Origin of the sequence: Natrinema zhouii, from assembly GCF_013456555.2 — an archaeon.
Lineage (GTDB): Archaea > Halobacteriota > Halobacteria > Halobacteriales > Natrialbaceae > Natrinema > Natrinema zhouii.
The window spans coordinates 3,594,753-3,705,630 of the sequence record NZ_CP059154.1; the positions used below are offsets into that span (position 1 = coordinate 3,594,753).

Consider the following 110,878-nt stretch of genomic DNA (forward strand, 5'->3'; position numbering starts at 1 on the left):
ATCGCCAGCCTTCGATACGACAAACGGCTTCCCACCTGTGAGGTCGAACCCAGTGCCCACACCCTCGATCACGTCACCGTCGACGACGCGCTCGTCGCGACCGAGCGACTCCGGACCGTCGACGGCGTCGACGCCGACCGAATCGTCGCGGTCGGGCACGGTCTCGGCGGGACGGCGACACCGCGGATCGCCGCTCGAGACGGGAATCTCGCCGGCGTCGGCGGACTGGCCGCGCCGGCGCGTCCGTACCACGAGCTGACGCTCGAGCAACTCGAGTACAAGGTATCGGTGGGCGACCACGAGTGGGGCGGACTGGAGCGCATCTACGAGCGGTGGAGCGACGAGATCGATCAGGTTCGAGCGGGGGAGTACGAGTCGGGAGACGAACTGCTCGGGAAACCCGGAGCCTTCTGGAACAGTCTCGCGGCGTACGATCACCTGGGGACCGCGGCGGACGTCGACGTTCCGCTATACCTGTTGCAGGGCGAGCGCGACTTCCAGGTCACCGCGGCCGACGACCTCGAGCGGTGGCGGTCCGAACTCGACGGGGAATCGACTGTGGCGTTCGAGACCTACGACGACCTCGATCACCTGTTCATGCCGGGTGACGGCCCGTCGGTGGAGTTCGCGTACGCCGTTCGGAACAACGTCGCCGAGGGAGTCGTCACCGATCTCGCGGACTGGATCGCCGACCTGTAATCGGTGCGTCGACGCGCGCTTCGGCCAACCCGACGACCGAGGATTCATACGCCAGTCGAACCACGCACGTCGTATGGAGACGATTCGGGTCCTGCAAGTCGACGCTTTCACCGACGAACCGCTCACCGGGAACCCGGCGGGTGTCGTTCCGAACGCGGACGACCTCTCGGACGACCAGATGCGAGCGATCGCCGCCGAAATGGCCGTCAGCGAGACGGCGTTCCTCCGCTCGAGCGAGGACGCCGACCGTCGCGTTCGGTACTTTACGCCCACACAGGAGGTCGACCTCTGCGGGCACGCGACGATCGGCAGCTTCGCCCACCTTCACGACGAGGGTCTCGAGCCCGGAACGACGACGCTCGAGACGAACGTCGGCGTCCTCGAGATCGAGGTCGCGGACGACGGCACGGTCTGGATGACGCAGGACGAGCCGACGATCCGCGAAGTCGACGTCGGCTACGACCGCGTCGCCGACGCGCTCGGCGTCGATGCGGCCGCGCTCGAGGGCGCGAGCGCCGACATCCCGCTCGCGGTGTCCTCGACCGGCCTCCCGTTCCTGATCGCCCCGATCACGTACCTCTCGGACGTCGGGAACGCCGAGCCCGATATGGCCGCGATCGAGGCCCTCTCCGACGCGGTCGACGCCGCGGGTATCTATCTCTTTACTTTCGACGCGCTCGAGCCCGGATCGACGCTCCACGGTCGCATGTTCGCGCCGGGGGCCGGCGTCCCGGAGGACCCCGTCACCGGCACCGCGAGCGGGGCCGTCTGTGCGTACCTCGATCACTTCGGCGCGTTCGACGACGACCTGCCCGAGGAGCTCCGCCTCGAGCAGGGCCACTACGTCGACCGCCCGGGCCTGGTCCGCGTTCGACTCGACGACGCGGTCCGCGTCGGCGGGCGGGGCGTGACCGCCCTCGACGGCTCGATCGTCGTCCCGGCGGACGACGAGGACGAGATCCTCGAGGCCTGAGGCCGATCCTGACAGGCGAGCGGATCGACGTCATGCCATTCCCGATGTCGTCTTTCGCTGGAACCTGATAGTCTGGGTCGAAAACAGACCACACAATCGAACTCAGTTATAGAATTTCGTTCTGCGGATCACAGCCCCGTTCCCCGTCGTACACCCCCAGCTCACGGCTGAGAAGCGTCGATTGCATCTGAGCGCGTTCTGCTACTACTAGGAACGTTCATTCGGTCGCGAGTTGGGATTAAGAGCGACCGTTCGCAACCTTCTTTATTCGGTCCAGTGACCACCTCACTAGAGATGGCTGTACTCTGGCTGGACGAGATCAGTGCCGGCGACCTCGAGACGGTCGGCGGTAAAGGTGCTTCCCTCGGAGAGCTTACGGGCGCGGGGCTACCCGTCCCACCGGGGTTCGTCGTAACCGCCGGGACCTATCGATCGTTTATCGAAGAGGCCGAAATCGACGAGGAACTGTTCGCGGCCGTCGACATCGACGTCGACGACTCGGCCGCGCTGGCCGACGCCGCGGATCACGCGCAGGAACTCATTCTCGAGACGCCGTTCCCCGACGAACTGCGCGCGGAGATCCTCGAGAGCTATAGCGAGGTCGGCAACGGCGAGGCGTTCGTCGCCGTTCGATCCTCCGCGACGGCCGAGGACCTGCCCGACGCCTCCTTCGCGGGACAACAGGAAACGTTCCTCAACGTCACCGAGGACGACCTGCTGGACCGCGTCCGGGAGTGTTGGGCCTCGCTGTTCACCCAGCGAGCGATTTACTACCGTCAGGAGCAAGGGTTCGATCACTCCGCGGTGAACATCGCGGTCGTCGTCCAGCAGATGGTCGACGCCGAGAAATCGGGCGTGATGTTCACGAGCCACCCCTCGACGGGCGACGCGACGATGATCATCGAGGCCGCGTGGGGGCTGGGCGAGGCCGTCGTCTCCGGTGCCGTTTCGCCGGACAACTACGTCATCGATCGCGAGGACCGGTCGATGGACGTCACCATCGCCGAGAAAAAGGTGATGCACGAGAAAGACGAGGCGACCGGCAAGACCGTCGAGCGCGAGGTACCTGAAGACAAGCGAAATGCGCGCGTGGTCTCCGACGACGAGATCGACGCGCTCATGGACCTCGGCGAGCGCGTCGAAGACCACTACGGCGAGCCCCAGGACGTCGAGTGGGCCATCGTCGATGGCGATGTCTACATGCTCCAGTCGCGCCCGATCACGACGATCGACGAGAGCGAGAGCGACGCCGCGGATCCGACCGGGAGCGTCGACGCCGCGAAGGGACTGACTGACGGCAGCGGTAGCGTCCAGGCCGCAGACGCCGGCAACGCCGACACGGTCGACTCGAGCGGTACCGGCGACGTGCTCGTCGACGGGCTCGGCTCGAGCCCGGGAACGGTCAGCGGCCCCGCGCGGATCGTCATCAAGCTCGACGACCTCGACAAGGTCAGCGAGGGCGACATCATCGTCACCGAGATGACGATGCCCGACATGGTGCCCGCGATGAAGCGAGCCTCGGGCATCATCACCGACGAGGGCGGCATGACCAGCCACGCCGCCATCGTCTCCCGCGAGCTCGGCGTTCCCGCCATCGTCGGGACGACCAACGCGACGACCGTCCTCGAGGACGGGCAGGTCGTCACGCTCGACGGCGACAAGGGCTCCGTCCTCGAGGGATCGGCAGTCGAACCCGACGAGGAGACCGAACCCGTCGAGGAGGTCCGCCCGCAGTCGCCGGTCAAACCGATGACTGCGACGGAGGTGAAGGTCAACGTCTCCATTCCGGAGGCCGCGGAACGCGCGGCCGCGACGGGTGCCGACGGCGTCGGCCTGCTCCGCATGGAGCACATGATCCTCTCGCTGAATCAGACGCCCGCGAAGTTCATCGACGAAAACGGCGAGGACGCCTACATCACGGAGATCGTCGAAGGAATTCGCGGTGTGGCAGACGAGTTCTATCCGCGTCCCGTCCGCGTTCGCACGCTCGACGCCCCGACAGACGAGTTCAGCCAGCTCGAGGGCGGCGAAGACGAGCCCGACGAGCACAATCCGATGCTCGGCTACCGGGGCATCCGGCGCTCGCTCGATCGGCCGGACGTCTTCGCCCACGAACTCGAGGCGTTCCGCCGGCTCTACGAGCTGGGCTACGACAACGTCGAGATCATGTTCCCGCTGGTCAACGACGCCGAGGACATCTATCAGGCCAAGGAGCTGATGAAGAAGGCGGGAATCGATCCCGAAAAGCGCCGCTGGGGTGCGATGATCGAGACGCCTGCCTCCGCGCTCTCCGTCGAGGGGATGGCTGAAGCGGGCATCGATTTCGCCTCCTTCGGGACCAACGATCTGACTCAGTACACGCTCGCGGTCGACCGTAACAACGGGCACGTCGCCGACCGCTTCGACGAGCTCCACCCCGCGATCTTGCGGCTCATCGGCGACGTCATCGAGACGTGTCGCGAACACGATGTCGACACGAGTATCTGCGGCCAGGCCGGCTCCAAACCCGAGATGGCGCGGTTCCTCGTTAACGAAGGAATTAGTTCGATCTCGGCGAACATCGACGCCGTCCGCGACGTCCAACACGAGGTCAAGCGGGTCGAACAGAAGCTCCTGCTCGACTCCGTTCGCTAACGGTCGCGTTCACTGATTTTTCGGACGAACAGCGTCCGACACTGTCGCCACGTGTACGCATGCTGCCGTCACATGTGCACATACTGTCACCACGTATACGCATAGCCAGCGGCGACGAGAAAGACCAGCCCGATCCCGAGTGCCGCAACCGCGATTGCGATCCCGAAGAACCGGAGCAGGTCCGTCATCAGCTCCGGATACTCCGGCTGAGGCTCGAGATTCGCCACGAGCACGTAAATGAACGCGCCGGTCCCGACGGAGAGCAGTCCGAACGCGGCCGTCGCGGCCCAGGTCATAGGGTCGGTGGGATGGCCGCCACCGTATAGCCTGCGGCCAGACGGGGAAAGGTCCATGATGCAGGCCGACCTCAGTTTGAGCATGAGCGACCGTTCGGACGAGGTGACCGAGAGTCGGGAGTCGGACGCCCCCGCGACCGACAACCTCCTCGAGGAGACGGATCGACTGCTCTCGGAGTCGGGCGTCGACATCGACGACGGGTCGCCCGAGACCGGCGGTACCTCGCCGAGCGCAGCGGGCGGCGACACAGGCCCGGATTCACTCACCGGGTTCGATTACATGCAGGACGCCGAGCCCGAATCCGACGAGCAATCCGGTGTCGAGTCCGACACCGGCACGTCGCGCTCGTGGCTCTCACCGGTCACGTCACGGCTCTCGCTCGGGCGGTACTTCTCGCCGAAGGCATACGTCGCGCTCGTCGGCGTGCTCAGTGCCGGCGTCCTGGCCGGGACGACCGTACTGCCGTTCGCCGGCCGCATGATCGGCATGTTCACCGTCGCCTTCACCGTTGGGCTCCTCGCGTCGAAGCGGCGCTATCTCGAGATGAGTGCCGCCGGCGTCTCGGTCGGCGCGGTCGCGGCGGTCCTCGGCAACATCGTCCTCACCGCCGTCGGCTCCGGGCAATCGCTCATCGCCGTCGGCGCGACCGTCGGGCTCCTCGCGTCCGTCGTGGGCTACTACTTCGGCCGCGACCTCCGCGACGGACTCTCGCAGGATATCGACTGAGACGGATCGCTGTAACGGTTCCCGGCGCAACTGCGACCGTCCTGTGATTGGACCATCCTGCGGTTTCGCCGAAAACGACTTCCAGTAGTCCGTTCGAACTAGCCGTTCGTCGTTAACTCCCAGCCGCGCTCGGTCCGGCGAACGACCCCGTTGTCGGCCATCACCTCGAGTAACTCGGTGACGACTTCGCGGGGCGCATCGATCTCTTCACTGATCTCACCAACTGATTTCGGCTCCGAACGGACGCAAGCGAGCAGGTCGGCGTAAATCCGACTCTCCGGGCCAGCGCCGATGGTCTCGGAGATGTTATCGAACACGTCGTTGAGCCGGCCCTGCACCCATCGCTGGGCCAGCGACAGCTCGTTTTCGAGCCGTTCCAGATCCTCCAACACGGCGAGCAGTTCGTCGAGATCGCCGGTTTCGTCCCACGAAATATCGAGGGAGAGATGCCGGCAGGTAGTGATATCGAAGCTACTGTTGGCCGGATAGGCGCTCTTGCTCGCGAACCCGTACGGCGAAACGGTCACCTCGAGTCGGACGTTGCGGGCGATGTGGAAGTACTTCCGCCGCTGGTCGTCGACCCGGCTCTCGATCAGGCCCGCTTCCTCGAGTTTTCGCAGGTGTTCGATGACCGCCTTGGGACTCACGCCGAGATATTCCGAGATTTCGGTGACATAACACGGCTTGCGGGCGAGCAACCGAAGGATCCGTCTTCGGTTCTCGTTCCCCAGTAAATCCAACAACGCGGCGGAGTCCATCGAGGGAAGGTTAGTGATCGGCGCTGAAAAGCGTGTCTGCTCGCAATACGCTCGGGATCGGCGACGGTTCGAGATGGAGTTCCGGCGGCTCAGTCGTCAGCGTTGGCCTCATCTGGCGTCCCGAATCCGGTACCAGACCCACCGTTTGGGTGGTCGCCCGGCGAGCCAGAATCGGCCGGCGTTGCGTCCGTCGGCTGTTTATTGGGTCCGTTTCCAGTATCCGGTCCGTTCGCCGACTGCTCATCGGGCCCGTTAGCCGCCTCAGAACCGTTTCCCTTATCCGGTCCGTTTCCCGTCGATTTCTCACCGGGGCTTGCTCCCGGTGATCCGGTATCGGACCCGCTTTTCGCCGACTGATCGTTGCCGGGACCGGCGCGATCGTCAGGCGGGCCTGCGCCATTTCCGGGGTGCCCGTCACCGGCCATTCCTCGGGCGACCGCTGCGACCCCCGGACCGGCCTGCGCCGATGCGCTCTCTCGGATCGCAGTGGCGTTCCCTCGAAGCGCCGCGAGGCGATCCGAATCAACGCGCTGTTCGGTTCGCTCGATCGAGCGCTCGAGGCTGGCGATCTGGACCGTCAGTCTGGCCATTTGCGATCGGTAGGCTCCCGTGGAGAGATCCCCGCGTTGGGATTCGAGGGCAACACGCTCGGCCTCAAGGGACGCTAATTTCGCCTCGAGCGCGTCGGATCGCTCGCTGGCGATCGCCGCCCGGCTCTCGTTGTCGGCGCGGTCGTAGGCCGCTTCGAACATCCCCGACTCAACCCCGTTTTCCGTCTCGGCTGCGCTCGCCTGCATGACCGTCCCGACGGACGCATTCGTCGAGACCGACTGAGAGCCGTCGGCATCGGCGGCAGTGAACGTGCTCGCGGCGACACCGCTCGCGATCGCCAGTCCGACGATAGTGAGGGCCACCAGGAGGGCAACCGACCGCGTGCGTTTCATCGTCTGTGTCGACTCCGTGACTATACTAAAAGGAGAACCTTCGTTCGAACCGTTTAATCGGACTGATGAACCGCTGAGATCCGTGCTGAGCGTTCACGGCGGGTGGAGTGGTCGTGATAATTCTGCTCGGCAGACGATTTCGCGACCCCGATTCAGCAGTGTTTAGCGGATGGTTCAAACCGTTTTATTTGGAGAGTGAAGCGTGAATTGGTTGTTGCGATGAATGAGGAGACGTCACGATCACCCATAACGGGCGGAGGGACGTCATAATCACCCGCTACAATCGGTGAGGATGCGTTACGAGTTCCTGTGACGGCGGTCGAAACTCGAGCAACGGGATTCCTCCTCTCGTCCTCACCGAAACGATTCACACACTGACCGCACCGTCTGCGGTCCTCATTCACGGTGCTCGCTCACGGCTCGCTTCGCTCACCGTTCGCGTCCCCGCGGTTCTCGCTCACTGTGTTCGCTCCGAACCGCGCCGCTCCGAACCGCGCTCTCGTCGTGCAACTGAGTGTGCATGGACGGTCAGTGAGTACTGTAACTACCGTCTGACAGCCGACAGTACGTGTTTGCTACCGAGAACGAAACCTTACTCAGCAATCGCGGGCGGAGAACGCATTGATAGCGCGTCTGTTTAAACCTACCTGCCAACAGTTATATCACGCCGTCCCTTGGTATCAAATACCATGTTCGAGGTGTTTTCGCGAAGCTATTATCTCGGACGTCTCTACGTGACTCCGACCGACGGGGATCACGCACTCATGCACAGCGAGCAACACGAACGCATCAACGAGGAAGTGTACGCCACCGGTGACGGCCTCGAGCGCCTCGACACACCGCTGGTGATGAAACTCGAGACCAGCCACTTCCCGGTTCACGGTGCGGACGCCGTCCCGACGAACACGCTCGCGATACCGGAATCGATGCTCGAGGGGACCGACGTCCGGAACCCGCCCTCGCTCCGGGAGGTGTTTCTGGCCCGGCGCGAGTGCGCCCGCCAGCTGCTCTCGTTCGCCGGCGGCTTCCGAACCGGCGATACCGGGCCGACCGATGATGAGTCGCCCAACGCCGGAACCTAGAAGTAGCCTCGCTTCCCGATTTCGGCCGGATGCTCGACAGGTTGCTCGGCCGCGCGTCGCTCAGGGAACGCATCGACGAACTCGAGGCGGAAAACGAGCGGTTGCAAAATCGCTACGAGGCCGAATCCGAGCGTCGAGCCGACGCCGCTACCGCACGACAGGACGCCGAAGAGCGCGTCAACCGGCTCGAGGATCGGATCGCCCAGCTCGAGGGCGAACTCGAGCGAGTGGACACGGACGAGAGCGGGCTGACAGTCCGACGCCGCGATCAGCTTCGCGGTCCCCGTCTCGAGGGGGTTCTGGATCGGCTGACGTCGATCCGAACGGGTCCTGAAGGCGCGCTCACCGCCGGCGTGGACGACGCGGTTCCCGAATCCGTCCGCGCCGATCTCGAGGACGTACTCGGCGATCGGGTCGCGCTCGCCGAGGAAGCCGCACCGTGTCTGTGTTGCGTCGACGACGCCGGATTGCTCGCGGTGACGCTCGAGCCGCCGATCACCCCCGATATCGGCGCGACCTGGCGCGACCGGTTCGCCCTCGAGCGCGAGTGGTTCCTACCGACCGGCCGACACGCCGTCGCGCTGGTCCGGACCGATCTGTTCGCCCTCGGCGTCTACGAGGACGACGAGCGCGTCGACTATCGCGGCTTCGAGAGCGACGTCAAGGGCAGCCACTCGAAGGGCGGGTTCTCGCAGGCCCGGTTCGAGCGGATCCGCGACGGACAGATCGACGAGCACCTCGAGCGCTGTCGTGACGCGCTGGCCGCGTACGAATCCGGGGGCGAGCGGGCCGACACGCCGCTCTTCCTCGTCGGCCAGCGTGGCACCGTCGACGCGCTCGTCGACGAATCGGGACTCGAGCCGACCGCGACGGCCGCCGTCGACGCGACCGGCGATCCGAAGCCGGCGCTCGCGGACGCCGTCCACTCCTTCTGGACGACAGAGCTACGGGTGCTGTGAGCGCGTAATTCGGACGATGTCTGACCGTCAGTAGCCGCCGCCGTCGTCGAAACAGCGACCGCATCTGTTCGCGTCCACGTCACTGACCGCCTGCTCGACGGGGACCAGTCGGAGGTGGTCGTGAGCGACGTGGGAGGTCGCCCCGCAGGTCGTCTGGAAGTCAGAACGGCCGGATTCGTGTTGATGGATCTTGTTCGTCGTCTCGTTCAGGACACCATTCATGTTACCATTGGCCATGGGAGAGCCACATAAGCGCACCGACCGTTGATTCCGCGATATCGAGTCGATTGGCTCCCGGCAGCCGTTGCAGGCAGCGAAACAGTACTGTCAACGAATGACGTGAGCGAAACAGTCGATCGAGAGCGGTCCGACGAATCGCGGCAGTGACGTGTTAGCGAGTGTATCGGTCAAATATGTTTTCCGCTCCGAGAACGAATACTCGAACCGAGTATGTCCGACTTCGAAACCGTCACGTGCGAACAGTGTGGCGACGCATTCACGGCATACCCCGATGCCAACGCGGCCCAGCGCGGTTTCTGTAGTCCCTCCTGTGCCCTCGAGGCGAACTGACGACGACGAACGTGCTACCCTTTCCGTAAGCCGTGGCGTGAACGAGCCGTATCACCGGCAGCGCAGCCGATATCGGCCTGTTATTCGTCGTGATTTGCCGTCGCTGCGAGCCCCTCATCGACAGTCTCAGCACCGGGCTTAGGTTCCGACGGCGCTGTCACGGCGCGATCACCGTCCGAAAGCGCCTCGAGCGAGACGACTAACGCCGCACCGAGGAGGACGAGTCCGCCGGCGACGCCGAACGCGACGGTGTAGCCGATGGTGGCGACCCACCCGCCGAGAACGCCGCCGAGTGCGCCGCCGATCGCTCCCAGCGCGACGTAGGCTCCGAGTGCCTCTCCGCGGAGCCCCGGCGGCGCCGAAGGCGACGGTCGCAGCCAGCCCCGCCACGGCGACGGTCACCGGGAACAGCACCCCCCTCGCGGCGAGGACGCCGGTCTGCAGGAGCCGAACGTCGTACCGCCCCGAGAGCTGGCCTGCGACCTCGTAACAGACCGCCGAGCCGAGGCTCGAGGCCAGATAGAGCGCGAACACCTGTCCCGAATCGAAGCCGGCGTCGGTCAGAAACAGCGGGAGCGGTGCCCAGAAGGCGGCCGAGCCGGTGAAGAAGAACGCTCCGGCGACGAAGTACGTGGTCATCGCCGGCTCGAGTCGGGTCGCGAGCCGGCCGAACGCGATCGCCCCGGGTGCGGCGACGCCGGCGGCCGTCGCGGCCAGCACACCCAGCTGGACCGGCGTTGCGCCGAGTTCGACGATGTAGAGCGGGACCAGCAGGGACGCCCCGCCGAATGCGATCGAATCGAGTCCCCACGCGTCGAGCCAGCGATCCGTCATCGTCCGTCCCTGGAACGCGAACAGGTAAGTAGTAGCGATCGTCGACTCATCGGTTCGACTCACCGCTACCGGTGGCGTCAACCGGGAGTTCAAGTACACCCTCGTCCATTTCCGGGTATGCGCATCGCAATCCTCGCTCACGAGAAGTTTCCCGATCGGGCCAAGACCGCCCTCGGCGTCCTCCGATACGCCGACCACGACATCGTCGCCGTCCTCGACCGAGACCGTGCCGGTCACCGGGTCGGCGATTTCGTCCCCGACGTCCAGGACGCGCCGATCGTCGCCGAGATGGCTTCCCTCGAGCCCGACGCCGTCGACGCCCTGCTGATCGGTATCGCCCCGATCGGCGGCGGCTTCGACGAGAGCTGGCGCGAAGACGTCCGAACGGCCCTCGAGAACGGCTGTGACGTGATATCGGGGCTTCACTCCTTCCTCGCCAATGACGAGGAGTTCGCCCGGTTGGCGGCCGAAAACGACTGCGAGATCCGAGACGTTCGGAAGCCGCCGGCGGATCTCACGGTCAGCCAGGGCGTCGCGAGCGAGGTCGACGCCGAGGTGATCCTCACCGTCGGCACCGACTGCTCGGTCGGCAAGATGACGACGACGATGGAGCTCGCTCGAGACGCCCGCGCGGCCGGCCACGACGCAGCCGTGATCCCGACCGGCCAGACCGGGATCATGATCGAGGGCTGGGGCAATCCGATCGACCGCGTCGTCAGCGACTTCACCGCGGGCGCGGTCGAGGAGATGATCCTCGAGAAAGGAAACGAGCACGACTACCTCTTCGTCGAGGGCCAAGGCAGCATCGTCCACCCGGCGTACTCACCGGTCACGCTGGGAATCCTCCACGGCTCGATGGCTGATACGCTCGTGCTCTGTCACGAGGCCGGCCGGGAGGCGATCCACGGCTACGAGTCGTTCTCGCTGCCGTCGGTCCCCACCTACGTCGATCTCTACGAGAGCGTCGCCGAACCGGTCGCGGAGAGTCGGGTCGTCGCCGGTGCGATAAACACCGCCGGTCTCGAGGACGACGAGGACGCCCGCGAGGCGGTCGCGGCGTACGCCGACGCGCTCGGCGCACCCGCGACCGACGTGATCCGCTTCGGGACCGACGAACTGCTCGAGGCGGTACTCTGAGATGACCCTCGAGACGGCTTTCGAACGGCGCTCGCTGCCCCTCGAGTACCCCTTCGGGATCGCCCGCGGGACGACGACCGAGACCGACGTCGTCTTCGTTCGGATCGGAGACGCGGCCGACGACGGCCTAACTGGTATCGGCGCTGCCGCGCCGTCCGCTCACTACGGCGAGACCGCCGCGACGGTCGAAGCCGTCCTGCCCGACCTGCTGGCGGTCGTCGAGGACGTCGGCGATCCTCACCAACTCGAGCGGATCGAACGGGAGCTGCGCGAGACCGTTCGACGGAATCCGTCGGCCCGCACCGCGGTGAGCATCGCGCTTCACGATCTCGTCGCGAAACGGCTCGAGGAGCCGCTGTATCGCTACTGGGGACTCGATCCGGCGGAGACGCTCGAGACGTCCTACACCATCGGACTCGACGACCTCGAGACGATGCGCGAGAAGACCGAGACGGCGCTCGAGCGCGGGTACGGCACGCTGAAGGTCAAGCTCGGCACCGACCGCGATCTCGAGATCGTCCGGACGATCCGGTCAGTCGCGCCGGACGTCCGGCTGTTCGTCGACGCGAACGAGGCCTGGACGCCCCGCGAGGCGGTCTCGAAGATCGAGCGGCTCGCCAGGTTCGATCTCGCGTTTGTCGAACAGCCGGTCCCCGCGGAAGACCCCGAGGGGCTCCGGTTCGTCTACGAGCATTCGGCGCTGCCGATCGCCGCCGACGAGTCCTGCGTGACGCTCGCGGATATTCCACGGATCGCCGACCGCTGTGACATCGCGAACCTGAAACTAATGAAGTGCGGCGGGCTGCTGGAAGCCAAGCGGATGATCCACGCGGCCCGCGCTCACGGCCTCGAGGTCATGTACGGCTGTATGACCGAATCCGACGCCTCGATCGCGGCGGCCTGTCACCTCGCCCCGCTGCTGGACTACGCCGACCTCGACGGCTCGCTGTTGCTGGCCGACGACCCCGCCGACGGCGTCCCGATGCCCGACGGTCGGATCGATCTCGCCGGCCTCGAGCGGCCGGGGACGGGCGCCGTCCTCGAGTCCGAATTCGACTGAGTGCGGGAGTTCGAGCGTCGGCCTCCGAGACCGGTCGAGTGGTCACCGGCGACGACTGTCAGCGCGACCACCAACGGGGTTTCATATCGGTCGTCGGTGTGGGACGTGTGGTATGCACGACAGTGACGGCGATCTTCCCGTGTCCCGTCGGGCGCTATTGCGGGCGTCGGCCGGGACGGTCGCGCTCTCGGCGGTCGGCAGCGCGCGAGCCGATGAGGACGGCGGCGAGCCAGCGGTCGCACCGCGGTTCGATCAGGGATGCCCGGACGCGACCCTCGAGCCCGGAATGGCACACTGCGAGGGGACGAGTATGGAAGGGTGTGCGGACGACCATCCGGCGACGACCGAACTCCGGTCGGGGGTCGCCGAGAGTCTCGAGAGCCGGTTTCCCGACGCGAACGCGCTGATCGACGCGGGGTTCAAGCCGTATTTCGATACGCTCGAGACGGGGGACGACAGCTGGTCGCACTGGCTCAGTCCGGATTTCATCGGTGACGACGACGTTCTGAACCCGGAGCGGCCGGAATCGGTCCTCGTCGACAACGAATCGTGGCGGTCGATGGGCGTCATGTTCATCGCGACGCGCGGTGGGGAACCGACCGAGCCGCCGGCGGTCTACGGCGCGAGCGAGTCCACGGACCGGTGTTCGCCGTGGCACGCTCACACCGGCCTCCCGGGGCGATTCGGCTGGTGGTACTACCAGCAGGCCTACGAACGCGAGTTCGAGGGCGGCGACCTCGAGTTCCCCTGTCGAACCCCCTGTATGCTCCACGTCTGGGCCGTCGATCACCCCGAGAGCGTCTATACGCACGACGCGCCCCCGCAGGAGGATCGCGAGCTGTCGCCCGCCGACGATCCCGAATTCGATACCGACGCCGTCCCCGGGGAGGACGAACTCGGCTGGGACGTGCTTCCGAACAGCCTCGTCCCCGAGCGAACCCCCGACGAGTTCTCCCTGCCCGGTCCCTTCGGCATCGACCTCGGACTGTGACCTCCGTCCGACGGACCGCAACGAGCCGGCGAACTCACTCGCGCAGGTGGTGGCGCGCTCGACCGCGATGAGCCGTCACTCGAGCCAGGCCTCGAGTGCAGCCACGACCCGTCCGGTCGCCTCGTCGGGTCCGCACCGATCGGTATCGATCTCGAGGTCGGCGTCCGGCGCTTCGAACTCCCTGTAGACGACGTGAACGCCCTGCTCCGCGATCGGCTCCGCTCGCTCTCGATTGCGCTCGAGACAGGTCTCGAGACTCGCGGTCACGAGGACGAACCGAACGTCGCCGAGCGTCCGAAACCCCGTCTGCCACTCCCGACGGTAGAACGTGCCGTCGACGATCGTGATCCCGTCCGCGGGAGCCGCCGCGACCTGCTCGGCCAGTTGCTCGTAGGTGCGACTCGAGAAGTCGTCGGAGTGGAACAGCCGGACCGGGCGGTCCCGCTCCTCGAGTCGGCGGCGAACGCGGGTCGCGATGGTGGTCTTTCCGGCACCCGGCGGCCCGCAGATGACGACGATCACGCACGCCGGTAACAGCCGGGGCTATATCCGTCGTGGGATTCGCGACGAGAGGTCGCGAAGAGCCCCTTCAGACGATCGACGAACCCGTCGTCTCGGACTCGAGGGCCGCGAGACACTGCCGGCAGTAGGTGTAGAAGGGGTCGTTTTCGGTCCCGCAGACCGAACACCGCTGCCGATCCGTTGTCTCGGACGCGGTCGACATACCGATCGATTCGGACTCGAAACGAATACCGACTGGGCCACCGTCTGCAAGTGCCGTCGAGCGCAGGCCGTCACCCTCAGCCGAGATCCTCGTCGCGCGCGGACTCCCGGAGGATGAACGGCCCCATCGCCAGCGTCCGCTTGGCGACGGTCGCGATCCGGAGGATGTAGACGATGAAGATGACGAAGGGCGCGATGCCGACGACGAAGCCCGCGCTGGTCAGCCAGACGAGGTTGTCGACCCCCAGCGTCGTCCCCGGGAGCGCGTTGGCGTCGACGTACATCAGCATGAGCCCCATCACCGTCAGCGCCGGCACCGCCACGTACAGCAGCGCCCGCGAGAGGTTGATCAGCTCCCACTGGAAGTACAGCGTCTTGAAGTGCTCGCGCGCCGGGCCGAAGAGCTTGAGAACGGTGATCATCTCGTCGATTTCCTCGTCGGCTTCGTCCGAGAGTTCCTCGCCATGATCGGCACGGATCTGGCGAGCGTCGTAGATCTTCCGCGAGTAGTTGAATGCGAGCGCGTTCCAGATCACTTCGAAGGTGCCGAACTGCGCGTCCTCGAGGTTCTCCTTGACCGTCCGGGCATTGCCGGTCACGTCGTCGGCGTAGTCGCGTATCCGTTCCTGGAGTTCGTCGCTGAGGTCGGTATCGTCCGCCACCGCCGACTCGAAGTCGGTCGCTTCGTCCTCGATTCCATCGACGAGTTCGTAGAGGAACCCCGCGGGCTCCGGCGGAGTCACGTCTTCCTCGAGCTCGTCCTCGGTGTCCTGGCGGAAGTTCATTGCCTCCTGCATTCGCTCGCGCTGGTCGCCAACCGCGCCGAGCTCCTGGGAGAGCACCAGCTGATTGATCGTAACGACGATGGATGTGCCGGTGATGATCGCGCCGATGAACGCGGAGAAGATCCAGAAGGTACCGTTGCTGGACGCGACGATCACGCGCAGCGGCGTGAGACCGATCTGGCTGAGTCCGACGAGGACGCCGTAGACGATCGCGAGCACGATCCCCGTGAACAGCCAGCGGTTCAGACGCAACAGGAGATAGAGGCGCGGACCGTTCAGCTGGTCGTGTTCGGCCGATCCGCCGCTCTCGTCGGTGTTCGAATCCGAAGTATCCATTCGGCGACCTGAACCGACCACGAGTGTGGGCAAAAGCGTGTCGACCGGCAGACGACGAGCCGACGGCGCGTTCCCGACGCTGACCGCACTATCGCGTGACGCTACCCGCACCGCAACATCGTGTGACGCCCGATCGCACTTCCGCACAGTATGCCTCAAGGTCATGTGCGGCTGTACGACCGCCGTTCACTGGTTCGGTTTCGACAAACTGTAGCTACTCGGCGTCACCGTAGCTCACGTCGAACGGCCCCTCCTCGGGACCCTTCTGGGGGACCATCGGACCGACCGACGCGGTTCGGCGCGTGATGGTCGCGGTCCGGAGGATATAGGAGACGAGCAACGCGAGCGGCGAGAGCACGATGAGAATCAGCACGCTCACGACGTAGGGGAGCACGGCGGCGCTGACGCTCGGTCCGGTCACGTCGGCGTAGAGGAGGCCGACGAGGATCGCCGACAGGATCGACGGCACGCCACAGTACACCGTGAGCTGCGAGAATCGGGTGAGCTCCTGTTGCAGGTAGGTTGTCTTGAACTGCTCTCGAGCCACGTGGAACAGCTCCAGGGACTCGGTCAGGTCGTCGAGTCGATCCATCGCGGCCGGCGACAGTGAGTCCGCGTACTCGCCGCGCAGGTGGGTTCCGACGTACAGATGCCAGGACTCGTCGTACGTGATCGCCGCCGAAACGGCCGAGAACGTGTCGAACTCGGATCGCTCCATTCGGTCTTCGATCTGATCCGTCCGTTTCTGAACGCTATTCGTGTACCGAATGACCGTTTCGCGCAGCTCGTCGTCGTCGTGAGTCGCGACGGCGTCGGCGAGCCCGGCAGCGTCGTGATGGATCGCTTCGACGATCAACTCGAGCACCCGCGTGGGCGACGCCGGGCTCGCGGGAACGGCCGCGTCGTCCGCGACGGCCTGCCGAAACTCCATGACCCCGTCGAGTCGCTCGCGGGCCTTGCCCGCTGCACTGAACTCTTGAGAGAGGATGAGCTGGTTGACCGAGACGACCAGCGTCACGAGCGAGAACGTGCCCGCGATCATCCCGCTGGCGACGCGCGTCACGGAGTTCGGGTTGACGAAGGTGATAACACCGAGTTCGTACAGCCCGACGAGGAGAACGAAGATAGCGAGCGAAACCGCCGCTGCGACAGTCAATCGGTTACCTTTGACCAGGAACCACTCGCGGAACCGCGTCAACAACCCCGCTTGCGCCCCGATATCGGCACCGTAGGATTCGAGCGTCTCGTCGGTCTCGGAAGACCCCATAGCGACACGTTCAACCGACCCGACAATAAGAGCCGTCGTTGCAGACACCGCCAGCGTACGGTCTTTGTCGGCTCGACACAGTGAAGCGCGGTGACCGCGAACGGCCGGCCCGTTATCGACAGATGGTGATGCGAGGACCCGCCCTTCAAGGGCTACACTGAAATGCGTCCGCAGTGTCGATCCGATACATGCACGGTGACGGAACGAACTCGCAGACGAACGCTCGACGGCGATGACCGGGTCGGATCCAACGAGCCGACGGCGAGTACTCACGACACTGGGTACGGGAATCGCGGCCGCAGCCGCGGGTTGTCTCGGCAGTCAGGACGGTCTCGGCGGCCAGCCGACCTACGAGGACGGTACCGTTAGCGGGATCAACGAGAGCAACGCCTCGAATCGGTCGGCGAGCGAGATGACCACGGCGTCGTCGCTCGCTCAACAGGAACCGAGCAGTTCAGTGACGCCGCTCGATCCGATCTCGCTGCGCAGCCACGAGTTCGTCGTCGAGAGCGGCTATCTCGGCTCGACGATTCAGGGAACCGTCGAAAACACGGGCAGCGACCGGATCCAGACCGTCGAAGTACGGACGCGCGTCTACGACGACGCCGGGAACATGCTCGGCCGATATCTGGCCAGCACCGGCGACCTCAACGGCGGCTCGACCTGGGAGTTCCAGGTGATCGTCCTCGAGGCACCGTCGGACGTCGCTAGCTACGATATCACCGTTCTGGGAACGCCCTCCTGACGGTCCCGAGTCGGGCCGTTTCGGGCCGTCACACGTAGTATGGCTCCGGATCACCTCATACCAACACGAGCGAGACGCCCCGAGTCGCCGACAGGAGAAGACGTCGCTGAACGAGCCCGAACGAGACGGCGCCGAACCGCGATCAGTCGGGTGACCCGTTCAGTAGTTCGTCGGCTACCTGTTCGTAGACCCTCTCGACGCTGACGGCGAGCGTATACGCCGGCCGTCCCTTCCCGGTCGGCGACGTTTCCGTCGGATTGACTTCGTCGACGAGATTCTCGTCCTCGAGTCTGTACAGCGACCGGATGACGTCGGCCTCGGTGATCGTGCCGACGACCTCCGTGTCGACCTCCGGGAGGTGGCGCTGGCAGTGTCGGCGAAGCTCGTGCGTCTGGACCGGCGTCTCGTCCTCGCTGGCGAGTTTGGCGACCCCGAGCAGAACCACCTGATTGGTCAGCGAGATGGACTCGAACGGCGACTCGTTGCTCATAGTGAACGCTTGCTCACGAACGATGGTAACCGTTTCTCTCCATTCCAAAAAAACAGAATCGGTACGCTCTCGGGAAACTATGATGGACGCAGGTTGCCGGCGGACTGACGTGGTGCTTCACCCTAACCCGCTGGCGTCAGCGGATGGCGCTTACGAGTTCTCTTCGTCCTGTAACTCTGCGAGTTCGGCCTCGACGTCTTCCTGATCCTCGCCCTCGAGCTCCATGAGTTCCTCCTCGTCGACCTCGCTTTCGGCATCGGAGTCGGCCGTCGTCTCGGACTCGGTCTCGGATTCGACCGCCGTCTCCGACTCGTCCGCCCCGACCTCGGATTTGAGCGTCTCGAGTTCGGCCTCGACGCCGCTGTCGGTCGAGAGCTGCTCGAGTTCGCGGTCGATGGTGTCCTTGTCGGAGAGGACGTCCTCGAACGCGCCGGACTCGTGGAGTTCGTCCATCGCGGCGGCGCGGGCCTCCATGTCCTCGGTCTGTTCTTCGGCGCGCTCGATGGCGCGGCCGACGTCTTCGAACTCCTCGCCGGTGGCCGTCATCGCTTCGGAGACCGTCGAGCTGGCCTTGGCGGCCTCGTGACGGGCCTTCATCGTCTCCTTCTTGGTCCGGAACTCCTCGATGCGGCTCTGGAGCTCGTCTTTCTGTTCGATCAGCCGGTCTTGCTGTCCCTGCAGGTCCGAGATCTGACGCTCCAGGTCCTCGATCTGGTTCATCTTCGTCTTCTTCTTCTCGAGGGCCTGTCGCGCCAGGTCTTCCCGGCCCTGCTGGACCGCCGTCCGGGCCTGCCCGTTGTGCTTCTCGACGTTTTCCTCGAGGCGGCGCTTCTGCATCTCGAGGCGCTTTTTCTGCGTGGTGAGATCGGCGATTCCCCGTTTGACCTGCTGGAGCTGGTCGCGCATCTGCTCGTACGAATAGTCCAGCGTTTCGGTCGGGTCCTCGGCCCGGTTGAGTACCGAGTTGAGTTTCGACCGGATGACGTAGGAAGCCCGAGAGAGGATGCCCATATTCGCTACGTATCGTTCCCCGGCCTTAAAAACATCACTTCGGTAACAGTCCGCGACGACTGGAACGAACGTTGCGGTGGGAGCGCGACGCGTCCCGATCCGGCCTCGTCTCCGAGGCACCTCGAGACGCTGGCGGCTCACGTCGCGCTCGAGGTGGAAGTTATCGGTCAATGGCAACCGACCGAACGCCGAGAGCCTCGTCGACGACGATCGTGGCCGTCCCCGCCTCGCCCTCGACTTCGAGCGCGAGCCGGACGGGATCCTGGGATTCTACCCGCGTCGTCGGCGTCGGCAACTCCCAGTCGTACCGCTCGAGATCGACGCCGACATCGCCGAGCGCACTGGCGACGCGCTCCTCGAACAGCAACGGTGAGAGCGGTTCCACGCCGACCAGAAACGTGCAGGTGTCGCACGCGATCTCGACCAGATTGTCGTCTGCGACGTCGTCGAGGGGAACGTCGACGGTCGTTGTTCCCGCACAGAACGGACACTGACCGTCGCGAGCCAGTCCGATATGGTATCTGGCGCGGCGGGCGGTCGCTCGAGCGACTGCCCGAACGCTTCGCCCCGCGAACCCGTTTTTCGGGAACGGATACGTGAAGCCGGGCCAGTCGTCACACGCCGAACACTCGACGGAGACGAACCCCCGTTCGTACCGCAGGATCGCCGTCGCGTCGCACCGCGGACATGCCGAGTCGATCGCCGTCGGTCCGTACTCGAGGCGGTCGGTCGGCCGGTGCGCCAGCACGGCCCGGTACAGGGCCGTCACGCTCGCCGTCGGAACGTAGCCGTCCTCGACCTGCCGAACGTAAACGCCGCGGAGCTTGTCGAGGTGGTAGTTGAACTTCCCGCTGTCGCGCATGCCAACCGCGTCCATCAGCTCCGCGTACGACTTCGGGTCCGTGTAGACCGCGTGCCAGTCCTCGAGCAACGCCAGGAGGATCTCGAGGCGGATCTCGTGGTCGAGCAGAGAGAACGCCTCCCGAACTGCGGCCTCCGTCCGATCGTCCGGTTCCATGCGTTACCGTAGTCCCGACGGCCCATTGACCGTTCCGGACGAGCGAGACCGAGGCGAATCGCACCCGCTTTGTGAAATTCACTTCACAAAGCGATTACATCCCCTCCGGTCCGATACGCTATCGGTGATCGAACGGATGGCTTCGACTGAATCGACTGGGTTCGCGGCGCGGCTTCGCCAACGGCTCCGATCGTTCGAGCCGATGTACCTCGCCTTCCTGGGACTGCTGGCGCTTCCGAGCTACGTCTTCGACTCGCTCGCGTTTCTGGAGCTCTTCGAGGCGTTCTTCCTCTTCTTCCTCTGGCCGTTCGTCGGCCCGCTGATCGATATGGTATTGCGACGGCGCACCGACGAGGAGGCGACGGAGCCGACCGACTGGATCGACACGGGCGGTGGGGGGACGTACGCCGCGTGGCTCCTCACATTGCCGTTGACGCTCCTGAATCCGCTGGTACTGGCACAGGACGCGATGCAGCTTCTCGGCACCGCCGTCGCGTTCGCGCGCCACCGGGGCTCGTTCCCCGACGCCGGGAGCTACGACCAGCGCGTTTCGTACCGACTCCCGTTCGACGGCACGTGGACCGTCGTGAACGGCAGCCACGACCACGATTACTCCCACTCCTGGTTGCCGGTGAATCAGCGCTACGCCTACGACTTCGTGATCACCGACGCGGACGGCCGAACGTCCCCGGAGAGAGCCGGTTCGGACGTGGATGCATACTACTGCTACGACGAACCGGTGGTCGCGCCCGCCGACGGCGTCGTGGTCGACGTCTTCGACGACGCCTTCGAGGCCGCTCGAGGCGGCGGGATCTCCCATCCGCTGAAGCGGGACATCCGCGGGAACTACGTGGTCATCCAGCACGCGCCCGACGAGTACAGCTGTCTCGCCCACCTCGTCCCCGGCAGCGCGACGGTCGAAGCCGGGGACCGCGTGGCCCGCGGCCAGCGAATCGGGCGATGCGGCCACTCCGGTAACTCGTCGGAACCTCACCTCCACTTCCAAGTGCAGGATCATCCGGACTTCGAGCTCGCGGCGGGGCTTCCGGTCGCCTTCGACGACGTCGCGATCGAGTGGCCGGGCGTCGAAGCACCGGTCGACGACCCTCGGTCGCACTCGAGCGACGGCAGCGACCGACCTCGATCATATGTTACCGCCGGTCAGCGAGTCGCGCACGTCGATCGCGATCGGAACGGCGGCCGACCGAGCCGGGATTCCACAGTCGCCCCCGGTGTCGCATCCGAAGTCGACGGCCCGGAACTCGTGACGACGTCGAGTGGCCGCCGGCCCGGGATCGCGACGCTCCAGGGGGTCTCGTTCGGAGTCTGTGTCGGCGGGGTCGTCACATACTTCGTCTCGATCGTCGCGTCGTGGTCCGTCGTCGCAGTCCTGCTCGGCGGCGGGGCAGCGCTCGGTGCGGCCGCTCGCATCGGCTCCCCGCTGCGTCGCGGAGGCGGCGATGAACGCCGATCCGGCTCGGATTCGATGGGGACCGTCGTCGGCGTCGGCCTCATCGCCGCCATCGTCGTCTGGGTCGGCTGGGCGGCTCCGGCCGTCGGGTTCGGACTCCTGGCTCTCGGAGCGTTGGCCTTCCTGACTGGGTTCGTCGGTTACGTCGGGCTCGGCGAGTACGACAGGCTTCGCTTGCGAGAATCGTTCCACGACCACGACGGTGTACGTCCCGTCTGAGCGAATCGGGTCCGGCCACCTCGAGTACTCGTCGTGCAACTGTCCCAGACGGGGCTTGATTAGCGATCGGCCGCAACGATCGCTCATGACCGATGTTCTGATTCCCGGCAGTCGCGACGTCCGCGGGACGGTCTCGGAACCGGCCGACGAACCGCGGGCGATCGTCGTCGCCTGTCCGCCACATCCACAACACGGCGGCTCGCGCAGCGATCCGCGACTGGTCGCCGTCAGCGACGCGTTAGTCGAGATCGGAATCGCCTGCCTGCGTTTCGATTACGGCGCGTGGAACGAGGGCCGCGGCGAGCGGGAAGACGTTCGAAACGCCGTCCGGTGGGCTCGCGACGAATACGACGGGGGAGACATCGATGAGATCCCCGTCGGCGTCTTCGGCTACAGTTTCGGCGCGTCGCTGGCGCTGCTCGCGTCGGCCGACATCGATCCCGATCCCGACGCCGTCGCCGTCCTCGCACCCGCTGCACGACTCGGCGACGACCTCGACGCCCTGGCAGCGCTGGAGACGCTCGAGTCCCCCGTCCACGTTTGCTACGGTGAACGGGACACGACCGTCGACTGGGAACCGATCGTCGAGCGGGCGCGGGACCGCGGTGACGAGACTACTGCGCTGGCGGCCGATCACTTTTTCCTCGACAAAGCGGACGATATCGCGAGGGGCGTCAGTGCGTTCTTCGAGCGGACGCTGCTCGAGTCGGTTTGAGAGCGTACCGACGGATCAGCACGGGAGACCATCTCGAACGCCGGTCATTCGCTCTCGGGCGCGGGAACCGTTTTCCGAACGCCCCGAGTAGGGCCGCCGAAATGGGACCGATACACGAACGAGGTGTCGCGGCTGTGCGCACCGATGACTGCTGACCGCGCGCAGCCGGTCCAGCGGGCCGACACGTGGACCGACCTCTAGGAGCTGATCACGCAGGAGATGTGGATGGCCGACATCGGCCGGCACCGTTCACCCTACATCTTCCGCGGCGTGCCGGACGAATCGTTCAGTCTCGAAACCTCGATCACCCGGTTCGTCGGCGACTCCGGGAAGTGGACCCTCGAGCCGTTGTTGCTCCGAAACTTCGCGCAGTACGCGGCGAGCGAGATGGAAGAGCCCCGATCCGTCTGGCACCTGCTGGCGATCGCCCAGCACTACGGACTACCGACTCGGCTGCTCGACTGGTCGTTCTCGCCGCTCGTCGCGGCGTACTTCGCGACCCACACCGGCGACACCGACCACGACGGCGCGATCTGGGCCGTCGACTACCGAAAACTGCACGCCGACCTCCCCGACTACTACCAGTCGGTCCTCGAGATGACGGAGACGAACATGCTCGATACGCATCTCCTCTCGAACGCGATCCTCGAGTACGAAATCGATGAGAAGCGTACCGATGGCGACGGATCCGCGCCGGCACGCGATCTCAACGACGTCTCCCGCCTCCACGAACTGTGGCAGGAGCTGTGGGCACCCGACGCCAGCGAACCCGACGAGGAGTACGTCGTGTTCTTCCGACCGCCCGCGATCGACGACCGCATCGTCGACCAGTCGGCCGTCTTTTCCTTCCAGTCGGATCCGCGACTCGTCCTCGATCAGTGGCTCAAGGACCGCCCCGACTGCTACCGGAAGATCATCATCCCGGGCGATCGCAAACTCGAGTTCCGGGACAAACTCGATCAGCTGAACGTCAACCATCGGACGCTGTTCCCCGGTCTCGAGGGGCTGGCGACCTGGCTCAAGCAGTACTATCAGCCGCAGTCGGGGAGCGACTCGAGCGGGTGAACGGTTGGGATTATCGTCGGTTCCGGAGGTCGGTGAGCGCTCCCACGCAAACGACTGCCGTCGCGACGTGCATCGCACCGAGGATAGCACCGGCGACGAGGCTGCCGCCGGGCTCACTGGGGATGACGGTGAAATCGGGAACCAACGAGAGGAGGAGGACGATCGCCGCGACGGCTGCGAACAGTCGATCTGGGTTGGCGGCGACTCGCGCGAGGACAACGTAGGTCACGGTCGCACCGACGACGCTGAGGGTAGTAAACAGCGATACGGGGCCGTAATTCAGTGCCATCAGCTCCGGGGCAATGCCACCGGTGTTCGCCCCGAACACGATGAGCCAGTTGATGAGCAACGACAGGACGAGCGCTACCGCCCCCGATAGCGCGATATCTCTGAGGGAGAGATTCCTGGACGATGACGAGGGGTTCGTTTCCGTATTCATAGTCTCGTATACAATTCAGGCGGCGAAAAGCATTCTGACAGTATTCATATATTGATCGACCAGTGAAACGGGAGCGGCCACGAGAGACGCACAATGGATTCGCGACTCTGAGAACACGTCTCGAATCGGGCAGAAGCTGGGGTGTCAACGAATAGCCGTTGTGAACGGCCGGTTGGAGAACGTCTGTCCGTAAAACGATCCCGACAGCGTCGAGAGTATCAGTCCCGGCCGTGCCGGGTCAGACACTTCGGAAGCCCGATCAGTTCGACCGGTTCCGAATTATCGGGCGAGTAGACGACCATCTGCCCCTTCTCCATGTAGGGGACTTTGGACTCGAGGTTACTGGGAATATTCACGCTCTTGATGGCTTCCTTGTCGCCGAGGTTCAACACGACGGTGGTGTTGATCTGCTTGAAGACCGCATCGTGGATGTCCTGTGGGTCCTGTGTGATGAGAAAGAGTCCGAGTCGTTCTTTCCGGCCCTGTTTGGCGGCCTCGGTGAACTTGTTGATGACCTTCCCCGCCTGCACCGAGTCGGCGTCGGTCAGGAAGTTGTGGGCCTCGTCCATCCCGAGCACGAGCGGGGTCTCCTTGATCCGGTCGTAGTCCGGATCGTTCGAGAGCTTCTGGTCGATGATGAGCGAGGAGACCGCGAGGACGATGGCCTCCGTCGCTCGAGTATCGTTGATGTGGTAGGTCGGCACCACGGTGAGTCCGCCGGGACGGACGAACTCGTGGACCAGCTCGGTGATCGGCCGGGCGTCCTGGTCGAAGACGTGGTCGAAGCCGAGCACGCGCCGCCGGACCGCGTCGAAGGTCGCTTCGTGGACCCGACCGGACTCGTCGAGCTCCTCGCGCAGCGCGGGGTCGTCGAGGAACGTCGTGAACTCCTCGTACGTGCCATCGTTCCCGTACTGCTTCCGGAATCGCGGCAGGAGCACGCTGACCAGCGCGCCGTACTGGTTGTCGTTCAGTCCGCTGCCCGCGACCAGCCACGGGTTGTCGTGGACCATCGCGAACGGAATCGTGAACTCGACTTGCTCCGCGCGGTGGTGGCCCGCCGCGTATGACGCCGACCCCACTTTCGGAATGAAGGCGGTCGTCTCGTCGTGACCGCCGTGGGCGATTCCCTCCCGCTCGAGCCGACGCGCGAACTCGTCGTCCAGTTCGGGGTTGTCGTCGTGCATCTGGGCGTACTCGTCCTGCGGGTCGAACTGGACGACGGCGGGCTGGACCTCACGGCCGTCGTCCATCGGATAGGTCCGCTCGTCGTCGAGGTACTGACGGAGAATGTTCTTCGCGCCGTGAGTCTTTCCCGAGCCGGTCCCACCGGCGACGAGCGTGTGCCGGAAAACGAGCGGATCGCCCGCGTCGTAGTCGTCTTTCAGCCGGTAATCGATGGTCGGCGGGGTGGCTGCGGTCCGCACCTTCTCACCGCCGACCGAGAGGTGCCCGAGGAAGACACCGTCGTCGGGTATCTTCAATCCGGTCTTGATCTCCTCGGTGTCGTCGGCCTGCCGGATCACCGTCTGCGGTTTCGGCACGCGGTCGGTCATCCGTCGTTTGAGTTCGCCGTCATCGTCGTAGAGGATGGCCACGGGCTCGAGGCTCGCGACGAACTTGTAATCCGATTCGTCGATTTCGTCGGTGCGCATCGCCCGTCGGGCGTGAATTTCCGTCGCGTCGTCGGCGTGATACTGCTGTGCGTACTCCAGCCCCGTAATGCGACAGAACAGCGTCTCGCCGTTCGCGCGCCCGCTGGTACGCTCCCGACCGGCGGCAGCCGCCCCGTCCGGGAACGGTGCGAGCAGGTAGCTTCCGATCCGAATCGACGAGCGGTTGCCGCGGGTAACGTAGGCCCGCAGCGTCGTCTCCTCGCCGTCCTCGTCGACGCGCAGTCCCTGAGAGACGCAGATTGCCCCGATGCCGACGTCGTCGCCGCTCGGTTCGACGGTCGTCGGTTCGAACTCGGCGCTCGTTCCGTCAGCCGTCGAACCCGTGGTCGCCGGTTCCTCCTCACCCGAGGACGACGGCGACGAGCCGTCTGCGTCGGCCGACACGCCGTCTTCGGTATCGGCGTCGGCGTTGAAATCGCCGAAGTCTCCCAGATCGCTCATACCAACCCCATCCGGCCCATCCCTAAAACGCGTTTCCCTCCAGCTGGACGGAGTGTTTATCTGGGGGGATGGTCACGAGCGGCTATCAACCGGAGCACTGCGAGCGCAACGGCCACTAACGTGACTCCGATCGTAAAGCCGGGAACCGGCAGATCGCCCCCGTTATCGGCCGCCCCACTGTCGACGTCGCTCGAGTTGTTCTCGCTCCTCTCCTCAGATTCGAGGTCCAGCTCGTCGGGATCGGGGTGGTCGAACGACTCGAGCGACTGGTCGCCGCCGTCGACCGCGACGGTCACGGATTCGTCGACGACGGCGATCGGCCAGTCGCCCGTGAGAGCCACGTCGGTTTCGTCGAACGAAATCGCCGTCGTGCCGGCGGGCGCGTCGTCGGCGACCCGGACGGTCAGGGTCGCGATCGTTCCCGTTCCGGTTGTCCCGCCCGCGGCCGGCTCGCGACGCTGCTCGAGGAATGCCGTCCCCCGTTCGTGAGCGATCCGTTCCGTTGTCCGAATTTCGGTCTCCTCGCCCTCGAGCCACGGGCCTCGTTCGATGTCGGTGACCTCGAGGTAGTCGGGATGGTACTGGGCGATCAGCGCGACTCCCGAGATGCCCTCGTTACCGTGGCCGCCCTGACTCTGTAGCGTGACGTCGATCTCGATCGTCTCGCCGGGCGCGGCCTCGACCGTCCGCTGCTCGGGCGAGAGAATCGCGACCTGATCGATCGCGACGGCCGTCCCCGCGGCGCCGACAACCGAGAGAGCGAGCAGAACGGCGAGTCCGCTACCGACGACGATGCGGGCGATGCCTGTCATGGTCGGCACGATATCGCGGGCACCGTTCTCACGTGGCGTCTCGCGGGTGCCGTCCGCACGTAGCGGTGGCATTTCGTGTAGTACCTCCGCCTGGGAACGGGAATATTGTGCCCTTCTGGTGACCGGCGATGTGACTGATGAGTGTCAGATGGTAACAGATAATGAGAGTGGCGTTCGGACGCGATCGGCGACTACTGAACGATCGAGGCGACGTCATCGTATCGCGTGACCAGCCCCGACTCGTGATCGTAGCTGATGACGCCGACGTCAGCCATCGCGGGCAGGTGAGAGTGGTGCAGCGCAATCTCCGCACGGTCCGGATCCGAAAACGGACCGCCGTCGTACGCGCTGAGTCGAGCCGCGAGTTGCTCGAGCGAGAGCGGTCGGTCGTCCTCGAGGTCGGCGAGCAGGCGCATCCGGACGGGATCGACGACCGTCTCGAGCAGCTGTTTCGCGTGGTCCGTCTCGCACAGTTCGAAGAGCGCGGTGATGTCCGCGGGATGAACTGGCGATTCGTCGACGAGTTCGACGCCATCGTCGTCCCAGTCGACGATCTCGTATTCCTCGAGTCGCGGCAGGTGGTTGTGAACGAGACTGATGCGAACGGCGTGTCGAGCCTGCCCAGTCGGGCGATTCGTTTCCATCCGGTTGGTCAGTTCCGTCGTCAGTTCCGGCAGGGAAAGCCGCACTCCACCGGATCCCAATACCTGAAGGATGCGAAGCCGTCGGGGATGACGGAGAACTTCGTAACACTCCGTGGGGACATCGAAGAGTGGATCTGTCATATTGTCGCCGCTGAGATGTGCGTCCGAACTCATTACTCATACCCTCCCCTGCAATTGGCATAAGGACATTTCCAAAACAATTTGGGCCGAACAGTCTGCCGTTATTCCCTTAATAACATGCTAACTGGTTGAAGTGCCCGTAAACGGCACATAGAGAGAAATCCCGTTGATAATGGGAGTACCGGCATTCAAAAACAGTTACCATTAATGAGCAACCATAGGTCGCCGATAACGGTCCGTCGTGTTGTTTTTATATAGTACCGGTGACGCACTGGCTGCCCCGGCGTCGATCAGCAGTGGAACCCTAAACGAGTAGACGACGCTCGAGCGTGCTGCAGGACCGGCCCGTGGCTATCGCGAGAGCCGCGGCTGTCACGGTCGGTGATCAATCGTGCCCTCTCGTCTTCCGTCGCCGATTCCGTTACAGTACCAACGTGAACGATGAGTCATCGGTCGGACAGCTATCGTGCGACCAGGTGTGCATTGTCGTTCGTGGTTACGATATCTCGCATAGCTCGAGTAATAGCACGGTGTTTTTGCGTCCGCGAGGCGTACACTACCGTATGCTTATGGTACGCGGTCGTGCCGGCGGGACGGAACTCACCGGCACCCTGTACGAACGAGGCGAACGAGCCCCCTCGTTCCGCGGCGCACCCGACGAAGACGCCGCGTACGTCTGGGTCTGCGACGAGTTCTACGAGGTCGACAGCGGGGGGTCGACCCAGCTAGTCGACGGCCGCGAGGTGCATCTCGCCTTCGAGTCACCGATGCCCCGCGGCTTCGATACCCGCGAACAGGCGCTCGAGGGTGCCAGAGAACACGTCCGGACGCAGTTCGCCCGAATCGGAATCGACCCCGACGACGTTTCGCTCGAGGTCGAGAAAAACGACGGCTAATACTCTGCCTGTGGAGTCCGGGTTCTATCTGCCGCGACGTCTCGAGCGATGAGGTCGGTTCTAGATCGATACCGTCGGTCGTCGTACTGAGGGCCATAGCTATGCCACTGGCGTGCGTACAAGTACCATGATACAGAGCGTCACCAGTTCGCCGCTCGACGAGATCGAGTTCCTCGCGCGGTCGGACCACCGCGTCACCGCGCTCGAGGCACTGGCCGCGCGTCCACAGAGCCGGAGCGACCTCCGGGAGCTGACCGGGGTTTCGCGGTCCACGGTCGGGCGCACGCTCCGCGAGTTCGAAGACCGACGCTGGATCAGGCGGGAGGGACACCAGTACGAGGCGACACAGCTCGGCGGGTTCGTCGCATCGGGAATGCGGGAACTGATCGATCGGCTCGAAACCGAGCAGAAACTCCGCGACGTCTGGCAGTGGCTCCCGATCGAGGCAAGCGGCTTCTCGATCGAGATGGGGGCCGATGCCGTCGTGACGGTCGCCCGGACCGACGATCCGTACCGCCCGGTGAATCGATTCGTGTCGCTGCTCCGGGAGACGGATCAGTTCCGATTCGTCGGGTTCGACCTGGCCTTGCTCGAGCCGTGTAAGGACGAACTCGCTCGGCAAATCGTCAACGGGATGGAAACGGAGATCATCGACCCACCGCGCGTCGCCAGACACATCCTCTCGACCTACCCGGAGCACTGTTCCGGGCCGCGAGAGAGCGGCAATCTCGCGGTCCGACTCCACGACGAGTTGCCGCCGTACGGAATCGCTCTCTTCGACCATCGAATCGGGATCAGCGGCCACAGTCCCGACAGCGGGACGGTTCGGGTGTTGATCGATACCGACGCGCCGGAAACGCGCGAGTGGGCAGAATCGACGTACGAGTCCTATCGACGCGACTCTCGACCGCTCGTTTCCGAACTGTCCATGGAGTGACCGCCGGGCAGCGTCCGCACCGGAGTCACCGGCTGCACGGAACCCATCGGATGCCTACACGACCCTCCGCCTCGTAGCATCTCTCGCCGGGAGGCGAAACGAGATTATGACGAACGATCTGCAAACGGAGGACAGGACGATGGCACTCCAAGTGGCGTGTGAGACGGCGGTTTCGGGCTGCGTCTTCCGCATGCGTACCGAGGAGGACGACAGGGAACGCCTGCTGGAAATCACGCGGGAGCACGTCAAAGAACAGCACGGGAAAACGTACACGCTCGAGGAGATCGACGAACAACACGTGAACGAAGTCGAGGTCGAACTCGAGACGGGGGAAATCAATGAGTCTACAGCGGACAACGGCTGAGCGACACGGGACCGACTACGAGCCTGGACGGGGGCTGCGGATCGGATCCCTCATGATGGCGCTCGCGGGCGTCGCCTTCGTCGGGTACGGGGTCGTCTTCCTCGCGAGAACGTTCTTCGGCACCGGATTCGAACTCGGCGTCGCGACACTGAACGGCGTGACGCCGGCGGAGCTCGATGCGATCGATCCGGCGATCATGCACTACATCAACCACCTTCACGTCGCGACTGCAGCGTTCATCATCGCCACCGGGATCGCCATCGCGGCGCTCGCGTGGTACGGTGTCCGAAGCGGGCAACTGTGGGCGTGGGCGACGGCGATCGTCGCCGCCGTGATCGGGCTGGCCCTCGCGCTCCCGATGCACTACGCCGATCTCTTCGCTCACGACTGGGTGACGCACCTCGGCCCGATCTACCTCGCGACGATCGTGTTCGTGATGGGGGCCGCCCTCGCCTACCGGGGAGTTCGGTCCGAACCTCGGCTAGCGGAAACCGGCGAGAACACTGAGGCCTAGTGGCCCGGAGCTATTTTTCGATAGTCTGTCGACCGAATCTCACTGAATACCGATACCAGATCTTTCACTGAGCGCCGATACCGGACCTCTTCCTGGACGCCAATAGCGGACCCGTATTATTCAATAGGGCTGTTCGTCCCACCGATGATCGTCGTAGGTCCGATCCTGCGCCGCGTCGAAGCGCTCCTCGAGCGTCTCGCGGAGCGACGCCTTCTCCGCGTTGCTGATCCGGGCGAGTTCGTCGGCTTTCGCGACGATCGTCGGCGGGCCGTGGGCGATAGCGACGTCCTGTAGCAACTGCATCGTTAGCCGCTCGCGCGTCTCCGGATCCTTCGTGAACGCGTAGGGTGCTTCGATCCGATACAGGAGGTCGTCGCGCGGATCGTAGACGACGAAGAAGGTGACCTCGTAGGCCTCGTGCTCGAGGTGCCGCTCGACGCCGAGCGCGTCTCCCTCAGCCGACAGCGGCCGATCGACGCCGCCGCGCGACCGGAACCAGTTCGTGTAGGTGAGCGCCGACGTGTCCCGCTCCCAGCGGTCGCCGTCGACGTCGTCGACGTACTCGCCGCGCTCGAGCAGGCGAGTGAAGAGCGCCGAGTCGTCGCTCCACGGGACGCTGAGATCGACGTCTCGTTTGGCCTTCAGCGTCCGCGTGAGAACCCGCGTTGCGGGATTCTTGACGAAGCCGACGAGCGGGACGTTCCGGTCGACGAACGTCTCGACCAGCCGGACGTAGTTCTCGAGGACCGTCGTCGGTCGCGGATCGTCGAGCAGGAAGTCGGCGAGGTCGGGGTGCTGGTCGGCCCAGCGCAGCAGGCCCCGCGGGTACAGCGGGCCGTCGAGGACGAGCAGATCCGAGACCGTTTCGGCGTGGTCGCGAGCGTGGGTGCTCTCGGCGAGGTATAACGCCAGCGCGTGGACGACGCCCTCGGCGAAGCGGGGCAGCGGCGGGATCTTGACCGCGCGACTTCGGCTGTACCCTTCGTCGAATTTTCCCCAGGTCTCGTCGACGGTCATCGTCTCGTCGTTGGAGTGAACCGTCATCACGGTCGTTCGCGACCGGTGGAGGTCGAGATCGCTCGGAGTCGCGCTCATCGCCGCCTGCGCGATGTCGATGACGAGCCCGTTTTTGAACGTCGTCGGGTTGATCGTCCCCGCGTCGAGGCCGTGTTCGGTCGGGAACGCGGGGTCGTCCAGCGCGACCGCCTCGCAGTCGACCAGCCGTCGCGCCTGCTCGTCGACCGGCTCGAGGACCGTCCGTCCGTCGTGAACCAGCGGGTCGAGGAACTCCGCCCAGACCGTCTCGGCGAAGGCGCGGCGGTCGCGCTCGTCGGTCCCGTGATCGATCCGCCCTGCGAGCCGCGCGATGCCGTCGAAGTGGACCGGATCGAGCGTCATGACAGGTGGCTCCCACCCGACCCGCAAAAAGCCAGTGGTCGCCACTCGAGCGAACCACAACTCGCGTGCGAGTAAATTACTATCAGAAAACGTATGTATGGGCGCTTCGAGGCGACGGGTAACTCGATGTCCCAGCGAGAACCGGCTGCCATCACCCGCGACGACCGTGCGATTAACTGGCGAGGAACCGATTCCGGGGTCACCCTCTTCGAAGCGGGGAACGCGGACGCCTGGATTCACGTCGAATTCGAGGCAGGCATCCCGCCGGAACACCGCCTGTTCATGGTGTGTGACGAGTGCGGTGCCGTGTTCGCACAGCGAGTGAAACCTGGGAAAGGGACTACCTGTGGCGACTGCGGTATGACGTTCGAACACGACAGGGACGCGACTCGGTCATCGTACTGACGGCGGTCGGCGACCGCTTTCTGTTTTCGGTCTTCGACCGACGGCGGTGAGTGTGACGGCAACGAGAACAGACGTTTCAGTTAACAACAAACTTATGCCGGTCGATACGAGACCCGAGAGCGAACGGTCAGGAGTAGACGATGCCTCAGGCCACCTCTACGAACGTGCGAGATCGGGTGACGGATACGCTGGATCGGGTCGCGGGAGCGATCGAACGGCGATTCGAGATCGATCTCCGAGCGCTGGCCGCGTTCCGTATCGCGGTCGGGACGTTGCTGATCGTCGATCTGCTGTTGCGCTCGCGGAGCCTCACGGCCTTTTATACTGACGACGGCGTCCTCCCTCGCGAGGCGCTGTTCTCCGATTACTCGGCGGTCTACTCCCTTCATGCAATCTCCGGTGAGGCGTGGGCACAGATTCTCCTGTTTTTCGTCGCGGGCGCGTTCGCGCTCGCCGTGCTCGTCGGCTACCGGACCAGGCTCGCGACGATCGTTTCGTGGCTCCTGTTGGTCTCGCTGCACGTCCGGAATCCGATGATCCTCAACGGCGGCGACATCATGTTGCGAATGCTCCTCCTCTGGGGAATCTTCCTCCCGCTCGGAGAACGGTGGTCGATCGACGCTCGCCGGATCGAACGAGACCGGGCGGCGGTCTCTTCCGTCGGGACGATGGCCGTTCTCACGCAGGTGTTGCTCATGTACGTGACCAACGCCATCCACAAGAGCAGAAGCGACGCGTGGATGTCGGGAAACGCGGTCGTCGAAATCTTTCAGGCCGATCAGTTCACGATCCTGCTCGGCAACGCCATCGCGGATCAGGTGCCGCTGTTGCGCGCGTTCACCCACCTCTGGATGGTACTCATTCTGCTTTCGCCCTTGCTTATCGTACTGGTCGGATACCGGCGAGCGGCGTTCGCGTCGCTCTTCGTCGGTATGCACCTCGGTATGTTCGTCACGATTCAGGTCGGTCTCTTCCCCCTGATCTCCGTCGCTGGGCTCCTCCTGTTCTATCCGTCCGCCGTCTGGGACGACCTGACCGCGCTCGCGACTCGAGTCGGGATCACACCGCGACTCCACGGCGGCCTGATCCGGCTCCAGCGAGATTTCCCGCAGTTCTCGCTCCCACTGCTCCGGTCGGTCCGGGAGGCCGTACCCTCGCCCTCACCCGCGGCGATCACGTCTCGCGGTCGGGTCCTGTTCTCGACGGTCGTGCCGTGGCTCTTCCTCGTCCTCGTCGTCCTCGCCAACGCGCAGGCGGTCGACTACACCGAGGTCCCGGACCCCGCCGAACAGGTCCTCGAGACGACCCACGCCGAGCAGAGCTGGCGGATGTTCGCCCCGAACCCGATCTCCAACGCCCGGTGGCTCGTCGTGCCGGGCGAACTCGAGGACGGGACGGAAGCCGACGCCCTCTACGGATCGGCCGTCGACTGGGACAGACCGCCTTCGGTCGACGAGACCTACGAGACCTCGCGGTGGCGCAAATATATCGCGACGATGCGCTACACCGACAACGAGAACCACCGCTCGTACTTCGCCAACCACCTGTGCGGGCGCTGGAACGCCACTCACGAGACCGGCGTCGACCGGCTGACCATCTACGGAATGACCGATCGAGCCGGCCCGTCCGAAGAACCGGACATTGCCAGGTACGAACTGCTCGAGTACGACTGTTCGGGGGAGTTCATCCAGCACGACTGACGCCGTTCGACGAGTCCGCGAGCTGAACTCGCGCGGACCGAGTGCGGTACGAGACGCAACCGAACCCCGTTTCGGTAGACAACGACAGCTAGTTAGGCCGCGCTGGAATCCGAACAGATATGGAAGCTGCGCTGATCGTCCTCGACGGCTGGGGGCTCGGTAACGGCGGCAGAGACGCGGTCGCCGCGGCCGAAACGCCGGTCTTCGATCGACTGTCGGAATCGGGCGCGTACGGACGGCTCGAGGTCGCGGGCCGGCGCGTCGGCCTGCCGGACGGACAGATGGGCAACAGCGAGGTCGGCCACCTCAACATCGGTGCGGGGCGAGTCGTCTATCAGGAGTACACCCGAATTTCGGATTCGATCGCCGACGGCTCCTTTCGGGAGAACGACGCGATCAATACGGCGTTCGACCAGGCGAAGGAAAACGACGGGCGCGTCCACTTCGTCGGGCTCGTCAGCGACGGCGGCGTTCACTCCGATCACGAACACCTCCACGCGCTGATCGAGCTGGCGGCCGACCGCGACGTCGGGGCCGTCACCCACGCTATCACCGACGGGCGGGACACCTCGCCGACCGGCGGTCGCGAGTATCTCGAGACGCTCGAGGACGTCGTTGCGGAACACGGCACCGGTGACGTCGCGACGGTCTCGGGTCGGTACTACGCAATGGACCGCGACCAGAACTGGGAGCGGACGAAGCGTGCCTACGACGCCATCGTGTCTCGCGAGGCCGAGTGGACCGCCGAATCGGCCGTCGATGCCGTCGAGGAATCGTACGACCGCGGCGAGACCGACGAGTTCGTCGAGCCCACACTGGTAGAGGGGCAGCCGGCGCTCGAGGACGGCGACAGCGAGACGCCTTTGGCGTCTCGAGCAGCCGGAGTCGAAGACTCCGGCGACAGCGCTGAGCAGAGCTCAGCTGGCAGCCATCTTGCGCTGCAAGATGGCGATTCGGTCGTCTGGTTCAACTTCCGCTCCGATCGGGCGCGGCAATTGACTCGGATGCTGGCGGACATTCGGCCCGAAGACTGGGCCGACGAACTCGAGACGAACCCGCCGGACGCGGAAGTCGTCATGCTGACCCAGTACGACGAGACGTTCGACCTCCCCGTGGCCTACCCGCCGAATCAGCCCGAGCAGGTGCTGGGCGAGGTGCTGGCCGACGCGGGCCGAACCCAGCTCCGGATCGCCGAATCCGAGAAGTACGCCCACGTCACCTACTTCCTCAACGGGGGCCGCGAGGTCGAGTTCGACGGCGAAATCCGGAAGATCGTCGAGAGTCCCGACGTGCCGACCTACGACCTGCAGCCGGAGATGAGCGCGCCCGAAGTGACGGACACCGCCGCTGAGACTATCGAGTCGGACGATCCCGACGTGCTCGTCCTTAACTACGCCAACCCGGACATGGTCGGCCACACAGGTGACTACGAGGCCGCGATCGAGGCCGTCGAAGCCGTCGACACGCAACTGAGTCGGCTGGTGGAGACGCTCGAGGAGAGCGGCGCACATGTCCTTATCACCGCCGATCACGGCAACGCCGACGATATGGGGACCGAGGAAGATCCCCACACCGCCCACACGTATAACGAGGTTCCGCTCGTTTACGTCGCTCCTGACGGCACTGCAGGGGGGCGGACAGTCCGCGAGGGTGGCACCCTCGCCGACATCGCGCCGACGATGCTCGAGGTAATCGACCTCGACCAGCCCCCCGAGATGACCGGCGAGTCGCTGCTCGAATGAGCGGAGGTTCGGGATCGAGCGAGGTGAGGAGGCGGTGAAACACGCCAGCGGGCTGGGACTCTGGATCGTCTCCCGGACGATCACGGCGATGGGCGGCGGTGTCGCAAGATCGGTCCGCCTGACTCGGTCGTGGTCGTCGTGGACGGTCAGTCTCAGTACCGGACCGGTCGGGTCTCGAGAGATATATACCGCACATACGAAGGTTCAACGTCCAGAGAGGAGTTGGTCCGTCCGAACCGATTCAGATGTCCCAGATCACTTCCACTGACGCGGACGAATCAGTTGTCGACGCGTACGTTCTCGGCGTTCGTATCGTCGAGTCCGAGAGAGCCGACGACGGGTCGCAGTACCGATTCGAGGCCCCGGAACACACCGAAATCTCGTTCGGCGACCTCAAGGACGCTCGCCTCTACGCGGATGTCTACTTCGACGTCAACGGCTTCGTCGAGGAGGGCACCGGTGAGCGCGGCGTCCCGCCGGAAGTCGTCCAGGCCGGCAAGGACACTCTCGCCGCATACCTCGTCACGTTTCCCTGGGCGGACGTCAACTGGGTCGCCTCGTTTTACGGTGCCACGCCGACCGAGATCGAGCGCTACCTCTCGTGGGTTCGCGAGCGTGCCGCCGAGATCCGATCCGAGGCGGCCGAACGAGGCCTCGAGTAGATCCGCGACGGCCCGCAGTCACGAACGGCTCTTTTCAGCTCCGCCGTCGGCCTCGATCTGTTCGATCGGTGAACTGATCGGGTGTTGAAGCGATCCACCATCAGTTCGGACGAGTTCCGGAATCTCCGTCCGAGCGGCGCTCCTGTTTACATATATATCGGACAATAGTCGTAAGAGCACTCAATCGCCTATATGATCGGCAGTATAGTACTGAAACCTATACTATTATACGTGCATATATTATAAAATCTCATTAATTAATCGGGGGTTGCTCCGCCTGCATGGTCGACTTTACCAGACGGAACTTGATGGCATCGTCAGTCGCGGCGGCCATCAGCACCGGAGCGATCGGCGTCGCCAGTGCACAGGACGGACCCAACGAACACGAGACGCTGGACGCACCGTACGTCGAGGGGACCATCGAACGGTTCTCGACGACGGCTCGAGGCGCGGAGGTCACGGGACCGTTCGTCTTCGAGACGGGCGAACTCCTCTACAGTCTCCAGGCACCGAGCAACGACAACCCCGAACCGTTCAATCGCGGCGGCGTCGGCGTCTTCGAGGGGTTCCAGTTCACCTTCAATGGGACGAACGACGAGTTCGACGAACTCGAGCCGCCACGAACCGAGAGCGAGCAGGGAACAGTGCTCTCGGCGGCGGGCGAGTACACGCTCCTCGCGCAGTACGGACAAGAGATCAACGGCGGGGCGGAGAAGTGGGGCCAGCCCCAGACCCCCGACGGAACGAACATGTCGGTCGGCGACAATCACGACATGAACTTCTTCGTCTCGACGAACGAGGACGGCACCGAGGGCTACCTCTTTACGAACAACGAAACCACGCCCGGTGCCATCACGCGGACCCCGATCAGTCGGACGGACGGCAGCTGGGACGCCGACCTCGAGAACGCGGACGAGCTCGAGAACCACGAGGCGTTCCGCGATATCGGCGGCACGAAGATCAACTGCTACGGCGACCTGAGTCCGTGGGAGACGCCCCTCTCCGCGGAAGAGGACTACGGCCATCCGCGCGTCAACGGGATCGCGACGGTCAGCGACATCGTCGAAGAGGGCAGCGGCGTCGGCCTGCGCGGAGGCAGCGAGTTCTACAACCGCCCCAACATCTCCGAGGTCGGGGATGCCCTCGAGGAGATCTTCGGCGACGAGGCCTGGTCGCCGATGGGTCTCTGGTCGAACGCAGGCGTCGAGGAACTCGCCGCCTACCTCGGTTCGGAGCGCATCGACCGGACGGAAGCGGGCAACGAGCGAACGCCCATCAACGACGAGTTCCCCAACCGCTATCGCTACGGCAAGATCGTCGAAATCACCGACCCGACCGCCGCGGAACCGACGCCGGTCAAGCATCACGTCTTCGGTCGGGCCGCCTGGGAGTGTCCGGAGGTCCTGCCCGACGAGCGGACCGTCTACCTCGCCTCCGACGGCGGCGCGAAGGGGATCTACAAGTTCGTCGCGGACGAGCCGATCCCCGAGTACGACAGCCGGATGGACGTCCGCGGCACGCTGTACGCCATGAAGGCGAGCGAGATCGGCGAGGGGCCGGTCGCCGAGACGGATCTCGAGGTCGAGTGGCTCGAACTCGGCACCGCGAGCAACGCCGAGGTCGAGTCCTGGATCGCCGACTACGACGGGATCACGCAGGTCGAGTACCTCGAGACCCACGCCGAAACCGACTGGGAAGACGACCTCGAGACCGCGCTCGCGGAAGCCGATGAGGAAGTCGCGATCAACGGCAACCGGGACTACATCACCGACGAGGAGATCGTCGAGTGGGCGGATCAGTACGAGGCACACGGCCCCGATGGCGTCGACGAAGAGCTTCGCCGCATCCCCTTCCTCGAGACCCGCGCGGCCGCCAAGGAGATCGGCGCGAGCATCGAGTTCAACAAGGCCGAGGGGATCGACGCCCACGACGCGGCCGAACCCGGCGACTTCATCTACTTCGGTATCTCCTCGCTCGGCGGTTACATGACCGACGATCAGGGGGAGCTCCGATTCGACGAGGTCGAGAGCGGCGTCCTCTACCGCGCCGAACTCGAGGAGGGGTACGACGTCTCCCGGCTCGAGCCGGTCGTCGTCGGCCCGAACGGTAGCGACCCCGAATCCCTGAAAGACGTCTCGCTCATCAACGTCGACAACGTCATGGTGATGGACGACGGCCGCGTCCTCCTCTGTGAGGACAAGGGGAGTTTCGGCCGCTCGTACCCCAACGACGCGATGTGGGTCTACGAGCCGCCGACATCGCTTCGTGTGGGCTCCGTCGCCGTCAGCCAGGAGGCTACCGGCGAGGTCGATCTGACGCTCTCGTCGGTACCCGACGGCCTCGCCGGCGGCAGTATCACCGTCTCCCTCGAGCACACCGACGTCGCCGAAATCACGGGCGCGACCTACCACGACGCGCTCGAACTCACCGCCGGTCCGACGATCAGCGACGATGGCTCGACGGTCGAATTTCGGTTCGCGGACATCGACGACGCGATCGAGCCCGGCGCGATGAACGTGACGCTGGCGAGCGTCGAACTCGAGGGCGTCGGGACCGGAACGACGGATATCACGGTCGACGTGCAAGCGCTGGACGACGACGACGGAGCCGCTATCGACCCCCAGCGCCGTCCCGGCGTGGTGGTTACCGGCCCACCGCCGATCGGTGGCGGGCCGGGCGGTTCCGGCAGGGCACCGACCGATCCGGACGGCGACGGCCGATTCGAGGACGTCAACGGCAACGGCCGACTCGACTACAACGACGTCGTCTTGCTGTTCGATCACATCGAGGACGACTCGGTGACGCTCAACGCCGACGCCTACGGCTTCAACGAGAACGGCCGCATTGACTACGACGACATCGACGAACTGTACGACGATCTGTGAGGCGGATGGAACGACCAGACGCCGATTCGGCCACGACCGCACGGCGGGGCCGAGCTGACGAGTCGGCTTCGATCAGTTGGCCGAGATCACGGCGACGGACGGTGACGGCGCTCGTCGTCGGGCTCGTGGTCTGTCTGGTAACCCTTCCGGCTCCGATTGCGGCCGCAAGCGAGGGTCCGCCGTCCGTCTCCGGTGTGGACACCACAGCGACGGCAGCGGCCGAGAGCACGCTCGTCGTCACCGATGCGACCGTCGAGCCCGGGACCACCACGACACACCGGATCGCGCTCACCGACGCGCCGGACGGCCTCGCCGGCTTCGAGGTCACGCTCGAGCTGTCCGGCGACGCCACAAGGGTCTCGAACGCCAGCTATCCCGACGCGTACGGGCTGACAACTGAGCCGATCACGAGCGCCGACGGCCGATCGGTGACCGTCGAGGCCGCGGACCTCACCGACGAAGTGACGCCGGGGGCGACCGACGTCACCCTCGCGACCGTCGAGGTGAACGCCACCGAGACTGCGACCGGTTCGACGACGCTGCGAGTGACAGAGTCCCAGGTCGACGCCGACGACGGCAGCCGCATCGAACCGGCGCTCGAGTCGGGGACGCTCACCGTCGGCGAGGACGGACCGACCGCCGCGTCATCGCAGGACGAAGGGGACGGGTCGGAGGGAGAGGCCGCAGTAGATGGGGCGGGTCCGTCGGGATCGGATTCGTCGGAACCGGTTCCCGGCTTCGCCGCCGGATCGGCGATCGGTGCGATAGCCGTTCTCGCGGCCGCCTTGCTCGCGCGGTCCCGCTGACGCCTCCCGATCGGCTTTCTGTTGGACACCGTTCGCGACATCGAAAGCGGACGGCCTCGTCCGTTCGATCGATCGCCCGATTCGCTGGTTCAGCCCCAAGGCGCCCCCTCGAAGGGAGGTGAGCTGAACCGGTTCGTCCAGTAACTTTACCGTATACCGGTTTCTATACCCGCTATGAGCGACGATTCCGACTCGGAAGCGCACCGCTTCGCAACGAACAGCGTCCACGCCGGCCAGGAACCGGACTCAGCCACGGGGGCCCGCGCGCCGCCGATCTATCAGACCACGTCCTACGTCTTCGACGACACGGACCACGCCGCCGCGCTGTTCGGGCTCGAGGAGACGGGCAACATCTACTCGCGGATCATGAACCCGACGAACGCGATGCTCGAGGAGCGCATCGCGACGCTCGAGGGCGGCGTCGGCGCGCTCGCCACCTCGTCGGGGATGGCCGCGTTCGATCTCGCGACGTTCATTCTCGCAGAGGTCGGCGACAACATCGTCTCCTCGTCGGCGCTGTACGGCGGAACCTACACCTACCTCACCCACACCGTCGCGAAGCGCGGGATCGAAACCAAGTTCGTCGACACGCTCGACTACGACGCCTACGCGGACGCGATCGACGACGACACCGCGTTCGTCCACCTCGAGACGATCGGCAACCCGGCGCTCGTGACGCCGGATATCGAGCGCATCGCCGACATCGCCCACGAGCACGACGTGCCGCTGTTCGTCGACAACACCTTCGCGACGCCGTATCTGTGCCGACCGCTCGAGCACGGCGCGGACCTGGTCTGGAACTCGACAACCAAGTGGATCCACGGCGCTGGCTCGACCGTCGGCGGGATCCTCGTCGACGGCGGCTCGTTCCCGTGGGAGGAGGGTGACTACCCCGAAATCACCGAACCGAACCCGGCCTACCACGGCGTCAACTTCCGCGAGACGTTCGGCGACATGGCCTTCTCGGTCGTCGCCCGCACCCGCGGGCTGCGGGATCTGGGCAACCAGCAGTCGCCCTTCGACGCCTGGACGACCCTGCAGAAACTCGAGTCGCTGCCCCTGCGAATGGAAAAGCACTGCGACAACGCGATGGCCGTTGCGGAGTACCTCGAGGACCACTCGGCGATCGACTGGGTCAACTACCCCGGCCTCGAGAGCCACGAGACCCACGAGGAAGCCAGCGAGTACCTCGAGGGGGGCTACGGCGGCATGATCACGTTCGGACTCGAGGGCGGCTACGACGCCGCGGAAACGGTCTGCAACGAGGTCGAACTCACGAGCATGCTCGCGAACGTCGGCGACGCGAAGACGTTGATCATCCACCCCGCGAGCACAACCCATCAGCAACTCACCGAGGAGGAGAAACTGGCCGGCGGCGTCACCGACGACCTCGTGCGCCTCTCGGTGGGAATCGAGGACGTCGACGACGTGATCGCGGACCTCGATCGGGCGATCGAGCAGGTGTAGGACTGATAACGACTCCGGCCGTGACTGATGACAACCTCGATCCGAGCCAACAGTGACCCCGGGTATGGCCGCTACCGACGGTTTCATCTCGTCGTGACTAGCCCCCGTCGTTAAGGTCGCGGACTTCGACTGGTCAGCTATGCCGACCGGAATACTCACACCAGAGACGTCGGAACAGATCGTGACGACCTGTCGAACGGCCATCGGTGACAGCCTCCGTTCGGTCACCTACTTCACGCGTGACGACTACGAACAGGTCTACCTCCGCGAAGACCTCGAGCGCGACGCCGACCTCTCGACGTTCATCGGTCACGAGTGGCGCGGGTTCAAAACCACGCAGACCGCCTACGAGGGATCGGAACTCGGTTCCTACGAGTACACGATCCGCGTGTTCGAGAACGGGTTTCTGATTCGCGTGACCAACGACAGCCAGGGCGTCTTCGTCACGACTGACGGGCTGACGATCAAAGACTTCGAAGAAGTCGCAACGGCGCTGGACTCGTTCCTCACCGGAAGCGAACTTTCGTAGCGTCGCCGCTCGAGCGCTCGGGGTTGCGGTCGTCCCCCTCGTTCCTCACTTCCTCGAACTCCTCGTCGACAGCTCGGCCACCGACCGACAGGCTGGAGCCGAAGTCGCCGTCCGTTCCGAGGAGTGTCGCCGGTTTTCGGACGCTGTCGAACCAATGTCTCGTCCGCCCGCACACTGCTCCACACGAGTAGCACAACGTAACACCCTTTTCCGCCACGCCCGTGCGTCCGAACATGACTGACCTTCCAGCCTCCATCGAACGCGAACTCGAGTCACACGACGCGTTCGAACGGACCGACGATGGCTACGACCTCACGACGACCGTCTTCGAGACGACCGTTACGGCCGACGACGCCGAGGGAAAGCGCGATGGCCGCTTTCTGGTCACCGTCGTCCTCCCGACGCTCGACGCCGCCGTCGCCGACGAGGTCGTCGCGGAGCCCGTCGAGAACGGCTGGTTCGAAACCCTCGAGCGCCGCCTCAAGGACGTCTTCACCGTCGCCCGCACGAGCACGCACGACGAACCGGTCGTCGAGTGCGATCTCGACGAAGTTCGGGTTCACCTCGAGTACACCGCGTGGGACGCCGGCGAGGGCGCCGAGGACGCCAAGGCGCTGATCGAGTTCGTCGAAGGGACGTTCGCTCAGGGGATCATCCCTGGCTACGACTATCGCGGCGAGGCTGCGACGTTGCTCGAGAACGCCCAGAATAGGGGACAGCAGACTGCAGATGGAGACGGAAGCAGTGGCGGTATGCCAATGTAATTGCGGCACCGTCCGCTCCACTGTAGAAAATTCCCGAATCCGTTTGATCGGCCATTCCCGCGGTTATCGATCCGCGGTATGGACCTCGGCCCAGAGATACCCGATTCCAATACAGGAGTAGAGAAGCCCGAAGATAGCGAACATCAACTCGCTTTGTACGACGTACGAACCCGCCTGAACGAGTCCCAAGAGAACCATCGCGATCCCGATGATCGCTTTGTGTCGTTTCTGGACCATATCGATTTGATAGTCCACTCGAGTGATAAATTCGTCCCATCTCGGTCGCGTCCGAGCACAGCCATACTAGAGAGACGCGACTGCGGTGGCCGGGAGCGTGGCTCGAGCAAATGCGAGAGTCGCGCGACCCGGGGGAGGGCAGGCTGTTACACGAACGACCGCGAGCGACCGCAGGGAGCGAGCGGGCCGACGACTGATATGGAGCGAACAAAGTGAGCGGAATGGAAGGAGGAGTGCTTTTAATCGAATTTTTGCCGAGGGCGCGGCTTTGCCGCGCCCGTGGTTCGAAAGGCGCTATGCGCCTTTCGTCATCACGAGAGAGCTTCGCTCTCTCGAACGACAGCGCAAAACTTCGTTGCTAGTCCATCGCAATATACGTCTGCGTATCCTCGACGCCCTCGATGGCCTGAATGTGGGTCGCTGCGATCTCCTTGACCGCGGCCGGCGATTCGACCTGCGTTTTCGCGATGAGGTCGACGTCGCCGGCGACGATGTGGGCCGATTGCACGCCGTCGATGGCTTCGATGGTGTCTTTGAGTCGATCCGCCTCGCCCGTGTTCGCTTTGATCATGATGAACGCTGTAACCATCAGTTGACACCTCCAGTATCGGACTCCGTCTCTTGGTCCGACTCCGTCTCCAGCAGCTCCGTCGCCGCCGAACTCGAGCCTGAGCCCGCGTTGGCGGCCGCTCGGTTCGGCGTCTCACCGACCAGGAGCTGTCGCACCTCGCTCAGGACGTCGAAGTCCGCGAGGACGACGAGTCGGTCGCCGTCCTCGAGCGAGAGGTCCTCGGTCGGGATGCCGAGGGGCTGGTCGCCCTTGCCGAACGCGAGGACGGTCGCGTCGGCGGGCAGTTGCAGTTCGCTGATCGTATAGCCGTTGACGGGAGCCTCGGTGGTAATCGTGAGTTCGACGACCTGCAGGTGCGGGGCGATGTCGGCGATAGCGCGGATCGTGCCGCCAAGCAGGGCGTTTTTCGCGCCGATCGCGCCCAGCCGCTCGGGGTAGATGATCTCGTCGACCTGATCGGCGTACTTCCGGTAGATTCCCTCGCGGTAGGCCTCGTCGATCCGCATGACGGTTCGACAGCCGTAGTGGTTGCCGATCATGCAGGCGGTAAAGTTGACGTTGAGGTCGCCCGACAGTGCGCCGACGGCGTCGGCCGACTCGATGCCGGCCTCCTCGAGGACGTCTTCGCGAGAGCCGTCGCCCTCGACGACGGTAAAACCCTGATTACGGGCGCGCCTGAGCGTCGGCTCGTCGCGTTCGACCAGCGTTACGTCGTGGTCTTCGTCCCGCAGGACGCGCGCCGTCCGCAGCCCGACCCGTCCGGCCCCGATAATGACGAACTGCATGGACAGGGATACGCCCGCCCCGGTGAATAAGTTTGCCCCCGACTACCATGGCACCAGTTCGATCGAAGCGCGACTCGAGCGAGGAGAACACCGACAAGAGACGCCGTGACGGCGGGGTCGACAGCCGCGGAATGAGGGATGCAGTGACCGATCGGCTACCCCATCGCGATATACGTCTTCGTATTAGTGACGCCATCGAGGCCCTGCATGCTCGAGGAGACGGCCTGGAGCACGTCGTAGATTTCCGGCACGTCGACCTCCGCGATAATGTCGTAGTTACCCGCGACGATGTGGGCGTCGGCGACCGACTCGAGGCCGTTGATCTCCGCGAGCAGCCCTTCGGATTTTCCGGCGGCCGTCTTCACCATGATGAACGCGTGGACCATCGGCAGTGTGGTACACTCTGGCACGACTAAAGCCTTTGCCCGTGTTAAGCCCCGAAGCGACGAGTGTCGCGCCGGTTCCCGAACGTCGGAACCGGATCTGCCCGAACTCGGTCGCTACGCCGGGAACAGTCGATCCCGAACGGTGTCTGCGACGCCGGCGAGGTGAGCCTGCCCGAACAGCGCCACCAGGAGTGCCCCCAGCGAGTTGTACAGCAAGTCCTTGACCGTGTCGTCGAGATCGACCTGGGCCAGCGGCATCGTGAGCCCCGTCGCGTCGGCCGCGATGTCGAGGGCGAACTCGAACAGCTCCCAGAGGACCGCGAAGGCGAGGACGACGACGAAGATGTAGACGAAGGTGACCCGCTGGGGGACGTGGATATCGTCGCTGTAGAGATCGATCGCTCGAGCGGCCGTGTAGCCGGCGCCCGCCACGAGCGATGCCGACAGCGCGTGCGTGAGGTGGTCCCACCAGCCGATATGACCGTACAGCCCCGCCGATCCCAGCGTGTGAAGGAAGACCGCGGACGTGATCCAGAGGGCGAGCCAGGGGTCCAGCGGCAGTTCGTAGTTGCGCTTGAGAACGGCCGGGAGAAACGTGATCAGGAGGCTAATAGTGCCGTTGACGATCGCCTTCGTCTGCCCGGTGACGAGCCCGTAACCGACGATTGCAATCAGGAGAAGCTGCATACCGTGGGTCAGGAGTCGCTGGGTTCGGATCGACGGGCGCGGGAGCAGCCTCATCGGCGGATCACCCAGCCGATCACGCGTCGGAGCCGGCGATCGCGGCGTCTGAAATAGGCGTCGAAGAGAACGCCGGCGGCGAGCCCCGCTGCCGCCACCCAGAGGTATTCGATCATTAACGCCTCGTTCGTCGAGAGGTACGACGTTCCGAACGTACGATCCAGGCTCCACCGGATGACCGTCCAGACGGCGGCCGACGCCAGCGTCGTCATGACGACCAGCGCGATCGCGAACCAGTGAGTGACGCGCATCGCCGTGAGCATGTGTAGCTCCACGGTGACGATCAACGCGATCGCAGCGATCGAGAGGTACATGGCGAACGTGCTGACGGTGCCGCCGAAGAGCCCGCGAGTCAGGATCGGTAACAGCGCGAGAACGAGCAGTTCCCACGGAAGCATCATTCGCCACTCTCGAGCGGAGACCGGTGGCACGAGCACGATTGTGCCGACGGCCGCGACGAACACCGTCCACTGCCGATCGACATCGAGTGCGCTCTCGATGAACACCACGACGAGTACGGTGACGAGCGTCCACGAGAGGACGGCGTTCGTGCGGCCGTTACGGAACACGTTCTCGAAGACGTCTTCGAGGTCGATCGACCCCGTCTCGGCGTGTCGTCCTCCCTGACGGTCACCCATATCGCACTGCGAACAACCACGTCGCTATAAACCCACTGGCAGCGAGCCGCTCGGTCCGACGGGCCGATCGCTTCGACCCTCAACTCGAGTCGGAATCCGCCACTGCCGACTCGAGGGCGGTCGAGACGTCTTCGAGCACCGCGTCCGGCGACTGCGTCGCGTCGACGCGGACGAACCGATCGGGATCGCGCTCGAGCAGTCGCTCGTAGTTGTCCCGAACCGACGCGAGGTACTCGGCGCGTTCGAACTTGTTCGTCGTCCCCGCGCGGGTCGCGGCGGTTTCGGGGTCGAGATCGAGGTAAATCGTCACGTCCGGTTCGACCGAAAACGGCCGGTGAACGTCGACGACGTACTCGAGCGGATCCGCGAGGTCGTAGCCCTCGGCCGCTGCGAGCGTCGCGCCCTGATAGGCGAAGCGCGAGTCGGAGTACCGATCGGAGACCACGAGGTCGTCGCGCTCGAGGGCGGGTTCGATCACCCGTGAGAGGTGATCCGCGTGATCGGCGGTGTAGAGAAACAGTTCCGCCAGCGGGTCGGCGTCGTCGTCCTCGATCGAACGGTAGACGGCCTCGCCGTACCAGGAATCGTCCGTGGGTTCGCGCGTGAACGTGGCCTCGGGATACCGCTCGCGCAGGGCCTCCCAGACCGTCGTCTTGCCGCTGCCGTCCAGTCCCTCGAGCGTGACGAGCATGGTCGAACCTCGTCGTGACGGGTACTACAATCTGTCGAGAGGGTCGAACGGGTCACAACATCGTCGCCCAGTTATTTATCGCTGCGAGATCACGTTTCGGGTATGAAAATTCTCGTCGCCGGCGGCACCGGCTTCATCGGCACGAACTTGTGTGCGGAACTGGCCGAGCGCGGCCACGAGGTGACGGCACTCTCCCGGTCTCCGGATGACGACGGGCTCCCAGACGACGTCGAGTCGGCGATGGGCGACGTCAGCGCGTACGACTCGATCGTCGACACCGTCGCGGGCCACGACGCCGTCGTCAATCTCGTCTCGCTCTCACCGCTGTTCAAACCGCCCCGGGGAACAAGCCACCGAGAGGTCCACCTCGGCGGCACGAAGAACCTCGTCCGTGCCGCCGAGGCCGGCGGCGTCGACCGATTTCTCCAGCTGAGCGGGCTCGGAGCCGATCCGAACGGTTCTACCGCGTTCATTCGCGCCAAGGGGGAGGCAGAAGCGGTAGTCCGCGACTCGTCGCTCGAGTGGACGATCGTTCGCCCGTCGGTCGTCTTCGGCGACGGCGGCGAGTTCGTCGAGTTCACGAAAACGCTGACGACGCCGTACCTGACGGCGTTGCCGGGCGGCGGAAAGACGCAGTTTCAACCCATCTGGGTCGGTGATCTCGTCCCCATGCTGGCCGACGCGCTCGAGGACGACTCCCACGTCGGCGAGACCTACGAGCTCGCCGGCCCGCAGGTCGCAACGCTCGCGGACGTGACGGAGCTCGCCTACGAGGCCGAGGGGAGAGACGTCAGGATCGTCCCGATTCCGATGGAACTGGCCAAACTCGGGCTCTCGGCGATCGGGCCGCTGCCGTTCGTTCCGTTCGGCCCGGATCAGGCCCGATCGCTCGAGTTCGACAACACAGTCGACGACAACGACGTCTCCGTTTTCGGCCGGGATCCGGCGGCGATGACGACGCTCGGTGCGTCTCTCGGCCTCGAGGGGAGCAGACGTCAGGAGCGATCAGCGAAGTCGGTCTAGCGGCGAGACCCTCCCAAGCCGTCGCTCATCCCGACCGTCTCTGCCGGGGACCTATCCCGGGACCGCGTCGCGATCCATCTTGCGGTAACATCTCATATAAAAAACAGTACGGGGGAGTGAGAACGACGCTTTCGGGATCAGAAAACGGACGCGAATACCACCTCATTCGCCCGAGAAAGGGTGATATTAAAGGAATCAAGAAATTCACGTTAGCACAAGACTTATATCCTGCATTGCACTGATACCAATGCAACGGAGCCCCCTAACAAACAATGAAGCTGGCGATGATCGGATTCGGACAGGCCGGTGGCAAAATCGTCGATCGATTCCTCGATTACGACGATCGGACGGGTAGCGGAATCGTCCGCGCGGCGATTGCCGTCAACTCCGCGAAGGCGGATCTCATCGGTCTCGACAATATTCCACAGGAGAATCGCGTACTCATCGGCCAGGCCCGCGTCAAGGGCCACGGCGTGGGTGCAGACAACGAACTCGGCGCGGAAGTCGCCGAGGAGGACATCGACGAGGTACAGAACGCCATCGACTCGATCCCGACCCACGAGGTCGACGCCTTTCTGATCGTCTCCGGCATGGGCGGCGGAACCGGTTCGGGCGGTGCGCCCGTCCTCGCCAAACACCTCAAGCGGATCTACACGATCCCGATCTACGGCCTCGGCGTCCTGCCGGGGACAGACGAAGGCGGGATCTACACCCTCAACGCGGCCAGATCGTTCCAGACGTTCGTCCGTGAGGTCGACAACCTGCTCGTCTTCGACAACGACTCGTGGCGACAGACCGGCGAGTCCATGGAGGGCGGGTACGACCAGATCAACGAGGAGATCGTCCGCCGATTCGGCATCCTCTTCGGTGCCGGCGAAGTCGGCGAGGGCCAGGAAGTCGCCGAGAGCGTCGTCGACTCTTCCGAGATTATCAACACGCTCTCCGGCGGCGGTGTTTCCACCGTCGGCTTCGCCTCGGAGGAGGTCGAGGTGAACTCGGGCGGCGGCGGACTGCTCTCCCGATTCACCGGTGACGGTGGCGGCAACGACGACAGTCTCGACGCCGCGAATACGACGAACCGCATCACGAGCCTCGTCCGCAAGGCCGCGCTCGGACGGCTCACGCTCCCGTGTGAGATTGAAGGCACCGAGCGCGCCCTGCTCGTGCTCTCCGGTCCCTCGGAGTACCTGAACCGGAAAGGCATCGAACGCGGGCGGAAGTGGCTCGAGGAGGAAACGGGCAGCATGGAAGTCCGCGGTGGCGACTTCCCGCGAGAGGAGCCCGAAGTGGCTGCGGCGATCCTGCTCTCCGGCGTGACGAACGTCCCCCGGATCAAGCGGCTGCAGCAGGTCGCTATCGAAGCACAGGACAACATGGACGACATCCAGCAGGACAGCAGCGAAAACCTCGAGGAACTCGTCGAGGACGACGAGGACGAACTCGAGCCGCTGTTCTAGGCCACCGTTCCTTCGAAACGGAAATCGCGAGCACCCGAGATCGTGTCGGGGGGCACGAGCGCGGCTGCACACTCGCACTCGCGACGTGGATTCCGCGACGGCAAACGGGCGTACTCCGACGTGTTTTTGAGCACGCCCGAACTACCGCAATCAGATTCAGATGCGCGTCGTGGTCCCGTTCGCTGCCGAGACGCCGAAGACTCGCCTCGAGTCCGTACTCACGCCGGCCGAGCGAGGAGCTATTTCCCGCGCCATGCTCGCGGACGTCCTCAGTGCGATCGTCGGCGCGGGACACGAGCCCCGGATCGTCTCGACTGCGCCACTCGACCTCGAGACACTCGAGCTTCCGAGCGAGGTCACTGCGTCGACATCGGTTACGGTCGACGCTCGACCGCTGACGGAGGCGGTCAACGCGCGGCTCCCGGGAAGCGGTGCCCGTGACGATATGGACGACGATCCCGACGCCGTCGCCGTCGTCATGGCCGACCTCGCGCTGGCGACCCCCGACGCGCTCGAGGCGCTCCTGTCCACCGATGCCGACGTCGCGATCGCGCCGGGACGTGGCGGCGGAACGAACGCGCTCGTCGTTCGACATCCCGAATTCTTCGTGGACTACCACGGCTGTTCCTATCTCGACCATCGCGAGATCGCCCGCGAAGTGGGTGCCAGCCTCGAGACGATCGACTCGTTCCGGCTGGCGACCGATATCGACGAGCCGTCGGATCTCGTCGAAGTGCTCGTCCACGGACGCGAGACAGATCGCGCCCCGGCCTGCCTCCGGGGGTTTGGGTTCGAACTCGACGATCACGACGGACGGGTTGCGATCGCTCGCAGCGACCAAGTGCCGAAGTGAGGCGACGAAAGAAGAGGAGCGTGAGACGCTCCGCTCCGCGGCGAAGTGAAGCCCTTATGTGCCGAGCACCGAGAGCCAGAGGTAATGTTTCCCGGGGCGAGCGAGTACGGCGTCGATATCGCGGTCGACGATGGGGCCGTCGAAGAGCTCCTGCAGGTCAGTCCGAACGATGTCGAGGCACCGCCGGCGCTGACGTTCTCCCGGAACGTGTTCATCCCGCTCACCACGGCCTGTCGCTACACCTGTACCTACTGCACCTACTTCGACCCGCCGGGGCAAGCCTCCCTGCTCTCGCTCGAGGAGATCCGCGAGATTTGCCAGCGGGGGGCCGACGCGGGCTGTACGGAGGCGCTGTTCACGTTCGGCGACGATCCAGACGACCGCTACACCGAGATTCACGACCAGCTTGCGGACTGGGGCCACGATTCAATTCACAGCTACCTGCGCGAGGCCTGTGAGGTCGCCCTCGAGGAGGGACTACTTCCCCACGCCAACCCGGGCGACCAGACCCGCGAGCAGCTGGCGCTCGTCGCGGACGTCAACGCTAGCATGGGCGTGATGCTCGAGACGACCGCGGAAGTCGGGGCCCACGCCGGTCCCCGACGCAAGGTGCCCGGCCAGCGGCTGCGAACCCTGCAGAACGCGGGCGAACTGAACGTTGCCTTCACGACCGGGATTCTGGTGGGGATCGGCGAGAACTGGCGAGATCGCGCGGAGAGCCTGCTCGCGATTCGCGAACTCCACGAGCGCTACGACCACATCCAGGAGGTGATCGTCCAGCCGGTGATGAACAACGAGCGCTGGTCGGACGGCTCGCCCGACCTCGCGACGATGCGCCGGGTGACGGCGATGGCCCGCGTCGCGCTGCCGGAGGAGATTTCGGTACAGGTTCCACCGAACCTCGCCCCCGCCAAGGACCTGATCGACTGCGGCGTCGACGATCTCGGCGGCGTCTCGCCCGTTACCGACGATCACATCAATCCCGACTACACGTGGCCCGCGCTGCGCGAGCTCGAGGAGATCGCGGCTCACGCGAACGTTCCGCTGGGCGAACGCCTCCCCGTCTACGAGCGATTCTTCCCGCCGGATCTGCGGACTGACGGCTTCGACGGGCGAGTCGCCGATGGCGCGGACGGCGGTCGGGAGTGGATCTCGCCGACGATCCGGGACGCGCTCGAGGCCGATGATTCAGCGGGCGAGCGCTATCGGTCGGTGCTTCGAGACGAGACGGCGACCGTTCCGCGCTGAGTTCGCCCTCACAGCGCGGTATCGATCCACCGAACCACCGGCTCAAACCGTCGATTTCGGGCGAATCTGGTTCCGTTTCCGGAGGTTTGATCGTCGAGACGCGTGAGTGGGCTGATTGGCTCGGCGAGTCGCTCTCGTCACGACGGCCGTGACAGACGCTACCGTGAAATATAGTTGTGAAATTGCCAATTATAACATATACGAGCTATAATAATACGACCGGCAGGCGCTGCCATCGGTATGCCAGACTGGAATCGCCGTGCGGTCCTCGCAACTGGTGCAGCGCTTTCGACCCCCGGTATACTCGCCTCCATCGGGTCGACAGTCGCCGAAGAAGACACGGCCTCGAGTGGGACCTCGACCGGCGATCCGCCCGGCTGGTCCTCGGTTTACGGGAACGCCGCGAACTCCCGCTATCTACCGCTGGACGACGGGTTCCCTGAACCGAACACCATCGCCTGGAGATCCGACACCTTGCGCGGTGGCAGCAACGACGGTGATATCGCCGTCGTCGACGGGCGGATCTACCTCGTGGGGGAGTTCGAATCGACCGACTACGAGCAGACCGAACTTCGCGTGGCTTCCGCCGACGACGGGACACTCGAGTGGAAGACCGAGGTGACCGGGAGACAGCGGCCGACGGTCGCCGACGGAACGGTCTACGTCAGTGGCACGGATCGCGTCACGGCGTTCGACACCGCGGACGGCTCGTTCCAGTGGGAGCGCGAATTCGATCCCGAGCTATGGATTTCCAACGCGACCGCTGCCGACGGCGTGATCTACGTCGTCGCTGACGGGAGTCGCTTCAACGCCGACGCGACCCTGTACGCACTCGACGGCGACGATGGGTCGACCCGGTGGAAACGCGAACAGGTCGAAGCGAGACAGGAGAACCGGGAAACGGCCGATCCCGCCCCGGTGGGGTTCAAAACGGCACCGGTCGCCGTCGTGAACGGATCGGTCTACGCGATAACGGGCGGCGGCGAATTTAAAGGAACCGGTTCGAAAGCTGGCATCCAGTGGGACGGTGGAGTCACCGAACTCGATGCGAAGACGGGCGAGAAACAATGGGGTATCGTGCTCGAAGACGGCGCTTTCGAGAAGCTCATCGCGACCGAGGCGTTCGTCTGCGTACAGAATAAGGTGGACGGGTTAGAAGAGACTGTCCTCGATTCCGAGACCGGTGAAACCGTCCAAACGTCGAAGTCCACGAGAACCGCGACGGCCGACGTTCGAGTGACCCACGACACGATCCGCCCCGGTAGCGGTCCCATCACCGTCTCGACGTACGGCTCCGAGGAGAGCTGGACCGCCTCCGACATTTATTATTTCCCGCCGCTCATCGTCGGGGATACCCTGATAGCCACCCGCACCTCCGAGGTCGTTGGATTCGATCTCGAGAGCGGGACGGAAACGTGGAGCTGGGAGGTCGACGGCTCGCCCCATGCGCTTGCCGGTGTCGACGAGAACACGCTGTATTTCCGGTTGTACCACAATGATGCGCCCGACGAACTCATCGCGCTGCGTGCCTCTGGCGATCAGGGCGAGGGACGAGAGGGTGACGAGCAAGAAGATGACCAGTGTGAGGAGCAAGAGGACGACGGTCAAGACGAGCAAGAAGATGACCAGTGCGAGGAGCAGGAGGACGACGTTCAGGACGAAACGGAACCGGACGACGAAACCGAGGACGGTAGCGACGAGAGCGATTCCGACTGCTGACCCGCGGCGGTCGACGCCTCGGCGGACCTGCGAACGAACGAGCCCGATTTGACGGTGGCGGAAAAGAGTCTCGCGCGTACCGTGTCGACGGCACCGAGCGGGGGCATCAGAGAAGTAGCGTCGGTAGACGGTTTCGTCACCAGTTCGTCGACTACCCCTAGACGCGACCGTATCCGTCAACCGACGTCATCGTGAGACGTTGGTGTCGTGGAACGACCGCGCCGACGGTCCCACTCAGTTGCTGGGGGCGGTCCGTACGTACCCGTCGATCCGTGCCGTGTCCTCGAGCAACGGAGTGATACCGTCCGTCTCTCCCGGTTCGATAGCGTCCGTATCGGCGTCGGAGAGTTTCGGGAGGTGGACGTGGCGAAGGGCGGTTTCGACGGTTCTGGTAGCGGTTGGTGGCTCTGTCTGGGTGTGGTCTCCGTCCCAGTCGGCGATCGCGGTCGTGAGGGTTCCGACGGTGACAACCTCGAGCGCCTCGAGCCTGCGTGCTGTGGCTCGAGGCCGCGGCAGCGACGTGAGGTCGCGCCCGACGGTCTTCTGGCTGTCTATATGGTCGCGTAATCCCTTCCGTCGCCGGCACCGAAACGCTTCCTCTCGCCGTAGGTGTCGACCGTGGTCGTTCGGCCAGCCGCTCGCACTCGCACCGCCGATGGCGTTTGGGTCGCTGGTTTTCGATCGGAGAATCGCACAGCGTTATCCGCCTTCGCTACCGGGTACCGCGTATGCACGTCGATCTCACTCAGCCGATCCGGACCGGGATGCAAACGTATCCCGACGACCCCGCGGTCACCGTCCGGCGACACGCGACCCACAAGGACCACGGCGTCCGCGTCGCTTCCCTCGAGTGCGGGAGCCACACCGGCACCCACGTCGACGCGCCCGCACACACCGAACCCGACGGGGAGACCCTCGAGGCGTTCCCGCTCGAGCGGTTCGTCTTCGACGCCGTCCGGGTCGATTGCTGCGACCTCGAGGCGCGCGAGCCGATTCCGGCTGACCGAATTCCAGATACTGACGCCGACCTCGTGGCATGCTGGACGGGCTGGGATGACCACTGGGGAACGAATCGGTATCTCGAGCATCCGTACCTCTCCCCGGCCGCAGCCGAGACCTGCGTCGAACGAGGATTCGACGTGGCCGTGGACGCGCTCAATCCGGATCCGACGCCGACGGACAACGCCGGCGAGGACGAGCCGGAGGGATTCCAGGCCCACCACGCGCTGCTGGGTAACGATTTGCTGGTACTCGAGAACCTGACGAACCTCGAGGCGGTCGGAGATCGGTTCGAGCTCCGGGCGTATCCGCTGGCGCTCGAGGGGGACGGCGCACCGGTTCGAGCTGTCGGCGTCGTGAACGAATAGCGTGCTCTCGAGTAGTTCGTGGACTCGAGTGGCATAGGAATGAGTCGTGGGTAACTGTGAACAGGAGGTGTGCCCTGCTATCGTGGCAACAGGGGATCGCCACGCCCTCCCCAGCCGATTCACTCGCTCCTGTCGTCGCTCGTTCATCCCTCGCGCAGCGTCATCGGCCGCCCTCACTGGCGTTCGGACGGCCGACAGCGCGCGCCACCGCATGACGGTTGATCAGTCTCGAGGGATACGTCCCACCGCCTCTGGACTAGTAGGAATCAGTTCGAGAGCGATCGACGCGGTGCTTCGATCAGTCGTCGGCGGGGACGGTATCGCGTGCGTCCCGTTCCGCTCGAGTCAGCAGCGGCGTCCCGTCGGCCTTCGGCCCGAGTCGGGGGCCGAAGGGCGGCTCGTCGGGGTCGATGACGCGACGCTTCTCGTAGTCGGTCGAGCGCTCGACTGGCACGCGGCCGATCGAGGAGATCATCTCGACGTAGTCCTCGAACGAGCGGAACTCGCCGTGCTCGCCGCCGGCGCGGGTCGTGATTTCCTCGGAAAGGATCGTTCCCATGTAGTCGTCGGCCCCGCAGTTGAGCAGCTTCAGCCCGTGTTCGTCGCCGTACTTGACCCACGAGGACTGGATGTGGTCGATGTTGTCGAGGAAGAGCCGCGAGACGGCGATCATCAGTTCGTCCTCGTCGATGCTCGCGCCGCCCGAAACGACGTCGTGTTCGAACAGCGGCGTGTTCTGGTGGATAAAGGAGAGCGGCACGAACTCGGTGATGTTCCCGGTCCGATCCTGCAGGTCTCGGATCCGCTCTAAGTGCATCGCGCGGTGGGCCTCGTTCTCGACGTGGCCGTACATGATCGTCGCCGTCATCTCGAGGCCGACGTTCGCGGCGGCCTCCATGGCCTCGAGCCAGCCGTCCGTACTGATTTTGCCGGGGCAGATCACCTCGCGGACCTCCTCGACGAGAATCTCCGCTGCGGTTCCGGGAACGGTATCAAGCCCCGCCTCCTTCAGCCGTCGATAGACCTCCTCGTAGGACCAGTCGGTGCCCCGACGGGCGTGGTAGGCCTCTTCGGGAGTCATCGAGTGGACGTGGACGCCGTCGACGCTCATCGCCGATATCTGGTCCGTGTAGGTTCCCGGGCTGGTTTCGTAGACCGCCGGCGGTTTGTAGTTGACTTCTTTGGGGTTCGGGTGGTCGTCGAGGATCGCTCGGTGTTCCTCGTCGAGGGCGAACGCGGGGTGGAGACCGGAAACTGAGGTTACCTCGTAGATACCTCGATCGACGGCGTCGGCGACGATCTCGCGGGATTCCGCGGGCGTCTTCGTGAACCCGGCCGTCTCGATTTCCGTCTCGCGCTCGAAGGTGTGAGCGGCGTCCTTGAAGTTACAGAACAGACAGCCCACGTTACAGGCCGTCGTGACGTTGTTGTTCAGGTTCGCGATGAAGGTGACCTCCTCGCCGACCATCTCGGCGCGGCGGCGATCGGCCGCCTCGAGCACGCGTTCCTTGCGTTTCCGGTCGATCCCCTCGCTCTCGGTGCCCGTCGTGAGTAACTCGATCGCGTCGTCGACCGTGAGCCGGTCGCCGTCGCGTGCCTTTGCCAGCGCGTTCTCGAATGACTGGTCGGTCTCGGGAACGTGATCGAACGTGAGGTCGGCCTCGGTCACCGGTCGCTCCATCGATGTAACGATGTCCGTACACTGAGAAAAGCGTGATGGATTGAGGCCCGCATTTCCGACACCGACCGCTCGCACCCGATGGGCATCGAGACCGGCCGACGAGCGTCGGTCTCGAGGCGTGAGACCGCGACACGGAGTGAGCAGGTCTCGGAATTATCGGCGTGGGTCGCAAACGGTCGCTCATGAGTTCACGGACGCCGGAGGAATGCGTCGATCTCGCCCTCGACGAGGGAGCCGCCGAGGAAAAGCGGGTAGGCGCGATTCGGGAACTGAGAACCGCCAACGAGTGCGACGAACTCGAGGCGCTCGTCCGAACGGAGCGCATCGACGACCGGTATCGCCGCCAGGCCCTCGAGGAGTTAGCGACGCCGCAGTGTGATTCAACGCTTCGGGAACTGGTCGACGACGAGCCGCTCGAGGGACCGTTGCACCGGGAGGCCGAAGAGCTGCTCGCGACCGTCGAAGACGACTGAGAGGGCGCGAAAATAGCGATTCGACCGAGGGAGCGCGTCACCGATCGCGGGCCAGTGACCCGATACTGAAACCTTCTTACGGTCCGGACACGGCAACTGGAGTATGAGCGACGGCGACGAACACGTCCTGAGGTGTCCCGCGTGACGAGCGTCAAAGAGTTCCGCATCGAGGAAGCGGCGACCGACGAGGAACTCGGCCGCGGGTCGTTCGTCTTCACCGACGACTACTCGGTGTTCGACTGGGGGAAGATGCCCGACCAAATCCCCCAGAAGGGCGCGAGCCTCTGTACAATGGGCGCGTTCAACTTCGAACTGCTCGAGGCCGAAGGCGTCCCCACCCACTACCGCGGCGTCGTCGAGAACGGCGATGTCGTGCCGCTCGAGGAGGCGACCCACCCGCCCTGGGAGATGGCCATCGACCTCACCCAGGTGCCCGATCTCCCTAACGAGGGCCGAGAGTACGACTACGAGCACTATCACGACGCGGCCGGCGAGAACTACCTGATCCCCCTCGAGATCGTCTTCCGAAACCGAGTTCCAGTCGGCTCAAGCCTGCGAAGCCGAACCGAGCCCGCCGATCACGGCCTCGCGTTCGATAGCTGGCCCGACGAGGCCGTCGACCTCGACGAGCCGATCATCGAGTTCACCACGAAGTACGAGGAGGGCGACCGCCACCTCGACCGCGAGGAAGCCGATTCGATCGCCGGGACGGCGTCGATCGAGGACCTCGAGTCGCTCGCCCGCGAGGTCAACCGGATCGTCACCGAGCAGGCCGACTCCGCCGGACTGGTCCACGAGGACGGCAAGATCGAGTGTCTCTTTTATCGGGGCGAAATCCGCGTCGCCGACGTCGTCGGCACCTTCGACGAGAACCGCTTCAGCTACGAGGGCGCCCAGCTTTCGAAGGAGGTGCTCCGCCAGTATCACAAGCGCACCCAGCCCGAGTGGGTGCAGGCCGTCAATGCCGCCAAGGCCCAGGCGAAGCAAGCGGACGTCGCCGACTGGAAGTCCCTCTGTGACGAGGAGCCGGCACCGCTCGAAGACGACGTCCTCGAGACCGCCAGTAACCTGTACTGCGCCGGGGCCAACGCCTACACCGGCCGGGAGTTCTTCGACGCGCCGCCGCTCTCGAGCGCGATCGGTGCGGTTCGGCGGCTCTAAGGCGACCCGGTTGCGATTGCTGTCCGCCGATCGAAACCGATCGGAGAGTGGGTCCGCACTCTCGAAATGCGGACGGACCGTGTCCTGATTCGCGGGTCGACGGTCGATTGGAACCCAGTCATCGTCCTCTTCTATATCTACCCCGCCATATATCTGAATTCCATCATTTGCCGATCAAACCTATCCGTAGCGCTACTCTCCGTTCTAATGTCACAGAAGTTACAACAATCCTGTTTCCACACGTGATTTTATATGATAATATGAAATACGCCAACGAGAGCCATGAGACAAATCGACCTTGCGGTCACTGCGTCGCGAGGAGACGTATGACTCGAGAGCGAGAACGGGGGGCGGAACGAGGTCTCGGGACCTCACTGGCCGCTTCCCGACGGGAGTTTTTAGCGACGACGGGGATGGCCGCGCTCGTGCCGGCGGCCGTCGGAGCGAGCGTCGGGGCGCCCGATACCGGTGACCCCGGCCCCGGCCGAATCCGCAATCTCTCGGCGTATCTCGAGGACCCGACCGTCTTCGCGGAGAATCGGGAACCGACCCACGTCACGACCGCGATCCCGTACGAGTCGATGGGAACCGCTCGACGGGCCGACGAACCGTTCACGGAACTCGAATCGCGGTTCGAACAGTCGTCGTACGTCCGATCGCTCAACGGCGAGTGGGACTTCCGGTTCTACGAGCGCCCGTCCGAGCTGGCCGACTCTTACGACGGGGTCACCGACTGGGACTCGATCTCGGTGCCGTCGGTGTGGCAGACCGAGGGATACGATCAGCGGCTGTACACGAATAACTCGATCACGTGGGATCACTACGATCCGAGCCAAGCGGGCGATCTCGTCCCCGGCGAGGACGGCCTAGTCGACGTTCCCGGCGTCGACGACGACGGCGCGAACCCCGTTGGGACGTATCGACGGACGTTCACCGTCCCGTCGGAGTGGGACGGCCGGGAGGTCTTCCTCCATTTCGAGGGCGCCAAACAGGCGTACTTCGTCTGGATCGACGGCGAATACGTCGGCTTCCAGCAGGGCGCGATGACGCCCGGGGAGTTCGATGTCACGGATCACGTCGCTCCCGGAAAGGAGAGTCAAGTGACGGTTCAGGTCTACCGCTGGTCCGACGGCGAGGCGCTCGAGACGATCGACATGTTCCGGTACTCTGGCATCCACCGGAGCGTCTACCTCTACTCTACGCCGCAGGTCCACATGCGGGACTTCGACGTCCGCACGGCCCTCGACGACGACTACGAGGACGCCACGCTCGCTGTGGACGTCGAACTCGCGAACTACACCGACGACGAACGGGGCGAGTACACGGTCACGGGACACCTGTTCGGTCCGGACCGAGCCCATCCGGGGCGCGGGCCGCCGGACGATCGAGGGAAGCCCGGGGAGAAGGGCGGTCGAGGCAAACCCGGACGAAACGGCGACCGTGGCAAATCCGGGCGGGGCGACGACCGTGGCAAATCCGGGCGGAACGGCGACCGTGGCAAGCCCGGGCGAAATGACCCGCCGCACGGGCGGAACGTCGCGACCGTATCCGCGTCCGAGACGGTCGACAGCGACGGCGCCGTCCTCGCGCTCGAGGCCGATGTCGAGGACCCAGCGAAGTGGTCCGCCGAGCACCCGACCCTCTACACGCTGGTGCTCGAACTCGTCTCCGAGGACGAGACGACCGAGTTCATGCTCGAGAAGGTCGGATTCCGGGAATATGAGACAAACCGCGGCGAACAGGGCGCGGTCATCACAGTCAACGGCGAACCGGTGAACGTCAAGGGTGTGAACCGTCACGAGACCGATCCTGATTCCGGACGGACCGTCCCGATCGAGACACTCCGCGAGGACCTCGAGACGATGAAGCGGTTCAACGTGAACGCGGTCCGGACGTCACATTACCCGAACGATCCGTCGCTGTACCGCCTCGCGGACGAGTACGGGATCTACGTGCAGGACGAGGTCTACGTCGAGTCCCACTGGTGGGAGGACCTCTTGGCGGACACAGAGGTCTACCACGAGCAGGCCGTCGAACGGTTCCGCCGGATGGTCCTCCGCGACCGAAACCACGCGTCCGTGTTCTCGTGGTCGACAGGCAACGAGGCCGGTACCGGCGCCGAACACCTCAACATGGCGGCCCTCGCGATGGACTCCGACGCATACCTGCCGCCCGACACCGCGGACGTGAACGGCGTCGGACCCGTCGAGTCGTACGACGGTCCGGTCGAGGGGCTCGCACCCGACCGACTCATGTATCACCAGCCCAACGGCGGCGGCTGGAACGTCGAGTACAGCGATATGCTCGGTCCGCGCTACCCCAGCGTCGGGACGCTCCTGCGGACCGCCGACGGCTCGCACATCGGCGACGGCCTCCGATCGGTCGTCATGGGCGAGTACAACCACGCGATGGGGAACAGCTTAGGGCTGGTCCACGAGATGTGGTCCGAACACATCATGCCGCCCGTCCGTCGCGCGACGAACCGCGCCGGCGACGACGGTCACGGCGCCCTAGTCGGCTCCCCGGACGTGGTCCCCGGTCCCGACGCTGCACCGAGCACCAATACCGACGGCGCCGTCGTCCTTGGCGGGAGCGGCGACTACCTCGACGTCCGGACCGTCCCGACACCCGACGAGACGAGCCCCGGCTTCACGGTCGGCCTCTCCGTTCGGGACCTCGAGACGAGCGCGGACTCGCCGCTCATTACTGGCGGTGACCGGTATGCGCTACGGATCGCGGACGGCTCGCTCGAGTTCGCTGTCGACGGCGACGGTGAAACGGTCACTGCACCGGTTCCGGACCGATTGAGCGACGACGAGTGGCACGCGATCGTCGGCGTCTACGGTGCCGACGAACTGCGACTGTACGTCGACGGCGAGGAACTCGCGTCCGGGCCCCACTCCACCGACGGCCTCGCGGTCACGGACGGCGACACGCGAGTCACGATCGGAACCGACGCCGAGAACGACGCGTACGCGAGCCTCGCGATCGACGCCGTCGGCATTTACGAGCGCGCCGTCGACGCCGACGAAGCCGCGGACGCCGACGGCACGTCCGATGCAGGCGCCGTCGTCCGGTACGACTTCGCGGACCTCCTTCGGGACCAGAGCCTTCAGGGCGGGTTCGTCTGGGACTGGGTGAACCAGGACCTGAACGACGTGAACACAGACGGCGAGCCGTTCCAGTTCTACCACGAAGACGGCCCCGACGGTGCATTCTCACTGAACGGGCTACTGTGGTCGGACCGTCGTCCGCAGCCCGAGCTGTGGCAGCTCAAACACAGTCACCAGCCGGTCGGCGTCGCGGACGCCGACGTCGCCGACGGCGAGATTTACGTCACGAACCAGTACGCCTTCACCGCTCTCGACGCTCTCGAAGGGTCGTGGGAGCTCGTCGCCGACGACGAGCCGATCCAGTCGGGCGACCTCGAACTCGACCTCTCGCCCGGAGAGTCTCGGCGCGTCTCGGTTCCCCTAGAGGAACCCGACGATATCGAACCCGGGACCGAGTACCGGCTGACCCTCTCGTTTACGCTGCCGGAGGGGACGGAATACGCCGACGCCGGTCACGAAGTCGCCTTCGAGCAACTCGACGTTCCCTTCGACGTCCCCGAGCCGGAGCCGGTCGATCCAGTCGAAATGGCGCCGCTGACGGTCTCCGACGGCGACGATATCGTCGTCTCCGGCGAGGGCTTCGAGTACGCGTTCGACGGGGACATCGGCACCCTCACCTCGATGCGGTACGACGGAACGGAGGTCCTCGATCGAGGACCGCTGTTCAACGCGTGGCGCGCGCCGATCATGAACGAAATCCAGCAGTGGGGCAGCTCGCCGGCGTACAGCTGGTACGACGCGGGGCTCGACGAACTCACCCATTCCGTCGAATCGATGGCCGTCAATCGGTCGGGCGATTCCGTCGTCGACGTCGCCGTCGAGAGCTTCGTCGAAGGGGCGGCCGCCGACGTCCGGATCACACCCGACGCGACCGAATTCGGGAACGACGGGATCCTCCGGAACGAGCCTTCGGTCGTCGAGGGCATTTCCGGGACCGCCGTCGAGTTCGGCGACGGTAGTTCGCTCGCGTTCGAACAGTCGGACAGCCTCGACATCACCGATGGTGGGCTGACCCTCGAGTGCTGGGTCAGACCCGGCGAACCGCAAGCGGGCGGCGCTGCGCAGACGTACATCTCGAAGGGCGGTCGACAGTACCTACTCAAGCGCCGTCGCGCCGGTCGCGACGGCTATCTCGAGTTCGTCTTCAACGCGGGCGGCGGCTGGCAGGTCGCCGATGCGCCCGTTCCGGACAACTGGACGGACGGTTGGCACCACCTCGCCGGCGTCTGGGACGGAACCGAGATGCGGCTGTACGTCGACGGCGAGCAACGAGGGTCGAGCGCCGCGTTCGACGGGCCGCTGACTCACGTCGACGCGCCGACCGAGGTCGCACCCGGCGTTGCGGACGGAACGGCGATGGACAACGTCCGGATCTACGACCGCGCGCTCACGCCGGCCGAACTCGAGACGCTCGCGGACGACCCGATCGACGGTGCGGTCGCGTGGCTGAATCTCGACGAGTTCGAGGACGTCGATCGGGACGGTCCCGGGTTCGAGACCAGCTACCGGTACCGCGTCTACGGCTCCGGTGACGTGGTGCTCGACGTCGAGACCGACCCGAACCGCCAGCTCCGGAGCACCGTCGAGGGGTGGCTCCCGAAGGTCGGCGTCCAGATCGAACTTCCCGAACGGTTCGACGAGTTCGAGTGGTACGGTCGCGGTGAGCTCGAGACTTACCCCGACCGCAAGTGGGGCGTGCCCGTCGATCGGTACGCGGGATCTGTCGACGAGCAGTACGTGCCGTACCTGCCCCCGACGGACAACGGGAACAAGGCCGACACGCGATGGGCGACGCTCTCCGACGGCGATGTCGGCCTCCTCGGCGTCGCCGGCGATGCGAGCATGAACGTCAGCCTCGAGCAATGGGCGAACCTCGACGCGGCCGCCCACCAGTACGAACTCGAGGACCGCGGCTCGGTCGGCTTCAACCTCGACCACGCCGTGACCGGCGTCGGCGGGACGCCGACGGACCCGATCGACCGCTATCAGGTCGAGACGGAGCCCGCGACGTTCCGGTTCGTTCTGCGCCCGTTCGCGACCGATGAAGCGGACTCGATGGATCTGGCAAACCGAGGCTTCCCCGACGACGAGTAGCGCAGAGCGGTAGGACGCCTCCGGAATCGAACGGGAGGAGAGAACTCGCGTTCCCTCTACCGTTTTATGCAATCGGTCGGTGAGTGACGAGTATGGAAACCGAGGTCACGGTCTACGGCCTGCTCCGGAGCGCGACCGGCGACGAGACGGTCACGCTCGAGTGGCCCGGCGGCACCGTCACCGACGCCGTCGCAGCGTTGGTCGACGCGTACCCGCGCGCTGAATCGTACCTTTACGACGGCGACGAACTGCGGGCGAGCGTCAGGGTGTCGATGGACGGCGAGCGCACCGCGCTGGAAGACCGAGTTCCAGCGGATGCGTCGCTGACGCTGATGCCCGCGGTTCAGGGCGGATCTCGGTAGTGTCGCGGCTTCGGAGCACCTCGAAAGGACGAGGAACGTCCGGGCCTACCGGAGGAGAATCACGAGTAGAAAGAGGACGGGAAATCCGATTCCGACCAGTAGTATCCCGATAAAGACGATCTCGAGGGAAAGAACGGAGAGAAGCAGTACGAGGAGGACGGCACTCGAGAGCGCGATAATGAGATTCAAGCGGAGTTTGATCCCTGACTCGTCCGTTAGTATCTGTCTCAAGCAGCACACAATATAATTTTTAATTTATGTGTGTCCTTTGCCTGCGACACTGTCTTCTTGAGGCGTGGGCGACAGAAGGGGACGGATTCGTTGTGTGAGTGGGCCGTGCGTGCCGCGAGTTGCACGAACGCCGGAATTCGGAACCGAGTCGGAAGCCGCGGTACTGGCTACTGCAACCCGTACTGCTCGCGCACCAGGTGATCGATGCCGCGCTCCGCGAGCACATCCATCGGTGCGAGCATATCCAACTGCACCACGCCCGGCAGACGGCCGATCTGGACGCCGCCGGTGAACGTACACCGCGAGCGGACCTCGCCCTCGCTCATGTCCAGCAGTTTCGTCGCGCGGTCGAAGGCGTTCTGCGTAGCGTCGTTGACCGTCGCACCGGAGCCGACGACCTGAATCGGGCCCATGTCGTCCTCGACGTCGACGCCGTGTTCCGCGCCGAGTTCGCGGCCCGCCTCGCGCTCCTCGTCGCTGTAGGGTTTGCTGATGAACGGCAGATCGTCCTCGTTGGGCAGGAGGACCGGGCCGTCAAGTTCGAGGCCCTCGATGACCTCGACGTCCATCGTGACGGTCCCGCTCACGTCGGTCGTGTGCAGGGAGAGTTCGCCGTCGCCCTGGTTCGCGTGCAGATCGCCGACGTAGACGCCGGCGCCGTCGACCTTGACCGGGCAGATCAGTGTCGCACCCGGACGGACCTGCGGAATGTCCATGTGACCGTCAGTTCGGTCCTCGAGGTCCTCCTCGCTCTCGACGCCGTAGTCGTGTTCGGCCCCGATGAGGTACTGGCCGAAGTCGCCGGCGTTGTGCGAGTCGGGCATCGTGATCGGCGGGGTCGTTCCGATGTTTCCGATGAACGGACGCAGCCGCCCCAGGGTACCGGGCATCTCGTCGGGTTCGTACAGCAAGATGGGGTGTTGACGGGAGTTCTCGGGAATGTCCATCACCTCGTCGGCATCTTTTGCGAGTTCGTGAGCAGCGTCCTCGTCGAGGGTGATCCCAACGGTGTGATCGTCGTCGAAGGCGACGGTGTAGCCGTACTCGAAGCCGAAGGCGGAGGCGTTCGCGCCGCACTCGGCGCACGTGATCGCGTCTTCCCCCGTGCCCTCGACGATCGTCTCGGGCCACTCGGTGCCACACTCCGGACAGCGGTGATCGACGAACGGGTCGTCGCCGAACGCGCCCTCCCGCTCGGCCATCGAGCCCGTGCTCGTCGCCATGCTCGTCACGTCCATGTCCCGGATGTGGAGCGCGACGGCATCTCCGACGGACGCTCCCTCGACGCGGATCGGTCGAGTGACCTCGTGACCGCCGTGGAACTCGGGCGTGACCATCGGCCCCCAGCAACCCGGCGGTGTGTACGTCTCAATCGTTCCGCCGTCCGCGACGGTTCCCGCCCACTCCTGATCGGGACCGACGAGGCCGAGCGTGTACTGATCGACGGACAGTTCCTGTTCGACGTTTCGCTGTGCCATAACATACCAATGTATGCCGTTACCGGCGATAAACGTACTGCTCGGACCCGTCTGCAAGCGCCCGGACAGTCTCAAACGACCGACAGTACGGGGCGGAATACAGTCGCTACTAATAGACACTGTATACCCGATCGCACAACGATAGCGAGGTTCAGAACACGCACCGTGAGCGAGAACTGCGGACTGTGCGATCGATGGATAACTCGTTTCAGTGGGTCCGAGAGAGGAGCGTCTCGATCGCAGCCAATGACTCGAGGACGTGGTCGGGTTCGATGTCGGCCGCTGCGAGGGCCGCACGGTCGGTGACGCCGGTGAGGACGAGGGCGGTTTCCATGCCGGCGCGGTTCCCGAGCGCGATATCGGTATCGAGTCGATCACCGATGACCAGCGTCTTCGTCGGATCGACGTCTAGCCGGTTCATGGCCGTCGCGGCCGCGATCGGTGAGGGCTTCCCCAGAATCGCGTCCGGCTCGCGGCCCGCGACGGCCTCCATCGCGGCGAGGATCGCGCCCGAGCCCGGGATCTCCCCGCCGTCGATCGGGATCGTCGCATCGGGGTCGGTACCGTAGAAGGGAACGTCCCCCTCGAGTGCCCGCAGCGCCTCCCAGAGCGTGTCGAACGAGAAGTTCTCGTCGAACGACCCCAGCACGACGTCGGCCGCGTCGGGGTCGGCCGTCAGTTCGACGGCCGCGTCCTCGAGGATCGCCTCGAGCCGCTCGTTCCCGACGAGGTAGACTCGTTCGCCGGGATGGGTCGCAGCGAGATACTCCGCCGAGACGGTCGCGGAGGTGAGAACGGTGGCCGGATCGACGTCGATGCCGTAGGGCGCGAGTTGCTCGCCGTAGTGGTCGCTCCCGCGCGTCGGGTTGTTCGAGAAGAGGAGACGCGAACAGCCCGCCGCCTCGAGAGCGTGCAAGCCGTCGGTCACACCGGGGAGCAACTCCTCCCCTCGAACGATCGTCCCGTCGACGTCGACGATCACCGCCTCGTATGCTGTCATCGCCCGACGGTACGGTCGGCCGGCGATTGAGTGTTTGGATCGAGGGTACGCGTCTCCGAACTGTCGGGCCGGAGTCGGCGAGGCGACACCTCGTCGCTGAGTACCGATACGGTAGCTGAAGCCGGCGTGAAACGTGCCGATCGACGGGAAAGCCCATACCGCTGCCGACCGAACGGGACGATATGACACTCGATGTTGAAATTCCCGACCCGCCGACGCTCAGTGGACCGCAGGACCCGGGCGACTACGACGCCGTCGACGAACCCGAGGAACGAACGGGTGACGACGCTCGCCGCGAAGACCTGGCTGACTTTCTGGAAGCGGGTGCCTGGGAGGATGCCTTCGACGAATGGGCTGCGGACACCTACATGGCTGAGGACGAGTTTCGGACCGTCCTCGAGCTCGGACTGATCGAGGAGTTCGACTTCTACTGGAATCAGTCCGCAGAAGACGTCGGCTATCGCGCACCGACGGTTCCGGACGACGCGGCCCGCGACGGACTCGACGAAGACGACATCGAGGATATCGAAGAGGAGTTAGACGCGCTCGGTCGGACGGTAAGCGAAGTGCTGGAAAACGACTACATCCTTCGCAACGGCTCGGAGTTCGGCTACACCTGGGAGTGATGAGCCGAGCGGGGCTGTAGCCGTCACCCGAGCGCATCGTCTCACCATCCACGGGACGACCCAGTGGGGACGGCCGGCTGTCCCTGATCGAACCTCATCTCGCGTGCGAGGTGGGAATTCTTATCCGGCGACCCGACTTACGACCGCGTATGACACTCGAGGTCGAGCCCCCCGAGCCGCCGGAACTGGAGTTCGTCGACCCGAACGAGTACGAGGATGCGACCGTCAGCGCCGACGGGGCCGAGGAGATCGACTACCGCCGCGAGGAACTCCAGGCGTTCCTCGAGGAGGGTGCCTGGGAGGAGTCGTTCGACGAGTGGCGCGCGGACACCGATCTCGGCGAGCGCGAGTACGAGATCGCCCGCGATCTCGACCTCTTTGCGGGCTTCGATTTCTTCTGGGACGACTTCGCGGATCGCGTCGGCTATCACGCGCCCGGCATTCCGGAGGACTGGCAGGCGCGGGAGTACCACCCCGGTCTCGATACCTGGGGGACGGTGTCCTCGATCAACGCCGAACTCACGGAGTTCGGTCAGATCGTCTCGGTGACTCTCAAGGAGGAGTACGTCGACTGGGAGGCCGAATACGAACCGCCGGAGGACCTGCCCGACTTCGAGTGAATCTGCAGTGGCGCTCCTCGAGCGGGAAACGAGCGCAGTGAGATCGACGCGAGGACGAATCGCACCAGCCGCACTGCTCGTCGGCGGACCTGAACCAGTCGTCGGAGAACTGGACCGGTTGTGCCGTCACTCTCGTGCGACTGCGATGTTTCGGACGCGACCGCGACACTCCGGACAGGACTCGAGCGAGTCGGTCGTCTCGCGGTAGCCACAGTCCAGGCATTCGTAGTAGGAGCGTTCGGGCGTGTACGGATCGTCGTATACCATGTCCCAGTGTCACACACCAACACGAAAAAGTGTTATGTCCAAACAGTTCTAACCTGACACAGGCAATGAACAGGGATTAAATTCGATTATATACTGGCCGAATGTCCAGATATCCTCATCACCGTGTCGCGACGATCGCAATCGTCGCCGGTCGGTCACAGGCCAGCTCGATGTCGAAGCCGGCAGCCGCGAGCTGGGTCGTCGCTTCGTCGAGTCCGAACCGTTGCTCGAGGGGCGGGCCGATCTCCGGGTCACCGTCGGCGGACCAGTCGACCGTCACCAGTCGGCCGCCGGGACGGATCACTCGTGCGAGTTCCTCGAGCGATCCGCGGTCGTCGCCCTCGGTATCCCTACCGTCGACTGTCGTGGGCGCGTACTCGTGGTAGGTCATCGTCGAATACGCACCGTCGAGGTGATCGTCGCCGAACGGCAGCGACGACACGCCGGCCGTGACGAACTCGACGGCCTCGGGGACGCCCTTCTCGCGGTAGCGGTCGTGCATTGCCGACTGGACGTCGACGGCGTACAGCGTGTCGACGAACGGTGCGACGTCGTCCGCGTAGAATCCCGTCCCGGAACCGAGATCGGCCACGACGCCGTCGACCGACGGCTCGAGCATCGCGAGCAGTTCCTCGCGGGAACAGTACCGGTAGCGACCGGGGTCCTCGAGCGCGTCCGCACGATCGACCGGATACGTATGATAGCCCATAGGGATGCTCGGGGCCAGTCGGACTTCCGCGTTGCGTTGCCATCGTAGCGCTCGAGAATCCGAAGATGTGCTCCCCCGAATGCATGGGATCGTACTGGTGTCGGTAGCGTCGGGATCGCGCAGGACACGTCGCGATTTCGGGATCGGCGGTTTTCGGCGCTCGTCCGTCGGCATATCCTGTTCCCGTACGGAGATTCGACGAGCGATCCCTGTCCTCAGACTGAGGTGACCATCATCACGGAAAGTGTTAACTTGGCCCGCTACTCATGTTACCACATGACACTCGAGGAGCAACGTGAGTACGTCTGCGTCCAGTGTGGCCGGCGGGAAACGGTCGGTGACGCACTCCTCAGTACCTGCCGACAGTGCGGGGGCGAGATGCGAAACGTCGAGTTGATCCGCGAGTAGCCGAGTTCCGTGCCGGTCATTGCGACGCTCGGTCCCTCGAGCGGTGCCGCTGGGTGTGCTCTCTTCCCGTGTTCGCGCGGCCATATCAGCGGCTGGCCTCCGCGGGAGACTCAGCGAACGAGTGCCACCGCGACGCCGATCAGAACGAGTCCGACGAGGGCTGCGCCCGTCCCGATCACGACGTTACCGGTGAGAGCAGCGACGCCACCGGCGACGACGCCTGCACCACCGCCGCCAGCGACGATCGACGACGGGAGCGTCGGCGTTGCGGTTCCGTCGCCTCGAACGGCAGCGAGTTCCGTCCGGAGCGCTTCGATCTCCTCGTCTCGCCCGTTGTGGGTTTCGACGTCACCGATCCGCGCGTCCATCGTTTCGATCCGCTCCTCGAGGCTCGAGTGCTGCTCGGCGACCGCGGCTACCCGTTCGTCCAGCGAGTCTATCTCGGAATCGAGCGTCCGCACCTCCTCGAGCACTTGCACTGCCGATTCGTCGGGATCGGATTCGACGGTCCGGGCGAGCGCGTCGTGATCCGTCCGGAGCGATTCGAGGCGATCGGCGATGGCCGATACGTCGTCCTCGATCTCGACGGCCGGTTCGCTCGTTCCGTCGTCGGCGTCGATCCGCTCTTCGAGCGACTCGAGATCGGCACTGATACGATTAATATCGACTTCGACCGTCTCGAGCGTCGCCCCGACGGTATCGAGACGGTCGTCGTGATCGGCCACCCGTCGCTCGGTTCCATCGACCCGATCGTCGATCGCCGTGACCGTCTCGGCGATCGAATCCGTTTCGCGCTCGAGGTCATCGTCGAGGGCAGCGATATCTTCCTCGAGCGTCGTCTGAACGTCATCGATGCGGCTCTCGAACGTCGTTCGAACGTCGTCGACCCGGTCGGAGAGATCGCCGTCGATCTCGTCGATCCGTCCTTCGACGGACTCGAGGTCCGTCGCGAGATCCTCGACGTCCGCGGCCACTGACGTGATCTCGTCGCTCGTCGTCTCGAGCGAATCGCGCAGCGCCGTCAGCTCGTCGTCCATGGCCGATTCGGCGTCGATTCGCTCGACCGTCGACTCGAGTGCCCCGATGTCGTCATCGATCGCATCCGTGACTCCTTCGAGGTCCGCCGCGAGGCCGTCGACCGTCTCCGTACTGGCCGTGCGTTCCACGACGTCGTCGAGCCGTTCCGATACCGCTGACATCGTCTCGTCGAGATCGCGAACCGTCGTCTCGAGACTCGCGACCTCCTCGTCGATCGTCGCCTCGACCGCGTCGAATCGCGCGTCGGTTCGTTCAGACTGCTCCTCGAGTCGGCCCGAAACGCCGTCGAGACGCGTATTTAATTCTTCGAGTCGGCCGGCGACCCCATCCATGCGCGTCCCGGTTCGCTCGATACCTGCCTCGAGGTCGTCGATATCGTCACTCAGTTGCGAGACGATTTCCTCGACCGTCTCGAGTGCCGTCTCGGTTGCGGCAGTCGTCTCGAGGTCCTCGAGATCCGTTCGCACTCCGCCGAGCGTTTCGTCGATCGTCGCCGTCCGATCGGTGACGGCCTCGAGATCGCTCGCCAGTTCAGCGAACCGGTCGTCGAGATCGCCTGCCAGTTCGGCGAGCCGGTCGTCGAGGTCGGCTCGCTCGTCGGCCGCAGTCGTCTCGACGGCCGCGAGCGCGTCGTCTAACTCGGCGACGTCGTCCTCGAGCGCTACGAACGCATCTGAGAGCGCCTCGAGTTCGTCATCGAGGCTCGCGATATCGTCGTCGAGCGTAGCGATGTCCGAATCACTCGCGTGGGTCTCACTCTCCGCTTCGAGGTCGGTCAACTCGTCGGCGAACGACTCGAGGCGCTCGTCGAGTTCGTCCACCTCGTCGGCAGCGGCCGTTCGTTCCTCGACGTACTCGATGTCCTCGAACAGGGCCTCGAGGTCCTCGCGGACGGACTCGATCTCGTCGTCGCGGTTCGCGAGCCGGTCGAACAGCTGGTCGATAGCATCGTCCGTGCGTTCAGTAGCCCCACCGCCTGCGAACTCGTCGAACGCGAGTTCGGTCTGCTCGGGTCCCGAACCACCCTCGTCCCTGGCGATCGCTTCGGCAGCGTTTGGAATCCTATCAGTCTCACCGCCGTCGGAGCCGAACTCGGATCCGATGACCCCTTCGTCTCCCTCGAGGCCGTCTCGAGCGGCGGCGAGTGCACCCCTGGCGGCGCTTTCGGCAGGGTTCTCCGCGAGTCGGACGCCCCGAACGGAGAACGGAAGCGCCGCCGCGTCGAATCGGCCCCCGACGAGGAACTCGACGCCCTCGATCACGCCGTCGCCCCCGATCGCGATCGGGACGGATAACCCCTGCTGCAGCTCGGTCTCGTCGGCTTCCGCCCGAATCGCGTCGATCAGTTCGGCGACGAGGGCGTCGTAGGCCGCTGCGAGCGCGCTCTCGATCCCGCCCGCCCCCGCGTCGGGATCGAGCGCGAAGTCCTCGAGCACACCGGCGACCTGTTCCGGCGCGTGACCGGTCGCTCCGGCAGCGTGCTCGACGATCCACTCTCGTCCCTTCGCGATCGTGACGGCCATCGCCGGCACGCCGTAGTACGCCAATGCGGCGCTCGTCGTCTGGGACTCGAGGCAGACCCCGAGTCCGGTGTAGTTGTCCGCCGCGAGCTGATCGTAGACGACGGCGAAGCCCTTGCTGATCGGCGTCGCGTCGACCCCGCGATCGGCCAGCACTGACTCGACGACCTCGCGGTGTGCATCGATCGGTGCAGCCGCGTCGGCGAACGATCCCGGTGTCGTATAACAGAGTCTGCCGTCCGTCGCGTCCCCCGTGACATCGTCGACGAGCGCGTCGAACGCGGCGATCGAATCTATCGTCTCGTCAGTCGCGAGGACGCCGGCCGCGAACAGCGACTGCGGTTCCGCGTTCGCGTTAGTATCCGCATGCGCGTCCGCGGCATCGGGGCCGTTGCCGGCGTCGACTACCGCTCGAGCAGCTGCCCCGACCGCGTACGTCGTCCCATCCGTCTCCACGGTGACTCCATCCCTCGAGAGCCCCGCCGCCTCGAGCGCGGCGTCGTCGACCGGTATCACGACCGGCGGGACTGATTCGATCGTCGGGCCGTCGCCGGCGTCAGTGGCGGCCCGGATCGCTTCCGGCTCGATGTCGAGACCGTAATTCATGACCTCGGCAACTCGAAGCACCCTATTGGAAGTTTTCCCCGCAGTACCAGATGTGAAAATCGGGCCGATACCGCGGCCTCTCGAAGAATTATCTCAAATCTGAATACTTGTGACTGGTCTGCACACGGGTCGTTTAACGGGGGTGCAAAATCGGCTATGTCCGCTCATTACGGGGGTATAAGCGGCGTACGTCACGTCGTCGCTGGGTAGACCGTGGCACACGACGAGAGAAATCCTCACGTTTATCTATCAGGCTGGTGGTGGATTACGTGTATGTCTGAAACCGGGACGGAGTCCCGTCCGCTGGTCCGACAGCTTCCCGATCCAACGGCAGCGTCGAACGTCCGGTACAACCCGTCGCTCGAGGAACTGCGCGAACTCGCCAAGCCCGACGAGACGACGACCGAGTTCGGGTCGGCGTCGTACGTCAGCGAGGTCCGTTCGCGGAGTGCGGATCGGACGAAAAACAGCGTCGACCACGAGTTCACCGACCGCGACCACGAACTCGTCGACGACGCCATCGGTATCGCGGACGAACGCGAGATGCTCTGTGTCGATCGACTGATGGGGCGTCACCCCGACGCGACCTTCTGTTGCCGCCTCTTCGTTCCCATCGAGAACGCTCGGATCGCCTACGCGTGGGCGTCCCTGTTCGATCCGTCCGACGGACGAGATCCGGATCTCTACACCGTCCACTTGCCCGACTACGACGAAACCGAGATTCGAGTCCTGCCCGACACTGGTGTAACGACCGTCCTCGGCACGGACTACATCGGCGAAGCCAAGAAGTCGTTCCTCCGGCTGTTCATGTATCGGATCAAACAGCAGGGTGGCCTCGGACTCCACGCGGGCAGCAAACGCGCCCGCGTCCGCGACGAGGACGGCGAACTCCAGACCGTCGGACAGGTTTTCATGGGCCTCTCCGCGACCGGCAAGTCCACGCTGACCTCCCACGGCTGCTGGCTCGAGGAGCCGGAGGGAACCGCTATGATTCAGGACGACGTCTGCGGCCTCCTCTCCGACGGCACCGTCGCCGGCAGCGAGGGGCAGGGACTGTTCATCAAGACGATCGGCCTCGGCGAGGACGAACAGCCCGAACTCTACGAGGCCGCGACCGCCGAATCGGCGATCCTGGAAAACGTCGCGGTCGACGACGACGGCACCGTCCACTTCGACGAGGACCGGTACACCTCCAATTCTCGAGCGATCGTCCAGCGCGACGAACTCGAGAGCGCTGCCGACGAAATCGACCTCAGCCGGATGGATCAGCTCTTCTTCATCACCCGCAATCCGCTGATGCCGCCGGTGGCCAAACTCGACGAGGAACAGGCCGCCGTCGCGTTCATGCTCGGCGAGTCGATCGAAACCAGCGCGGGCGACCCGTCCCGAGCCGGCGAGTCGATCCGCGTCGTCGGAACGAACCCCTTCATCATCGGCTCCGAGGGTGAGGAGGGGAACATCTTCCACGAACTGGTCGACATTCTCGATATCGACTGTTACGTCATCAACACGGGTTACCTCGGCGAGAAATCGAAAGATATCGGCGTCACCGAGTCGGTGACGATTCTCACCGAGGCCGCTCGCGGCACCATCGAGTGGACCGACGACGAGCGGACGGACCTGACGATCCCCGACTCGATTCCGGGGCTCGACATCGAGGACTACTACGTCCCGGACCACGTCGACGACTACGACGACGCGCTCGCGGACCTGCGCGCCGAGCGTCGCGACTACCTCGCCGAGTTCGACGACCTCCGTCAGGAGATCCAAGACGCCGTCTACTGAGCGCTCGATCGGACGCGCAAGAATCGGTTCGGGATCACGGACACCCGTTTTCAGACCTGCCGACGCCCCGACCGACGGGGCAGCACTTGCCGCACACGAATACCGTTATATGTGTCGAGTTCTCACGGTTGGGTAATGAGCGCACAGGTACGAAAACCGACCGCGAGAGTCTGCGAAGAGTGCGGTCGCGGCGAAGTATGGGACACCGACCTCGAGGCGTGGCAGCTCGCCCGCGAAGACGGCGAGAGACAGGTCGGCAATCCACACTGCATTCACGAGTGGGACATCAACGGCACGTTCAATCCGGTCGACGGACCGGATACCTAACCGAACCCGACACCTGGCTAGCCCCGACGCGACGAACGGCCGTTCCCCGCGCCGCGACAGTGCTCTTTTCCCCGTCTCGAGCGTAGCCGCGACTATGCCGACCGTCTACATTACGGCGCCGCCCGCGGCGGCCGACGATATCGCCGAGACGCTGGTCGAGGAGCGACTCGCCGCCTGCGTGAACCGACTCTCGACGACCTCGACGTATCGCTGGGACGATTCGATCCACCGCGACGACGAAGCGATTCTCCTCGCGAAGACGACCGACGAAGCGTACGACGAGCTCGTCGACCGCGTTCGCGATCTGCATCCTTATGACGTGCCCTGTCTCGAGCGATTCGACGAGGACGACGTCCTCGAGTCGTTCGCGACGTGGCGAGCGGAGAGCGTCGAGTAGCCCGCACGCTCGAGTCGACCGGCGTACGTCAGTCGCTCACAGACGATGACTACCCGAATTAGCAACCCTTAAAACTCGCGCACGGGTTGTGACGGGTATGGCTGGAACTATCGAAGTGCTCGTTCCGGGCGGTCAGGCCAACCCTGGCCCGCCGCTCGGTCCCGAGCTCGGACCGACCCCCGTCGACGTGCAAGCCGTCGTACAGGAAATCAACGATCAGACCGAAGCGTTCGACGGCACCGAAGTCCCCGTCACCGTCGACTACGACGACGACGGCTCCTTCGAGATCGACGTCGGCGTCCCGCCGACGGCGGCGCTCGTCAAGGACGAGGCCGGTTTCGAGACCGGCAGCGGCGAGCCCCAGAAGGATTTCGTCGCGGACCTCTCCGTCGAGCAGGTCAAGAAGATCGCCGAGCAGAAACACCCCGACCTGCTCGCCTACGACACGATCAACGCCGCGAAGGAAGTCGTCGGAACCTGTGCTTCGATGGGCGTCACCATCGAGGGCAACGACGCTCGAGAGTTCAAGGAACTCGTCGACGACGGCGAGTACGACGACGTTCTCCTGGACGGCGCAGAGGCGTAATCCGCGAGCCGAAATCGAGGTTTCGTTTTTCGATGAGCAGCCGTGTCGCTCGAGCTGATTGACCCTCGAGTGTCGAATGCGCTTACTAGTAGAAACAGAGCGACGCGTGGCTATTCCGTGATGGCCAGCGCAACAGTGGCAGTGCGTACACCGGTCGGGTTGCCGGCAGACCCGAACGGACTAGATTTTGTTCGCGGGCGGGACGGTTCGTTCATCCGGTTGCGCTGTGCCGACGCCGCCGAACACGATACGAACGCTTGCACCGAGACCGAACGCACCAGCGAAGGCGGCGAGAACGGCGGTTGCCGGAAGTGAGAAGCCAGCGAGCCCGCTGAGGAGTGCGCCGACCAGGACGCCGATCCACAACCGGTCAGCCCCGAACCGCGAGGCGATGGCAGTGCCGATCGCGGAGAGCCCGATCACGGTCACCGTCGGCAGGACTATCGCACCGAGGACCACCAGCGGAATGCCGAAGAACACCCCGACGCTCGTGTCGGCGATAACGATTCCCGTGCCTGTGAGACCGCCAACGACCAGCAGGCTGGGCAGTCCGAGACACAGAGAGATAATGGGACTACGGCGTGACTTCGTTACTGCGCGTGTGCCGTACGTCTGGAGCATTCCGAGTACCACCATCGCGACGAGTACCGTCGCGGTGAACTGGATACCGACCCGAACGATCGGTTCGAGCGACCGATACGCCTCGAGATTCCCCCCATCCCCCGACACTGAGACGACCGAATCGAGGACTGGCGGTCCAACTGTTGTATATAACTCTACTGGCCACATGGTTGTCTGTTACAAGATAACGCATCGTATACCTTTCGGTTATCGTGACTGTGTATTTCGGTGATTGTTACGGTGTGATCTATTTGGCGTTGCAACGACGAGTGACGGCTGGGACCGGTCGGACGACGAGCACGATGGCAACGGGACCGAGGGAGGAGAACCGCTGCGACCGGCCCGAAGCCGGGCGTACGCGCAGTTCGACGGGTTTAAGTTCGGGATGACACTTGGTTCAAGGGAGACAGGCATCGCCTGTTTCACTGACCCGTAGGAGCAACCCTGCGTACTACGGAGGTGAACGATGGCAGATTCGGATATTCAAACAGCAGTAGCCCGCGCACTCGAGGATTCGCCCGACCGGAACTTTACCGAGACGGTAGACCTCGCGATTAATCTGCGCGACTTAGACCTGAACGAACCGTCGAACCGCGTTGACGAGTCGATCGTCCTGCCGTCCGGAACCGGCCAGGAGACCCGCATCGTCGTCATCGCCGAAGGAGAGACCGCCGTCCGCGCCGAAGAGGCCGCGGACGACGTACTTTCGGTGGACGACGTGGCCGATCTGGACGACGACGACGCCAAAGACATGGCTGACGAGACGGACTTCTTCATCGCCGAAGAAGCGATGATGCAAGACATCGCCCGGCACCTGGGTACCATTCTCGGTCCTCGAGGGAAGATGCCGGACCCGCTCGCGCCCGACGACGACGTCGTCGAAACCGTCAACCGACTCAAAAGTACCGTGCAGCTTCGCTCCGGCGACCGACGAACGTTCCACACGCTCGTCGGTGCCGAAGATATGGACGCCGAAGATATCGGCGACAACATCGACGTCATCCTGCGACGCCTGCACGCTGACCTCGAGAAGGGGCCCCAGAACATCGACGCCGTCTACGTGAAGACGACGATGGGGCCGTCCGTGGAGGTGGCCTAGAATGAGCGCACAGGCTGAACGCAAAACCGAGAATCTTCCCCAGTGGAAGAAAGAGGAAGTCGACGAGCTCGCACAAATCATCGACGAGTACGAGAGCGTCGGCGTCGTCGGCATCGCCGGCATCCCCTCGAAGCAGCTTCAGGATATGCGCCGCGACCTGTACGGCACCGCCGTGTTGCGCGTCAGCCGCAACACCCTGCAGACGCGTGCGCTCGAGGACGCCGGACTCGGCGACCTCGTCGAGCACATCGAGGGCCAGGTCGGGATCGTCGGGACCAACGAGAACCCGTTCTCGCTCTACAAGGAACTCGAGGCGTCCAAGACGCCCGCACCGATCAACGAGGGCGAAGTCGCCCCGAACGACATCGTCATCCCCGAAGGGGACACCGGTGTCGATCCGGGGCCGTTCGTCGGTGAACTCCAAAGCGTCGGCGCGAACGCGCGCATCGAAGACGGTTCGATCCAGGTCATGGAGGACTCGACGGTCCTCGAGGCCGGTGGAACCGTCTCCGCGGATCTGACGAACGTCCTCAACGAGCTCGGCATCGAGCCAAAGGAGGTCGGTCTCGACCTTCGTGCCGTCATCGCCGACGGCGTGCTCTTCAGTCCGGAAGACCTCGACATCGACGTCGACGCCTACCGGAGCGACGTGTCGACGGCCGCCGCCCGCGCTCGGAACCTCTCGCTCAACGCGAGCTTCCCGACCGCGACGACGGCCCCGACGCTCATCGCCAAGGCCACGGGCGAGGCGAAGAGCCTCGGTCTGCAGGCCGCCATCGAGGACGAAGCCCTGATGCCCGACCTCGTCAGCAAGGCCGACGCACAGCTGCGTGCGCTCGCTTCCCAGATCGACGACGAGGAGGCGCTTCCTGACGACCTTCAGGACGTCGCGGCGGCCGCCCCGGCGGCAGCCGAGGACGAGGACGAAGACGAATCGACAGACGACCAGACCGAAGACGAGGCTGAGACCGAGGACGCTGACGCCGACACCGACGATGATGACGAAGACGACGGTGACGGCGCGGCCGGTCTCGGCGAGATGTTCGGATAACGACTACCAGAGGATCCAACAATGGAATACGTATACGCTGCACTCATCCTGAACGAATCGGGCGAAGAGATCAACGAAGACAACCTGACGAACGTGCTCGACGCTGCCGGCGTCGACGTCGAAGAGTCCCGTGTCAAGGCGCTCGTCGCCGCACTCGAGGACGTCGACATCGACGACGCAGTCTCCGAGGCCGCTGCCGTCCCCGCTGGCGGAGCCGCCGCAGGCGGTGCCGCGGGTGGCGAGGCCGCTGCCGACGAAGGCGGCGACGAAGCCGAAGAAGAGGCCGAAGAGACCAGCGACGTGCCGGACACGACGGACGAGGACGACGAAGACGACGAGGCCGACGGCGAGGGTCTCGGCGAACTCTTCGGATAACGCCCGTTCACGTCGATCCGGTTTCGACGAGGTACCAACCCCGATTTTTATCGACGCTCGAGGGCGAGTGGCGACGCCGCGTGCAGGAGCAGCCGATGACGACGGACTCGAGCGGCGAGTGTCCGATCCGAGACCATATAAACGAGGCCGCGGCCAGAGTGTGCGATGGCCGCCCCAGTCGAGATCGTCACCGAGCCGGCGCTGACCCTCCAGCTTCTCGCGTGGGTCCTCGCCGGCTCGCTGCTGGGGTGTTGTAGCGGGCTCGTGCCGGGACTGCACGCGAACAACTTCGCGTTCCTGTTAGCCGGCGTCGCGCCGTCGGTTCCCGGCCCGCCGCTGTTCGTGGGCTGTGCGATGCTCGCCGCCGGCGTCGTCCACACCTTTCTGAACGCCGTCCCCGCGATGGCGCTCGGCGTTCCCGACGCGGAGATGGCCGTCACTGCACTGCCCGGACACCGAATGGTTCTCGAGGGACGGGGGTACGAGGCGATTCGGCTCTCGGCGCTCGGCAGTCTCCTCGCCGTGCTCGCCGCGGTGCCGCTGGCCGTCCCCGTGACCCGGGGCGTGACGGCCGTCTACCCGACGGTACGGGCACAGCTACCGCTACTGTTGGCGATGATCGCGATCGCACTCATCGCCTCGGAGCCCACGTGGCGGAGCCGATTCGGCGGGCTGCTCTCGCTCGCGCTGGCCGTCGTGCTCGGCGCGCTCACGCTGGACCTCTCGCCGGCGGCCCCGCTCGAGGCAGGTGGCATGCTCGCACCGCTGTTCGCCGGCCTCTTCGGCGCGCCGGTGTTGATCGACGCGGTTCGCGGGAACGGTATTCCCCGTCAGGACGGCGACGGGATCGCGATGTCTCGAGGGCTCGTCGGGCTCACGGCAATCGCGGGTACGTTCGCAGGTGCCGCGGTCGGATACCTTCCCGGCATCACGGCAGCGATCGCCGCCGTCGCGGTCCTCGTCGTCGTCCCGGACGGGGCCAGCGACCGCGGCTATATCGTCGCGACCAGCGGTGTTGACACCGCGAATACGATTTTCGCGCTCTTCGCGCTGGCCGCCATCGGCCAGCCCCGGACCGGGGTGCTGGTTGCCTTCGATCGAACGAACGCACCGCTCGAGATACCGATGCTGCTCGTCGCCGTCGTCCTCGCGGGGCTGATCGGCTTCGTGCTCGTGATCCTCGTCGGGGACGCCTATCTCGAGCTGGTCGGTCGACTGGCTTACTGGAAGATATCGGTCGCCGTTCTCGCGCTGTTGCTCGTTCTTTCGTTTCTCTTCACGGGTCCGGTCGGGATCGCGGTTTTCGTCGCAGCGTCCGTCGTCGGGCTAGTTCCGGTTCGATTGCGTGCTCGTCGCGTTCACCTGATGGGTGTCCTGTATCCAGCGATACTCTTCTCGTGACGGACGCCGACCGACGCAGCTGATCGTGCGCGATCGGTTCGCGGCTGCGAGACGCACGACGATTCGTCTTCACACACCAGTTCGAGTGCGGTCACGCGCTGTTCTCCCTGTGCGATCCGCTCTCAGTAGTTTCCCGACAGTGACCCAGCCTAACCGTCCCATTCCGATTATAATGGCGACCATTACGATTGTGAACATTTGATTTTCCGTATTGTATGTCGAGACTAGGTATCGACCCCTATTCGTAACAATAGTGTATACTCTCTACTGCCCGAATGTAAATGCCGCTGATAGCTATACGAGACGGGGCCATCATCGAACGAGTCGTGGGACGCACTGGCCGTCAGAACGCATTCGGACAGTCCACGGGGGTGAACGACGATGAGCGATACGGGTAACGGGAAGACGGATCAGGCTGCGACGCAGCGACCGAGCTCAACTGGGACGCGACGGGCCGAGAGACGAGCCGTATCGAACGCTATCGCTCAGGCGGACGAACGGACTATTGCGATTCACCAGCCGAACTATCTGCCCTGGATCGGCTACTTCCACAAAATACGTCGCAGTGACGTTTTCGTCTTTCTCGACGATGTCGAGTACACGTCTCAGTCGTGGATCAATCGCAACAAGATCAAAACTCCCGACGGATGGACGTGGCTCACCGTCCCAGTTCGTGGATCCGACGGGCCGATCAAAGCGGTGGACGTCGCGGGCGACGCCTGGCGCGACACTCATCGAAAGAGCCTCCAGCAGAACTACGGGAAAGCAGCGTGCTTCGACGAATTCGCCGACCTCTTCGAGGAAACGTACGCGCAGTCGTGGGATTCGCTGTGCGAATTGAACGTCCATCTGACTCGAGCGATCGCCGATCGGATCGGACTCGAGTGCCAGTTCGTTCGGTCGTCGGAACTCGACGTTACTGCCACGAACGCCGAGCGGATCGTCCGACTCTGTGACGAACTCGATGCCGACCGGTATCTTTCCGGGGAGGGTGCCCGTTCGTATCTCGATCGTGCACGGTTCGAGGCGAGAGATATCTCGCTGGAGTACCAGTCGGTTTCGCAGCCGCGCTACGAGCAGCGATTCGACGGATTCGTCCCGGAGTTGTCCATCGTCGACGCGCTCATGAACGTTGGTTCGGACGGCACGAACGATCTTCTCGACTCGATGACCGATCCATGAGTAGCACTGACCAGACGACGGACGGGTGGGCCCAGGATTTCAGCTACGACTATTACCGGAAACTACTCCGGGTCCTTCAGGAGACCTTCGACGTTCGCACGCTCTCGGAGTACCCGGAGTGTCGCTCGAACGGAGAACCCGTGGCGATCGTCCGACACGACGTCGACGTCTGCATGGAACGGGCTGTCGAACTGGCACGTCTCGAGCACCAGGTCGGCGTTCGATCGGTGTACATGGTCAATCCTGATACACCGCTGTACGATATCGACGACGAGCGCGAACGGTTGTTCGAAATCCGCGATCTCGGGCACGAAATCGGGCTACACTGCGACCTAACTTCGATGATGAACGATGCCCGAAACGACGAACTGGACGTCGACCGCGGCCTTTCCCGCAGGGAGGAGACACACGTCAGAGATGCGCGACACCGATTGGAATCGATCGGTCTCGATTCGATCGCGTCACTGTCGTTTCACCGACCGGTACCGCGAGTGCTCGACGGACCGCCGACGATCGCCGGAATGGTCAACGCGTACAGTTCGGCGCTGATGTCGGCGTACATCTCTGACTCCGCTGGCCGGTGGCGCGAGGGACCGCCGATCCAGACGATACCCGCACCCGCTCCGGACGTGTTGCAGGTACTGACGCATCCGGTGTGGTGGGCGGAGACCCACAACCCCCCGCTCGAGCAGTTTCTCAGCGTGACGAACGGACTCGATATACTGGACGAAGACGTGTACGCGGAACTCGTTTCGATCTGTCCGGAGTACGGCGAGCGGATAGACGACATCGTGGCGTGAGGGTCGAATACGGTCGTCTGGACGGTGCCCGTTCGACCGTCCGCTCGGAGACCGGCGTCACTCTGTGCCCGCTCCGATGAACGGGTGAGGGACGGCCGGTGACTCGCGAACGGCACCGTCGCTCGCACTCGAGTCCGCACATTTACTCGAGCTCGTCGCCTGAATCCGCCGCTCGAGCCGCTGTTACGACAGCGGCGACGCGCTCGCCGGAGACGGGGTTGGTCGTCTCGTCGCCGCGTTTGAGAGCGGTGCCGACGATGACGCCGTCCGCGCCAGCCTCGAGGCAGTCGCCGACCGTCTCGCTCGTGACACCGCTGCCGACGAACACCGGGGCGCGGTCACGACCCAGATCTGAGAGCGCATCGGCGACGCACTCGATATCCGCGAGCGGCGTTTCGACGCCCGTTCCGGGACCGGAGACGATGACGCCGTCCGCCTTCCCGCGTTCGACCGCCTCGAGCGCTGCACGTCCGATATCCACCTCGCCGATCGGCGTCGCGTGTTTGACGTGGACGTCCGCGAGAATCGCGACGTCGGCCTCCAGCCGGTCGCGAAGCCGGAGCGTCTCGTGAGCGCGGCCCTCGAGGATCCCCTGATCGGTCGCAGCGGTATCGACGTGGACGTTGACGCGGACGAAATCGGCGTCGACGGCCCCGGCGATCGATACTGCCGCCGCAGCGTCGTTGCGCAACACGTTGATCCCGACTGGGACGTCGACGGCGTCGGTCACGGCAGTCGCGACGGCGGTCATTTCGGCCACGACGTGCTGTGGTACGGAATCCGGATAGAACGGCGCGTCGCCGAAGTTCTCGAGCACGATGCCGTCGATTCCGCCCGCCTCGAGCCGGCGCGCGTCCTCGAGTGCGCGGGTTCGGACGGCCTCGCGGTCGCCGTCGAATCCCGGTGCGCCGGGGAGCGCCGGGAGGTGAACCATACCGATGACGGGCTGGTCGCCGTCGAATTGCTCCAGAACGGGGCTGGTCGTGGTCATACCGAAGCTGGGATCGCAGTCGGAATAAGTGGCCGTGGAACGCCGTCGGACGAGGCCCGACCTCGCTCACGGGTAAACCCTCGACCTCGCTCGAGGCGGCAATCCCCGCTCCCTTCACGGCCGTTTTCTCGCCGGCGTGGTTACACCGACCGATGACTGACTTGCTCTCTTCGTTGCCGTTACGCGACGTGGAATCCCCGAATCGAATCGCCGTCTCACCGATGTGCCAGTACTCCTGTGCGACGGACGGACTGCCGACGGAGTGGCATCGCGTCCACCTCGGGAGCCGGGCCGTGGGTGGTGCCGGGATCGTCATGACCGAGGCGACCGCCGTCGATCCCGTCGGCCGGATCACGCCCCACGATCTCGGGATCTGGAGCGACGAGCACGCCGCCGCGCTCGAGCCGACTACCGAGTTCGTCCGCGACCTGGGCGGTGTACCGGGAATCCAACTCGCCCACGCGGGACACAAGGCGAGCAAGACGCGGCCCTGGGACGGCAACGTGCCGATCGCGCCGGACGGGACCGATCCCACCGGTGCGTCGGGCTGGGAGGTCCTCTCACCGTCGCCGGATGCGTATCCGCCGTTCGACGGTGACCGACCGGCGATGCGAAAAGCCGATCAGGACGATATCGAGGGCGTAATCGACGCCTACCGCGCGGCGGCCGAGCGCTCGCTCGAGGCCGGCTTCGAGATCGCCGAAGTCCACGCGGCCCACGGCTACCTGCTTCACGAATTTCTTTCGCCGGTGACGAACCACCGCGAGGACGACTACGGCGGCAGCTTCGAGAATCGCACGCGGTTGGTCCGCGAGGTCGTCGCCGCCGTCCGCGAGGTCTGGCCGGACGAGAAGCCGGTATTCGTCCGCATCTCGGGAACGGACTGGCTCGACGACCGCGAGTCGTGGGATATCGAGCAGTCGGTGCGGCTGGCGGACGCACTCGCCGAGCTGGGCGTCGATCTGGTCGACGTCAGTTCGGGCGGGCTCCACCCCGAACAGGCGGTTCCAGGCGGGCCGAACTTCCAGGTGCCGCTGGCCGAGCAGGTCCGAGCGGGTGCCGACATCGCCGTCGGCGCGGTCGGCGGCATCACAGAACCCGAACAGGCTGATGCGCTGGTTCGAAACAATCGAGCCGACCTCGTGCTCGTGGGCCGGGAGTTCCTCCGCGATCCGTACTTCGGACTCCGCGCGGCCGGCGACCTCGAGCGCGATCCTAAAGACGCTGCGAAGCAGTGGCCGGTACAGTACCGGCGTGCGGCCCAGCGATAGTCGCTCTCGTCGAACACGGCGGTATCGGCGCGCTCAGTCAGAGACCGTTCCGAGTTCGGTTTCGTCGGGATTCGGACCGCTCACCCGGAACCCCTGCTCGTCGCGAGCGGAGTGGGCCCGTTGTGGGTAGGGGATCGTAATTCCTTCGTGGTCGAACGCGTCGATGATCGACTCGATCACTGCCGTCTGGGCGTCGAGTTTGCGTCGCATCGTCGGACCACCGATCCAGACCCGACACTCGACGACCACTGACGAGTCGTCGAACCGTTTGGCGATCACCTGCGGGTTAGGCGCGTTCTTGATCTCCTCGAGGTCTTCGACCCCCTCGACGATGGTGGAGCGAGCGTGCTCGACGTCGGCGTCGTAATCGATGCCGACGTCGACGTCGACCCGGAGCTGGTCGTTCTTCGAGTAATTCGTCAGCGGACTGTTGGTCACCTTATCGTTGGGAACGAGGACGTGCTTGTCGCCGAACGTCTGGATCTGGGTCGTGAAGATCGTGACGTCGGTGACGATCCCGGTGGTCTCGTTGACCTCGATCCAGTCGCCGACGGCGAACGGGCGCGAGAAGAGCAAGATGAACCCGGCGATCATGGCCGTCAACGTCTCTCGAGCCGTCAGTGCGACGACCGCCGTGATCGCGCCCGCACCGAGGAAGATGTTCGTGAGATCGATCCCCCAGAGCGTGAGCAACACGGTTCCGGCGAAGGCGACGATTCCGATGTCGGCGACGTGATAGGCGACCTCGCTCTGATGTTTCGTGAGCGCCTTCGTCTGGGACAGCTTGTCGATCGAGCGGTTGACGAACCGTATCACGAGATAGGAGGTAACGATCACTGCAACGGTGATCAGCTGCTGGGCGGCCAGCCACCGATCAATCAGCATCGCCTCGAGCGTAAACCTGAGGAGATACGTGACCTGCCAGATGACGCCGAAGACGTAGACGGCAGCGACGATGAACCCGGCGAGCACGAGGACGGAACTCGCTTCGGCGAGTTGCTTGCCGTATCGGCGACGGAACACACGCCGAACGCGATCGGAAATCCTGATCCCGAGCGGGAGCAACGCGACGAGGAGGAGCGTCGCGAGGAGTCGCGTCTCGAACGACGCGAGATAGGTCTCCTGAAGCCACGGAATCGGATCCGGCCGGAGGGGCGATTGAAGCGGGAAGCGGCTCGATAAGAGACGGAACATTCAGCGTCTGTGGTAGTCAGTCGGCGGCCGTGAGGACTACCCCGGCAGCTGCAACGCCATCGTCGCCATCGTGCTGTTCCGCCAGCTGGACACGATCGCGTCCCGCCGGAACGGACGAGGTGGAACTGATCAGGTCCCCTCGTAGTCGTCCAGCCAGCCCGTGACGGACGACTGCAACGCGCCGGCCGTCGTCCCGATATTCAGCAGCTGATACCCGTTTTGGGCCTTCTCGTTGACGTCGTCCATGCCGAACCCGAGTCCGCCTACTGGAACGTCCGCCTCGACGGCCGCCGATCGGATCGTCTCGACGGCTTCCTCGACCGCCGGATGATCGAACTCGCCCGGATGACCAAGCGAGACCGAGAGATCGAGCGGGCCGATGAAGACGAAGCCGAGTTCGGGCACCGCGAGGATGTCGTCGAGATCGTCGAGGGCCGACTGGGTCTCGATCGTGACGCCGACGACGGCTGACTCGTCTTCGCTGCTCACGTAGTCGTCCGTCAGCCCCCAGCGACTGGCACGCGGGTTAGCCATGCCGCGCCGGCCGGGCTCGCCGTCGTACTCGAACCGCCCCGCTCGCACCGCCGCCTCGAGTTCCTCGGCGCTCCCGACCCGCGGAAGAAAGACGTTCCGGACGCCGGCGTCGAGGGCCTTTCGAACCAGTGAGGGGTCGGTGTCGGGAACCCGCACCAGTAGCTCCGTGTCGGTGCCGTCGGCCGCGCGGAGCAGGTCCTCCAGTCGGCCCGCGTCCCGCGGACTCGGCCCGCCGTGCTCGAGGTCGATCCAGACGAAGTCGACGCCGAGTGCGGCGTAGAGTTCGACGACCGTCGGGCTGTACGTGTTCTCGAGGACGCCGAGTGCGACATCGTCGGCCTCGAGGGTTTCGCGGAGCGCGTTGCCTCGTGGTTCGTGGCTCACACGCCATCTCCACAGTAGCCGGCGACTAAAGTCTGGGGCCGGCCGATCCGCTGTCCGATCGAAATCGACGAAAACAGCAGTGAGTGCGTCCGTTACTGGTCTTTCCACTTGATCGAACAGCCCCGGGAGGGCTGCCACTCGAGGTCGACGGTCTCGCCCGCCAGCACGGCGTCGATCGCTTCGCGGATTGGGAACCGACTCGGCTCGTCGTCGGGGTTCGGGGCGTCGTCGAGGCGGCCGTGGTAGGCCAACTGAAACTCACCATCCGTCCGTTCGAACAGGAACGGGTCCGGCGTACAGACCGCACCGTACTCGCGGGCGACCGTCTGGCTCTCGTCGCGCAGATAGGCGTCGTAGTCGATTTTCCCCTCGGCGACGAACTCCTGCATCTTCTCGACGGAATCGTCGGGATACTCCTCGGCGTCGTTGGAATTGATCCCGACGACCGAAACGTCGTCGTACTCGTCGGCCAGTTCGTTCAACAGGTCGAATTTCGCCTGCGCGTACGGGCAGTGGTTACACGTGAAGACGACCAGCAGCGCTTCGTCGTCGGCGAACGACTCGAGCGAGTACGTCTCGCCGTCGACACCCTCAAGGTCGAAGTCGGGCGCAACGTCGCCGGCCTCGAGTTCTGATTCGGACTCTTTCATGACCATATCGGTGCTTCGTCTCGTTCGTCCTTAATCGTCACGTTCGTTGACCCGACTCGCCGGAGTGAGTCGCGAGACGCTCGTGACGACTTACATATTTGTACCCTCGGCCGCATCGACAGGGTATGAAGACGCTCGAGGTCACCGACGAACAGTACGCGTTCATCCAGTACCTCCGCGAGGAAATCTCCGAATCGGTCGTCGGCAAGTACGGCTTCGTCCGCGAACGGGACGCCGTCCAGTTCCTGATCGACAATCTCGACGAGGATATCGAGATCGACGCCGACGAGTTCGACTCCTCGGCGACCGACGACGTCGCCGCGTCCGTCGGTGCCGCCATCGATGGTGACACCGACCCGCACGAGCTCGAGGAGGTCTCCTACGTCGAAAGCGAGACGCCGGCGGCTGACGAGATTCTGGACGAGGAGAGCGAAGAGACCGAATCCGAATCGGACGGGGACACCGACGACTCGAGCGCTGACGATGGAACAACTGAGGCGGACACCGACGATTCGGGTGATGAAGACGAAGCGGACGACGAGAGCGACGGCGGAGCGGGTTCGGCCGACGACGACGATATGTTAGACGAGATGATGAGCCTGCTCGAGACCCACGACGACAAGTGGGAGGAGTCGAGCTCGGCGGACTACCGGTACAGCGTCGAACTCCCGGACGGCTCGAGCGAACAGGTCCAGACGAAAGACGACGTGCGGGCACTGTTGTTCAAGAATTATCGCTGATTCGCCCGGATACGGCTCTGTCTTCCCGGTCGCTGCCGCCCGTAGCGGGTTGCACAGTCTGATTGTGAGCCGTGACCGCTCCGCTAATTCGGTGATCAATTTTGTGACGCGGATCGCTACTGATGTTTTAGGCAGTACGAAAAATAATTCGTAAATTGAAAGGTTATAAGAGGGAGCCATACCAACTACAGGACGTGATGAACACGCAGAAGACCACTCGACAGGCAGCGGAGACGGTCGAAGCGAACGCGCTTCGGCTCGACACGGAAAAGGCCGAACAGATCGTCGACGCGCTCAACACGGATCTGGCGGACGCGTACGTCCTCTACCACCAGCTCCACAAGCACCACTGGAACGTCGAGGGGGCGGAGTTCCTCGAGGTCCACGTCTTCCTCCAGGAGGTCTACGAGGACGTCGAAGCCGCGGCCGACGAACTCGCCGAGCGGCTTCAGGCGCTCGGTGGCGTCCCGCACGCGAGCATGACGGCGCTCGTAAACAACGCGACGGTCGAAGCCGAAGACGAGGACGTCTACGATATCCGAACCTCACTCGCCAACGACCTCGACATGATGGGTGACATGATCGAGAGCTATCGCCAGCACATCGAACTCGCGGAGGGTCTCGGTGACTACGCGACGGGACAGATACTCCGTGAGCAACTCGAGACCCTCGAAGAACACGCCCACCACATCGAACACTACCTCGAAGACGATACGCTCGTTCTCGAGTCCGCAACGAAGTAATTCGGACCGCCCGACACGCCACCGGGTATCGAGTGGTCTCTCAGCGTTTCAGTCGACTTTCGGTTCCCGCGTTTCGAGGCCATTGAAGGCTATTTCTCACTCGATGGGGGCGCTGAACGCGACCGAAATCTCTCTCGAGAGGAGTATCTCCCTCAAAAGTGAGCGTTATCGAGTCGTCTCTACGACGCGGTCGCTCGAAATCCATCCCTCAGTGTTCCCGGATTCGATAAAGACTACTTTGTCGGGGCCGCTTTCACAGACCGATATCTCGGGTCCGCGGGTTGCGTCCGGTTCGGTGTCGCGTTCGGTATCCGATCGCGTACCGGTGGTCATCGACTTTATTTAGGTGGGCCTAAAATAAAAATCGTCCGGTTTGGCTCAGTCGTCCGTCCGGTCCAAAACGAAGCCACAGTTCACCGAGAGTCCGATCGCACGGAAGAGGGCGATGTCCGTGTCTCTTTGGACGGTTCGTCAGTATCGGCGAGAAGCGTCGACGCGAGGCGGTCGACGACCGTCGGACTGACCGCTCCCGCCAGTTCCATCGCCTCGCTCTCGTACTCCTCGAGTCCGAGCACCTCGCGAAAGAACCGTGAGAGGATCTCGTAGGTCTTGTGCAGTTCTTCGGCGGTCTCTCGCCCCGCAGCGGTGAGCGTCGCTCCCTCGTACGGTTCGTACGTCAGGTGGCCGCTGGACTCGAGCCGCTGGAGCATCTCCGTCGTCGCCGCCGGCGAGCGATCGACCGCGTCGGCGACGCGTCCGGGCGAAATCGGTGGAGCGTCCCGCCGTTCCGCGAGATAGAGAACGAGAAGGTAGTGGGAGGCACCGGTCATCGGTCAGTAAATCGACGTGGGGGCGTTCGCTGTAAATCTGAAACCCGACGTGCAGACGCGCATGCTCCTCACGCTCGGGCGCGGCCGTCTAGCGGCATCGGATTCGAGCCGCGTCTCGAGATCCGATATCGTCCTGTGGAGAGTGATATCACGTCTCCCCGCTCTCGCGTTCGGTTTCGATTTCACGCGCCGCTTCGACGATCAGGTCGTCGTCGATATGCTCGAGCAGACGTTCGTGTCCGCGTTCGATCCGCCGTTCGATCTCGTCGTCAGCGAGATACGTCTCGAGCCGACGGTCGATTTCCCGCTCGCGTATTGCAGCGAGCCGCTCCGTCTGGAGGTCGTGATCCTCGGGTAATCGATCGTCGAACTGCTCGCGCCACCGATCCCGGTCGCGCCACTCGTCGTCGAGTTCCGTCTCCCGGCGCATCCAGTCGAAGTGGTTCGCCACGGGTTCGGGGTAGCCTCGTTCCCGTCGAACGTCCTCGACGACGGTTATCCCGACCCGCGTGCCGTGTCCAGCGGCCATGATCGCCTGATAGCCGGTCTCTCCGTACGGCGACGCGATGAAGAGGTCGTCAACCGGCGTCGTTCCGTCGCTCTCGGCGTACCCCTTGTCGAAGTGCTCGTGTTCCTCGCCGTCGTGTTCGTGCGTCTCGAACATCGCCGTTTCATCGTCGAGACCGCGCATGTACTCGCCGTCGTAGCGCGTGGCTGCGATCACTCGACGAGCCGTGACTGGTTCTCCTTCCTGCGGGGTGACGACGAACCCCTCGCCGTCGTCGACGCACTCGAGCGATTCGACGAGATCGGGAACGATCTCGCACCCCGCCTCCTCGGCGTGGTCGTGCATCAATCCGTACAGCGTCTCGACGTCAATCCCCGCGGGGAAGCCGAGGTAGTTCTCGAGGTAGGCACATCGCTGAATCGAGGACCGCCCGCGATCGAAGATCACCGTATCCAGGTCGCACCGTGCGGTGAAAACGCCTGCAGCACAGCCTGCCGGACCGCCGCCGACCACGACAATGTCGTGATCGAACGCCGGCTCCGCTCGATCGGTCTCGATTGAACTCATCGTTTGAACCCGCTATCCGCGATCTGCTGGTGGTCGAAGCGCTGTTCGTCTTCGCGGACATCGGATACGTCGTCACCGTCTCCTGCGAGGCCCGTGTGACACACGCGAGTGGACCCACTCGAGACGGAGTCAACGCGTCTCCCGTCCGTCGTGCCGGTAGTTGGATGGATCATTAGTTGCTGTTAGCGTCTGACAGTCATCGGCCGGTCGGCGGCGATGAACGGCTCACCGTCCCCGTCGGCGAACGCTAGCCCCCCACACTCACTGCGACGGACTCGCCACGACGGCAGATCGGGGATGTCGTAGTCCGACGGCTCACGGAAGGCACCCGCAATCGCCCACTCTCGAGCGCGCATTCACCGATCACCCGTGATGATGTCAGCGACCTCTCGACGGTCGAATAGCTGTTCGTCCGCAGAAATTTCGGGGTACGGCCCGTCGGTGTAGGCCGGCCACTCCCCGAAGATATCGGGATAGAGTTGCTTCGCACTCATCTCGAGCTGGAACAGGTTCAGGATCGGCCCCTGATAGCGCGCCCCCTGCGCGTAGACGCGATCGGTTTGGACCGCGGAGAGTTCTCGTCCGACGTCGTGGTTCCCCAGCTCCTCCCGTATCCGCAACATATCCGTTTGCGGACTCATACCGCCCAGAGCGAAGAGAACATCGGGATCCGCCTCGAGCATCCCTTCCATGTCGATCGTGTCGCCGGAGGAAATGTCGTCTTCCAGGGCACCGATCGGACTGAGCGGGCGCACGTGCGCGGTCAGAAATCCGGGCGTGTCCAGCTTGTAGACGTACATGCTCTCGATGTCGCTCATCCCCGCCAGGACCGCGGTCGGGCGCTCACGTTCCGGGGGGAGATTCTCCTCGATCGTTTCGAGTAGGTCCGTGTGAATCGTCGCGAGCGCGTCGTACCGCGACTCTTCTCGGAACACCGCTGCGACCTTTTCGAACAGTTCCCAGAGCGTGTAATACTCGTAGCGATCGGCCCACTCGGCCGGCGGTTCGCCGTGTCGGTCGCTGAACGTGTTCCCGAACCAGGGTGAGACGGTATCCCGAACCTCCTCGATATCAGTCATGTCCCAGCTACCGAGGGCGTTCACGCTCGCCGGGTCGGCGAGGTGGATATCGCTCTCGAGCTCGTAGAGCATCCCCTTGTCCGGATCCCAGGACGAGTACAATTCCGACCAGTCCAGCGTGACGCCCGGCAGTCGTTCGGTAAACTGGTTCCAGAGCTGGTCGTAGTAGTCGGGCGCGTGCATCGCGTTGACGTCGTTCCCGCGTCCGAGGGCGAACGCCATGCCCGCGTGGTGAGTCAGCCGTGTGAAGATGCTCTCCGGCGGCGAGTCGAACGAAACCTCGCCCATCGGGGCCATCGTCACCGAATACGAGCCGTCGTCGGACGGCCGGTCCGTTTCCTCGCTCTGTCCGACCAGATCGGAACAGCCCGCGAGGGCGGTGCCGGCCGCGAGCGCGCCCCCGTACTTCAGCGCGTCTCTGCGCGTCGGTGTGTCTCTGCGCGTCGGTACCGCTGTCGTGGTGTCGTCGTTGTCGCTCATTTAGTTGTCACCGGTAACGATGTCTGCAACTTCCTGCCGGTCGAACAGTTGCTCGTCACTGGTTACGTCCCCGAACGCATCGGGGAACAGCTGCTTCGCTGCTCGCTCGGTCAGAAAGAGATTGTGAACGGGTCCTTGATTGAGGTAGCCGCCGCGATACACTCGCCCGTTCCGAACTGCAGTGAGCTCGCTCCCGACGGGATGGCTTTGCATGTAGTCGAGAACCGTGTCGCGGAACTCCGTGGCGGATTTCCGCTCGTGGCCACGGACGAGAATCACTTCGGGATCGATCTCGAGTAAGTTCTCGTAGTCGAGTTCGCCGCGGTTCGTGGTGCTGAGATTGTCGGTGTCCGTCCCCGCCAGCGCGTCGTGGATGCCGAGATCGCGCCACTGTTTCTTGCTCGTCCCCGCGTCGTCGAGTCGATACGGCGAGAACGTCTTCGGTTCGTCCGTCCCCTCGAACGTGAGGAAGACGTCCGGTCGGTCATCGCTCGGCGGGAGTCGCTCCTGGATCGACGTGATGAACTCGGTGTGGAGTTCGCTGAACGCCTCGTAGCGTTCCCGCTGTTGGAACACCTCGGCGACGATTTCGAATGCCTCGTACAGGGTGTAGTAGCGGTAGTCGTGCCACTCGTCGGAGCGGCGGAAGATCAGGTTCCCCACGAACGGCGCGACGTTCGACGTGATCTCCTCGACGTCTTCGTCGCTCCAGTCGAACCAGTTGACGAGCATCTGGGGATCGTACAGGTGTACGTCACTCTCGAGTTCGTAGAACTCCTCTCTGGTTCGAACTTCGGGATACGCCTCGATGACATCCCGGTCGACGGTCACGCCGGGGAGTTCGTCGTAGACGTACGTGTAGTAGCGATCCGCGCCACCGACGCCGGTCAACCCGTCGGCCTGACCCAGTGCGATGGCCATATCGGCGTATCCGCCGTCGTATGCGGCCCACCGCTCGGGAACCTCGTCGAACGCGACGGTCCCCATCGGCTCCATCGACACCGAGTACGATTCGGCCCCGGTCGTCTCGGTCCCCGCATCACCCTCCTGTCCGACTAACTCCGAACAGCCCGCGAGGGCAGCGCCGGCCGCGAGTGCGCCGCCGTATTTCAGCGTGTCTCTGCGTGTCGGTGCTTCGCGCATCGTCTCATCCCCATCCACATTTTTAGGCTTACCTAAAACATAATAAGCGCTCCGATTATTAGGCTGGCCTAAAATTAATGCTCATCGCTGGCCTACCCAGCGAGAAGCGGTCTCGAGGTCCTCCCGACAGGTCACCGCTCGGCCTCCGCGGTGTCCGGATCCGCGCCGTCGATGACGGGCGCGTCCGAACTCGGGTACTGGAACGCGGGTTCCGAACCGGAGAGCGCGTCGGTCGGCGACTCGACCGCGTTCGACGAGTGGCGATCATCCGCTCGGTCCGCCCGTTCGGCGTCGCTCCGTGATGATGCATTTCATTCAGAGCTCACCCATGTTCTCCTGCTTTCGCATCAGGTAGAGGAAGTAGGGGCCACCGATGAGTCCGGTGACGATGCCGACGGGAATCTGCGTGGGACTCAACGCGAGTCGCGCGCCCACATCGGCGGCGACCATCAGCGCGGGTCCGACGAACAGACAGCCGATGACCAGCTTCTTCGAATCGCTCCCGACCAGATTTCGGACCATGTGTGGAACGATGAGGCCGACGAACCCGACGATGCCGGCGACGGCGATGCTCGCCGCCGCCGCGAGGACCGCGACCCCGGAGAGCGCGAATCGGACTTTCTCGATCGACATTCCGAGCGACTTCGCCGTCTGTTCGCCCAGCAAGAGGACGTTCATTTGGCGCGAACCAGCGCTGGAGAGCAGAACGACGACGACCGTCCACGGGAGCACGAGTCGGACCTGTTCCCAGTCCGTTCCGGTCAGCGAACCGGTGGTCCAAGCGATGGCCGACTGGACGACGCCGATGTCGTCCGCGAAGAAAAACAGCGCCGTCTGCAGCGAGCCGAAGACCGTCCCGACGATCACGCCGGCGAGAACCAGTCTGACCGGCGAGGTCCCGTTCTTCCAGGCGATCACGTAAACGATGAGAAACGCACCGGCGCCCCCGAACGCGGCGATCAGTGGGAGGAACGCCGTCAGGCTTCCGAACACGACAAGGGTCAGCAGGATCATAAGCCCCGCCCCCGAGGAGACGCCGAGGATGAACGGACTCGCGAGTTCGTTCCGGGTCACCGCCTGAAAAATCGCCCCCGAGACGGCGAGGTTCATCCCGACGAGGGCCGCGACGAACACCCACGGGAGGCGGATGTTCCAGACGATGAGGCTCTCGGTGCTCATCTCGGGCATCGCCTCGCCGAGTAAGAACGCGTCCCATGCCTGCGGATTGAACACCACGTTCGGGTTGAAGAGTGCGAGCCACGCCTCGGTATACGTCATCGAATAGGCTCCGTGGCTCACCTGAATCAGTCCGCCAACGAACACGATAGCGAGACTGCCGAGTACCACCGTGGCGAGTTTCGGATCGAGGAGCCACCCGAACCGCGACTCGGTTCGCAGCGACGTCACCGTCTCTTCCGTCCCGACGCTCGTCTTCCGCTTACTCATCGTCGGACCACACGGCTGGGTCGATCGGGACGGTAGACGAGGAACAGCTCGTCGTCCCGTCGGGTGATTCGCTACCGCTACCGGATAGCGACGACTGTCCCGGGATCGACGCGCCGCCGATACCCGACCCACCGTACTTCACGCGTTCTCGTCGAGCCAGTACGTCGATCTCCCCCAGTTCGCCCGTCATACTGGTTTAGGCCTGCCTAAAACATAAAGTCGTTCCGGTTTTTAGGCTAGCCTAATTGACGTGCCGCGTCAGCGGGGTTCACCGTTCGAGGAGTCAACGAATGCGTCTCGCGGGAAGACGCCGCATCTCGGAGCGCTCTCCGAGAGCGAGTCATCGCACTCCACTCTGTACTCCGTCCAGCCAGCCGAACAACGTTAGAACTTTACTCTCGCTCCCGCTTCCAAGCGGTATGAGCGAACGCGAGGTGCTCGAGTTGCTTCGTGAGAACGCGCGCTACTCCACAGCGGATATCGCGCGAATGACCGACCTCAAGGAACGCGAGGTCGAGGCGACCATCGAGGAACTCGAGGCAGCGGGCCTCGTCCGGGGCTACCAGGCGGTCGTCGACTGGGACAAACTGGAAGACGAACGCGTCCGCGCCGAAGTCGAGTTGAACGTCACGCTCGACCGCGAGACGGGCTACGACGACATCGCCGAGCGCCTCGCTCGGTTCCCGGAGGTCAAAGCCCTGCGGCTGATCAGCGGCGATTACGACTTCGATATGGAAGTCGAGGGCGACTCGATCCGCGAGGTCTCCCAGTTCATCAGCGAGAAGGTCGCGCCCGTTCCCGAGATCACGCAGACTGTCACCCACTACGTGATGACTTCCTACAAGGAGAACGGGATCGAACTCGGCGACGGCGAGAGCGACGACCGCCTCTCGTTCTCACCCTGACCATGACGTTCGAACTGTCAGACCGAGTGCAGACGGTTCCGCCATCGGGCATTCGACGCTTCTTCGAAATCGCCGAGGAACGCGACGAGGTCATCTCGCTGGGCGTCGGCGAACCCGACTTCGCGACGCCGTGGGCGGCCCGCGACGCGGCGATCACGTCCCTCGAGCAGGGTAAGACATCCTATACGGCCAACCGCGGCAAACGCGAACTCCGCGAAGCGATCGCCGACTACGTCGCGAACCGATTCGACCTGGGCTACGACCCCGACGAAGAGATCATCGTCACGGCGGGCGCGAGCGAGGCCGTCGATCTGGCCTTCCGGGCGTTCGTCGATCCCGGCGACACGGTCGCGATCGCCCAGCCCTCCTACATCTCGTACGAACCCGGCGTGATCTTCGCCGGCGGCGACGTGTTACCCGTCCCGACGACGGAGGAAGACGAGTTTCGGCTGACCGTTGAGGGCCTCGAGGAAGCCGGCGCGGCCGACGCGGACATGCTCGTCCTCTGTTATCCGAACAACCCGACGGGTGCGATCATGCCCGGCGAGGATCTCGAGCCGATCGCCGAGTTCGCCCGCGAGCACGACCTGACGGTCCTCTCGGACGAGATTTACGCCGAACTCACCTACGACGGCGAGCACACGTCGATCGCGACCCTCGAGGGGATGCGCGATCGGACAATCGTCTTCAATGGGTTCTCGAAGGCTCACGCGATGACCGGGCTCCGGCTGGGGTACGCGCTCGGCCCGGCAAACGCCATCGGTGCGATGAACAAGATCCACCAGTACACGATGCTGTCGGCCCCGACGACGGCCCAGTACGCCGCGCTCGAGGCCCTGGACTCCTGTGCGGACGACGTGCAGGAGATGGTCGATCAGTACGACCGCCGGCGGCAGTTCGTCCTCTCGCGCTTTCGCGAAATCGGCATGGACGTCTTCGAGGCCAAGGGCGCGTTCTACTGCTTCCCCGAGGTTCCCGAGGGCTTTACCGCCGAGGAGTTCGCCGAAGGCGTCCTGCGGGAACAGGGCGTCGCCGTCGTCCCCGGCGACGTCTTCGGCGGGAGCGGCGAGGGTCACCTGCGCGTCTCGTATGCGACCGGGCTCGAGGACCTCCGGAAAGCGCTGAATCGGATCGAAGCGTTCGTCCAAGATCACGCCTGAGTCACGTCTGGATTGGCAACTCGAGTTCGGATCGAGTTCGGATCGAGTTCGATCGTGCAACCGGCACCTCTCACGTCACGAGCGAATACGCAGCACGAATCGAATACTGAGTTGATGCGTACGTTCTTGTCATCCGGAAACCCATACTACGATATCACGATCATGTCTGCGAAATCGGCGATACGAGACTCGCTCATCACTCTATCGCCAGTCGTCGGATTCGGTCTCACCGTCGCGATCACGCTGACGGCGGCGGTTATCGTCGGCTTCCTTGCAGTGGTGTTAGTCGGGTGAGCTAAACGAGTTCTCTCCTAAGCGCGCGACCCACGAGCTATAGTAGCCGCTGCACACTGATCGTGCTATTAAGGAGCACGCCCCCTCGGCCACGACACTGAAATAGGGGTTGGACGAACTATGTGTTAACTGTCTGTCGATGATGCTAACGACTGTGAGAGGCGATTGCCTCGAGCGGAAGGGGAAAGGGAGACCGAATCCGTCGTGGGGCGGGGGGAGAGAGTCGTGACGATGCGATCCGTGCCGACCCTCGATCGGGTCACCGACGCCTTCTTCGCCCTCGATACCGGCTTTCGATTCACCTATCTCAACGAGCGGGCCGAAACCCTGCTGAAACGCTCCCGTGAGGAGCTGATCGGTCGGGTCATGTGGGACGAGTTTCCCCAGACCGTCGAAACGCAGTTCCCGGACGGCTTCCACCACGCGATGGACGAACAGGTGCCGGTTTCCTTCGAGATCTACCATACGCCACTCGAGACCTGGTTCGAAGCCCGGGCCTATCCCTCCGAAACGGGTCTCTCGGTGTACATGCGCGACGTCAGCGAGCGCAAGGCCCAGGAGACGACGCTGGCCCAACACGCCGCGGTCGTCGAGGCGATTCGGGACGCCGTCGTCACGCTCGATCGCGATCGCGAGATCGTCACCGCCAACGGCGCGACCAAGTCGGTCCTTGGCGTTGACCGATCACAACTCATCGGCGAGCACATCGAGACACTGACCGAACTGGCGGGAATCGACGCCGAACACGCCGTCGAGATCGGCCGGGCGATCACCGATGTCGATATCGGCAATTCCGGCCGTCGCCAGCTCGAGCTCCCCTATACCGGGCCGGACGGGATCGACCGAATGGGTGAGTTCCGGTTCGTCCCCGTCGAGGACGACACTGCGACCGTCGCCGTCGTCGTCCGCGACGTCACCGACCGATACGAGTACGACCGCGTCGTCACGTCGCTCCACGAGGTCACCCGATGGTTGCTGGAGTCCGACGACCCCGAGGAGATCTGTGCGATCGCCGTCCACTCCGGCAGCGACCTGCTCGATCTCCCCATCAGCGGCGTCTGGCTGCTCGAGGAAGAGCAGGGCTACCTCGAGCCGGTCGCCGGAACCGCCGGTGCTCACGACGAGTTCGGTGGCCTCCCGCGATTCAATCCCGGTGAAGGCCTCGTCTGGGACGTCTTCGAGGCCGGCGGTGTCGAACTGTTCGACGACCTCGAGACGCTCGACGACCTCTATAACCCGGAGACACCGCTCGGCTCGGAGATCATCGCGCCGATCGGTACCCACGGCGTGCTCATGACCGGCTCGCTCGAGCCCCACCGGTTCGACGAGAGCGACGTCGACCTCATCTCGACGCTGGTCGAGAACACGCGGGCCGCACTCGATCGAGCGGATCGGGAGCAGATCCTCAGGGATCGCACGGCGGAACTCGAGCGTCAGACGGAGCGCCTCGAAGCCGTCGCCGACGTTCTCTCGAACGACCTGCAGCGCCAACTCGAGGCCGTCACTGACGCCCTCGAGAACGACGGGGACGACCAGTGGACGTTCCCCCTCGCTGAGGACACCGTCAAAACGACCCTCGACCGGGCCGAACGCCTCGTCGACGACGTTCGAGAGTTCGCCCGCAACGCCACGGCCGTCGGCACCCGGAGCCGACTTCACCTCGAGTCGACGATCGACGACGCCGTCGGTACTTCTCGCCTCGAGAAAGACGCGCTCGTCGTCGACGCCGCGGCCACGCTCCGGGCGGATCCCGATCGACTCGTCCACCTCCTCGAGACGGCGTTCGACAGCGCCGCCGCGCGGGCGGACGGCGACGTCACGATTCAGATCGGGTTGCTCGGATTCGAAGACGGCGGCAGTCGCGGCTTTTTCGTGCTCGATGACGCCGCGGAAATCCCGCCGAACGCACACGACCGCGTCCTCGATCCGACCGCCGACGACGACACTGCAGCCGACGGGCTCGGTCTCGCGCTCGTTCGGGCCATCGCCGAAGCTCACGACTGGGAGTGCAGCGTCACCAACGGTCAGAACGGCGGCACGCGGATCGAAATCCGAGACATCACGACGCTCGAACGCGAACTTGAATAGCGGACCGGAACAGCACTGCAGGATCCATCGTTCAGCTCGGACCATCCTCTCACCGCGCGGCTGTTGCCCCGAGACCGGGTTACGACGATTCCATCGGCTCGTCCGCTGACGAACCCGTCTCACTACGGCGTGTTGGAATCCACTACTCCTGAAAAACGGATTCGCGCGTGATGTCCTGACAGAGCTGTCGATAGCCGTCCTGTTCGAGGAGTTCCCGCATCGTGTCATTGACCTGTACCCGAAGGACGGCCATCCGATCCTCGAGTTCGGCGTACTCCTGACTGGACCGGCGTTCAGCCTCGGTCTTCTGGTCGTCCAGCAGCGCCTTCTTCGAGGCGAGCGCGAAGAACTCCTGGAGTTGCTCGTCGTGGGTCGCCCGGAGGAGCAACTGGTCGATGATATCGACCAGTTCGTCCTTCGAGACGGGTTTGACGAGGTAATCGTCGAACCCGAGCTCGACGATATCGAAATCAGGTTCGACCGCTGTCACCATCGCGACCCGGCAGTCGAGCGACTGGTCCCGAATGGTATCGAGGACGGCATCGCCCGAAAGACCGGGTATCCGCCGGTCGAGGAGAACGACATCGATCGTCCCGTCGATCGCATCCAGCGCTTCGTTGCCGTCGTAGGCCGTCTCGATGTCACAGTCGCTCTCGAGCCACGCGGCGTAGAGATTCGCGAGGTCGGGCTCGTCTTCGACGATCAGGACGGACGGGGTGTCTGTGGACATCGAACGGTCTCCGAGACTGTCGGTTCGTTGGACGAATCGGCCTGGTCGCATATCAATATACCGGACAATACGGCGAGAAATCTGCCGAATCAGTACAGAATTCTCGTTTGAACCCGTTACTCGAGTTCGCGTTCGATCGTCGCGCGCCGCTCGCGGATCGCGGCCGCATCGGTCTCGATCGTCTGCTCACCGATATCGATCGTGAGCGTCGCGTCGTCGGTCGCGGCCCCGAGTTCGACGACCGGTGCGACGCCGTCGAACGCCTCGCGGACGGCCGCGACCGATTCGGTCTGGATCAGCGCACGGCCTGGCTGTTCGTGGAACAGCGCACCCGCGGGATCGTCGCTCGAGATCGATACATCGAGGCCGGCGTCCTCGGTGACCATTTCGGCGAGCGCGACGGCGAGGCCGCCGTGGCTGACGTCGTGGACGGCCAGCGTCGCGTCGTCGTCCGCGACCGCCGCGAGCGTCTCGACCAGGTCGGCGGGATCGGCGGGCAGGGCGGGGAACCGGTCGCTGCCGTCGAACTGTGCGAGGTACTCGGAGCCGCCGAGCCGGGAATCGCCCTCCTCGAGGCCGAGATCGCCGACGAGAACCAGCGCACCGTCGGACTCGACCGACAGCGGCGGCGCGTCGTACCCCTCCTTCGAGCCGACCATCGCCAGCGTCGGCGTCGGCGGGATCGGCCCAGCGACGGAGTCGTTGTACAGCGAGACGTTCCCGCCGACGACCGGCGTCGACAGCGTCTCGCACATCTCCGCGAGGCCGTCGACGATGCCAGTGAAGCCGCCGTAGACGTCCGGCTTCTCCGGGTTGCCGCCGTTGAGACAGTCCACCGCGGCTAGTGGCGTCGCGCCCTTAGCTGCGATGTTCGTCGCGTTCTCGAGCGCGACCGCGCGCGCTCCCTCGTAGGGGGCAACGTCGGTCCAGTTCGGCGCGGCACCGGACGAGAGCGCGAGCCCTTGCCCGCTCTCGCGGCTATCGCCGTCGTCTCGCGGTTTTGCCGCTCGACTGTCCGCGGAACTTCGTTCCGCGCTACTCGAGTTATCCGCGGAGCCCCGCTCCGCGCTCGCTTCGCGGACCGCAACGATCGCCGCGTCGTCGCCCGGCCCGACGCTCGTGCGCACGCCGACCTCGTGGTCGTACTGCCGGTAGACCCACCGCTTCGAGGCGGTGTTCGGACTCGAGACGATCGCATCGAAGGCCGCCTCGAGGTCCGCGTCGGGGAGGTCCGTCTCGGGGTCCTCGGGGTCCTCGCTCGCGAGGTCGTTCATCGGCGCGCCCTCGCCGAGGAAGTAGGCGTCGACGTCGACGACTGTCTCACCGTCAAAGGTACAGACGTAGTTCTCCGCGGTGACCTCGCCGATCACCGAACAGCCGAGATCGAACCGCTCGACGATCTCGCGCACGCGGTCGACGTTCTCCGGCTCGACCTCGTAACACATCCGCTCCTGGGATTCGGCGAGCAGGATTTCCAGCGCCGACATGTTCGGCTCGCGCTGGTGGACCCGCTCGAGTTCGATGCGTGCGCCGAGATCTGCTTTGGCGACCATCTCGCTCGAGGCACCGCCGAGGCCGGCGGCACCGAGGTCGCGGGCGGACTCGATCAGTCCCTCGTCGACGAGTTGCTCGTTGGCCTCGATCAACAGCTTTTCGGCGTACGGATCGCCGACTTGCACCGCGGGTCGATCCGCCGTTTCGGCGTCCTCGGCGAGGTCCTCGCTGGCGAAGCTGGCGCCGCCGAGCCCGTCGCGGCCGGTGGCGTTCCCGACGAGGACGAGTTTGTTGCCCGGCTTCTGGGCCACGGCAGTGACGAGTCGCTCTTCGTTCGTCAATCCGACGCAGGCGACGTTGACCAGCGGATTCCCCTCGTAGTCGGGATGGAAGTCGACGCTGCCGGCGACCGTGGGAACGCCGATGCAGTTGCCGTAGTGGCTGATCCCCTCGACGACGCCCTCGAAGAGGTACTGCGAGTGGTCGTCGTCGAACTCGCCGAAGTACAGCGAATCCGCGAGTGCGATCGGATACGCGCCCATCGAGAGCGTGTCCCGGACGATGCCGCCGACGCCCGTCGCCGCACCGTCGACAGGGTCCACGTAGGACGGGTGATTGTGGCTCTCGATTCCCAGCGTGATGTACGTCCGCTCGTCGTCTACGTGCCCGTCGTCGGCATCAGCCGACGGCAACGCGACGACCGCCGCGTCGTCGCCCGGCCCGATCACGACCTGCTCGCCCTCGCTGTCGAACGCCGACAGCAGCGGTCGCGAGGAGCGGTACGCACAGTGCTCGCTCCAGAGGTTCTCGAACAGCACCGCCTCCGCTCGAGTCGGTTCCCGTCCCAGCTCGGAGACGACGAGTTCGCGGTCCGAATCGGCAAGACTCATTCACCTAGGTGGTGAAAGTCGGCCGGTAAATGGGTTTCTATGTGCACGAACGTGGATACTCTCGCGGGTGATCCCGATCGCGTTTCGATCCCGGAACCAGCGGCTCACGGATCGAGTCGCTTTTCATCAGGCCGTCTAAACGTACGCTCGTGCTGTCGGTCGAACTTCACACGCACTCATCGTTGTCCTACGACGGCCGCGACCCGGTCGAGCTCATTCTCGAGCAGGCCGAAGCCGTCGGTCTCGATGCGATCGCCGTGACGGACCACGACGAGATCGACGCGAGCCTCGAGGCCGCCGAACTGGCCCCCGACTACGGTCTCGTGGGAATTCCGGGGATGGAGATATCGAGCCAGGCGGGTCACGTCCTCGGCCTCGGCCTCGAGGAGGGGATCCCGGCCGGCCTCTCGTTCGAGTCGACGCTCGAAGCGATCCACGACCAGGGCGGACTGGCCGTGATCCCGCACCCGTTCCAGGAGTCGCGCCACGGCGTAATGGCGCGGATCTCCCGCGAGCAGCTCGCGCTGGGCGACGCGATCGAGGTCTACAACTCCCGACTGTTTACCGGGCGAGCGAACCGGCAGGCAGAACGGTACGCCAGATCCCGCGACCTGCCGATGACTGCCGGCAGCGACGCCCACATCAGCGAGATGGTCGGGCAAGCGGTCACTCGCGTCGACGCCGACGACCGCTCCGCCGATGCGATCCTTGAGGCGATTGCGGCGGGCCGGACGACCGTCGAGGGGAAGCGAACGCCGTGGCGGATCAGCATTCGACAGTTCGCCGGCGGCGTCACGCGACGAGTGGGTCGCGTTTTCAATCTCATCCGATGACCGACGCGACGCTTCGCGGTGCCCGGCCGAATCTCGTTCGCGACGCGCTCGAGCACGGCGACTCGCTCCCCGGAACGGCGGGCTTCGCGGGGGAGATCGACGGGCAACTCGTTCGCGACGTGCTCGGGAGGGTTCCGTTGTTCGTCGACGGCGCGGCAGATACTGCACACGCGAGTCCGGCGTGGGCATTCGAGCCGACCGCCCTCGAGGACCCGGTCCTCTTTCCGCCCGGTGCCGTCGCACCCGTGGGTGATCCCCTTCCGGACGCCGAATCCCACTGGGCGTTACCCAACCCGACTCCCGAATCGGATCACGACGCCGCTCTCGAGGCTCTCACGGAGGCAATCGAAACGGCGACCGCGAGCGTTCGACGGACCGATCGCGATATCGCCGTCGCCTTCTCCGGCGGCGTCGACTCCGCGCTGGTCGCCGAACTGCTCGACGCGCCGCTGTACGTCGTCGGCTTTCCGGACAGCCACGACGTCGAGGCCGCGCGGACGGCCGCCGACGCGATGGGGCGCGAGCTCACGGTCGTCGACCTCGAGCCGGCCGACCTCGAGCGCGCCGTTCCCGCGGTGGCGCGAGCGACCGGTCGGACGAACGCGATGGACGTCCAGATCGCGCTCCCCCTCTACCTGGTCGGTGAACGCGTCGCCGCGGATGGGTTCGACGCGCTCGCCGTCGGCCAGGGAGCCGACGAACTGTTCGGCGGCTACGAGAAGGTCGTCCGGCTCGACCACCGGGTCGAGGCCGAGACGGTTCGCGGAGCCGTTCGCGAGGGAATCCGAAGCCTCTCCGATCAACTGCCGCGGGACGTGTTGACGGTCGAGGCGACCGGCCTCGAGCCGGTCGCGCCGTTCCTCCACGACGCCGTCGTCGAGGCGGCGCTTCGGCTGCCGGACGAGCTACTGGCCGACGCGGACGAACGAAAGCGCGGCTTCCGACGGGTCGCGGCCCGGTATCTGCCGGACGAGGTCGCCAGCAGGGACAAGAAGGCGGTCCAGTACGGCAGCCTCGTCGCTCGCGAACTCGATCGACTCGCCCGGCAGGCCGGCTACAAGCGTCGGATGGACGATCACGTGGACAAGTACGTCGAATCGCTACTCGCGGACGCGGAGACGCGGACGGGCTCCGACTGACTGCGCCACTCTCAGGACGGCATCGGACAGAGGCTCGCGGTGAAGATCACCGTCTCGTCGGTCTCATTTTCCGCACCGTGGTCGACGCCGCGCTCGTGGTGGACGACTCCGGGCGCGTCGATTTCCTCGCGCTCATCGTCCTGAACGACGGTTACCGTCCCCTCGAGCACGTGGAAGACGTTCGTGCTGTCGGCGTGTTCGTGGGCCTCGAGTTCCGCGCCCGGTCCGAGGGCGAACGCCTTCACGAGGACGTCGTCGCTGACGATCAGTTCCGTGCTGTCGACCTCGCCGTCGGCGGGCTCGAGGTCGTCGATCGAATCGGCGTACGTATCGAGCATCGCGTCTCGGTTCGACGGACGGCATCATAACAGCAGGGGAAAGAGAGAACGGGTTTGCAGGGGACGGTGAGCCGCGACGGCTCCGCGCTCAGTCTTTCGTCTCGGTCGGCAGCTTGTTCGCCGGTTCGTGGGTGACGTTCTCCGAGACCGTCCGCCGGTTGGTTTCGCCGATCCGGTCGGCGACCTCGCCCACGAGGTCCTCGAGGTGGCTCTGGACCTCGCTGTCGTCGTCCTTGATGAGTGCACCTTCGCTGCCGTCGGCCCCAAAGTCGGGATGGATCGGTATTCGGCCCAGCAGCGGGACGTCGTACTTATCGACGATGGTGTCCGCACCGCCGGTTCCGAACAGGCCGTGCTGGTCGCCACAGGACGGACAGATGAAGGAACTCATGTTCTCGACGACGCCGAACACCGGCGTGTCGTGTTTGTTGAACATCTGAATTCCCTTTCGGGTGTCGTCTAGCGCCATCTCCTGGGGCGTCGTGACGACGACCGAGCCGGTGACGGGCATCGACTGCAACAGGTTCAGCGTCGCGTCGCCGGTCCCCGGCGGCAGGTCGATGATGAGGTAATCGAGTCGACCCCACTCGACGCCCTCGAGGAACTTCATCATGAACTTGTTGACCATCGGCCCGCGCAAGATCGCAGGGTCGTCGTCGTCTTCCATCATCATGCCCATGCTGATGATGCGGACGCCGTCCGAGCGCGGTGGGACGATATCTTCGTTGGGTGTGACCCCTGGGTCGCTCTCGGCCGGGAGGATCTGCGGAACGTTCGGCCCGTGAATGTCGGCGTCGAGCAGGCCGACCATCGCACCGCGTTTCTCGAGTCCGGCCGCGAGGTTGGCCGCAACCGTCGTCTTGCCGACGCCACCTTTCCCGGAGGAGACGGCGATCACGTTACGAACTTTCGGGAGGACTTCGTCGTCGAAGCCGTGTTCCTCGTCGACGTGCGCCCGCAGGTCGGCCTCGAGGCCGGCCTCTTCGATGACGTCGCGGATCCGGTTGCCAATCTCCATCTCGGATGGGGCGTAGGGGGCGTTGAACGCGAGTGAAATTCGGGCGGTCTCGTCGTCGATCCTGAGGTCGTTGACCAGTCCGAGCGAGACGATATCCTCGCCGATATCCGGATCTTCGACCTCCTCGAGCTTGATTTCGAGTTCGTGTTCTGTAATGCTCATAGTGTCTGTGTGTTAGTCACAGAAAGGGTATGGAGCGGGATACGTGTGATGGTTCGGGACCCGATTGCGACTGAACGGTACGACTCACAGGGTATCGGCCGCGAAAAATGAATCGGTGGTCGACTGTGAAACGGGCGACGGTTACGGCGGGCCGACGCTGCTGATCGGCTCCGGTGGGCCGCCGTAGAAGACGACGCCGATCAGGACGGTCAGAACGAACATCCCGACCCACATCGACGTCGTCAGGCCGACGAGGTAGCTTACGCCGAGCAGTCCGGACTTCGTGTCGCGGGGTTCACCGAGGAACCACGCCGCGAGCATGATGTAGACCGGAACCAGGATGACTGCGAAGATGATCCAGGTCCCCTCGTTGGCGAAGCCGGTGAAGCCGGCAGTACCGTCGAAGCCGTGGTACAGGAGTTCTGATGGGATTGTTGTCAATGCTGAGTTCATGCTTCCACCTCGGGTTCGGTCGCTTCGTTATCGTGTGCGTGGTCGCCGCGCAGGTGTTCGACCGCGTGGAGTTCGACCACTGGAACGAGCTTCGAGAGGTTGAGGAATAAAAGTGCAACCAGCGCAGTCGTTCCGACGAGCGAGAGCCACTCGATCACACTTGGGAAGTACACGCCTGGCGTTGCAGCATAGATGTCGAACGTCGGGTGAAGGAACCCCTCGACGACGAACAGAATCTTCTCGGTCAGGGTTCCGGTGAGGATGACACCACTGGCGATGAGCGCTCGCTTCTTACTGAACAGGGCCGGACGGATGCCCTGGACGAAGATGTACACGAGCGTGCCGAAGATCATCGTCATCGCAATCTGGTAGATCGGGTGGCCGATCTTCGCCTCGATTGCGACCGCTTGGTTGGTTGGTCCGAGGAAGACGCCGTTGATGATCGTCTGCAGCTGGAACCACAGGAACAACAGAGTGAAGAATCCGAGCCACAGGAGCAGCCCGCGGAAGATGTCGTCGGTGATGATGTGGTCCCAGTCGTAGGCTCGGCGGAACGCGTAGGAGATGATCATGATGCCGCTGATCGCCGACATCAGCGCGATACTGAGGAACATCGGCCCCTGAATCGCACCGGTCCAGCCGGGCATTGCCGGCAGGAGCGCGAACAGCCACGGGATCACGCCGCCGTGAAGCAAGAGGGGAGCCATGATGATGACTGCGGCGGCGAGCCACCAGACCATCCGATCGATGACCTTGTCTTCCTTCTCGCTGTAGCCGAGCGTCAGTATCTTGTAGATCGGTTCGAACTTGTCTGGCAGATCGTCACGCAGGCGGTTGACGTCGTAGCGCAGCGTCAGGCCGAGGTAAGTCGCTGACAGCACGAAGTAGGCCGTGATGACGGTCACGTCCCACACGAGCGGCGAGTTGTTGACCGTGATGTGAAAGTGGCCGATGACGCTTGTCACCATCCGGTCTGGACGGCCCATGTGGACCAGGATGTAGAAGCCGGCGGCCGAGAGGCCGCCGATTGTCGTCATCTCCGCGAGCCGGGCGACTGGCATGTACCGGTCCATCCCCAGCAAGCGGACTGCGGCTGAGAGGATGATACCGCCGTGTGCAACGCCGACCCACCAGATGAACGCGCCGATGTACAGCCCCCAGGTAACACCACCGCCGGAACCCCAGTCGCCGAGGCCGGTGACGGCCATCCCCTGCTGGAGCTGATAGGCCCACGCGACGAGGAAGGCGACGAGGCCCAGTGCCGCGGCGCCGTACATGATGAAGTACTTCGTCGTGAGCGTGTTGATCGGGCGAAGGATATCCGCTTCCGTTGGCTCCTTCGTGCTCATAGGGACACCCCGTCAACGTGTCCGACCGTCTTCTCGTCGAGGACGTCCTGTCGCTTGTCAGTTATCGAATCCCACGAGTCGTACGAGGTCGGCCCTTCGACCTGATGGGCCTCCGGTCCGGGCTTCTCGCCGAGATACGTGACGTTCGGGTTCGTTCCGACGTCCTCGAGCAGCTCGAACGAGTTCGGCTTGCCGGCGTACTGCTGGAGGCGGAATTGCGCCTGTTGCTCGCTGCCGTCGCCGAGTCGCAGCTCCGCAAGTGCGTCTTCGGTCGTAAGATCGACGTACTCCTGGAAGGCCTCGATGGAGGCGACGATCTCCTGTTCGCCTTCGAGAATGCTGTTGTTCTCCTCGTCACCGGGTTCGGTTTCGTCGCGGACGAGCTGGACCGCCCGCATGAGTGCAACCGCATCCGTCGCGAAGGATACGTCATCGAGGCCGTCGAGCGCCTCGACAGCGGACTCGAGATCGTCGTCCGAGCTGAGGGTGTCGTTGACCGTCTCGGGATCCGGAACGTCCCACTCGCCCTCGCCGGAGTTCGTCAGGTGGACGACCACCCGACTCTTGACCGGGTGCTCGCGGTGCTGGTACGGATCGCTCTGCTCGTCTTTGACGTTGCCGAACTGGATCGCACCCGGCGGACAGGCGTCCTCACACGCAGACGTGCCGATCATGTCCTCGCCCTGGTTGCCGTCCTGGCGTGACGGACACATCGTACACTTGCTCATGGTACCACGGGGTGCACGGCTGTCGACCCAGCGCTCGCCGTGCTCGTATTCGCCCATCGTGTGACTCTCGTCCATCTCGCTGTAGTCCGTCCCGGGCTCGTCCCACCCGAAGTAGTTGACGCCGTACGGACAGGCGACCTGACAGTACCGACAGCCAATACAGACGTCGTAGTCAGTCAGGACGAGACCGTCCTTGTCGCGGGTGTGACGGGCCGTCGTCGGGCATACCTTCTCACAGGGGGCGTCCGTGCAGTGCTGGCACGGTCGGACGAGCATGTTGTAATCGCTCGCCATGTTGAAGTTGGAGTTCATCCCGTTCCCGTCCGACGAATCCGCGTCGTCGGCCGAGCCGTGGAGGTCGTCCTCCCAGGCCATGACGTACATCCAGTTGACGCCCGCGTCCAGACTATTCTCCTGCGTGCAGGCGTCCATGCAGGTGAGACAGCCGTCACAGCGCTCGAGGTCAATCGTCATCCCCCATTGGGTGTCTCTCTCCTCGGCTTCGGAGGACTCCGTGCGGCCGCCTTCGGCCATGCTATGCTCGGGTCCGTCAGCGACGGATCCGAACGCGCCAACTCCGACGGCCGCCGCGCCGACGCCCATCTTCTTCATCGTCTCGCGACGGGTTTCCTCGCCGTCGCCGTCGAACTTGTCGACCATTCGGGAGAACGTGCCCTTGGCCTCCTCCTGGGCCGTCTCGTAGGCCTCTTTAGTCGGGCGCTCGTCCTCGCCGAACTCCTCCATCACGTCCTCGTGATACTTCTCGTGGAAGTCGGCTTCGGAGAGTTCGCCTTTGGTGACCCGCATCGCGTCGCGGGCCATGTCCATACCGAGCTGGCTGTCGTACTCGGTATCGTCGAGCATCGTCTCGAGTTCGCCCTCCCACTCGTCTCCGAGCGGGTGGAATGATTCATCGTCCGTGCTCATTAAATCAGAACACCTCTGAATATGACGCTGGTGTCATACCGGGAAGACTCGACGGCATGCACTTGAAATCGTTCATTTGTGTGTCCTCATTCCCCGTCTCACAACCGTACTCGCATGAAGGATAGAGCCGATTTCCACGCCGTGAGAATCGAGCCGACCATGTTCGGCCATATAAGTCAGTCCCGCGAACTCAACACGGAGACGGGTTTCGTTCGTTCCGCTCCAGCGGACCGGACGGACGACAGGCGCGAGTCACAAAACGACGGTTACGTCCCGGACCTCGGATTACGGACTCGAGAGCTCCGCTTCGAGATTCCCCTCCTCGGTGACGCTCGGGATGTCGTCGACGAATCGCTTGATGATCCCCTCTTCGGCCCTGTGAAGCGTCTCGCTACACGTGGATTTAGCGATCCCGAGGCGGTCGGCCAGCTCCGTCAGTGAACAGCGTCGCGGGGTGTCGTAGTACCCCGCTTCGACGGCGGCGACGATCACCTCGAGCTGGCGGTCCGAAAGGAGTTGGCTCTCGTGGAGCCGCTCGCGGACGTGATCGATCCGATACTGGAGGCCGAAGTTCTCGAGCTGCTCGGCGAGCTCGGCCAATCGCTCCCGAGAGCCGGTGACGTCGATCGTTGCCTCGCCGTCCTGAATCTCGACCGGCAGTTCGATCGGCATCCCGGAATCCCGAGAGGAGAACAACAGGAGCGGTGCGGTAGTCTCGAAGTGGACCGTCGCCTCGTCGTCGCTCCACTGGGCGAGCGAGAGTTCGGTGATCTGTGGGTGCTCTTCCATGGCTTCGACTATCACAGGGGTTTCCGCACCGGCGATTCGGACGAGGGCGAAGCCGGTGTCGGAGCCGGGAACGGCTGCGAGGACCCGAAAGCTCGACTCGGGAAAGTCCGTCGAGATCTGTTGAATCCAGATCGAGTCGGGCATCGTGAGAGTGAGGGTTGCGTGGGCCATACGAACGTGTTCCGTTCGAAGCTATATACCGGCGGCGACGAATACGTTCGGTACGTTCCAGGGTCGTGGGAAACACGAAAAGAGCGAACGTATTCGATCGGCCATACCGAACGTGTTCGCACGAACTGGCATACGGTAGCCGTTCCGACTCGGAAATCACATGGCGAGACTCGACGTCAGAGACATTCAACCGGTGAACCGCCACTCGATCATCCACGACGAGTTCGAGGCCCTCGAGCCGGGCGAGACGCTCACGATCGTCAACGATCACGAGCCCAAGCCGCTGTTCTACGAGTTCCAGGCAGAGGTCGAGCGCTTCGACGCCGACGGCTACGAGGTCGAGCGACACGCCCCCGACGAGTTCGTTGCCCGATTCCCGAAGCTGGCGGCCTAACCGAACGTATCCGGTCGGGCTACCGCCTACGCCACGCGAGCGTGCTCGAGCAACAGTTCCGTCAGTCGCTCGGGTTCCTCGTGGGGCACCCAGTGACTCACTCCCGGCAGCATCTCGAGGCGGCGCTCCGCACAGAACGCCGCGCTATCGACCGCCAGTGCGGGGACGAGTGCCGAATCGTCTTCGCCCCAGACGACGAGCGTCGGCGCGGCGACGCGATCGATCGCGGGATTCGGCGGGTATCGCGTGGCCGCCCGGTACCAGTTGAGCATTCCAGTGAGCGCACCCGTCCGATCCCACGATTGCCGGTAGCGGGCCAGATCGGTCTCGCTGAACGTTCCCGGCGCGGCCGTCTCTCGAAGCGCTCGCTCAAGGAGGCGATACTCGTCGTATCGACAGGCGAACTCGGGGAGCCACGGCAGCTGAAAACAGACTGCGTACCAGCTCCGACGCAGTTGTTCGGGATTTGAGAGTAACTGTCGACGGTAGGCGGTCGGATGCGGCGCGTTGACGACGGTGAGACGATCGACGGCCCCGGGGAATCGACAGGCGAGGTCCCAGGCGACGATTCCGCCCCAGTCGTGGCCGACGACGTGAGCGGCGTCGCGTCCCTCGGTCGCGATCAGGGCGACGACATCACGCGCGAGTTCCGCCGTTCGGTACGCTCGCACACCGTCGGGCTTCTCGCTGCGATTGTATCCCCGCTGATCGGGAACGAGGACGCGATAGCCGGCGTCGACGAGCGGCGCGATTTGGGTCCGCCACTCGTACCAGTACTCGGGAAAGCCGTGGAGCAAGACGAGGAGCGGATCCGCTCGATCGCCGGCGGTGACGACGTGTAACTCAACCCCGTTGACCGTTCGGCGAGTCGACTCCGCGTCGACCGCTGACGGGATGGCCGACTCGAGTTTCGTGTCCGCAACTGTCGCCCGAGTATTCGTTCCCATTTGGCATCACCGATGCCGCGGGTGGTCCTGGCGATTGAGATGGCTCTCTCG

At 64.5% G+C, this 110,878-nt stretch carries 116 protein-coding genes (1 of these 116 running past the window's edge); 58 read left to right on the forward strand and 58 right to left on the reverse strand.

Features of this window, described 5'->3' with window-relative positions:
- The 3 genes from HYG81_RS36550 to ppsA form a co-directional block, all read left to right on the forward strand.
- Positions 1-699, forward strand: the 3' portion of a protein-coding gene (locus HYG81_RS36550) for an alpha/beta hydrolase family protein (protein WP_180841063.1). It extends 642 nt beyond the left edge of the window; the window shows 699 of its 1,341 coding nt (coding positions 643-1,341); its start codon lies beyond the left edge, outside the window; the stop codon is at positions 697-699.
- 73 nt (positions 700-772) lie between these two features.
- Positions 773-1,672, forward strand: a complete 900-nt coding sequence (locus tag HYG81_RS36555) for a PhzF family phenazine biosynthesis protein (protein ID WP_180841064.1) — start codon at positions 773-775, stop codon at positions 1,670-1,672.
- Positions 1,673-1,966: 294 nt separating this feature from the next.
- On the forward strand, positions 1,967-4,306 hold the full coding sequence (gene ppsA, locus HYG81_RS36560; protein ID WP_180841065.1) for a phosphoenolpyruvate synthase: 2,340 nt from the start codon (positions 1,967-1,969) through the stop codon (positions 4,304-4,306).
- Positions 4,307-4,392: 86 nt separating this feature from the next.
- Here ppsA and HYG81_RS36565 read toward each other — a convergent pair whose 3' ends face one another.
- Positions 4,393-4,602 (reverse strand): hypothetical protein, encoded by a 210-nt coding sequence (locus HYG81_RS36565; protein ID WP_180841066.1) that lies wholly within the window; start codon positions 4,600-4,602, stop codon positions 4,393-4,395.
- Between the two features lie 82 nt (positions 4,603-4,684).
- Between HYG81_RS36565 and HYG81_RS36570 the strand changes: the two genes are divergently transcribed.
- Positions 4,685-5,329 (forward strand): DUF456 domain-containing protein, encoded by a 645-nt coding sequence (locus HYG81_RS36570; protein WP_180841067.1) that lies wholly within the window; start codon positions 4,685-4,687, stop codon positions 5,327-5,329.
- Between the two features lie 98 nt (positions 5,330-5,427).
- Here the strand turns inward: HYG81_RS36570 and HYG81_RS36575 are convergent, their stop codons facing one another.
- Complete coding sequence (locus HYG81_RS36575) at positions 5,428-6,087, reverse strand: metalloregulator ArsR/SmtB family transcription factor (RefSeq protein ID WP_180841068.1); 660 nt, start codon at positions 6,085-6,087, stop codon at positions 5,428-5,430.
- 89 nt (positions 6,088-6,176) lie between these two features.
- Positions 6,177-7,031 (reverse strand): hypothetical protein, encoded by an 855-nt coding sequence (locus tag HYG81_RS36580; RefSeq protein ID WP_180841069.1) that lies wholly within the window; start codon positions 7,029-7,031, stop codon positions 6,177-6,179.
- 689 nt (positions 7,032-7,720) lie between these two features.
- Here HYG81_RS36580 and HYG81_RS36585 point away from each other — a divergent pair.
- Both HYG81_RS36585 and HYG81_RS36590 read left to right on the forward strand, forming a co-directional pair.
- The gene (locus HYG81_RS36585; protein WP_180841070.1) at positions 7,721-8,113 is read left to right on the forward strand and encodes a DUF5802 family protein; all 393 of its coding nucleotides are present in this window, start codon (positions 7,721-7,723) and stop codon (positions 8,111-8,113) included.
- Positions 8,114-8,142: 29 nt separating this feature from the next.
- Positions 8,143-9,072, forward strand: coding sequence for a Vms1/Ankzf1 family peptidyl-tRNA hydrolase (locus HYG81_RS36590; protein ID WP_180841071.1), 930 nt, complete (start codon positions 8,143-8,145; stop codon positions 9,070-9,072).
- Positions 9,073-9,099: 27 nt separating this feature from the next.
- On the opposite strand, the gene HYG81_RS36595 is transcribed toward HYG81_RS36590, so the two are convergent.
- Both HYG81_RS36595 and HYG81_RS36600 read right to left on the reverse strand, forming a co-directional pair.
- On the reverse strand, positions 9,100-9,294 hold the full coding sequence (locus tag HYG81_RS36595; protein ID WP_180841072.1) for a hypothetical protein: 195 nt from the start codon (positions 9,292-9,294) through the stop codon (positions 9,100-9,102).
- Positions 9,295-9,810: 516 nt separating this feature from the next.
- Positions 9,811-10,539, reverse strand: a complete 729-nt coding sequence (locus tag HYG81_RS36600) for an MFS transporter (protein WP_226375981.1) — start codon at positions 10,537-10,539, stop codon at positions 9,811-9,813.
- A 54-nt stretch (positions 10,540-10,593) separates the two neighbouring features.
- Between HYG81_RS36600 and HYG81_RS36605 the strand changes: the two genes are divergently transcribed.
- The 3 genes from HYG81_RS36605 to HYG81_RS36615 all read left to right on the forward strand — a co-directional run bounded on the left by HYG81_RS36605 (position 10,594) and on the right by HYG81_RS36615 (position 13,664).
- On the forward strand, positions 10,594-11,613 hold the full coding sequence (locus tag HYG81_RS36605) for an N-acetyltransferase DgcN family protein (protein WP_180841073.1): 1,020 nt from the start codon (positions 10,594-10,596) through the stop codon (positions 11,611-11,613).
- A gap of 1 nt (position 11,614) precedes the next feature.
- Positions 11,615-12,673 (forward strand): dipeptide epimerase, encoded by a 1,059-nt coding sequence (locus HYG81_RS36610; protein WP_180841074.1) that lies wholly within the window; start codon positions 11,615-11,617, stop codon positions 12,671-12,673.
- A 112-nt stretch (positions 12,674-12,785) separates the two neighbouring features.
- On the forward strand, positions 12,786-13,664 hold the full coding sequence (locus HYG81_RS36615) for a hypothetical protein (RefSeq protein WP_180841075.1): 879 nt from the start codon (positions 12,786-12,788) through the stop codon (positions 13,662-13,664).
- A gap of 75 nt (positions 13,665-13,739) precedes the next feature.
- On the opposite strand, the gene HYG81_RS36620 is transcribed toward HYG81_RS36615, so the two are convergent.
- From HYG81_RS36620 to HYG81_RS36630, 4 genes are all read right to left on the reverse strand, one after another.
- Positions 13,740-14,186: an ATP-binding protein gene (locus HYG81_RS36620; protein ID WP_180841076.1), complete on the reverse strand. Its 447-nt coding sequence runs from the start codon at positions 14,184-14,186 to the stop codon at positions 13,740-13,742.
- A gap of 67 nt (positions 14,187-14,253) precedes the next feature.
- The gene (locus HYG81_RS45435; protein ID WP_255647624.1) at positions 14,254-14,388 is read right to left on the reverse strand and encodes a DUF7577 domain-containing protein; all 135 of its coding nucleotides are present in this window, start codon (positions 14,386-14,388) and stop codon (positions 14,254-14,256) included.
- A 76-nt stretch (positions 14,389-14,464) separates the two neighbouring features.
- Positions 14,465-15,508, reverse strand: a complete 1,044-nt coding sequence (locus HYG81_RS36625) for a DUF7972 family membrane protein (protein WP_180841077.1) — start codon at positions 15,506-15,508, stop codon at positions 14,465-14,467.
- A gap of 214 nt (positions 15,509-15,722) precedes the next feature.
- Entirely contained in the window at positions 15,723-16,775 is a 1,053-nt protein-coding gene (locus HYG81_RS36630) for a DUF7972 family membrane protein (protein ID WP_180841078.1), read from the reverse strand.
- A 232-nt stretch (positions 16,776-17,007) separates the two neighbouring features.
- On the opposite strand from HYG81_RS36630, the gene HYG81_RS36635 reads away from it, so the two are divergent.
- Positions 17,008-17,520, forward strand: coding sequence for an FxLYD domain-containing protein (locus HYG81_RS36635; RefSeq protein WP_180841079.1), 513 nt, complete (start codon positions 17,008-17,010; stop codon positions 17,518-17,520).
- A gap of 142 nt (positions 17,521-17,662) precedes the next feature.
- Here the strand turns inward: HYG81_RS36635 and HYG81_RS36640 are convergent, their stop codons facing one another.
- The 3 genes from HYG81_RS36640 to HYG81_RS36650 all read right to left on the reverse strand — a co-directional run bounded on the left by HYG81_RS36640 (position 17,663) and on the right by HYG81_RS36650 (position 20,039).
- On the reverse strand, positions 17,663-18,010 hold the full coding sequence (locus HYG81_RS36640; protein WP_180841080.1) for a CBS domain-containing protein: 348 nt from the start codon (positions 18,008-18,010) through the stop codon (positions 17,663-17,665).
- A 150-nt stretch (positions 18,011-18,160) separates the two neighbouring features.
- Complete coding sequence (locus HYG81_RS36645; RefSeq protein ID WP_180841081.1) at positions 18,161-19,021, reverse strand: PspA/IM30 family protein; 861 nt, start codon at positions 19,019-19,021, stop codon at positions 18,161-18,163.
- 160 nt (positions 19,022-19,181) lie between these two features.
- Positions 19,182-20,039, reverse strand: a complete 858-nt coding sequence (locus HYG81_RS36650) for a winged helix-turn-helix domain-containing protein (protein WP_180841082.1) — start codon at positions 20,037-20,039, stop codon at positions 19,182-19,184.
- A 136-nt stretch (positions 20,040-20,175) separates the two neighbouring features.
- On the opposite strand from HYG81_RS36650, the gene HYG81_RS36655 reads away from it, so the two are divergent.
- The 3 genes from HYG81_RS36655 (at position 20,176) to HYG81_RS36665 (ending at position 23,509) form a co-directional block, all read left to right on the forward strand.
- Positions 20,176-21,729, forward strand: coding sequence for a M23 family metallopeptidase (locus tag HYG81_RS36655; RefSeq protein WP_180841083.1), 1,554 nt, complete (start codon positions 20,176-20,178; stop codon positions 21,727-21,729).
- Positions 21,730-21,814: 85 nt separating this feature from the next.
- Positions 21,815-22,444 (forward strand): alpha/beta hydrolase, encoded by a 630-nt coding sequence (locus HYG81_RS36660; RefSeq protein WP_180841084.1) that lies wholly within the window; start codon positions 21,815-21,817, stop codon positions 22,442-22,444.
- Positions 22,445-22,669: 225 nt separating this feature from the next.
- A complete protein-coding gene (locus HYG81_RS36665) occupies positions 22,670-23,509 on the forward strand; it encodes an FRG domain-containing protein (RefSeq protein WP_226375982.1) in 840 nt (279 codons plus the stop codon).
- 10 nt (positions 23,510-23,519) lie between these two features.
- Here HYG81_RS36665 and HYG81_RS36670 read toward each other — a convergent pair whose 3' ends face one another.
- The 4 genes from HYG81_RS36670 to HYG81_RS36685 all read right to left on the reverse strand — a co-directional run bounded on the left by HYG81_RS36670 (position 23,520) and on the right by HYG81_RS36685 (position 27,695).
- Positions 23,520-23,948, reverse strand: coding sequence for a DUF6069 family protein (locus HYG81_RS36670; RefSeq protein WP_180841085.1), 429 nt, complete (start codon positions 23,946-23,948; stop codon positions 23,520-23,522).
- Positions 23,949-24,166: 218 nt separating this feature from the next.
- Positions 24,167-26,065, reverse strand: coding sequence for an ATP-binding protein (locus HYG81_RS36675; RefSeq protein WP_180841086.1), 1,899 nt, complete (start codon positions 26,063-26,065; stop codon positions 24,167-24,169).
- Between the two features lie 56 nt (positions 26,066-26,121).
- Entirely contained in the window at positions 26,122-26,877 is a 756-nt protein-coding gene (locus tag HYG81_RS36680) for a cohesin domain-containing protein (RefSeq protein WP_180843061.1), read from the reverse strand.
- Between the two features lie 191 nt (positions 26,878-27,068).
- Entirely contained in the window at positions 27,069-27,695 is a 627-nt protein-coding gene (locus HYG81_RS36685; RefSeq protein WP_180841087.1) for a DUF7344 domain-containing protein, read from the reverse strand.
- 530 nt (positions 27,696-28,225) lie between these two features.
- On the opposite strand from HYG81_RS36685, the gene HYG81_RS36690 reads away from it, so the two are divergent.
- The 4 genes from HYG81_RS36690 to HYG81_RS36705 all read left to right on the forward strand — a co-directional run bounded on the left by HYG81_RS36690 (position 28,226) and on the right by HYG81_RS36705 (position 30,373).
- The gene (locus tag HYG81_RS36690; protein ID WP_180841088.1) at positions 28,226-28,558 is read left to right on the forward strand and encodes a DUF7113 family protein; all 333 of its coding nucleotides are present in this window, start codon (positions 28,226-28,228) and stop codon (positions 28,556-28,558) included.
- Between the two features lie 127 nt (positions 28,559-28,685).
- A complete protein-coding gene (locus HYG81_RS36695) occupies positions 28,686-29,495 on the forward strand; it encodes a helix-turn-helix transcriptional regulator (protein WP_180841089.1) in 810 nt (269 codons plus the stop codon).
- 139 nt (positions 29,496-29,634) lie between these two features.
- Positions 29,635-29,859 carry a DUF1059 domain-containing protein gene (locus tag HYG81_RS36700; protein WP_226375983.1) on the forward strand — a complete coding sequence of 75 codons (225 nt, stop codon included), beginning with the start codon at positions 29,635-29,637 and terminating at the stop codon, positions 29,857-29,859.
- Entirely contained in the window at positions 29,834-30,373 is a 540-nt protein-coding gene (locus HYG81_RS36705; protein ID WP_180841091.1) for a hypothetical protein, read from the forward strand. The genes HYG81_RS36700 and HYG81_RS36705 overlap by 26 nt, the downstream gene beginning before the upstream one ends.
- Before the next feature lie 120 nt (positions 30,374-30,493).
- On the opposite strand, the gene HYG81_RS36710 is transcribed toward HYG81_RS36705, so the two are convergent.
- A complete protein-coding gene (locus HYG81_RS36710; protein WP_180841092.1) occupies positions 30,494-31,771 on the reverse strand; it encodes a DNA double-strand break repair nuclease NurA in 1,278 nt (425 codons plus the stop codon).
- Between the two features lie 126 nt (positions 31,772-31,897).
- Between HYG81_RS36710 and HYG81_RS36715 the strand changes: the two genes are divergently transcribed.
- The 8 genes from HYG81_RS36715 to HYG81_RS36750 all read left to right on the forward strand — a co-directional run bounded on the left by HYG81_RS36715 (position 31,898) and on the right by HYG81_RS36750 (position 41,967).
- Positions 31,898-32,176 (forward strand): hypothetical protein, encoded by a 279-nt coding sequence (locus HYG81_RS36715; RefSeq protein WP_180841093.1) that lies wholly within the window; start codon positions 31,898-31,900, stop codon positions 32,174-32,176.
- A 140-nt stretch (positions 32,177-32,316) separates the two neighbouring features.
- Positions 32,317-33,876, forward strand: coding sequence for an HTTM domain-containing protein (locus tag HYG81_RS36720; protein WP_180841094.1), 1,560 nt, complete (start codon positions 32,317-32,319; stop codon positions 33,874-33,876).
- A gap of 119 nt (positions 33,877-33,995) precedes the next feature.
- Complete coding sequence (gpmI, locus tag HYG81_RS36725) at positions 33,996-35,618, forward strand: 2,3-bisphosphoglycerate-independent phosphoglycerate mutase (RefSeq protein ID WP_180841095.1); 1,623 nt, start codon at positions 33,996-33,998, stop codon at positions 35,616-35,618.
- A 245-nt stretch (positions 35,619-35,863) separates the two neighbouring features.
- On the forward strand, positions 35,864-36,280 hold the full coding sequence (locus tag HYG81_RS36730) for a hypothetical protein (protein ID WP_180841096.1): 417 nt from the start codon (positions 35,864-35,866) through the stop codon (positions 36,278-36,280).
- A gap of 281 nt (positions 36,281-36,561) precedes the next feature.
- Positions 36,562-39,165: an alkaline phosphatase PhoX gene (locus tag HYG81_RS36735; RefSeq protein ID WP_180841097.1), complete on the forward strand. Its 2,604-nt coding sequence runs from the start codon at positions 36,562-36,564 to the stop codon at positions 39,163-39,165.
- A 5-nt stretch (positions 39,166-39,170) separates the two neighbouring features.
- Positions 39,171-39,971 carry a hypothetical protein gene (locus HYG81_RS36740; RefSeq protein WP_180841098.1) on the forward strand — a complete coding sequence of 267 codons (801 nt, stop codon included), beginning with the start codon at positions 39,171-39,173 and terminating at the stop codon, positions 39,969-39,971.
- Between the two features lie 174 nt (positions 39,972-40,145).
- Positions 40,146-41,438 (forward strand): O-acetylhomoserine aminocarboxypropyltransferase/cysteine synthase family protein, encoded by a 1,293-nt coding sequence (locus tag HYG81_RS36745; RefSeq protein WP_180841099.1) that lies wholly within the window; start codon positions 40,146-40,148, stop codon positions 41,436-41,438.
- Between the two features lie 139 nt (positions 41,439-41,577).
- The gene (locus tag HYG81_RS36750; RefSeq protein ID WP_180841100.1) at positions 41,578-41,967 is read left to right on the forward strand and encodes a DUF7522 family protein; all 390 of its coding nucleotides are present in this window, start codon (positions 41,578-41,580) and stop codon (positions 41,965-41,967) included.
- On the opposite strand, the gene HYG81_RS36755 is transcribed toward HYG81_RS36750, so the two are convergent.
- On the reverse strand, positions 41,945-42,142 hold the full coding sequence (locus HYG81_RS36755; RefSeq protein ID WP_226777505.1) for a hypothetical protein: 198 nt from the start codon (positions 42,140-42,142) through the stop codon (positions 41,945-41,947). The genes HYG81_RS36750 and HYG81_RS36755 overlap by 23 nt on opposite strands.
- 58 nt (positions 42,143-42,200) lie before the next feature.
- Here HYG81_RS36755 and HYG81_RS36760 point away from each other — a divergent pair, with 58 nt between their 5' ends.
- Complete coding sequence (locus HYG81_RS36760) at positions 42,201-42,731, forward strand: DUF5813 family protein (protein WP_180841101.1); 531 nt, start codon at positions 42,201-42,203, stop codon at positions 42,729-42,731.
- A 63-nt stretch (positions 42,732-42,794) separates the two neighbouring features.
- Here the strand turns inward: HYG81_RS36760 and HYG81_RS36765 are convergent, their stop codons facing one another.
- From HYG81_RS36765 to tmk, 7 genes are all read right to left on the reverse strand, one after another.
- A complete protein-coding gene (locus HYG81_RS36765; RefSeq protein WP_180841102.1) occupies positions 42,795-42,968 on the reverse strand; it encodes a hypothetical protein in 174 nt (57 codons plus the stop codon).
- 358 nt (positions 42,969-43,326) lie between these two features.
- Positions 43,327-43,557, reverse strand: a complete 231-nt coding sequence (locus HYG81_RS36770; RefSeq protein ID WP_180841103.1) for an Lrp/AsnC family transcriptional regulator — start codon at positions 43,555-43,557, stop codon at positions 43,327-43,329.
- A complete protein-coding gene (locus HYG81_RS36775) occupies positions 43,557-44,324 on the reverse strand; it encodes a potassium channel family protein (RefSeq protein ID WP_180841104.1) in 768 nt (255 codons plus the stop codon). Before HYG81_RS36775 ends, HYG81_RS36770 begins: the two co-directional genes overlap by 1 nt.
- Positions 44,325-44,479: 155 nt before the next feature.
- Entirely contained in the window at positions 44,480-44,710 is a 231-nt protein-coding gene (locus HYG81_RS36780) for an Lrp/AsnC family transcriptional regulator (RefSeq protein ID WP_180841105.1), read from the reverse strand.
- A gap of 114 nt (positions 44,711-44,824) precedes the next feature.
- Positions 44,825-45,427 (reverse strand): DUF2238 domain-containing protein, encoded by a 603-nt coding sequence (locus HYG81_RS36785; RefSeq protein WP_180843062.1) that lies wholly within the window; start codon positions 45,425-45,427, stop codon positions 44,825-44,827.
- Between the two features lie 20 nt (positions 45,428-45,447).
- On the reverse strand, positions 45,448-46,089 hold the full coding sequence (locus HYG81_RS36790; RefSeq protein ID WP_180841106.1) for a hypothetical protein: 642 nt from the start codon (positions 46,087-46,089) through the stop codon (positions 45,448-45,450).
- A gap of 79 nt (positions 46,090-46,168) precedes the next feature.
- Positions 46,169-46,780: a dTMP kinase gene (gene tmk / locus HYG81_RS36795; protein WP_180841107.1), complete on the reverse strand. Its 612-nt coding sequence runs from the start codon at positions 46,778-46,780 to the stop codon at positions 46,169-46,171.
- A gap of 102 nt (positions 46,781-46,882) precedes the next feature.
- Here tmk and HYG81_RS36800 point away from each other — a divergent pair, with 102 nt between their 5' ends.
- The 5 genes from HYG81_RS36800 (at position 46,883) to HYG81_RS36820 (ending at position 53,080) form a co-directional block, all read left to right on the forward strand.
- The gene (locus tag HYG81_RS36800) at positions 46,883-47,803 is read left to right on the forward strand and encodes a complex I NDUFA9 subunit family protein (RefSeq protein WP_180841108.1); all 921 of its coding nucleotides are present in this window, start codon (positions 46,883-46,885) and stop codon (positions 47,801-47,803) included.
- Between the two features lie 272 nt (positions 47,804-48,075).
- The gene (locus HYG81_RS36805) at positions 48,076-49,260 is read left to right on the forward strand and encodes a tubulin/FtsZ family protein (protein ID WP_180841109.1); all 1,185 of its coding nucleotides are present in this window, start codon (positions 48,076-48,078) and stop codon (positions 49,258-49,260) included.
- A 160-nt stretch (positions 49,261-49,420) separates the two neighbouring features.
- A complete protein-coding gene (cofC, locus tag HYG81_RS36810; protein WP_180841110.1) occupies positions 49,421-50,113 on the forward strand; it encodes a 2-phospho-L-lactate guanylyltransferase in 693 nt (230 codons plus the stop codon).
- Positions 50,114-50,197: 84 nt separating this feature from the next.
- Complete coding sequence (gene cofG, locus HYG81_RS36815; protein WP_180841111.1) at positions 50,198-51,361, forward strand: 7,8-didemethyl-8-hydroxy-5-deazariboflavin synthase subunit CofG; 1,164 nt, start codon at positions 50,198-50,200, stop codon at positions 51,359-51,361.
- A 240-nt stretch (positions 51,362-51,601) separates the two neighbouring features.
- The gene (locus HYG81_RS36820) at positions 51,602-53,080 is read left to right on the forward strand and encodes a PQQ-binding-like beta-propeller repeat protein (protein ID WP_180841112.1); all 1,479 of its coding nucleotides are present in this window, start codon (positions 51,602-51,604) and stop codon (positions 53,078-53,080) included.
- A gap of 234 nt (positions 53,081-53,314) precedes the next feature.
- On the opposite strand, the gene HYG81_RS45810 is transcribed toward HYG81_RS36820, so the two are convergent.
- Positions 53,315-53,770 carry a DUF7344 domain-containing protein gene (locus HYG81_RS45810; RefSeq protein WP_425607552.1) on the reverse strand — a complete coding sequence of 152 codons (456 nt, stop codon included), beginning with the start codon at positions 53,768-53,770 and terminating at the stop codon, positions 53,315-53,317.
- Positions 53,771-53,808: 38 nt separating this feature from the next.
- On the opposite strand from HYG81_RS45810, the gene HYG81_RS36830 reads away from it, so the two are divergent.
- Positions 53,809-54,447, forward strand: a complete 639-nt coding sequence (locus HYG81_RS36830; RefSeq protein ID WP_180841113.1) for a cyclase family protein — start codon at positions 53,809-53,811, stop codon at positions 54,445-54,447.
- 298 nt (positions 54,448-54,745) lie between these two features.
- Here HYG81_RS36830 and cofH read toward each other — a convergent pair whose 3' ends face one another.
- Positions 54,746-56,128 (reverse strand): 7,8-didemethyl-8-hydroxy-5-deazariboflavin synthase subunit CofH, encoded by a 1,383-nt coding sequence (gene cofH, locus HYG81_RS36835; protein WP_180841114.1) that lies wholly within the window; start codon positions 56,126-56,128, stop codon positions 54,746-54,748.
- 182 nt (positions 56,129-56,310) lie between these two features.
- Here cofH and HYG81_RS36840 point away from each other — a divergent pair, with 182 nt between their 5' ends.
- The 4 genes from HYG81_RS36840 to HYG81_RS36855 all read left to right on the forward strand — a co-directional run bounded on the left by HYG81_RS36840 (position 56,311) and on the right by HYG81_RS36855 (position 63,331).
- Entirely contained in the window at positions 56,311-56,601 is a 291-nt protein-coding gene (locus HYG81_RS36840) for a hypothetical protein (RefSeq protein ID WP_180841115.1), read from the forward strand.
- 141 nt (positions 56,602-56,742) lie between these two features.
- Positions 56,743-57,762 (forward strand): phosphoribosylaminoimidazolesuccinocarboxamide synthase, encoded by a 1,020-nt coding sequence (locus HYG81_RS36845; protein WP_180841116.1) that lies wholly within the window; start codon positions 56,743-56,745, stop codon positions 57,760-57,762.
- 326 nt (positions 57,763-58,088) lie between these two features.
- Positions 58,089-62,969, forward strand: coding sequence for a beta-galactosidase small subunit-related protein (locus HYG81_RS36850; RefSeq protein ID WP_180841117.1), 4,881 nt, complete (start codon positions 58,089-58,091; stop codon positions 62,967-62,969).
- A 92-nt stretch (positions 62,970-63,061) separates the two neighbouring features.
- A complete protein-coding gene (locus HYG81_RS36855; protein WP_180841118.1) occupies positions 63,062-63,331 on the forward strand; it encodes a MoaD/ThiS family protein in 270 nt (89 codons plus the stop codon).
- Between the two features lie 45 nt (positions 63,332-63,376).
- Here HYG81_RS36855 and HYG81_RS36860 read toward each other — a convergent pair whose 3' ends face one another.
- From HYG81_RS36860 to HYG81_RS36870, 3 genes are all read right to left on the reverse strand, one after another.
- A complete protein-coding gene (locus HYG81_RS36860) occupies positions 63,377-63,562 on the reverse strand; it encodes a hypothetical protein (RefSeq protein WP_180841119.1) in 186 nt (61 codons plus the stop codon).
- A 167-nt stretch (positions 63,563-63,729) separates the two neighbouring features.
- The gene (locus tag HYG81_RS36865) at positions 63,730-65,040 is read right to left on the reverse strand and encodes an acetamidase/formamidase family protein (protein WP_180841120.1); all 1,311 of its coding nucleotides are present in this window, start codon (positions 65,038-65,040) and stop codon (positions 63,730-63,732) included.
- 208 nt (positions 65,041-65,248) lie between these two features.
- The gene (locus HYG81_RS36870) at positions 65,249-66,040 is read right to left on the reverse strand and encodes an HAD-IIA family hydrolase (protein WP_180841121.1); all 792 of its coding nucleotides are present in this window, start codon (positions 66,038-66,040) and stop codon (positions 65,249-65,251) included.
- A gap of 182 nt (positions 66,041-66,222) precedes the next feature.
- On the opposite strand from HYG81_RS36870, the gene HYG81_RS36875 reads away from it, so the two are divergent.
- Both HYG81_RS36875 and HYG81_RS36880 read left to right on the forward strand, forming a co-directional pair.
- Positions 66,223-66,666 (forward strand): DUF7992 family protein, encoded by a 444-nt coding sequence (locus tag HYG81_RS36875; RefSeq protein WP_180841122.1) that lies wholly within the window; start codon positions 66,223-66,225, stop codon positions 66,664-66,666.
- Between the two features lie 149 nt (positions 66,667-66,815).
- Complete coding sequence (locus HYG81_RS36880; protein ID WP_180841123.1) at positions 66,816-67,286, forward strand: DUF7992 family protein; 471 nt, start codon at positions 66,816-66,818, stop codon at positions 67,284-67,286.
- A gap of 126 nt (positions 67,287-67,412) precedes the next feature.
- Here the strand turns inward: HYG81_RS36880 and HYG81_RS36885 are convergent, their stop codons facing one another.
- Together HYG81_RS36885 and HYG81_RS36890 are read right to left on the reverse strand one after the other, a co-directional pair.
- The gene (locus tag HYG81_RS36885) at positions 67,413-67,553 is read right to left on the reverse strand and encodes a rubrerythrin-like domain-containing protein (RefSeq protein WP_180841124.1); all 141 of its coding nucleotides are present in this window, start codon (positions 67,551-67,553) and stop codon (positions 67,413-67,415) included.
- A gap of 118 nt (positions 67,554-67,671) precedes the next feature.
- A complete protein-coding gene (locus HYG81_RS36890) occupies positions 67,672-68,262 on the reverse strand; it encodes a class I SAM-dependent methyltransferase (protein WP_180841125.1) in 591 nt (196 codons plus the stop codon).
- 276 nt (positions 68,263-68,538) lie between these two features.
- Between HYG81_RS36890 and HYG81_RS36895 the strand changes: the two genes are divergently transcribed.
- A complete protein-coding gene (locus tag HYG81_RS36895; RefSeq protein WP_180841126.1) occupies positions 68,539-68,670 on the forward strand; it encodes a rubrerythrin-like domain-containing protein in 132 nt (43 codons plus the stop codon).
- 110 nt (positions 68,671-68,780) lie between these two features.
- Here the strand turns inward: HYG81_RS36895 and HYG81_RS36900 are convergent, their stop codons facing one another.
- On the reverse strand, positions 68,781-71,834 hold the full coding sequence (locus HYG81_RS36900) for a disk-shape morphogenesis protein volactin (protein ID WP_180841127.1): 3,054 nt from the start codon (positions 71,832-71,834) through the stop codon (positions 68,781-68,783).
- Positions 71,835-72,107: 273 nt separating this feature from the next.
- Between HYG81_RS36900 and HYG81_RS36905 the strand changes: the two genes are divergently transcribed.
- From HYG81_RS36905 to HYG81_RS36920, 4 genes are all read left to right on the forward strand, one after another.
- Positions 72,108-73,619 (forward strand): phosphoenolpyruvate carboxykinase (ATP), encoded by a 1,512-nt coding sequence (locus HYG81_RS36905; RefSeq protein WP_180841128.1) that lies wholly within the window; start codon positions 72,108-72,110, stop codon positions 73,617-73,619.
- Positions 73,620-73,754: 135 nt separating this feature from the next.
- Positions 73,755-73,946 (forward strand): HEWD family protein, encoded by a 192-nt coding sequence (locus tag HYG81_RS36910; RefSeq protein WP_180841129.1) that lies wholly within the window; start codon positions 73,755-73,757, stop codon positions 73,944-73,946.
- Positions 73,947-74,040: 94 nt separating this feature from the next.
- Positions 74,041-74,343, forward strand: coding sequence for a divalent-cation tolerance protein CutA (gene cutA, locus HYG81_RS36915; protein WP_180841130.1), 303 nt, complete (start codon positions 74,041-74,043; stop codon positions 74,341-74,343).
- Positions 74,344-74,440: 97 nt separating this feature from the next.
- The gene (locus HYG81_RS36920; protein WP_180841131.1) at positions 74,441-74,929 is read left to right on the forward strand and encodes a 50S ribosomal protein L11; all 489 of its coding nucleotides are present in this window, start codon (positions 74,441-74,443) and stop codon (positions 74,927-74,929) included.
- A gap of 180 nt (positions 74,930-75,109) precedes the next feature.
- On the opposite strand, the gene HYG81_RS36925 is transcribed toward HYG81_RS36920, so the two are convergent.
- Positions 75,110-75,718: a hypothetical protein gene (locus HYG81_RS36925; RefSeq protein WP_180841132.1), complete on the reverse strand. Its 609-nt coding sequence runs from the start codon at positions 75,716-75,718 to the stop codon at positions 75,110-75,112.
- Positions 75,719-76,016: 298 nt separating this feature from the next.
- Between HYG81_RS36925 and HYG81_RS36930 the strand changes: the two genes are divergently transcribed.
- From HYG81_RS36930 to HYG81_RS36950, 5 genes are all read left to right on the forward strand, one after another.
- The gene (locus HYG81_RS36930) at positions 76,017-76,649 is read left to right on the forward strand and encodes a 50S ribosomal protein L1 (protein ID WP_180841133.1); all 633 of its coding nucleotides are present in this window, start codon (positions 76,017-76,019) and stop codon (positions 76,647-76,649) included.
- 1 nt (position 76,650) lies between these two features.
- On the forward strand, positions 76,651-77,700 hold the full coding sequence (locus tag HYG81_RS36935; RefSeq protein ID WP_180841134.1) for a 50S ribosomal protein L10: 1,050 nt from the start codon (positions 76,651-76,653) through the stop codon (positions 77,698-77,700).
- 21 nt (positions 77,701-77,721) lie between these two features.
- Entirely contained in the window at positions 77,722-78,075 is a 354-nt protein-coding gene (gene rpl12p / locus HYG81_RS36940) for a 50S ribosomal protein P1 (protein WP_180841135.1), read from the forward strand.
- 165 nt (positions 78,076-78,240) lie between these two features.
- A complete protein-coding gene (locus HYG81_RS36945) occupies positions 78,241-79,476 on the forward strand; it encodes a tripartite tricarboxylate transporter permease (RefSeq protein ID WP_180841136.1) in 1,236 nt (411 codons plus the stop codon).
- Positions 79,477-79,857: 381 nt separating this feature from the next.
- Positions 79,858-80,658, forward strand: a complete 801-nt coding sequence (locus HYG81_RS36950) for a WbqC family protein (protein ID WP_180841137.1) — start codon at positions 79,858-79,860, stop codon at positions 80,656-80,658.
- Between the two features lie 62 nt (positions 80,659-80,720).
- On the opposite strand, the gene HYG81_RS45815 is transcribed toward HYG81_RS36950, so the two are convergent.
- The 3 genes from HYG81_RS45815 to HYG81_RS36960 form a co-directional block, all read right to left on the reverse strand.
- Entirely contained in the window at positions 80,721-80,969 is a 249-nt protein-coding gene (locus tag HYG81_RS45815) for a hypothetical protein (protein WP_425607529.1), read from the reverse strand.
- Positions 80,970-81,130: 161 nt separating this feature from the next.
- Entirely contained in the window at positions 81,131-81,448 is a 318-nt protein-coding gene (locus HYG81_RS45820) for a hypothetical protein (RefSeq protein ID WP_425607553.1), read from the reverse strand.
- Between the two features lie 152 nt (positions 81,449-81,600).
- Complete coding sequence (locus HYG81_RS36960) at positions 81,601-82,449, reverse strand: BtpA/SgcQ family protein (RefSeq protein WP_180841139.1); 849 nt, start codon at positions 82,447-82,449, stop codon at positions 81,601-81,603.
- 152 nt (positions 82,450-82,601) lie between these two features.
- Here HYG81_RS36960 and HYG81_RS36965 point away from each other — a divergent pair, with 152 nt between their 5' ends.
- Positions 82,602-83,720, forward strand: coding sequence for an NADH:flavin oxidoreductase/NADH oxidase (locus tag HYG81_RS36965; protein WP_180841140.1), 1,119 nt, complete (start codon positions 82,602-82,604; stop codon positions 83,718-83,720).
- 33 nt (positions 83,721-83,753) lie between these two features.
- On the opposite strand, the gene HYG81_RS36970 is transcribed toward HYG81_RS36965, so the two are convergent.
- From HYG81_RS36970 to HYG81_RS36980, 3 genes are all read right to left on the reverse strand, one after another.
- Positions 83,754-84,914 carry a mechanosensitive ion channel family protein gene (locus HYG81_RS36970; RefSeq protein ID WP_180841141.1) on the reverse strand — a complete coding sequence of 387 codons (1,161 nt, stop codon included), beginning with the start codon at positions 84,912-84,914 and terminating at the stop codon, positions 83,754-83,756.
- Positions 84,915-85,043: 129 nt separating this feature from the next.
- Positions 85,044-85,832 (reverse strand): HpcH/HpaI aldolase family protein, encoded by a 789-nt coding sequence (locus HYG81_RS36975; protein ID WP_180841142.1) that lies wholly within the window; start codon positions 85,830-85,832, stop codon positions 85,044-85,046.
- Positions 85,833-85,924: 92 nt separating this feature from the next.
- On the reverse strand, positions 85,925-86,488 hold the full coding sequence (locus HYG81_RS36980) for a thioredoxin family protein (RefSeq protein WP_180841143.1): 564 nt from the start codon (positions 86,486-86,488) through the stop codon (positions 85,925-85,927).
- A 119-nt stretch (positions 86,489-86,607) separates the two neighbouring features.
- Between HYG81_RS36980 and HYG81_RS36985 the strand changes: the two genes are divergently transcribed.
- Entirely contained in the window at positions 86,608-87,222 is a 615-nt protein-coding gene (locus tag HYG81_RS36985) for a hypothetical protein (RefSeq protein WP_180841144.1), read from the forward strand.
- Positions 87,223-87,419: 197 nt separating this feature from the next.
- Positions 87,420-87,965: a DNA starvation/stationary phase protection protein DpsA gene (gene dpsA, locus HYG81_RS36990; RefSeq protein ID WP_180841145.1), complete on the forward strand. Its 546-nt coding sequence runs from the start codon at positions 87,420-87,422 to the stop codon at positions 87,963-87,965.
- Positions 87,966-88,130: 165 nt separating this feature from the next.
- On the opposite strand, the gene HYG81_RS36995 is transcribed toward dpsA, so the two are convergent.
- The 9 genes from HYG81_RS36995 to HYG81_RS37035 form a co-directional block, all read right to left on the reverse strand.
- Complete coding sequence (locus tag HYG81_RS36995) at positions 88,131-88,298, reverse strand: hypothetical protein (RefSeq protein WP_226777507.1); 168 nt, start codon at positions 88,296-88,298, stop codon at positions 88,131-88,133.
- Positions 88,299-88,378: 80 nt separating this feature from the next.
- Positions 88,379-88,795, reverse strand: coding sequence for a metal-dependent transcriptional regulator (locus HYG81_RS37000; RefSeq protein ID WP_180841146.1), 417 nt, complete (start codon positions 88,793-88,795; stop codon positions 88,379-88,381).
- A gap of 148 nt (positions 88,796-88,943) precedes the next feature.
- The gene (locus HYG81_RS37005; RefSeq protein WP_180841147.1) at positions 88,944-89,870 is read right to left on the reverse strand and encodes an FAD-dependent oxidoreductase; all 927 of its coding nucleotides are present in this window, start codon (positions 89,868-89,870) and stop codon (positions 88,944-88,946) included.
- On the reverse strand, positions 89,867-90,043 hold the full coding sequence (locus HYG81_RS37010) for a hypothetical protein (RefSeq protein ID WP_226777508.1): 177 nt from the start codon (positions 90,041-90,043) through the stop codon (positions 89,867-89,869). Before HYG81_RS37010 ends, HYG81_RS37005 begins: the two co-directional genes overlap by 4 nt.
- Positions 90,044-90,052: 9 nt before the next feature.
- Positions 90,053-90,226: a hypothetical protein gene (locus HYG81_RS37015; protein ID WP_180841148.1), complete on the reverse strand. Its 174-nt coding sequence runs from the start codon at positions 90,224-90,226 to the stop codon at positions 90,053-90,055.
- Positions 90,227-91,429, reverse strand: coding sequence for an ABC transporter substrate-binding protein (locus HYG81_RS37020; RefSeq protein WP_180841149.1), 1,203 nt, complete (start codon positions 91,427-91,429; stop codon positions 90,227-90,229). It lies immediately after the preceding gene.
- Positions 91,430-92,590, reverse strand: coding sequence for an ABC transporter substrate-binding protein (locus HYG81_RS37025; protein WP_425607530.1), 1,161 nt, complete (start codon positions 92,588-92,590; stop codon positions 91,430-91,432).
- Between the two features lie 297 nt (positions 92,591-92,887).
- Positions 92,888-94,018, reverse strand: coding sequence for a FecCD family ABC transporter permease (locus HYG81_RS37030; protein WP_180841150.1), 1,131 nt, complete (start codon positions 94,016-94,018; stop codon positions 92,888-92,890).
- Complete coding sequence (locus HYG81_RS37035) at positions 94,011-94,208, reverse strand: hypothetical protein (RefSeq protein WP_180841151.1); 198 nt, start codon at positions 94,206-94,208, stop codon at positions 94,011-94,013. The genes HYG81_RS37030 and HYG81_RS37035 overlap by 8 nt, the downstream gene beginning before the upstream one ends.
- 229 nt (positions 94,209-94,437) lie before the next feature.
- Here HYG81_RS37035 and HYG81_RS37040 point away from each other — a divergent pair, with 229 nt between their 5' ends.
- The 4 genes from HYG81_RS37040 to HYG81_RS37050 all read left to right on the forward strand — a co-directional run bounded on the left by HYG81_RS37040 (position 94,438) and on the right by HYG81_RS37050 (position 98,465).
- Entirely contained in the window at positions 94,438-94,923 is a 486-nt protein-coding gene (locus HYG81_RS37040; protein WP_180841152.1) for an Lrp/AsnC family transcriptional regulator, read from the forward strand.
- A 2-nt stretch (positions 94,924-94,925) separates the two neighbouring features.
- The gene (locus tag HYG81_RS37045; protein ID WP_180841153.1) at positions 94,926-96,083 is read left to right on the forward strand and encodes a pyridoxal phosphate-dependent aminotransferase; all 1,158 of its coding nucleotides are present in this window, start codon (positions 94,926-94,928) and stop codon (positions 96,081-96,083) included.
- A gap of 162 nt (positions 96,084-96,245) precedes the next feature.
- Positions 96,246-96,377 (forward strand): hypothetical protein, encoded by a 132-nt coding sequence (locus HYG81_RS45440; protein WP_255647634.1) that lies wholly within the window; start codon positions 96,246-96,248, stop codon positions 96,375-96,377.
- Between the two features lie 231 nt (positions 96,378-96,608).
- A complete protein-coding gene (locus HYG81_RS37050; protein WP_180843064.1) occupies positions 96,609-98,465 on the forward strand; it encodes a PAS domain-containing sensor histidine kinase in 1,857 nt (618 codons plus the stop codon).
- A gap of 142 nt (positions 98,466-98,607) precedes the next feature.
- Here the strand turns inward: HYG81_RS37050 and HYG81_RS37055 are convergent, their stop codons facing one another.
- Together HYG81_RS37055 and purL are read right to left on the reverse strand one after the other, a co-directional pair.
- Positions 98,608-99,195 carry a response regulator transcription factor gene (locus HYG81_RS37055; RefSeq protein ID WP_180841154.1) on the reverse strand — a complete coding sequence of 196 codons (588 nt, stop codon included), beginning with the start codon at positions 99,193-99,195 and terminating at the stop codon, positions 98,608-98,610.
- A gap of 116 nt (positions 99,196-99,311) precedes the next feature.
- On the reverse strand, positions 99,312-101,579 hold the full coding sequence (purL, locus tag HYG81_RS37060; RefSeq protein WP_180841155.1) for a phosphoribosylformylglycinamidine synthase subunit PurL: 2,268 nt from the start codon (positions 101,577-101,579) through the stop codon (positions 99,312-99,314).
- A 149-nt stretch (positions 101,580-101,728) separates the two neighbouring features.
- Here purL and HYG81_RS37065 point away from each other — a divergent pair, with 149 nt between their 5' ends.
- Positions 101,729-102,412, forward strand: coding sequence for a PHP domain-containing protein (locus HYG81_RS37065; protein ID WP_180841156.1), 684 nt, complete (start codon positions 101,729-101,731; stop codon positions 102,410-102,412).
- Positions 102,409-103,551, forward strand: coding sequence for an asparagine synthetase B family protein (locus tag HYG81_RS37070; protein WP_180841157.1), 1,143 nt, complete (start codon positions 102,409-102,411; stop codon positions 103,549-103,551). Before HYG81_RS37065 ends, HYG81_RS37070 begins: the two co-directional genes overlap by 4 nt.
- 11 nt (positions 103,552-103,562) lie before the next feature.
- On the opposite strand, the gene HYG81_RS37075 is transcribed toward HYG81_RS37070, so the two are convergent.
- The 6 genes from HYG81_RS37075 to HYG81_RS37100 form a co-directional block, all read right to left on the reverse strand.
- On the reverse strand, positions 103,563-103,889 hold the full coding sequence (locus HYG81_RS37075; RefSeq protein ID WP_180841158.1) for a cupin domain-containing protein: 327 nt from the start codon (positions 103,887-103,889) through the stop codon (positions 103,563-103,565).
- A gap of 88 nt (positions 103,890-103,977) precedes the next feature.
- Entirely contained in the window at positions 103,978-105,069 is a 1,092-nt protein-coding gene (locus HYG81_RS37080) for an Mrp/NBP35 family ATP-binding protein (protein WP_180841159.1), read from the reverse strand.
- 141 nt (positions 105,070-105,210) lie between these two features.
- Positions 105,211-105,522 carry a hypothetical protein gene (locus tag HYG81_RS37085; protein ID WP_180841160.1) on the reverse strand — a complete coding sequence of 104 codons (312 nt, stop codon included), beginning with the start codon at positions 105,520-105,522 and terminating at the stop codon, positions 105,211-105,213.
- Positions 105,519-106,871, reverse strand: coding sequence for an NrfD/PsrC family molybdoenzyme membrane anchor subunit (gene nrfD / locus HYG81_RS37090; protein ID WP_180841161.1), 1,353 nt, complete (start codon positions 106,869-106,871; stop codon positions 105,519-105,521). Before nrfD ends, HYG81_RS37085 begins: the two co-directional genes overlap by 4 nt.
- Positions 106,868-108,526 carry a 4Fe-4S ferredoxin N-terminal domain-containing protein gene (locus HYG81_RS37095; RefSeq protein ID WP_180841162.1) on the reverse strand — a complete coding sequence of 553 codons (1,659 nt, stop codon included), beginning with the start codon at positions 108,524-108,526 and terminating at the stop codon, positions 106,868-106,870. The genes nrfD and HYG81_RS37095 overlap by 4 nt, the downstream gene beginning before the upstream one ends.
- Before the next feature lie 285 nt (positions 108,527-108,811).
- Positions 108,812-109,486: a helix-turn-helix domain-containing protein gene (locus tag HYG81_RS37100; RefSeq protein WP_180841163.1), complete on the reverse strand. Its 675-nt coding sequence runs from the start codon at positions 109,484-109,486 to the stop codon at positions 108,812-108,814.
- A gap of 160 nt (positions 109,487-109,646) precedes the next feature.
- On the opposite strand from HYG81_RS37100, the gene HYG81_RS37105 reads away from it, so the two are divergent.
- Positions 109,647-109,880 (forward strand): DUF2249 domain-containing protein, encoded by a 234-nt coding sequence (locus HYG81_RS37105; protein WP_180841164.1) that lies wholly within the window; start codon positions 109,647-109,649, stop codon positions 109,878-109,880.
- Between the two features lie 26 nt (positions 109,881-109,906).
- Here the strand turns inward: HYG81_RS37105 and HYG81_RS37110 are convergent, their stop codons facing one another.
- Positions 109,907-110,827: an alpha/beta fold hydrolase gene (locus HYG81_RS37110; protein ID WP_180841165.1), complete on the reverse strand. Its 921-nt coding sequence runs from the start codon at positions 110,825-110,827 to the stop codon at positions 109,907-109,909.
- Positions 110,828-110,878: the final 51 nt, after the last annotated feature.

What these genes read in the sequence shown, in the direction of transcription:
- HYG81_RS36855 (WP_180841118.1), top strand. Translation starts at nt 63,062, where the DNA reads ATGGAAACCGAGGTCACGGTCTACGGCCTGCTCCGGAGCGCGACCGGC.
- HYG81_RS36660 (WP_180841084.1), top strand. Translation starts at nt 21,815, where the DNA reads ATGACCGATGTTCTGATTCCCGGCAGTCGCGACGTCCGCGGGACGGTC.
- HYG81_RS36780 (WP_180841105.1), bottom strand. Translation starts at nt 44,710, where the DNA reads ATGGTCCACGCGTTCATCATGGTGAAGACGGCCGCCGGAAAATCCGAA.
- HYG81_RS36885 (WP_180841124.1), bottom strand. Translation starts at nt 67,553, where the DNA reads ATGGTATACGACGATCCGTACACGCCCGAACGCTCCTACTACGAATGC.
- HYG81_RS45440 (WP_255647634.1), top strand. Translation starts at nt 96,246, where the DNA reads ATGTCTGCGAAATCGGCGATACGAGACTCGCTCATCACTCTATCGCCA.
- HYG81_RS36875 (WP_180841122.1), top strand. Translation starts at nt 66,223, where the DNA reads ATGACACTCGATGTTGAAATTCCCGACCCGCCGACGCTCAGTGGACCG.
- HYG81_RS37040 (WP_180841152.1), top strand. Translation starts at nt 94,438, where the DNA reads ATGAGCGAACGCGAGGTGCTCGAGTTGCTTCGTGAGAACGCGCGCTAC.
- HYG81_RS36645 (WP_180841081.1), bottom strand. Translation starts at nt 19,021, where the DNA reads ATGGGCATCCTCTCTCGGGCTTCCTACGTCATCCGGTCGAAACTCAAC.
- HYG81_RS36740 (WP_180841098.1), top strand. Translation starts at nt 39,171, where the DNA reads ATGGAACGACCAGACGCCGATTCGGCCACGACCGCACGGCGGGGCCGA.
- HYG81_RS36635 (WP_180841079.1), top strand. Translation starts at nt 17,008, where the DNA reads ATGACCGGGTCGGATCCAACGAGCCGACGGCGAGTACTCACGACACTG.
- HYG81_RS36805 (WP_180841109.1), top strand. Translation starts at nt 48,076, where the DNA reads ATGAAGCTGGCGATGATCGGATTCGGACAGGCCGGTGGCAAAATCGTC.
- HYG81_RS36715 (WP_180841093.1), top strand. Translation starts at nt 31,898, where the DNA reads ATGTCCCAGCGAGAACCGGCTGCCATCACCCGCGACGACCGTGCGATT.
- HYG81_RS36760 (WP_180841101.1), top strand. Translation starts at nt 42,201, where the DNA reads ATGACTGACCTTCCAGCCTCCATCGAACGCGAACTCGAGTCACACGAC.
- rpl12p (WP_180841135.1), top strand. Translation starts at nt 77,722, where the DNA reads ATGGAATACGTATACGCTGCACTCATCCTGAACGAATCGGGCGAAGAG.
- tmk (WP_180841107.1), bottom strand. Translation starts at nt 46,780, where the DNA reads ATGCTCGTCACGCTCGAGGGACTGGACGGCAGCGGCAAGACGACGGTC.
- HYG81_RS36690 (WP_180841088.1), top strand. Translation starts at nt 28,226, where the DNA reads ATGCTTATGGTACGCGGTCGTGCCGGCGGGACGGAACTCACCGGCACC.
- HYG81_RS36945 (WP_180841136.1), top strand. Translation starts at nt 78,241, where the DNA reads ATGGCCGCCCCAGTCGAGATCGTCACCGAGCCGGCGCTGACCCTCCAG.
- HYG81_RS37085 (WP_180841160.1), bottom strand. Translation starts at nt 105,522, where the DNA reads ATGAACTCAGCATTGACAACAATCCCATCAGAACTCCTGTACCACGGC.
- HYG81_RS36965 (WP_180841140.1), top strand. Translation starts at nt 82,602, where the DNA reads ATGACTGACTTGCTCTCTTCGTTGCCGTTACGCGACGTGGAATCCCCG.
- HYG81_RS36610 (WP_180841074.1), top strand. Translation starts at nt 11,615, where the DNA reads ATGACCCTCGAGACGGCTTTCGAACGGCGCTCGCTGCCCCTCGAGTAC.
- HYG81_RS36580 (WP_180841069.1), bottom strand. Translation starts at nt 7,031, where the DNA reads ATGAAACGCACGCGGTCGGTTGCCCTCCTGGTGGCCCTCACTATCGTC.
- HYG81_RS36995 (WP_226777507.1), bottom strand. Translation starts at nt 88,298, where the DNA reads ATGACCACCGGTACGCGATCGGATACCGAACGCGACACCGAACCGGAC.
- HYG81_RS36605 (WP_180841073.1), top strand. Translation starts at nt 10,594, where the DNA reads ATGCGCATCGCAATCCTCGCTCACGAGAAGTTTCCCGATCGGGCCAAG.
- HYG81_RS36850 (WP_180841117.1), top strand. Translation starts at nt 58,089, where the DNA reads ATGACTCGAGAGCGAGAACGGGGGGCGGAACGAGGTCTCGGGACCTCA.
- HYG81_RS36670 (WP_180841085.1), bottom strand. Translation starts at nt 23,948, where the DNA reads ATGAATACGGAAACGAACCCCTCGTCATCGTCCAGGAATCTCTCCCTC.
- cutA (WP_180841130.1), top strand. Translation starts at nt 74,041, where the DNA reads ATGCCGACCGTCTACATTACGGCGCCGCCCGCGGCGGCCGACGATATC.
- HYG81_RS36935 (WP_180841134.1), top strand. Translation starts at nt 76,651, where the DNA reads ATGAGCGCACAGGCTGAACGCAAAACCGAGAATCTTCCCCAGTGGAAG.
- HYG81_RS37110 (WP_180841165.1), bottom strand. Translation starts at nt 110,827, where the DNA reads ATGGGAACGAATACTCGGGCGACAGTTGCGGACACGAAACTCGAGTCG.
- HYG81_RS36710 (WP_180841092.1), bottom strand. Translation starts at nt 31,771, where the DNA reads ATGACGCTCGATCCGGTCCACTTCGACGGCATCGCGCGGCTCGCAGGG.
- HYG81_RS36640 (WP_180841080.1), bottom strand. Translation starts at nt 18,010, where the DNA reads ATGAGCAACGAGTCGCCGTTCGAGTCCATCTCGCTGACCAATCAGGTG.
- HYG81_RS36680 (WP_180843061.1), bottom strand. Translation starts at nt 26,877, where the DNA reads ATGACAGGCATCGCCCGCATCGTCGTCGGTAGCGGACTCGCCGTTCTG.
- HYG81_RS45820 (WP_425607553.1), bottom strand. Translation starts at nt 81,448, where the DNA reads ATGTCGTCTATCCGCTCGCCGTACTCCGGACAGATCGAAACGAGTTCC.
- HYG81_RS37055 (WP_180841154.1), bottom strand. Translation starts at nt 99,195, where the DNA reads ATGTCCACAGACACCCCGTCCGTCCTGATCGTCGAAGACGAGCCCGAC.
- HYG81_RS37020 (WP_180841149.1), bottom strand. Translation starts at nt 91,429, where the DNA reads ATGAGCGACAACGACGACACCACGACAGCGGTACCGACGCGCAGAGAC.
- HYG81_RS36910 (WP_180841129.1), top strand. Translation starts at nt 73,755, where the DNA reads ATGAGCGCACAGGTACGAAAACCGACCGCGAGAGTCTGCGAAGAGTGC.
- HYG81_RS36700 (WP_226375983.1), top strand. Translation starts at nt 29,635, where the DNA reads ATGGCACTCCAAGTGGCGTGTGAGACGGCGGTTTCGGGCTGCGTCTTC.
- gpmI (WP_180841095.1), top strand. Translation starts at nt 33,996, where the DNA reads ATGGAAGCTGCGCTGATCGTCCTCGACGGCTGGGGGCTCGGTAACGGC.
- HYG81_RS36950 (WP_180841137.1), top strand. Translation starts at nt 79,858, where the DNA reads ATGAGCGATACGGGTAACGGGAAGACGGATCAGGCTGCGACGCAGCGA.
- HYG81_RS36650 (WP_180841082.1), bottom strand. Translation starts at nt 20,039, where the DNA reads ATGGAACCGGACGATCGGACGGAGGCCGCAGTTCGGGAGGCGTTCTCT.
- HYG81_RS36735 (WP_180841097.1), top strand. Translation starts at nt 36,562, where the DNA reads ATGGTCGACTTTACCAGACGGAACTTGATGGCATCGTCAGTCGCGGCG.
- HYG81_RS36730 (WP_180841096.1), top strand. Translation starts at nt 35,864, where the DNA reads ATGTCCCAGATCACTTCCACTGACGCGGACGAATCAGTTGTCGACGCG.
- HYG81_RS36820 (WP_180841112.1), top strand. Translation starts at nt 51,602, where the DNA reads ATGCCAGACTGGAATCGCCGTGCGGTCCTCGCAACTGGTGCAGCGCTT.
- HYG81_RS37095 (WP_180841162.1), bottom strand. Translation starts at nt 108,526, where the DNA reads ATGAGCACGGACGATGAATCATTCCACCCGCTCGGAGACGAGTGGGAG.
- HYG81_RS36570 (WP_180841067.1), top strand. Translation starts at nt 4,685, where the DNA reads ATGAGCGACCGTTCGGACGAGGTGACCGAGAGTCGGGAGTCGGACGCC.
- HYG81_RS36720 (WP_180841094.1), top strand. Translation starts at nt 32,317, where the DNA reads ATGCCTCAGGCCACCTCTACGAACGTGCGAGATCGGGTGACGGATACG.
- dpsA (WP_180841145.1), top strand. Translation starts at nt 87,420, where the DNA reads ATGAACACGCAGAAGACCACTCGACAGGCAGCGGAGACGGTCGAAGCG.
- HYG81_RS36985 (WP_180841144.1), top strand. Translation starts at nt 86,608, where the DNA reads ATGAAGACGCTCGAGGTCACCGACGAACAGTACGCGTTCATCCAGTAC.
- HYG81_RS36775 (WP_180841104.1), bottom strand. Translation starts at nt 44,324, where the DNA reads ATGCAGTTCGTCATTATCGGGGCCGGACGGGTCGGGCTGCGGACGGCG.
- HYG81_RS36980 (WP_180841143.1), bottom strand. Translation starts at nt 86,488, where the DNA reads ATGGTCATGAAAGAGTCCGAATCAGAACTCGAGGCCGGCGACGTTGCG.
- HYG81_RS36555 (WP_180841064.1), top strand. Translation starts at nt 773, where the DNA reads ATGGAGACGATTCGGGTCCTGCAAGTCGACGCTTTCACCGACGAACCG.
- HYG81_RS36895 (WP_180841126.1), top strand. Translation starts at nt 68,539, where the DNA reads ATGACACTCGAGGAGCAACGTGAGTACGTCTGCGTCCAGTGTGGCCGG.
- HYG81_RS36920 (WP_180841131.1), top strand. Translation starts at nt 74,441, where the DNA reads ATGGCTGGAACTATCGAAGTGCTCGTTCCGGGCGGTCAGGCCAACCCT.
- HYG81_RS36890 (WP_180841125.1), bottom strand. Translation starts at nt 68,262, where the DNA reads ATGGGCTATCATACGTATCCGGTCGATCGTGCGGACGCGCTCGAGGAC.
- HYG81_RS36800 (WP_180841108.1), top strand. Translation starts at nt 46,883, where the DNA reads ATGAAAATTCTCGTCGCCGGCGGCACCGGCTTCATCGGCACGAACTTG.
- HYG81_RS36625 (WP_180841077.1), bottom strand. Translation starts at nt 15,508, where the DNA reads ATGGATACTTCGGATTCGAACACCGACGAGAGCGGCGGATCGGCCGAA.
- HYG81_RS36685 (WP_180841087.1), bottom strand. Translation starts at nt 27,695, where the DNA reads ATGAGTTCGGACGCACATCTCAGCGGCGACAATATGACAGATCCACTC.
- ppsA (WP_180841065.1), top strand. Translation starts at nt 1,967, where the DNA reads ATGGCTGTACTCTGGCTGGACGAGATCAGTGCCGGCGACCTCGAGACG.
- purL (WP_180841155.1), bottom strand. Translation starts at nt 101,579, where the DNA reads ATGAGTCTTGCCGATTCGGACCGCGAACTCGTCGTCTCCGAGCTGGGA.
- HYG81_RS36565 (WP_180841066.1), bottom strand. Translation starts at nt 4,602, where the DNA reads ATGACCTGGGCCGCGACGGCCGCGTTCGGACTGCTCTCCGTCGGGACC.
- HYG81_RS36695 (WP_180841089.1), top strand. Translation starts at nt 28,686, where the DNA reads ATGATACAGAGCGTCACCAGTTCGCCGCTCGACGAGATCGAGTTCCTC.
- HYG81_RS36615 (WP_180841075.1), top strand. Translation starts at nt 12,786, where the DNA reads ATGCACGACAGTGACGGCGATCTTCCCGTGTCCCGTCGGGCGCTATTG.
- HYG81_RS36585 (WP_180841070.1), top strand. Translation starts at nt 7,721, where the DNA reads ATGTTCGAGGTGTTTTCGCGAAGCTATTATCTCGGACGTCTCTACGTG.
- HYG81_RS36765 (WP_180841102.1), bottom strand. Translation starts at nt 42,968, where the DNA reads ATGGTCCAGAAACGACACAAAGCGATCATCGGGATCGCGATGGTTCTC.
- HYG81_RS36830 (WP_180841113.1), top strand. Translation starts at nt 53,809, where the DNA reads ATGCACGTCGATCTCACTCAGCCGATCCGGACCGGGATGCAAACGTAT.
- HYG81_RS36865 (WP_180841120.1), bottom strand. Translation starts at nt 65,040, where the DNA reads ATGGCACAGCGAAACGTCGAACAGGAACTGTCCGTCGATCAGTACACG.
- HYG81_RS36655 (WP_180841083.1), top strand. Translation starts at nt 20,176, where the DNA reads ATGGCTTCGACTGAATCGACTGGGTTCGCGGCGCGGCTTCGCCAACGG.
- HYG81_RS36880 (WP_180841123.1), top strand. Translation starts at nt 66,816, where the DNA reads ATGACACTCGAGGTCGAGCCCCCCGAGCCGCCGGAACTGGAGTTCGTC.
- HYG81_RS36790 (WP_180841106.1), bottom strand. Translation starts at nt 46,089, where the DNA reads ATGGGTGACCGTCAGGGAGGACGACACGCCGAGACGGGGTCGATCGAC.
- HYG81_RS36750 (WP_180841100.1), top strand. Translation starts at nt 41,578, where the DNA reads ATGCCGACCGGAATACTCACACCAGAGACGTCGGAACAGATCGTGACG.
- cofG (WP_180841111.1), top strand. Translation starts at nt 50,198, where the DNA reads ATGTTTCCCGGGGCGAGCGAGTACGGCGTCGATATCGCGGTCGACGAT.
- HYG81_RS37005 (WP_180841147.1), bottom strand. Translation starts at nt 89,870, where the DNA reads ATGAGTTCAATCGAGACCGATCGAGCGGAGCCGGCGTTCGATCACGAC.
- HYG81_RS36840 (WP_180841115.1), top strand. Translation starts at nt 56,311, where the DNA reads ATGAGTTCACGGACGCCGGAGGAATGCGTCGATCTCGCCCTCGACGAG.
- HYG81_RS36900 (WP_180841127.1), bottom strand. Translation starts at nt 71,834, where the DNA reads ATGAATTACGGTCTCGACATCGAGCCGGAAGCGATCCGGGCCGCCACT.
- cofH (WP_180841114.1), bottom strand. Translation starts at nt 56,128, where the DNA reads ATGGAGCGACCGGTGACCGAGGCCGACCTCACGTTCGATCACGTTCCC.
- HYG81_RS36770 (WP_180841103.1), bottom strand. Translation starts at nt 43,557, where the DNA reads ATGGTTACAGCGTTCATCATGATCAAAGCGAACACGGGCGAGGCGGAT.
- HYG81_RS36870 (WP_180841121.1), bottom strand. Translation starts at nt 66,040, where the DNA reads ATGACAGCATACGAGGCGGTGATCGTCGACGTCGACGGGACGATCGTT.
- HYG81_RS37010 (WP_226777508.1), bottom strand. Translation starts at nt 90,043, where the DNA reads ATGATCCATCCAACTACCGGCACGACGGACGGGAGACGCGTTGACTCC.
- HYG81_RS36595 (WP_180841072.1), bottom strand. Translation starts at nt 9,294, where the DNA reads ATGAATGGTGTCCTGAACGAGACGACGAACAAGATCCATCAACACGAA.
- HYG81_RS37030 (WP_180841150.1), bottom strand. Translation starts at nt 94,018, where the DNA reads ATGAGTAAGCGGAAGACGAGCGTCGGGACGGAAGAGACGGTGACGTCG.
- HYG81_RS37045 (WP_180841153.1), top strand. Translation starts at nt 94,926, where the DNA reads ATGACGTTCGAACTGTCAGACCGAGTGCAGACGGTTCCGCCATCGGGC.
- HYG81_RS45435 (WP_255647624.1), bottom strand. Translation starts at nt 14,388, where the DNA reads ATGTCGACCGCGTCCGAGACAACGGATCGGCAGCGGTGTTCGGTCTGC.
- HYG81_RS36705 (WP_180841091.1), top strand. Translation starts at nt 29,834, where the DNA reads ATGAGTCTACAGCGGACAACGGCTGAGCGACACGGGACCGACTACGAG.
- HYG81_RS37000 (WP_180841146.1), bottom strand. Translation starts at nt 88,795, where the DNA reads ATGACCGGTGCCTCCCACTACCTTCTCGTTCTCTATCTCGCGGAACGG.
- HYG81_RS36675 (WP_180841086.1), bottom strand. Translation starts at nt 26,065, where the DNA reads ATGAGCGATCTGGGAGACTTCGGCGATTTCAACGCCGACGCCGATACC.
- HYG81_RS37070 (WP_180841157.1), top strand. Translation starts at nt 102,409, where the DNA reads ATGACCGACGCGACGCTTCGCGGTGCCCGGCCGAATCTCGTTCGCGAC.
- HYG81_RS37075 (WP_180841158.1), bottom strand. Translation starts at nt 103,889, where the DNA reads ATGCTCGATACGTACGCCGATTCGATCGACGACCTCGAGCCCGCCGAC.
- HYG81_RS36925 (WP_180841132.1), bottom strand. Translation starts at nt 75,718, where the DNA reads ATGTGGCCAGTAGAGTTATATACAACAGTTGGACCGCCAGTCCTCGAT.
- HYG81_RS36665 (WP_226375982.1), top strand. Translation starts at nt 22,670, where the DNA reads ATGGCCGACATCGGCCGGCACCGTTCACCCTACATCTTCCGCGGCGTG.
- HYG81_RS37035 (WP_180841151.1), bottom strand. Translation starts at nt 94,208, where the DNA reads ATGACGGGCGAACTGGGGGAGATCGACGTACTGGCTCGACGAGAACGC.
- HYG81_RS37050 (WP_180843064.1), top strand. Translation starts at nt 96,609, where the DNA reads ATGCGATCCGTGCCGACCCTCGATCGGGTCACCGACGCCTTCTTCGCC.
- HYG81_RS36930 (WP_180841133.1), top strand. Translation starts at nt 76,017, where the DNA reads ATGGCAGATTCGGATATTCAAACAGCAGTAGCCCGCGCACTCGAGGAT.
- nrfD (WP_180841161.1), bottom strand. Translation starts at nt 106,871, where the DNA reads ATGAGCACGAAGGAGCCAACGGAAGCGGATATCCTTCGCCCGATCAAC.
- HYG81_RS37100 (WP_180841163.1), bottom strand. Translation starts at nt 109,486, where the DNA reads ATGGCCCACGCAACCCTCACTCTCACGATGCCCGACTCGATCTGGATT.
- HYG81_RS37015 (WP_180841148.1), bottom strand. Translation starts at nt 90,226, where the DNA reads ATGCGCGCTCGAGAGTGGGCGATTGCGGGTGCCTTCCGTGAGCCGTCG.
- HYG81_RS36745 (WP_180841099.1), top strand. Translation starts at nt 40,146, where the DNA reads ATGAGCGACGATTCCGACTCGGAAGCGCACCGCTTCGCAACGAACAGC.
- HYG81_RS36960 (WP_180841139.1), bottom strand. Translation starts at nt 82,449, where the DNA reads ATGACCACGACCAGCCCCGTTCTGGAGCAATTCGACGGCGACCAGCCC.
- HYG81_RS37105 (WP_180841164.1), top strand. Translation starts at nt 109,647, where the DNA reads ATGGCGAGACTCGACGTCAGAGACATTCAACCGGTGAACCGCCACTCG.
- cofC (WP_180841110.1), top strand. Translation starts at nt 49,421, where the DNA reads ATGCGCGTCGTGGTCCCGTTCGCTGCCGAGACGCCGAAGACTCGCCTC.
- HYG81_RS36630 (WP_180841078.1), bottom strand. Translation starts at nt 16,775, where the DNA reads ATGGGGTCTTCCGAGACCGACGAGACGCTCGAATCCTACGGTGCCGAT.
- HYG81_RS36970 (WP_180841141.1), bottom strand. Translation starts at nt 84,914, where the DNA reads ATGTTCCGTCTCTTATCGAGCCGCTTCCCGCTTCAATCGCCCCTCCGG.
- HYG81_RS37080 (WP_180841159.1), bottom strand. Translation starts at nt 105,069, where the DNA reads ATGAGCATTACAGAACACGAACTCGAAATCAAGCTCGAGGAGGTCGAA.
- HYG81_RS36575 (WP_180841068.1), bottom strand. Translation starts at nt 6,087, where the DNA reads ATGGACTCCGCCGCGTTGTTGGATTTACTGGGGAACGAGAACCGAAGA.
- HYG81_RS36590 (WP_180841071.1), top strand. Translation starts at nt 8,143, where the DNA reads ATGCTCGACAGGTTGCTCGGCCGCGCGTCGCTCAGGGAACGCATCGAC.
- HYG81_RS36905 (WP_180841128.1), top strand. Translation starts at nt 72,108, where the DNA reads ATGTCTGAAACCGGGACGGAGTCCCGTCCGCTGGTCCGACAGCTTCCC.